Genomic DNA, 92,104 nt, shown 5'->3' on the forward strand with positions numbered 1-92,104 from the left:
GGCGCGGTGATCATGGCGATCGGCGGCTTCGTGTCGCTGAGCGACCGGCGCCTGCGTGTCGGGGCGCCGAACCGCAGGGCAAAGCCGCTGCGTCCTGCCATGGAGCCGGCCGAATGATGAGGCGTCTGCTCCTGGNGATAGCGATAGTTCTGTCGGCCGCGCCGGCCTTTGCCGTCAATCCGGACGAGGTTCTTGCCGATCCGGCGCTCGAGGCGCGCGCCCGGGCGATCTCCGCCGAACTGCGCTGCATGGTCTGCCAGAACCAGTCNATCGACGATTCCAANGCNGANCTTGCCAAGGACCTGCGCCTCCTGGTGCGCGAGCGGCTGACCGATGGCGATACGAACGAGCAGGTGATGAACTACATCGTCTCGCGCTACGGCGAGTTCGTGCTGTTGAAGCCGCGCTTCGAGACGAAGACGATCCTTTTGTGGGGCGCGCCGATCCTGCTCGTCGTCGCAGGCGGGCTGTCGCTGATCGTCTTCGCGCGGCGTCGCGTGGAGGTGCCGACCGGCAGTCGCCTCAGCGAAGAGGAAGAGAAAAAACTCGACCGACTTATGCATGGCGATGGTCTTTGACTGAGATCAATGTTGAACTGCTTTGCTCATTCTACCGTCGTGCCAGCAGCATTCCGGAAGAGCGAGGCATGAGATGCAGGCCAAGGACATAATGACCACCAACGTGGTTTCAATCAGCCCGGCGGCTAGTGTGCGGCATGCAGTCGCTGTCATGCTTCAAAACAACATCAGCGGCCTGCCAGTCGTCAGCGACGAGGGACGCGTTTGTGGTATGCTGACGGAAGGCGATCTTCTCCTCCGGCGGGAAATCCGGGTTTCGCTGCGGTCATCTCGCGTGTCCGAAGTCACCTCGGAACTTGACCTTGAGCGCTACATTCGCACTCATGGCTGGTCCGTGGCAGATGTCATGTCTCCCGACGTCATTGTCGCATTGCCGGAGAGCGAGGTGTCAGACATCGCCGATAGCCTGCAGGCCCACCGAATCAAGCGGTTACCCATCGTTGAGAACGGGCGACTTGTCGGTATCGTGAGCCGGCGCGACATTCTGGCAATCATTCTCGACGCGCCGCCGACCACACTTCCTCGGGAGGATGAGAGTATTCGTCTGGCGGTACGTACACGTCTGAGGTCCGACCTCGGTTTGACGCCGCAAAGGGTGCAAGTCTCTGTCAAGAACGGCGAAGTGACCCTGGACGGCCACCTGGAATCGGATCTGAAGCGAAAGGCAGTGCGCACGCTTGTCGAAAGCTTGGGAATCGGCGGCTATCGCGACCGATTGCATGTCATCACGCCCGACAGTGCAGACCGCTCCGACATTGCCTCGGGCTAACATCGATCTTCAGTAGCAACCAGTCGGTTGGTTTCGCAAACATGATCTTGAGAAGCGGTCGCGAAGGGCACCTCTACTGGAGCCGTTGGGACGAGGAGGCTTGTTCGCTTCGCGCCCCGAAATCGAACAAGCCTCTGTCAAGTTCCCAACATTGACACGGGCATCGCCCGACCCGCGACAACAATATAGGACAGCACCGGAACGAAATCTTTGACCGATGTCAAAGATGGCAAGTTCCGATTGGCGCTCGGGTGGCGGCCACAGATCGGACATCGGCCAGGCGAGTCGCAAGTCAAGATGAACTTCACCCGCCTGCGAGGGCCTGGTCCAAGAACGGGCGAATATCTTTGGCAAGCGCAGCTGCGTCGAGTGGACCAACGTGCTTGGCCACGATGCGTCCATCCCGGTTGATGACGAATGTCTCCGGAACACCATAAACGCCCCAGTCGATCGAAGCCCTGCCTCTTGCATCGATCCCGATTGCGGCGAAAGGATTCCCGTTCTCGCGTAGAAACGGCAACGCCTTTTCGGGAGCGTCCTTGTAGTTGATCGCAACGACGGTGATGCGCGTGTCTTTGGCGAGTTCCATCAGGACCGGGTGCTCCTGACGGCATGGAATGCACCATGAGGCGAAGATGTTGACGACGGTCACCCGCCCCCGGATGCCGGCGTCCGCCAGTCCTGGCGTTGATGAACCGGCGAGCGGCGGAAGATCCACATGTGGATGTGGTTGGCCGATAAGGGAGGAGGGGAGTGTAGAAGGAGTGTATCCGTCGGCCGATTCCCGGTACAGCACGTTGCCCACAGCACTTGCGATTCCGAGGAATGCGACGAGCGGGATTGCCGCTACGAGGTAACTCCGCATCCTAGCGTTCCTCGCGATTTGGCCGGCGACGCACGACCGCGAGCGCCTCGACCTGTCGGCGGTAGCTTCGGCTGGTGATCCAAACCTTCGCCGCCATCGCAAACATCACCGAGAAGGCCAGCGCGTAAGCGACGAAAACATACTCCTGATGCGTCATCTCAACTATCCCTTTGTGACGCGGCCCTTGCTGCGAGCCTGTAATGAGAGATCAACTTTCTTCGCCAGATCTCGTTTCGTATCGATGCGACGTAAAGCGTCGCAAAGAGCGCGGTAAAAGCGAGGCCCATGATCAGCAGCGGTCGCAGAAATTCGATGAAGAGAGCGGGCCCGTCAAATCTCAGGACACTTGCGGGCTGGTGGAGTGTGTTCCACCACTCGACCGAGAATTTGATGATCGGAATGTTCACGAACCCGACGATGATGAGAACCGCGGAGACGCGGGCAGCCCGCGTCGGCTCGTCAACGGCGCGATTGATCGCCAGTATACCAAGGTACATGATGAACAGCACGAACATGGACGTCAGCCGAGCGTCCCAGACCCACCAGGTCCCCCACATCGGCTTACCCCAGATCGCGCCAGTGACAAGGGACACGAAAGTGAACGCGGCGCCGAGAGGCGCTGCCACGCGGGCTGAAACGTCTGCCAAAGGGTGTCGCCAGACCAGCGATCCAACGGCGTTCAGCGTCATGACCGTGTAGCACAGCATCGCCATCCACGCCGCAGGAACGTGAACATACATTATTCTGACAGTCGCGCCTTGCTGGTAGTCCACATCGGAACTGAAGGCGAGGTAAAGGCCAATCAGAAAGAACAGCATCGTCAGTGCCGATAGAACGGGGATTGCCCGATCTGACATCTCGACGAACCGGGTGGGCTGCGCGAGGCCTTTGACGTATTTTGCGACGTTTGAATATGAACTCATGCCACGAGCCATAGCGCCTGATTGCGCCTCGATAATTGATCCTGGTCAAACATCTCGAACCGACCCGGAGTGATCGAAAATATTTGAAGACCGCTTCAGCGCCCCGATTGCACGAAGCCTGGCCGGCAGCACAAAAGGCGCGACAGCATGGCGCGTTCCAAATTTTGCCGTGCTTCCTCACGGAGCCTGCGAGATGTTCAGCAACTTGACGGAGATCAAATACGGGGCTCGGGAGCCGGTGTATCGCTGCTTGCAGAATAAAGGAGCATGACATGGATTTCGAGGCGTTTTTCAAAAGCGAGCTGGATGGCCTTCACAGCGAAGGTCGCTATCGCGTTTTTGCCGATCTTGAGCGTCACCGCGGCAGCTTTCCGCGCGCCACGCGACACACGGCGGACGGCCCGAAGGAAGTCACGGTCTGGTGCTCCAACGACTATCTCGGCATGGGCCAGAACCCGAAGGTGATCGAGGCGATGAAGAATGCCATCGATCACTGTGGCGCGGGTGCGGGAGGCACCCGGAATATCTCTGGCACCACCCACTATCACGTTCTGCTCGAGCACGAACTGGCCGACCTGCACGGCAAGGAAGCGGCGCTGATCTTCACCTCCGGCTACGTCTCCAACTGGGCAGCGCTCGGCACGCTCGGCGCCAAGATCCCCGGCCTGATCATCTTCTCCGACGCACTGAACCATGCGTCGATGATCGAGGGCATTCGCTATGCCAAGTGCGAGAAGGTGATCTGGAAGCACAACGACATCCATGATCTCGAAGCCAAGCTGGCGGCCGCCGATCCGAAGGCGCCGAAGCTGATCGCCTTCGAATCGGTCTATTCGATGGATGGCGACATCGCCCCGATCAAGGAGATCTGCGATCTCGCCGACAAGTACGGCGCGATGACCTATCTCGACGAAGTGCATGCCGTCGGCATGTACGGTCCGCGCGGCGGCGGCATTGCCGAGCGCGAGGGCCTGATGGACCGCCTGACGGTCATCGAAGGCACGCTCGGCAAGGCATTCGGCGTCATGGGCGGCTACATCGCCGCCTCGACGGCGCTGTGCGACTTCATCCGCTCGTTTGCCTCTGGTTTCATCTTCACGACGGCGCTGCCGCCGGCGCTGGCTGCCGGTGCGGTTGCCTCGATCCAGCATCTGAAGGTCAGCCCGTTCGAGCGCGCACGCCACCAGGATCGGGTCCGCAAGCTGAGGGCGCTGCTCGATCAGCGCGGCATTCCGCACATGCCGAACCCGAGCCACATCGTGCCGGTCATGGTCGGCGATGCGGCCAAGTGCAAGTGGATCTCCGACCTGCTGCTCGACAATTGCGGTGTCTACGTGCAGCCGATCAACTACCCGACGGTGCCGAAGAAGACGGAGCGGCTGCGCATCACTCCGACGCCGCTGCACAGCGACGCCGACATCGAACATCTCGTCGAGGCGCTGCATTCGCTCTGGTCGCGCTGCGCGCTGGCGCGCCACGTTGCCTAGCCAGCGCTATTCGGACTGGCAATTGCGAGCGATGGTGCTCGTCATTGCCCGTGGATGATCAAGGATTTCGCTCATTCGAAATGAGCCATACGCTACGGAAACCAAAACGCAACCCGCGACGGACAAGGCTCTGCCAAGGCGACGATGCTTGGAGATAGTATTGGCGACTGTTCCCGGCCCTGTCGACTGCCTCCTGCCAACCTGAAGAGGGTGTCAATCGCCGGCGGCGAGGAAACCACACCCGTTCGGCAGTCCCGGCATGGCCAGAAGGCCCGCCAATAATTGATCGCGATCAAAGACGCCTTGGTCCTTCCGGTGGACAAGACGTTATCGAATTCCTCAGGAGAAGACGGCCTTGATGATAGCTCAACACGACCGGCAAGCTGCCATCGCGCAGAATGATCAAGCAGATGGAAAGGAAGGTCCGGCGCCGTCGAGGCGGCAAGCCCTGGCACACCTGCGGCGGCTTGTTCCTCTTCTTGGAAGCCACCGACGATTGACAATCGGCGCGACGCTTGCCCTCACCGCCGCAGCCTTGATTTCGCTTGCACTACCGATGGCCGTTCGGCGCATGATTGACAACGGCTTCGGGCAGGGCGATGGCGAATTCATAAACCGCTACTTCCTGATGGCAATGGCTCTGGCAGTGGCTTTGGCAATTGCCAGCGCTCTTCGATACTATTTCGTGACGGCACTGGGAGAACGCCTGGTAGCCGATCTCCGGAAGAAGGTCTTTGGCCACGTCCTATCACTTCCCGCCCAGTTTTTCGATTCGAACCACTCCGGCGAAATTGCCTCGCGTCTCACCGGTGACACTGCCCAGATCAAGACGGCGGTCAGTCTGACAGCTTCGGTGGCGTTGAGAAACTCAATCCTGTGCGCGGGCGCCCTCGGCATGATGTTCGTGACAAGCCCTGGCCTGTCATCGATCGCCCTCGCGGTGATCCCTTTGATCCTCGCACCGCTGATTGTCTTCGGCCGCTCAGTCAGGAAAAAGTCCCGAGCGGCCCAGGACTCGCTTGCAAGCGCCTCCGCCTATGCCAGCGAAATCATCGCGGCAAACCGGACGGTGCAGTCTTTCAACGCCGAAGATGCTGCCCGTCAACGGTATGTCTGCGACGTCGAAATGTCCTATGGCAAATCCGTTGCGGCGGCACGCTCGCGCGCTTGCCTGACAGGCTTTGCCATCGCACTCATATTCGGCAGTGTGGTCGGCGTCCTCTGGCTTGGGGCGCACAGAGTCCTCGCCGGCACGCTCTCGCCAGGAAGTCTCAGTCAGTTTCTGATCTACTCGGTGATTGCAGCCGGCTCCTTGGGCTCTCTATCGGAAGTCTGGGGTGAGCTGGCGCAGGCAGCAGGAGCCGCCGGTCGGCTTTTCGAGCTGCTGAATGAACAAACCTATGATCGCGAGCCTGAGGCAAGCATGCCGCTTCGCGGCCCCGTCCGCGGTGGCATCGAGGTATCAGATCTGCATTTCTCCTATCCCAACACCCCGCAGAAAGAAATCCTCGCCGGACTTTCCATGACGGTCTCTCCGGGAGAGACGGTCGCTCTCGTCGGGCCATCGGGTGCCGGAAAAAGCACGGTCTTTTCGCTTCTGCTCGGATTCTATGACGGCAGCGCCGGACGCCTTTCCATCGATGGACGAGACGTGCGCTCCATCGCCCCGCGAGACCTCCGCAAGGAGATTTCGATCGTGCCACAAGAGGTGACGATTTTCGCGACCACCATCTTCGAAAACATCGCGTTCGGAAGACCCGATGCAACGCGGGAAGAGGTCGTCGCAGCCGCGATCAAGGCCCAGGCGCATGGTTTCATCACCGGCCTTGAGAATGGATACGAGACTGTCGTTGGCGAAAGGGGGCTGACCCTTTCTGGAGGACAGCGGCAGCGGTTGGCGATTGCCCGCGCTATACTGAAGGACGCCCCTGTCCTCCTGCTCGATGAGGCAACCGCGTCGCTTGACGCCGAGAACGAGCAGCTCGTACAGGAGGGCTTGGAACAGCTCATGGACAATCGATCGACCATCGTGATCGCTCACAGACTTGCGACCGTTCTCAAGGCCGACAGGATCCTTGTGGTCGACGCGGGCCGGATCGTCGAGCAAGGAACGCACGCCTCTCTAATGCGCAACGGCGGCCTCTACAAACGGCTGGCCGAACTCCAGTTCAAGGGGCCCGCCACCGACTCGGAGCTGGACGCAGCGTGAGGCGCCATCCAAACCGCACAACGGTCGATGCAGCTATGCGAGCCAGTTCGACTGCGAGCGAGGGTGGAATGACGAACCAAACCTTGTGACCGGCGCAGGGAAGTGGTGCGCTGAGGTCGTGGTGACGCGCAGGACGTGGGATGAAGGCGTTTCTGTGTTGGCAAAGCCTTCATCCACTGTTTGGGGATTGGCTCGCCATTTTGGGGTCGGTTTGTTAAGCTGCCGCTAAGCCAAGCGAGGCTCGGACATGCCAAACGATCCACCGCGATCTCATCTGGCGGCAATGAAAGGAGACGGCTTCTACAACCGTCATTCCTCAATGCAGGCCACTGGCATTTCAGCACTCCTTTCATTGTGGGAAACGGCGTGCCGGACAATCGCCGCGGGCGAGGGTCCCTTCACCATCGTCGATTATGGTTCCTCACAAGGCCGCAATTCGATGACCCCCATGCGCGTGGCGATTAGGGCGTTGAGGCTCCGGTCGGGACCGTCCCTGCCAATCGAAGTCGTCCACACTGACCTTCCCACGAATGATTTTTCGGCTCTGTTTGAAGCGCTTTCTTCAAGCCCTGACAGCTACATGAATGAAGCTTCTGATGTTTTTCCCTCTGCGATCGGCAGGTCGTATTTCGAGCCATTGTTCCCACGTCAACGCGTGGATCTCGGATGGTCGACGTGGTCATTGCAGTGGATGAGTACCGGAATGATCGAAGCGCCTGATCACATTCTCGCTGGAATGAGTGCCACGCCTGCGGTGGTTTCTGCGGTCAAGCGACAACAGGCGAAAGATTGGGAGCGCTTCCTGGTCCTACGGTCACGGGAAATGCGCCCTGGCGGGAAACTCGTGGCGGGCTTTACGGCTCGCACAGCCGACATCACGGGTTGGGAATGGCTCCTTGGCGAACTCTGGTCGGCATTGTGTGACATGAGGACGGATGGCTGGCTTTCGGAACGAGAGCAGACCCGCATCACAATACCGATCGGCATACGGACCTTGGAGGAGATCAGGAAACCGTTCTTGAAAGTCGAAAATTTCGCCGATCTAGAACTCGAGCATCTGGATCTCGTCAGGCTTGCGGATCCTTGTTGGGAGCAATTCGAAAGGAACGGCGATGTGTTGGCGTTTGCCAAGCGTCACACGGCAATGATGCAAGCCTGGTGCGAGCCGACAATCGCGAGCTTGATCGAGCCATCTCGCAATCCGGCCGCATTTGTCACTGAACTGTTCAACCGGTTTGAGCGTAGACTGGTTGAAGGTCCCCGGCCTCACGAACCCTACATGGCAGCCGTGGTGTTATCCAAACGAGCCTAGCCAGAGAATTGGCGCGCGGCGGAAATTTGACATTCTCGATGATCCTTATGCCGACAAATCTCTTTGTGCCAATACGGGGATGTTCCATCCGGGCAGCCCTCTTGCGAGAGGCTCTGGAGGTCTTTTCCGTCCCGTCTTCCCCGAAATCCGGCCCGGTGAATGGCGGGCGCACATGAGCTTGCTGCGTCTTCTACATTGCAGCCAGCCGGCTCGCACTTCATGATAAGCGCATCGGATATCGAAAGCGGCGGCTAATGCATATCTTCCTCGTTCGACACGGCGAATCGCTAGGCAATATCAATGAACAAGCCTACCGTCAGTTCGGCGACCATAATGTTCCGTTGACGCAGTGGGGGTATCGGCAAGCACTGGCGGCCGGGCGAGCGATCGCAGCCTATCTTGCCGAATTGCCGCGCGGACAGATACGACAACTTGACGTCTGGTATTCTCCCTATATGCGGACGCGGCAAAGCAAGGACGCCTTGCTGGAGGCGCTGCCTCCCGGATTGGTCAGAAGCGTTCGTGAGGACTACCTGTTGCGCGAGCAGGATTTCGGTCTCTTCACCGAAATCTATGACCACGCGGAGCGAAGACAGAAATTTCCTGATGAGTTCGAGAAATGGGCGAGATTGCGGAGCAACAGCGGGAAGTTCTACGCAAGGCCACCGGATGGCGAGAGCCGGGCGGATGTGGCCCAGCGGCTTCGTCTATTCCTTCAAACCGTGACGAATGACGTGCGAGATGGCAACAACGACCTGATCATCGTTGGCCATGGTGTCACCAACAGGGCGTTCGAAATGAACTTTCTCCAGCATGCCGTCGATTGGTTCGAGCACTCCGACAATCCGGGAAATTCCGACGTGACCTTGATCGCCGGGACACACGCGCGCGGCTTCAGATCAACCCTGTTGCACAAGGCCGAAGACCGCCGAACCGGAGATGAAGAGTTGCGCGATGCCTATGGATCCGAACTGACGATCACGCCGAAAGCCACGCCATAGCTCAGTGCCGCAAACCCGCCGCTATCGCATGAGCCAGAAAAGTGCGACTGCTTCGAGCCAGCGCATGAAGGGCCTCCATTGGAGGGAGGGTTCGAAGCACCGGTTGCCACGATGCCTCGAAGCCTCCCTCGTCCTTCCAGGAGATGAAGGACAAGAAGGACATAGGTCGCAAATCGGAGCGGGGAAGGGGGCCACAGCCTGAGACAAGCGAATATGGTCCATCTGCAAGGCGGATAGTAGGCTAGCAAAATCAAGCACCTGGCAAATGAACCCTTGCGGGACCATCAAAAAGTCAGAACGAGTTGTCGATTTTTGCCGTCCCCAAACGTTCCTTGTTGGACGGCGGTTTCGAAATCCGCCCAGTCGTCCTTTCAATATCAGGAGGAGTTGATGTGATGGATGCGAACAATCTTGTTTCCGCGCGGGAGCTGGCCAGAAGAAACGGCCTCAGCTTTCCGAACGAAAGCCCTGAGTATCGGCAGGCCCGCGATGAATTGCTCGCCGAGGAAATCGAGTTGCGCCGACATATCGAACGCGTTGCCGAGCAGCGCCGCGCGCTGCCGCCAGGCGGTCAGGTCCGGATGGACTATCGCTTCCAGGGCCCCGATGGCGAGGTTACGTTGAGAGACCTGTTCGGGGGCAAATCCACATTGGTGATTTACAGCTACATGTATGGGCCGCAACGCGAACGACCATGCCCGATGTGCACGTCCATGCTGTCGGCGCTCGACGGAGAAGTCCCCGATATTTGCCAGCAGGTCGCCTTTGCCGTCGTCGCACGCTCGCCGATTGAACGTTTACTGGCGTTCAAGAAGGAGCGCGGCTGGCATCACTTGCCACTCTACTCCGACACGACGGACGAATTCAGTCGCGACTATCATGCCATTGGTCCTGATGGCGGCGATGACGCTGCCTATAACGTCTTCACGATCAAGGATGGCGTCATCCATCACTTCTGGAACCCGGAAATGGGCGCCGCAACTGCCGATCCCGGCCAGGATCCGCGCGGCGCGCCAGATTTCATGCCGCTGTGGACCGTGCTCGACACAACGCCGGATGGGCGGCCGCCGACCTGGTATCCGAGCCTTACCTATAGCAGTGGGCCGTAGGGCAGGGCCGTCAATAAGGCGGGCGTCAGCCTTGCCTGCCGACGCTCGCATACATGCCCGTGGTCCGAAACTCGGTCGGGTTCGTGCCATAGATGCGCCGAAAGACCTTGGAAAAATAGTTCGCGTCCTCGAAGCCCGAGCGGATTGCGACCTCCTTGACGGGCATGTTCGCGGTCTTGGTCAACAGTTTGACGGCCCGCTTCAGTCGTTTCTGCAGGACGAACTCGGCCGGCGGCAGGCCCTCGTTGGCTGCGAACATTCGCGAGAAATGGGCCCTGCTGAGGCCTGCGACCCGCGCAAGATCCTCGACCGGCAGAGGACGTTCCAAATTCGCCATGATGTAGTCGATGACATGCTGCATCGTCCGGTATTCTTCACTGAAAACAGGATGCGAACCGAAGACATCGTCGTACAGCGCCATGGCCGCCTCATAGGCGATTGCCGAAGCCAGGCCCGGCGTCTCCGCGCCATTGATCAGCCGGAGACTGCAATCTGCCAGATGCTCGATCGTTTGCGGTTGCAGTTTCAGGATCGGTCCGGTCACCGCGAGGATCGAGCGGTGGATGCGCAGCGCCTCCTCGCCATTCATCGAAATCCAGAAAAATTCCCAGCGGTCCCCATCTTCAAGCCAATAGCGGTGATTGTGCGGGACGAGCACGAGCAGTGTCTCGCCTTCTTTCACCCGAAGCTGGCGATTCTCGTAACGCAGGTTGCCCGCGCCTTTGATCGTATGCTGCAGGACGGTGAACGGTGTTTGGCCGCGCTTTCTGCCATCCCAGTCGTAGGTCGCATTCTCCCGGATCTCGTAGCCTGTGCTGGTCGGCATTGTGTGCAGGCTCTGGCGGCCACGCGGCAGCGACACGGTCCTCATGACCGGCCCGTTGTCAATCAATTTTTGCAGCACAAAATTACCCATGAAAGCATAATCCTTCTCTGGCGGCCCCGCCGAATATGCGCATAATCCGCCCCCAAGAGAGAGAACACCGCCTGCACCGAGGAGCGGCAGGGAGGAGAATAAGCCGGATTTCTGGCCTTTTTTGGCTTCGGGCGCAAGTCCGGGTCCATTTCTTCTTCTCATCGTTCAGCGCCGGCAAATTTGATCGCATTGAGGCAAGGATCATGAGTTTCAAAATCGCTATCATCGGCGCAGGCAGCGTCGGCTTCACAAAAAAACTGTTCACCGACATCCTCTGTGTGCCGGAATTCCAGGACGTCGAGTTCGCGCTTACCGACATGAGCGAACATAATCTGCAGATGATCAAGCAGATCCTCGACACGATCGTTTCGTCCAACAAGCTGCCAACCAGGGTTACGGCGACGACGAACCGCCGCGAGGCACTGACGGGTGCGCGCTATATCATCAGCTGCGTGCGCGTCGGCGGTCTGGAAGCCTACGCCGATGACATCCGCATTCCGCTGAAGTACGGCATCGACCAGTGCGTCGGCGATACGATCTGCGCTGGCGGCATTCTCTACGGCCAGCGCAATATTCCTGTCATTCTGGACTTCTGCAAAGACATCCGTGAAGTCGCAGAGCCGGGTGCGAAGTTCCTGAACTACGCAAACCCGATGGCAATGAATACCTGGGCCGCCATTGAATACGGCAAGGTCGATACGGTCGGTCTCTGCCATGGGGTCCAGCATGGCGCCGAACAGATCGCTGAGGTGCTCGGCGCGAAATCGCCTTCCGAACTCGACTACATCTGCTCTGGCATCAACCACCAGACCTGGTTTGTCGATCTCAAACTCAATGGTCGCAAGATCGGCAAGGACGAGCTGGTTGCCGCCTTCGAAGCCCATCCCGTCTTCTCGCAGCAGGAAAAGTTGCGCATCGACGTGCTGAAGCGGTTCGGGGTCTATTCCACGGAAAGCAACGGCCATCTGTCCGAGTATCTTCCCTGGTACCGCAAGCGCCCCGACGAGATCACCAAGTGGATCGACATGTCCGACTGGATCCATGGCGAAACCGGCGGTTATCTTCGTCACTCCACCGAGACCCGCAACTGGTTCGAAACCGAATTCCCGCAATTCCTGGAGTCGGCATCAAAACCGATCGATCGGGCCAAGCGTTCAAACGAGCATGCGAGCCATATTCTTGAAGCCCTCGAAACCGGACGTGTCTACCGCGGCCACTTCAACCTCAAGAACAATGGGATCATCACCAACCTGCCAGCCGATGCGATTATCGAGTCCCCCGGCTTCGTCGACCGCTTCGGCATCAACATGGTTTCCGGTATCACGATCCCCGAAGCATGTGCGGCCACCTGCATGGCGTCGATCAACGTTCAACGCATGTCGGTTCATGCGGCCGTCAGTGGCGATATCGACCTTTTGAAGCTCGCCGTTCTGCACGATCCGCTGGTCGGTGCCGTCGCGACGCCGGAGGAGGTCTGGCAGATGGTCGACGAGATGGTCGTCGCCCAGGCGAGCTGGTTGCCACAATATGCGGATGCAATCCCGGCTGCCAAGGAACGTCTGGCGAAATCGACTGTCAAGACCCGCGACTGGGCAGGTGCCGCCCGTCGCAACGTCCGTTCCATCGACGAGCTGCGTGCCGAAAAGGCTGCACTCAAGCAGGCCGTCTAAAGCTTTCGGACACGGGTGGCGATGGGGCTCCGGGAGGGACTCATCGCCGAAGGCCCGTCGCCGGATCGTTTGAGGAGAAGCGGGGCTGCCACAAGCACCCCGAAAAACAAAGGGAGAGACGATGAGTAATATCCGCAACCTTGGCATTCTTGCCGGACTGGCGCTGAGCGTCTCGGTCTCGGCATTGAACGCCTATGCTTCCGAGCCGACGACACCGCCCGTTCCGCCGCAGTTTCCGGCGGAAGGCAAGATCAAATACGTATCGAGAGACTCCATCGAGGAATTCAAGGCTCTTCCGGCGTATCACGAGCCGGACTGGGTCACGAAGAACTTCGTCGACAGCGGCAAGCTGCCGCCCGTCAAGGATCGACTGCCAAAGGAACCTCTCGTCTTCAAGACCGACAACATGGTCGACGGCATCGGCGTTTATGGCGACACGATGCGCCATGTCATCGGCGGCCGGCCGGAAGGCTGGAACTATGGCGCCGGCCAGACACAGGGTTGGGGCGGCATCGATATCGGCCTGTCGGAGTGCCTGACGCGCACCGCGCCGCTCTTCCAGGTCGAAGCAAAGGATACCGAGCCGCTTCCCAACCTCGCCAAGAGCTGGGACTGGTCGCCGGATGGCCACAAGCTGACCATGCATCTGGTTGAAGGTGCCAAGTGGTCGGATGGCGCGCCCTTCAACGCCGACGACATCATGTTCTACTGGGACGACGAAGTCATCGATCCGAACGTTTCGCCGCTTGGAGGCGGCGCATCGCCTGAGGCCTTCGGCGAGGGAACGACGCTCAAGAAGATCGACGATTACACCGTCGAATGGACCTTCAAGGATGCTTTCCCGAAGCAGTATCTCTACACGATGGCCTATCCGAGCTTCTGCCCGGGCCCGTCGCATATCCTGAAGCCGCAGCATCCGAAGTATTCGAAGAACACTTACGACCAGTTCAAGAATGCCTTCCCGCCGGAATTCATGAACATGCCGGTCATGGGTGCCTGGGTGCCGGTCGAATACCGTCCCGACGACATTATCGTCATGCGCCGCAACCCCTACTACTGGAAGGTCGACGAAAAGGGCAACCAGCTGCCCTATCTCAACGAGTTGCACTACAAGCTGTCCACCTGGGCTGATCGTGACGTGCAGGCCGTTGCCGGTTCCGGCGACTTCTCCAATCTTGAGCAGCCCGAAAATTTCGTGGCTTCGCTGAAGCGCGCAGCCGAAAAGACGGCACCGGCACGTTTGGCCTTCGGCCCACGCCTGATCGGCTACAACATGCGCATGAACCTCTCCGCAAACGGATGGGGCGACCCTGATGCCCGCGGCCAGGCCATCCGTGAACTCAACCGGAACGAAGACTTCCGCAAGGCAGTCACCATGGGTCTCGACCGCAAGGCAATCGGCGACTCGCTGGTCAAGGGTCCATTCACGGCGATCTATCCCGGCGGCCTCTCATCGGGCACGAGCTTCTATGATCGCAACTCCGTGGTCTATTATCCGTTCGACCTCAAGGGTGCGAAGGAACTGCTCGCCAAGGCCGGCCTGAAAGACACCGATGGCGATGGCTTCCTGAACTTCCCGGCGGGAACGGAAGGCGGCAAGAACATCGAAATCGTGCTTCTGGTCAACAATGGCTACGCCACGGACAAGAGCCTTGCCGAGGGTGTCATCGGCCAGATGGAAAAGCTCGGCCTGAAGGTCATTCTCAATGCGTTGGATGGCCCGAAGCGTGACGACGCCCATTACGCCGGCCGTTTCGACTGGTTGATCCAGCGCAGCTCGCCCGAGCTTGCCTCGGTCGTCCAGAACACCGAACAGCTGGCGCCTGTCGGTCCGCGGACGAGCTGGCAACATCGTGCCGGCAAGGACGGCAAGGTTGACCTGATGCCTTACGAACAGAAGATGGTCGATATCATCACGAAGTTCCAGAGCAGTCAGGACAACAACGAGAAGGTCGAGCTGATGAAGCAGTACCAGAAGGTTGCGACCGAGAATGTCGATACGGTTGGCCTCACGGAATATCCGGGTGCCCTGATCGTCAACAAGCGCTTCTCGAACGTCCCTGCGGGTACTCCGATCTTCATGTTCAACTGGGCCGAGGATTCCGTCATCCGCGAGCGTCTGTGGGTGGCCGCCGACAAGCAGGGCAAATACGAGCTGTTCCCCGAACAGCTGCCTGGCAAGCCTGGCGACAAAGGTCCGAACAACTAAGAGCTCCCCTCCCAACGAGGACTCCGGTCGCGCGTGAAGCGCGGCCGGGCAATATCAACAAGCCAGCCGCACCGACAGGCGCGACCGGCGGCAAGGAGAAGCGAACCGTCCGATGTTACGATTCCTGCTCGTGCGCATAGCCTCTGCGATTCCGGTCCTCATCATTTTGAGCATCGTGACATTCGCGATCATCCAGGCTCCGCCCGGTGACTATGCCGACTACATCCGTTCGCAGCTGATCAATCAGAGTGGTGCCTCATTCGCGCAGGCGGATGAACAGGCCCAGGCATACCGGATCGCCCACGGCCTCGACCAACCGATGGTCATCCAGTACGTCAACTGGATCAAGGGCATCATTACCCGCGGCGATTTCGGCTACAGCATGTTCTACAACAAGCCTGTTGCCGATGTCGTGGCCGAACGCCTGCCGCGCACGCTGGCGCTGGCACTGGTCTGCCACATCTTCGCATCCGTGCTCGGCATCGGTTTCGGCATCTGGGCCGCAACCCGCCAGTATAGCTGGATCGACAGCCTTCTTTCCGGCATCTCCTTCCTTGGCATGACGGTGCCGCGCTTCCTGATGGCGCTGATCATCGTCTACCTCCTGGTCTTCCAGTTCAACGTCTCGGAAATCGGCAGCTTCTTCTCGCCGCAATTTGGCGGGGCGCCGTGGTCCTGGGCAAAGTTCGTCGATCTCGTCAGCCATGTCTGGCCGGTCGTCGCCATCGCCACCTTCGGCGGGCTCGCCTACAACATGCGTGTCATGCGCGGCAATCTGCTCGATACGCTGAACGCGCAATATGTTGAAACGGCTCGCGCCAAGGGCCTCTCCGGCAGTGCTGTTGTCATGCGCCACGCGGTGCCGAACGCGCTGCATCCGCTCGTTATGTATCAGGGCGTCGTGCTTCCCTACATGCTGACCGGCGAGATCGAGACCGCGATCATCTTCTCGCTGCCGACCGTTGGACCGGCGATCGTCGGCTCCATGGCAATCGGCGACGTCTATGTCACGGCCACCTTCATGATGGTGCTTTCCGCCACGCTGATCGTCGGCAACATCATCGCCGACATGCTGCTTGCCATGCTGGACCCGCGCGTCCGCCAGTACGGAGGAGCCTGACATGCTCGCCTTCGATTCAGCTCCTCCGCCACCGCACGAGGAAATCACCAAGCACCCGCATAACGGCAATGAAAGCTATCTTTCGCTCGTCTGGCGCCGGCTCCGGCGTTCCTGGACAGGCATGATGGGCCTAATCCTCGTCGGCCTGCTGCTCTTCATGGCGATCTTTGCGGATTTCTTCGCGCCGATGGATCCAAAGGCGACCGATGTTGGCTTCGCCCCGCCTCAGCTTGTCAGCCTGCGCGACAAGGACGGCAACTTCGCCTTTCCGCCGCGCGTCTATGCGCTCGGCGAATCCGAGGAACTCGATCCGGTCACGTTCCAGCCAATTGTCGGGCCGGACTACAACAACCCGCGCTATCTCGGCTTCTTCGTGAGAGGCGCTGAATACAGGCTCCTCGGCCTCATTCCTGCCGACCGCCACTTCTTCGGATCGGTCGATGGCCAACCGGTCCATTTCCTCGGAACCGACAAGTTTGGTCGTGACATCCTCTCGCGTGCCATCATCGGCTCACGCATCTCGCTGATGATTGCGCTGACCGTGGTCTTCATCGTCACCATTGTCGGAACAACCGTTGGCATGGTCTCGGGCTATTTCGGCGGAACCTTCGATGCATGGGTGCAGCGCTTCGTGGAAATCGTCCTGGCCTTCCCGCAGTTGCCGCTTTATCTGGCCCTGACGTCGCTGATCCCGGTCACCGCACCAACCAATGTGTTCCTGGCATTTGTCATTGTCGTCATGTCGGCACTCGGTTGGGCGCAAATGTCGCGCGAAGTTCGCGGGAAGACGCTGGCGCTCGCCCGTATAGACTATGTGCGCGCCGCCATGGCGGTTGGCGCCACTGACCGGCGCATCATCTTCCAGCACATCTTCCCGAACGTGATGAGCCACGTGATTGTTGCGGTCACCCTGCATATCCCGAGCGTCGTGCTGCTGGAATCGTTCCTCGGCTTCCTCGGCTTCGCCGTAAAGCCACCGCTGATTTCCTGGGGCCTGATGCTGCAGGATACCGCAAATTACTCCGTGATCGGGACCTACCCCTGGATCCTGGCGCCTGTCGGCTTCGTGCTGGTCACCGTCTTCGCCTTCAATGCACTGGGCGACGGTCTGCGCGACGCGGTCGATCCTTATTGAGGTGATGAAGATGGCTCTCTCACTCGTCAATTCCTTCGCTCCGCCGGTGCGCCACGACCACGAGGCGCATCAGGAAAAACCCGTCATCGACGCCCGCAATATCGGCGTCAAGTTCAAGGTCGAGCACGGCATCGTCGACGCGGTAAAGGATATATCCTTTCAGCTCTACCGTGGCGAAACGATCGCCATTGTCGGCGAATCGGGATCCGGCAAGTCCGTGACTGCCCGCACGGTCATGGGCCTTTTGTCCAAGCGTGCAACCGTCTCGGACAAGTCGAGCGTCCACTATGACGGCAACAACATCCTGACATTTTCGGAGCGTCAGCGTCGCAAGCTGCGGGGCGACCGGATCTCGATGATCTTCCAGGAGCCGATGAGTTCACTGAACCCGATCTACACGATTGGCAGCCAGATCATCGAAGCGATCCGTGTCCACCGCAAGATCAGCCGCAAACAAGCCGAGGCACGGGCCCTGGAGCTCTTGAACCATGTACAGATCCCCGATCCGGAAGCGCGGCTGAAGCAGTATCCGCACCAGCTGTCGGGCGGGCAGCGCCAGCGTGTGATGATCGCCATGGCTCTTGCCAACGATCCTGATGTGCTGATTGCAGACGAACCGACGACGGCGCTTGACGTCACCGTGCAGGCCCAGATCCTCAATCTCATTCGCAGCCTCCAGACGGAACTGCGAATGGCGGTGATCCTCATCACTCACGACCTCACGGTGGTGCAGAAGTTCTCCGACTATGTCTACGTCATGCAGCATGGTGAAATGCGCGAGCACAACACGACGGAGCGCCTCTTTGCCAATCCGCAGCACGCCTATACCAGGCATCTTCTTGGCTCCGAGCCGCGTGGGCAGGCCAATCCGTTGCCCGAAGGCTCTGACATTATCCTCGAGGCGCGCGACGTGAGGGTCTCGTTCATGATGCGCCACGGCAGTTTCTTCAAACCGCAATTGAAGGAACTGGTCGCCGTCGACAGCCTGAACCTGACGCTACGACGTCACGAAACGCTGGGTCTCGTCGGCGAGTCCGGCTCCGGCAAGACGACCTTCGGACAGGCGCTGCTGCGACTGAACGACCCTGATGGCGGAGAGATCTTCTTCGACAAGCTGCCGATCCATGGCAAATCCCGCGCCGAGATGCGGCCGCTTCGCTCACGCATGCAGGTCGTCTTTCAGGATCCTTTCTCCTCGCTCAACCCGCGCATGACGATCGGCCAGATCATCGAGGAAGGGTTGGTCGTCAACCAACTGGGCGCGACCAGGGCAGAGCGGCTCGATCGTGTTCGCGAGGCGCTGATTGCGGCAGGCATGCCGGGCAATATCCTGTCGCGTTTCCCGCATGAATTTTCCGGCGGTCAACGCCAGCGTATCGCGATCGCTCGCGCCATCGCGCTCGAGCCGGAGTTCATCCTGCTCGATGAACCGACCTCGGCGCTCGACCTTTCCGTCCAGGCCCAGATCATCGAACTGCTTCGCAAGCTGCAGGACGAGCGCGGCCTCAGCTACCTCTTCATCTCGCACGATCTCAAGGTCGTGCGCGCCCTCTGCCACCGTGTGATCGTCATGCAGCATGGCAAGATCATGGAAGAGGGCCCCGTCAACGAAGTTCTCACCAATCCCAAGACCGCCTACACGGAACGGCTCGTCAAAGCCGCTTTCGAAGTCGCCTGATTGCACATGCCGGAGGTTATAATGGCAAGAAATCCAAAGATTACGTTCATCGGAGCTGGCTCCACCGTCTTCATGAAGAACATCGTCGGCGACGTGCTGCAGCGCCCGGCGCTGTCGGGTGCGACCATCGCCTTGATGGACATCAACCCGCAGCGGCTTGAAGAAAGCGCCATCGTTGTCAACAAGCTGATCTCGACTCTTGGCGTCAAGGCCAAGGCGGAGACCTATTCAGACCAGCGCAAGGCCCTGGCTGGCGCCGACTTCGTCGTCGTCGCCTTCCAGATCGGCGGCTACGAGCCCTGCACAGTGACCGACTTCGAAGTTCCGAAGAAATACGGCCTGCGACAGACGATTGCCGATACGCTTGGCGTTGGCGGCATTATGCGGGGCCTGCGAACAGTGCCGCATCTCTGGAAGATCTGCGAGGACATGCTCGCTGTCTGCCCCGAGGCGATCATGCTGCAATATGTCAACCCGATGGCGATCAATACCTGGGCGATCGCGGAAAAATATCCCACGATCAGGCAGGTCGGTCTCTGCCACTCCGTGCAGGGCACTGCAATGGAACTGGCCCACGACCTCGACATTCCCTACGAGGATATCCGTTACCGTTCGGCCGGCATCAATCACATGGCCTTCTATCTGAAATTCGAACATCGCCAGCCAGATGGCTCCTACAAGGATCTCTATCCGGATCTCGTGCGCGCCTATCGCGAAGGCCGTGCGCCGAAGCCCGGCTGGAACCCGCGTTGCCCGAACAAGGTCCGTTACGAGATGCTGACCCGTCTCGGCTACTTTGTCACTGAAAGCTCGGAGCATTTTGCCGAATATACGCCTTACTTCATCAAGGAGGGCCGCGAGGATCTGATCGAGAAGTTCGGCATTCCGCTCGACGAATATCCGAAGCGCTGCATCGAACAGATCGAGCGCTGGAAGGGGCAGGCCGAGGCCTACCGTTCGGCCGACAAGATCGAGGTCAAGCAGTCGAAGGAATACGCGTCCTCGATCATCAATTCGGTATGGACGGGTGAGCCGTCCGTCATCTACGGCAACGTCCGCAACAATGGCTGCATCACGTCGCTGCCGTCCAATTGCGCCGCCGAAGTGCCGTGCCTCGTTGATGCATCCGGCATCCAGCCGACGTTCATCGGCAACCTGCCGCCGCAGCTCACGGCACTCATGCGCACCAACATCAATGTCCAGGAGCTGACGGTCCAGGCGCTGATGACGGAAAATCGCGAGCACATCTATCATGCCGCCATGATGGACCCTCATACAGCGGCCGAACTCGACCTCGACCAGATCTGGTCGATGGTGGACGAACTGCTGGCAGCCCACGGTGACTGGTTGCCCGCATGGGCGCGCACCGGCCGCAAGGTTCAGGCCGCCTGACCATCTCTCTCCCGGTCACGGCCCCAAGAGGTCCCGCGGCATCGCCGCGGGACTTTTGCTATCGGGTAGATAAAGTCGGCGGCCCGATTGATTAAATCAATATCTCTGATATAGAACCAATTGCGTAATCTTGTCCTGTGCCGATCGGAGCCCCATGAGCCGCAGCTTCCTTGTCGTCGACCCCGAAGAGGGTATGCCTATCCTCAAGGGACTGGCATCGCCGGCTCGCGTGGCGGTGTTGAAGCTTCTGCACGAGAAGGGCGCGCTCAACGTCAACGAAATAGCTGATATCCTTGATCTGCCGCAATCCAGCGTGTCGACCAACGTCCAGGTGTTGGAAGAGGCGGGGCTTATCCACACGGAAACCCAGAAGGCCCGCAAGGGCAATCAGAAGGTCTGCCGCAGCGTTTATGACGAGATCCTGGTGGTCTTCAAGAATGAAATCAAGGAAACTGAACCAGACGCGATCGAGGTATCGATGCCGCTTGGTCTCTATACGAGCTTCGAGGTGACGGCGCCTTGCGGACTTTGCTCGGCCGACGGCATCATCGGGTTGCTCGATGTACCCAATACCTTCCTTGATCCCGACCGCATGAAGGCGGGGCTCATCTGGTTCACACGCGGGCATGTTGAATATCAGTTTCCCAACAATGCGCGATTGACGAATACCAGCATCCGCGAAATCGAGTTCCTGATGGAGCTAAGCTCCGAGGTTCCCGGTACCAGCGCCGACTGGCCCTCCGACATAACCCTGACGGTCAACGGGGTCGATATCGGAACCTGGACGTCTCCGGGTGATTTTGGCGACAAACGCGGTGTATTCACCCCGGATTGGTGGAAACTGAAGGGATCGCAGTACGGCAAGTTGAAGAACTTCCGCATCAATGACGACGGCGCCTTTGTCGATGGATTGCGCATTTCCGAGATCACGCTCGCTGACCTGAAGCTCGACGAACACCATTCGATCCGCTTGCGCATCGGTGTGCGCGACAACGCCAAACATCCTGGCGGCATCAACATCTTCGGGCGCGGATTCGGCAATTACGACCAGGACATTCTGCTGCGTCTCAAGACTCGGTAAGTCTGTCCGATTTTCTGCATTTTGGTCTTGACCCCGCCCCAGGCTTCCGCTTTATTCATCTCAAATTGTGATACAAATCACAAATGACGATACAGTGGAGGATCTCATGAAGGCCGCGGTTACAGCGCACAGCAAATACACGATCTCGGACATCGACCCGCGCCTTTACGGCTCGTTCATCGAGCATCTCGGTCGGGCCGTCTATACGGGCATCTACGAGCCGGATCATGCGACCGCCGACGAGAACGGCATGCGCAGGGACGTCATCGATCTCGTCAAGGAATTGAATGTTCCGATCGTACGCTATCCCGGCGGCAATTTCGTCTCGGCCTACAATTGGGAAGACGGTATCGGCCCCAAGGAAGACCGTCCGACTCGCCTCGACCTTGCCTGGCATACATCCGAAAGCAACCAGGTCGGCATCCACGAATTCGCCGATTGGTGTGTCTCGGCGAATACGGAGATGATGCTGGCCGTCAACCTCGGTTCGCGTGGTCTCGACGAGGCGCGCAACTTCCTCGAATATGTCAATCATTCTGGCGGCAGCGAGTGGAGTGACAAGCGCATTGCCAACGGAAGAAAGGAGCCCTGGGACGTCAAGCTCTGGTGCCTCGGCAACGAAATGGACGGACCCTGGCAGATCGGCCACAAGACGGCGGACGAATATGGCCGTCTGGCACATGAAACCGCCAAGGCCATGCGCGCCTTTGACAGCTCCCTCGAACTCGTCGTCTGCGGCTCGTCCAACGCACACATGCCGACCTATCCGGAGTGGGAGGCAACGGTCCTCGACCACACCTACAATGAGGTCGACTACATCTCGCTGCACATGTACTTCGAAAACCGCGCAAAGAACACGGCCAACTATCTCGCCCGCAGCATCGAACTGGACAATTACATCGGCACGGTCGCAGGCGTCATCGATTACGTCAAGGCGAAGAAGCGCTCGGCAAAGAACGTCTATATCTCCTTCGACGAGTGGAACGTCTGGTACCACTCCAAGGAGCGCGACAAGGCAACGCTTGCCGGCGCCAATGGCTGGCCGCACGCGCCGGCCCTTCTGGAAGATGACTACAACTTCGAGGACGTGCTCCAGGTTGGCTGCATTCTCAACACCTTCATCAATCGCGCCGATGTCGTCAAAATTGCCTGCCTGGCGCAGCTCATCAACGTCATTGCACCCATCATGACGGTCCCGGGCGGCCCGGCGTGGCGTCAGACGATCTTCTATCCCTACTATTTCGCTTCCGTCTACGGGCGTGGAACTGCGCTGAAACTGATGGTCGACAGCCCGAGCTACAAGGTCGACGACCTTGGAGATGTGCCCTACCTGGACATATCGGCGGTCCATGATGCGGACAAGAAGACGGTGACCTTCTTCATCGTCAACCGCCACGGAACCGAGACGCTCGATCTCGATGCGAGCCTCCTCGAATTCGGCGCCTTGCGGGTCATCGACGATCAGGTCGTGGCCCATGCGGATCTCAACATCACCAATACCGCCGACAAGCCCGACAACGTCGTGGCGAAGGCCGTCACGGGCACCAGCTTTGCCGATGGCAAGCTCAGCGCCAGGATCGCGCCGCTCTCCTACAGGATGATCCGCCTGCAGGCATAATATAAATCCGCTTTGCTGATACATATCAAACGATGTGTTGACAAAGCAATTGTATGATTTAACGTCAGCGCACCGGTTTTGACGTGCCACTGGGAGGAAGAGATGGGAGCGACAGCTTCTGTTCTGGCACTATCACTGACTGAGGGGCATTCGCCGATGAAAGCGGATGCATACTCGCTCTCAGCATGCCTGCCATGTGTCCATATCGGTTTTTCGGGTTCTGACTGCAATCCAGGAGCAGCCGGATGACCGCGAATATCGAAATCCAGAATGTCACCAAGCGCTACGGCTCGATGACCGTCCTCGACGGATTGTCACTGTCGATCAAGGCCAACGAGTTCCTGGTCTTCCTGGGGCCGTCGGGCTGCGGAAAATCGACGCTGTTGCGCATGATCGCGGGGCTAGAAAGCGTGGATGACGGCACGATCTCCATCAATGGCGAGCGCATCGACACGTTGCCGCCCGGTCAGCGCGACATCGCCATGGTGTTCCAGTCCTATGCGCTTTACCCGCATATGACGGTGGCCGACAACATGGCCTTCGGACTGCGCAACATCAACCTATCGAGCGATGTGATCTCGAAGCGAATTGCAGAAGCAGCCCGCATGCTCGAGATCGGCCACCTCCTGGAGCGCAAGCCCGGCCAGCTGTCCGGCGGCCAGCGCCAGCGCGTCGCCATTGGCCGCGCCATCGTCAAAGAACCGAAGGCGTTCCTCTTCGACGAGCCGCTGTCCAACCTCGATGCGGCGTTGCGCGTTCGCACCCGCGTCGAACTCGCCCAGCTGCGCAATCGCGTGAGATCGACGATGATCTTCGTGACGCATGACCAGATCGAGGCAATGACGCTCGCCGACCGCATTGTCGTCATGAACAATCGCAAGATCGAGCAGATCGGCACGCCGATGGAGATCTACTCGCGTCCGGCCAGCCGTTTCGTCGCCACTTTTGTCGGTTCTCCGACCATGAACTTCCTGACCGTCGCCCTGTCGGAAGAAAACGGTTTCCTGCGCGCAAAGCTTCCCGACGGCACACAACTCAAGACCGCCATCCGCGCAGCTGGGGTCAAGGGTGGCGAGTACTCTCTGGGCATTCGTGCAGAGGCCGTCAAGCTCGCCAACGGCGTTGCTGCGACGACGACGGGCAAGGTGGATGTCCTCGAGCGTCTTGGTGATCGCACCCTTCTTTATACGCGCCTCAAGGATGGCAGCGTCGTCATTGCCGAGGACATCGGCAACAGCCGCGTGGCAATCGGCGACGAGGTGGGGCTGACGCTCGACGGGACGCGCACGCATCTCTTCGATGATGCCGGTCACGCCTGGCACAATGAGGAGGCCGGTCATGGCTGAGGCCGCACTCGATCGTGCCGAGGCGACGGCTGCGGCCGCCGAACGGCGCAACATCCAGAACATCAATGCGCCGCAATGGCGCAATGCCCTCTTCGTCGCGCCCTATCTCCTCGTCTTCGTGGCCCTTCTCGTCGTGCCGCTCTTCTGGGGCATCTGGCTGAGCCTGCACAAGGCGGACGCCTTTGGCGTCGGCAAGTTCGTCGGCCTGACCAACTATATCCGCCTCTATAACGACCGCATCTTCCTGCAGGCGATCGGCAACACCTTCTATTTCGTCTTCCTGACGGTACCGGCGCTCGCGATCATCGGCCTGCTTCTGGCGCTGGCTCTGAACCGCCGCACCCGCACCGCCGCCGTGCTGCGCGCCTTCTATTTTTCCTCTTCGGTCCTGTCGGTGACGATCGTGACGTTGATCTGGCGTATCGTCTTCATCGGCAATTTCGGTTTGCTGGCGACGATCTACGGCTGGTTCGGAGCGACTGCGCCCGCTTTTCTCTCTGATCCGCGGATTGCCATGATCGGCATTGCGATCGCCACCGTCTGGTGGTGCATCGGCCTGCCGATGATGCTCTTCCTTTCGGCCCTGCAGCAGGTGCCTGGCGAGATCTACGAGGCGGCAGCTCTCGACAATGCCAGCCGCTGGCGCACGCTCTGGTACATCACGCTGCCCTCGATCAAGCGCACCTTCGTGCTCGTCGTCATCATCCAGATCGTCTTGCAGTTCCAGCTCTTCGGCCAGGCGCGGCTGATGACGAACGGTGGCCCCAACAACGTCTCCAAGCCGGTCGTCCTCTACATCTACGAGGCCGCTTTCACCAAGTGGGACCTCGGGCTCGGTGCTGCCGCTTCCGAAGTCCTGTTCATGATGATCCTGATTGCCGCCATGGCGCAGTACATCGCCACGCGGCGCAAGGGAGAAGAGGGATGAGCGGATCTGTCTCGGGCAATATCGTCGGCCGCACCTTGGGTGACCGCATCATCCTCGGCCTGGTGATCGCGCTGGCCCTCGTCATGGTGGCGCCGGTGGTCTGGGTGGTGGCGCTCTCCGTGAAGGACAACAAGGAACTCATGCTGGACATGAACTCCGTCTTCCGCGCGCCCTACACGATCAAGAACTATATCGATGTCATCGGCACCTCCTCGGTTTTCCGCTGGGTGTTAAACAGCACCATCGTTTCGGGCGGCCTGACGCTCGCGACGCTGGTCCTTTCCTCGCTTGCCGGCTATGGCTTCGCGCGGCTGAACTTTCCTTACCGCAACGTGCTTTTCGTCATCGTGCTGCTCGGCCTTGCCGTGCCGGAACAGGCCGTGCTGATTGCCCGCCAGCAGATCTTTGGCTGGCTGAAGCTCCACAACACCTATCCGGGGCTGATCCTGCCGGGGCTTTCCGCACCCTTCGGCGTCTTCCTGATGACGCAGTATTTTCGCGCCATCCCCAAGGAGCTGGACGAGGCGGCCCTGCTCGACAACGCCAGCCGCTTCAAGATCTTCTGGAAGGTGCTCTTGCCGCTCACCATTCCGGCGCAGGCAACGCTTGGCATCTTCACCTTCTTCAGCGCCTGGAATGACTATCTCTGGCCGCTGATTTCAGGCACCCGCAAGGAGATGTTTACGCTGACCGTCGGGATCGCCTCGACCCAGATGAATTTCGCGCAGTCTCAAGGTCTCGGCTTCCTGATGTCCCAGGCAGTCTTCGCCAGCGCGCCGATCCTGATCCTTTACCTGTTCTTCCAGAAATACATCGTGACGGCCGTATCCGGCACCGCCGTGCGCTAGGGCTGGCGACAGAGACCACGTTTTAAGTGCAACCGGCTCCCGAGGAGGGGGCTCACGTCAAGGGGTGGGGAACCCCAAAGAGGAGGAGTTGGAATGACGCATACTTTCAGAAAATACATGCTTGCGGCGGCCTCGGTGATTGCCCTTGCCGGCGCAAGCCCGGCCTTTGCCGCCACCGAACTGACGGTTCAGCGCTTCTTCGGCGCGTGCGATGCCGACTTCGGCACCAATACCGATGTCAGCAAGGCTGTCGGGGAATGCGGTATCATCACCTCGCTTATCAACAAGTTCAACGCGGACAATCCGGATGTGCATGTGACGGTGACGACCGTCGAATGGCCGGGTTATGACCAGCTGACGGCACAGTTCGCTGCCGGCGACCCGCCGGATATCGTTACTATCCACCAGTCGGTACTGGCTGACTATCAGTCCAAGGGCCTGCTGATGCCGCTGGACGACGTCCTGAAGTCCGTTGGCGTTGCGTCTTCCGACTTCACCGATGCCAGCTTGAACGGCGTGACCAAGGACGGCAAGATCTACGGTCTGCCGATCGACAACTGGACCATGCTGTACCACATCAACTTGGACCTTTTCAAAAAGGCCGATCTCCTCAATGCCGACGGCACGCCGAAGTTGCCGACCAGCGTTGATGAACTCATGGCTCAGGCCAAGCAGTTCAAGGAAAAGACCGGCAAGCCATACTTTGTCCAGAACCTGGCGAACGAAGTCGCGCTTTATACCCGCAATCTTTATACCTACCTGTTCCAGCAGGATTCGAACTTCTTTGCCGATCCGAAGCAGGTGAAGATCAATACGCCCGAGGCCAAGAAAGTCCTCGAGATGTACAAGGCGATCTACGACAACGGTTATACCACCAAGGATCTCGACTATGCGGCCGGCATCAACGCCTTCCTCGCAGGCGAGGGCGGCGTTCACCTGAACGGCACCTGGGTCATCGGCGACTATACGGCATCCTCCGAAAAGGCAGGTACCGCGCTGAACGCCGGCGGCTATGCCGTTTATCCCTATCCGCAGCTCTTCCCGGGCAAGAAGGCGCAATATGCCGACGGCCACAGCTGGGCAGTGTCGCAGAAGGATCGCAGCGACGAGCAGACAGCTGCCATCGGCAAGTTCCTGAAGTTCTTCCACGACAACGACTTCGACTGGTCGAGGACCGGCCACCTGCCAGCTGTCAAGGCGGTTCTGGCTTCCGATCAGTTCAAGGCTCTGCCGCATCGTGACACGATTTCGGCAATCGCCACGCTCGGCACCCCGCTGCCGTCGACCGTCCAGCGCCAGTTTGCGATCCAGGACATTATCGGCCAGGAAATGAGTGCTGCGATCACCGGTCAGAAGGAGATCGATGCAGCGCTCACCGATATGGAACAACGCATCAACGAGTTGCTCGCCAACATCTGAGGCTTATTCTCCCAAGCCAAGAGAGCAAATGCCCGCCGCGCTCCGCGGCGGGCATTTGCAGTTGAAGGGGGCTGGTTGGAGATATGCCGGTCTCAGCGCCGTTTGTCCCCGTCAAAGAAAAGCAGCAGGAAAAGCCCGCAAAGCCCTGCTGCAGCACCGATGATTGCCGTACCGGAATAGCCGCTGACGCCAGTGCCGATCGCAAAGAGAAGGGCGCTCAGCCCCGCGCTGACAAAGATGTTGACGGATATCAGCGCACTGCCAAGGCCCGGCCGCTCGGCGATCAGATCCTGCAGGTAGGTGATCGGAATGCTGATGAGTGCTGCCGCGCCGACACCACTGATGAGGGTCAAGGCGTAAACATGCCATGGCGCAGAGGCAAAGCCGAGCAACAGAAGGTACACGACATAGATGATCGTGCCGATCGCCAGCGCCGTAACGTGGCTCATGATCCGTTGGGCACGGCCCCAGACGACGATGAAGACCACCTCGAGCAGGGCAACGATGCCAACCAGGATCCCGATATCGCCGACCGTCCCGTGTGCGGGGCCCGTAACGATCAGTGGCAGGATGGCACCGTTCACGTGAAGGGTGCTGCTGATTAGCGCCACCGCGATCACGCGGACGAAGACGCGAGGTGAGATGACTTCTGCGAGTGCAGCAAGATAGGAAAGATGATGCGTGGCTGCATTGTCGGTTCCGCTCTGGCGTGGCAGGAACGCGGCGATCAGGCAAAGGCACACCAGGCAGGCAAGGCTTGCGAAGAGATAGGCGGGCAGCATGCTTGTTGACCGCGACAGGAGTATACCGACAAGCCCTGGGACCAGCACCCAGGAGAGTGAGATCATCGCTCTCACGCCCGAGTTTACCGTCGCCACGTCACCGCGTGGCATCCCGTTGGTGGTGGCGCGCACATTGGCAAAGAGTAGGGAATTGAGCGCGTTGTAGATTGGCAGGAGCAACAGCGCACTGAGGACAAAGGTTGCCTGTGCCGGAAAGACGTAGACCGCGCCATAGCCGAAGATGCCGAACACGGCGACCGACAGCATCAGCCTGCGGAACTCACCAAGTCTGTCCGCAAGATTGCCGAGCAGGATGCTGACGGTGACATTGACGGCTGCTGCAGCAAAGATCAGCGCCGAGTAGAGGCCATTGCTCAGGCCAAGCTCGCGAATCGCGATGACCGCTTGATATGGCGAGGTCGCCGCGCCGGCAAAGCCAAAGGCGAAGATCGCAAGCATGCTGACCCGAACTGTCGGGTTGCGGAATACATCAGGCAGAAAACGGGTCATGATGGGTCGAGGGAAGGAAATCAACCGGCGATGCGGATCGAGACGCCTTAACAGGTTCGACGCGAGGCCGAAACCTGCCAGGAAAAAAATCAGTCTTTCCACCGCGCCGAAAGGCGTGCCTGCGGCGTATAGGCAAAGTCGCGGTCAAAGGGAAAGACCGGCCGGATGCGTCGTTTGCTCACCAGAGCTTCGATGTCCTGGTTCACCACCCCCTCAGTCAGCGCCATCAGGTTTGGGTTGGCGATCGGCGCAAGTTCCGGAGAAAGGTAGCCCGACTTCACCACCAGCATGCGCACTGACTTTGGATCGAGCCCAAGGCGCGTGAAATCGGCGATGTTGTGATAGGGCCGTCGGCGGCCAGCAAGCACGACCGTAATCCCTCCGGTCCGCACCACCGCCTGACGCTCGTCAAAGGCGCCGGGATCATCGAGGAAGACAACCTCTGCTTCCACGTGGACAGGCGAGCTCGACGGGTCAAGCGTCGCACCGATATCGAGCCCGATCCTTGCGCTCTTGCCGGCGGCAAAGCACGCCTCGACAGCCGGCCGATCCGTAATGCCGGCAAGCAGCGCCCCGTCAAACCGCCGCTCCAGCAAAGCCTTGAGCACATCAGCGCGATCCCCGACACCGCCCCCTGTCGGATTGTCGGCTGAATCCGCAAGGATCACAGGCGCTGTAGAGGCTTCCTCCGCCAATTCAAGCATCTGTTCGAGCGGCCCGGTCACCGGCCCAAAAACAAAGTTTTCCCGCGCATTCCAATAGGATGCGGCGATCTCTTCAGCTGCCCGTGCCGCCGCCTGTCTGTCGGTCGCTGTGACAACCGCGCAGGCGCTCGCCCGCGGTTCGTCCGCCCAGACATAGCCGATCATCAGATTTGCATCGAGAATGCCGGCGCGCCGGTCGATGTCGGGCAGAGCCATGTAAAGGCTTCTTGCAGGCTCGTCCTCGGTCGAGGTTCGCTCGCCCGGCCAGAGCACCGGCACCGGAGCCCAGGCTACACCGGGTCGTCTGCCGGATCTCAAGGCGTCCACAAGCATCGACCAGGCACGTATCATTGTGTCCCTGACGTCGATGTGCGGTGCAGTGCGATAGGCCGCGAATATGTCGAGTTGGTCGACAATCTTGTGACCGACATTGCCATGCAAATCATAGCTTGCAGCGACCACGCAGTCCGGACCGACGACGGAGCGGGCCGCCGCGATCCAGTCGCCTTCGGCGTCCTCCATGCCCTCGACATTCATGGCGCCATGCATTGCAAGGTAAAGCCCGTCGACCGGCAGGACAGCCTTCAATCGATCAAGAAACTCCGCCTTGAACGCCTCATATGCAACAGCCGAAACCGGACCGCCGGGCACGGCGCGTGCGTGAAGTAGCGGGAGATGTTCAACCCCTTCCGCATCGAGAAAACTGAAATAGTCGGAAGCAAGGAGATCGGCTGCGCGCAGGACGCGAAAATCGTCGACCGCCATCAGCACCGGCGAATAGGTGCTGCATTCCGTATGAATTCCGCCAACCGCAATCCGCATCGCCGGCCTCACAGTTTTGGGCTAAGGGGAACGATCGCGGCGAAACGATGCCAGTCCTTCATCGCCCGCGGCGTCCACGCCGCCTCGGCAATTGCCGGCAACCGTGGGAAGACCAGCCGGTTGAAATAGCCGCGCGACAGAAAGTGCTCCGACCAGATACAGGCCTGAACGCCCTTCATCCTGTCCTTCAGTTCCTCCGGAAATTCACCTTCTGCCTCGTAGGCATAGGTGTGGGCCGGCGGCACTGTCCCGGCCCAGCTTGCGCCGGGCTCCTGAAAGGCCTCCGCCTGCACCATGTCGAGATAGTAGGCCTGGCCAGGGGTCATGACGACCTCGTAGCCTTGCTTGGCGAGATCGATCCCGACCTGCGGGTTCTCCCAAGCCATCAGCAACGTGTCTGCGGCGGCGACACCGCCGCCATGAGCCACTTCGTTCCAACCGGCCAACTTGCGACCACGCGCGCTCAGCATGTCCTTCACGCGCTTGAGGAAATAGGACTGCAGCGCAAACGTTCCTGAAATCCCTTCCTTCTCCATCAGCGCCTTGGCAAGCGGGGAGGCAAGCCACGAGCCGTTCGCCACCTCGTCACCACCGATGTGGAGATAGGAGGAGGGAAACAGCTCGACCATCTCGTCGAGCACGTTCTCGAGGAATTCGTAGGTCCCGGGCACGGCTGGATTGAGCGCGTTGTTCGGATAGCCCTGCACGGAGTGATAGCTGTCCGGCGCCTCCTGTCCGTCGGACAGATCGGGCAGCGCCGTCAAGGTGGCCGTGCTGTGGCCCGGAATATCGATTTCGGGGATGATCTCGACGCTCAAGCTTGCAGCGTGAGCGACAATGTCGCGAACGTCCTCCTGGGAATAAAAGCCGCCAACCGGTTCGGCACTGTTGCCGAGTTGAGGCAGGAGCGGCTCATCCGGCCCCCGCAAGACGCCCGTCGTCGTCAGTTCCGGATAGGCCTTGATCTCAAGCCGCCATGCCTCATCGTCAGTCAGATGCCAATGGAAGATGTTGACCTTCAACCAGGCAAGGATGTCGATCAGGCGTTTGATATCAGCGACCGGATAGAACTGCCGCGAAACGTCGAGATGGCACCCCCGCCAACCGTATCGCGGCTTGTCAGAAATTGTCCCGGAGACGGGAAAGCGGAACGTCTGTGGATGGCTGCGGGCGCCATGCAGGAGTTGCGAAAGCGAAGTCAGCCCGTATTGACGTCCGGCAGCATCGGCAAAGGATAGCGTGATCGTCGCGGGCGAGAAGGCAAGCTTGTAGCCTTCCGGAGCTATCGTCGGATCAACCGAAAACTGCAGGGCCTGGCCCTGCGGCGAGGCCACGAGATTGAAAGGTGCGTGGTCGCTCTCAAAGAGGCGCCGGCAGAGCGAAAGGACAGTTGAGACGGCGCGCACGTCGTCAGCCGAGGATCCTTCTGCGGGATAGAGAACGACAGGAAAGCTATCGCCGGGCCTGGCGTCGATTTCTGCTGGCCATGGCTGCAACGAGAATGGAAGCGTGAGCCTGCCTTCCGGGAGAAGCATCGGCGGCGGTTCATTGACGCGACCTTCAAGCAGCAGATCGGACACTCCAACCGTGACATGCTTGCCATCAGCCAGCGTCACATAGGCGGACTTGGCGCCATCGGTGCAGTGGCGCGCGGGCCTATGCAGGCCACTGACGGTGAAAGTCCAGCTCTTGCCCGGTTCGAGGACGAAGTCGGTTGGCGGTGCAAACTCGTGAAAATTGGCATTGCGGCGCACAAAGGTGGCATTTTCGCAGGCCTTGGCATCGATGACACGCGTCAGCGAGGTGTAGACCAGCGTGAAGCCGGAAAGCGCAACATCGGAAAGATTGAAAAGGGAAAAGGTAAAGCGGCCGTTCGGGCCACCATCCGGCTGCCACGAACTTTCCAGGCGGTAGGGCGCCAAAGTCATATCTGTTCCTCTCTTGCTATGTCTTTCAGTAGTGCTCGGATTGCGAAAAGGTACGGGCAAGTTCCGCCTGACCGGCGGTCAGGCCGCAGTCCACCGGCAGGCAGACGCCGGTGATGGCGGCGGCCTGCGGGCCAGCCAGAAATGCAACGGCATTGGCGACATCCCGGGGATCGACAACCCGCTGTAGCGGGTACCAGCGGCGCGCTTCCTCAAAGACATTAGGATTGGCGGCAGCACGCGCCTCCCAGGCCTGCGTACGCACGGTGCCGGGCGCAACCGAATTCGAACGGATCCCGAGCTTTCCATATTCCACCGCAATCAGTTTGGTCAGATGCAGCAGTCCGGCTTTCGCTGCGCTGTAGGCAGGATGGCCGAAGACGTTCATGCCGTTGACGGATGCAATGTTGACAACGAGCCCTTCGTCGCTTCGAGCTGTCCCTCGACGGCGCGGAAGCAGAGGAACGCCGCCTCGAGATTGAGGGCATTGTCCATCCGCCAGATCTCGGCCGTGGTATCGTGCAGGCTGACGGCGCGCGCAGCACCGGCATTGTTGACCAGCGTCCTGACGGCACCGAGCGTCGCGGCACGCTTCGCCATCTCGGCAACACTTGCCTCGTTCGTTACATCACAGCCACACGCGATGAAGCGTTCGGCCGCGCCCAGCGTGCGGGCGGCCCTCTCGGCGGCGGCAAAGTCGATGTCGACCATCAGGATGGTATCGTGATCCTCGGCAAGCCGCTCGGCAATCGCACGGCCTATGTCACCCGCAGCACCGGTCACGATTGCTACCGTCTTTGTCATTCTCTACCCCTCTTTGGCATGGAATGGTCAGTCCCCGAGCAGTTGCCGGTCATCGCCATCGCGGTGGGCAACGAGCTGCTGCTTGATGCGGCGCAGCGCCACTGCCGCCTTTGGCTGGATGGCATAGGCGACGAGGCTGGCGAGAATATCGACCGCCGCCAGATAGGCGATGCGCGTGGAGGTGGGCCGGAAGATATTGTTGCCCTCTTGCAAATCGATCGGCACGACGATTTCGGCTGCTTGCGCGACCGGGCTATTGCTCTGGGTGAGCGCGATCGTCGTCACCTTCGACTCGCGCGCAAGAGCGAAGGCACGCACGAGCTCGGTGTTGCGCCCGGTGAAGGACGAGCCGATCAGCACGTCGGTCTGCTTGGCGGCGGCGGCCATCATCAATTGCATGCCGTGATCGGAGCTTGCGGTGACATGCAGGCCGAAGCGAAACAGGCGGTTTTGCAATTCACTGGCAATCATTGATGAATTGCCACCAGAGCCGAAGGCATAAATCATGTCGGCGCGTGCAAGCCGCCCGGCGGCAAGCTCGATGGCAGCAAGATCAAGTGAACGATGAAGCAGGAAGAGAGCGTTCTGGGCCTTTGTTATGATATCTTGCGCGACATCGCCCGGATTGGTGCTTTTCGGCTCAGGTTTCAGGTACCGCATCCCGACATAGGCTGTTCGGGCAAGCTGGACCTTGAAATCGGAGAAGCTCTCGCAGCCAAGCCGCCGGCAGAAACGCGTGACCGTCGGCGGCGATACGTCAGCCTTTTCGGCAAGCTCGATGATCGAGGCGTTCACCGCGAACTCGAAGTCATTGAGAAGGATATCCGCGATACGGTTTTCCGAGGGCGAAAGCCGGGGCTTCTCTTCCTGCAATGTAGAGAAAATGTCCAACCGAGCTCTCCCGTCGTTTGCGCTATTGATCCTTCGGCTTATACGCTACGCAGTCGATTTCAACCTTGCAGTCGACCATCATCGATGACTGGACGCAGGCGCGCGCCGGCGGGTGGTCGCCGAAATATTGCTGATAGATGGCGTTGAAGGTCCAAAAGTCGCGAGGGTCGTCGAGCCAGACGCCGCACCGCACCACATGCTCGACGCCGTAGCCGGCTTCGTTGAGAATCGCGATCACGTTCTCGATCGTCTTGTGCGTCTGCGCGACGATGTTTCCATCAATGATCTCGCCATTGTCCATGGCAACCTGGCCGGAAACATAGAGCCATCCGTCTGCTTCGACGGCGCGGGCAAAGGGGAGGGGCTTGCCGCCGGCACCTTTTTGAACCGTGCCATAACGCTTGATGGACATTGGTCGATCCTTGCAAATTATTTTCGTATTAAGTTGACAAGTCACCATAGAAAGCGGAATTTGACCAGCGAAAAACAGCATTCATGAAAAGAATTTCAATGCGGGGGGAGATAATGCGCGATCCTTTCAAAAATCCGTTTCCTGCTTCGGACGCTGCCCGCCACTCGATCTGGGAGATGCTGGTAGCGCGCGATATCGACGCATTCCTGGCTGCCGACTGGTCGATGGTCGAGCATGATTTCGTCGAGGAAGGCTTCCTCGGCATCGACGGACGCAAGCAAGTCAGCCCCGACAAGTGGCGCCTGGCGTTTCCGACTTTGTCGGCCTACCGTGACGAGTGGCTGCGTCAGGCACGAGACTTTGCAACACAATCCTTCTCTGAGGACACCCGTAGCGCCATCTTCACGACCACCACGCTTGAGGACATCGAGATCGAAGGTGAAATGGCGCTGGTGCGCAAGAAGTTCGATGGCGGCCTTACCAAGGCCGATGGTACGCGTGATGTGATGCAGTGGCAGACGCTCTATTATTGCCGCCTGCATGAAGGCCGCTGGAAGATATGCGGCTTCACCGGCTACCTGCCGAACCCGATGGGCTGATCAACACAAAGGCAAACCCTTGCGCATTTTTACGGCGGCGCTCGCAACCGAGACCAATACGTTTTCCCCGATCTGCGTCGATCGGCGGGCGTTCGAGGCGTCCCTTTATGCGCCTCCAGGGCAGCACCCGGAAACCCCGACCCTCTGCACGGCGCCAATCACCGTAGGGCGGCGTGTTTGCGCCGAGAAGGGATGGGAGCTGATCGAGGGTACGGCGGCGTGGGCTGACCCGGCCGGGCTGGTAAACCGCTCGACCTATGAGGGGCTTCGCGATGAGGTGCTGACCCAGCTTGAGGCCGCGATGCCGGTCGACGCCGTTATCCTCGGCCTGCACGGCGCCATGGTCGCAGCCGGCTACGAGGATACTGAGGGCGACATATTGGCGCGTGTACGCGCGATTGTCGGGCCTGATGTCCTTGTCTGCGCCGAACTCGATCCGCACAGTCATCTTACAGCCAAAAGGCTGCAGGCCGCCGACTTCTTTGTCTACTTCAAGGAGTTCCCGCACACCGATTTCGTCGATCGCGCGGAGGATTTATGGCGCATTGCCAGCCAAACGCTGGAGGGTCGATCAAAACCCGTCATGTCCGTCTTCGACTGCCGGATGATCGATGTCTTTCCCACCTCGCGCGATCCAATGCGCTCCTTTGTCGACAAGATCATGCGGCTTGAGAAGGAGGACGCTGATATCCTCTCGATCTCGGTCATTCACGGCTTCATGGCAGGCGACGTGCCGGAAATGGGTACGAAGCTGCTTGTCGTCACCGACGACAAACCGGAGAAGGGTGAAGCCCTGGCGCGTGAACTCGGCCTCGAGCTGTTTTCGAAGCGTGGTACCTTCATCATGCCGCAGATCGACGAGATTGAGGCCGTAACGCAGGCAGTGGCAGCAACGTCCTGGCCGGTCGTCGTCGCCGACGTCTGGGACAATCCGGGCGGCGGCACTGCCGGCGATGCCACCGTCCTGTTGCAGGAACTCCTCGCAAGGGATGTGAGAGATGTTGCGATCGGCACGATCTGGGACCCGATGGCGGTGCAGATCTGCATGGCGGCGGGAGAGGGGGCCGAAATTCCCCTGCGCTTTGGTGCCAAGTCCGCACCCGGCACCGGCAACCCGGTCGATGGCGTCGTCAAGGTCGTGAAGCTCGTCACGAATGCTGAGATGCGTTTCGGCGAGAGCTTTGCGCCATTCGGCGATGCAGCGCACATCGTACTCGACGGCATCGATATCATTCTGAATTCGACCCGCGCCCAGAGCTTCGACCCAAGCCTTTTCTCGGTCATGGGCATCGATCCGATGTCCAGGAAGATCCTGGTGATCAAATCGACCAATCATTTCTACGCATCCTTCTCCAAAATCGCTGCGGAGATCATTTACTGCTCTGCCGGAACGCCTTATCCCAACAATCCGGCCAAGACACCCTATCGTCGGGCGCCGAAGAACATCTGGCCGATGGTCGAAGATCCCCACGGCCGCTAGCGCGGAGAGCCGTCACATGCAGCAAAATTCGTTTGCCGTCGTCGCCAAGCCGGGCGACAGGGTCGCCGACCTTTCAACGCCGCGGCCGATCATCGATGAGGAGCGACTGGCGGCAAATATTGCCCGCACACAGGCCTACATGGACAGGCACGGCCTGAACTTCCGTCCGCACATCAAGACGCACAAGATCCCCGCGCTTGCCACCGAGCAGATCGCGGCAGGTGCCAAGGGCATCAATTGTCAGAAGATCAGCGAGGCGGAAGTGTTCGCCGCGGCCGGCTTCGAAGACATCCTGATCACCTTCAATATCCTTGGCGCGCAAAAGCTCGAGCGCCTTGTCGCGCTCAACGACAGGATCTCGGCTCTGAAGGTCGTTGCCGATAGCGCCGTGACGGTCGACGGCCTGTCCTCTACCTTTCAATCTCGCAAGCCGCTGACCGTTCTTGTCGAATGCGACACTGGTGGCGGGCGCTGCGGTGTCCAGACGCCCGAAGAAGCGACGAACCTTGCCAAGCGCATTCACGACGCGCCGGGGCTTTCCTTCGGCGGCCTCCTCAACTACCCGAAGCCCGCTTCCGCCGAGGCTGTGCAAGCGTTCCTCGGCAAAGCACTGCTGCTCTTGAACGCTGACGGCATTGCCTGTCCAATTGTCAGCAACGGCGGCACGCCAAGCCTGTTTGAGGCGCATCTCGTGAGCGCTGCGACCGAGCACCGCGCTGGCACCTATATCTACAACGATCGCTCCATGGTCCGTGCCGGCCACTGCAGCGAGGCCGACTGCGCCATGCATGTACTGGCAACCGTCGTGTCGCGCCCGACCGCAGATCGCGCCGTCATTGACGCCGGATCGAAGGCCCTGACGTCCGATCTGCTCGGCTTCTCCGACTTCGGAACAGTCGTCGGCTATCCCGAGGCGGTGATTGCTGGTCTCTCCGAGGAGCATGGCGTCATCGACCTTTCAAAATGCGGCGACAAGCGTCCTGAGATCGGCGAGAAGATCCGCATCATTCCGAACCATACCTGCGTTGTTTCCAATCTCTTCGACACGATGGTGTTTCATCGTGACGGCGTGGTGACGCGCGTCGAAAACGTGGCTGCGCGCGGTCTTGTCTGGTAGAGCCCTTGGGTGCTTTCCCAATCAGCCTCGGTCGTGTGGAGGTTGCGCGCTGGCAACCTCTTTGGTGCGCGCTGACAACTGAGCGCGCGACCTTCAATCCGACGGCGAAAGCTGAATTAATCGCTTTGCGCCTTTGCGTGTCAGATCCTCGGCGCAACGGCGCCAGCGTCCGGCGGTATCCTGCTGCCAAAAAGCTCTATGAAAGATAAAGATGTATGAGGGCTAGGGCCGGGGCGAGGAGGCGGCTTGCAGAGCGCATGGGTTACATCCAAGGCATGGCAAATAGCATGGCTTTTTCGACGGCGAGTTTGCCGATTGCACGCCAAAATCACGGTCGGCAGAACTCTTGAGAGATAGCCTGCATCTCCTTCGAGGGTGTCCCGTAGATTACAAGCTTCACATCTAGGTCGAACGTCTTCATCAAATAAAGGGCTCGGCGTATGGCGGCCTGGATCCAACTGCTGGGATTGCCGAAGGCGCCGCCGCCGAGAAGCGTCAGGAAAACGACGTTCGAAACGCCGCGTTGCGCGTTCAAAACCGCAGCCCACATGGTGGCCTCATATGCAGCCTCCAGGACTAGCGATCCGAACAACTCCCAAAAAGGCGGGGCTACGCGACTATAGGCAACGGGGAGCGCCGAACAGAGCGCCTGTGAGACTTGCGGCCGTTTCGGCCCCTCCACTTCGGTGGCTTCCACATCTCTGTGTAACCCAATGCGAAGCTTCCCACGCAGAATGTCGATCTCGTCCGGAGCAAGCGATTTAAGATGCCGCGTGATTGCAGCAAGCCCCGCCTTGTTGCACAGCGCGTAACCGTTTTTCATCTTCCAAAGATCGCTGACAGGCAGTTTAGTCCTATTGCTCAATGCTGCGCCAAGGTCTGCGAGCCCGTCGAGCTGCCTCGTGGCGGTCTGGCCCTCGCAACCCTCGATAGGAACGAAATAGTTTCGGTAAATGGTCGCTGAGCCCGCCGCAATGGCGCAAGCTGGCCCTTGAGTATGGTCGCTTTGATATCGGGTAATGCCCTGTTCCGGGGTCACTTCTGGCGACGCCATCTCGAGGAGATTGAACTGTGATGCCACTTGGAACAATGCGCCGGCATTTTCGAAGGACCGGTGCATGCTCCGTATGTCACCGGTCACCACATTCGTTCGGATCCGACCCGGCAAACCGCCCCCAGATTTTGCCTTCTCGCGGAGCTCCTCAAGGGAAATCAGTTCAAGGTCGCCAGTCGCATAACTCGCGCTATTGACCCGGGAGTGCAGTCTCCCGTCAACGATCTTGAGCCGTGCACGGGTTTCTTCGTAGCCGGTCTCCCTGAATCCCGTGAGCTTTTCGAACCAGTCAGTCATACGTTCTATCCCTTGCCACATCCTGACGCGAATACCCAGGCCGCACGTACCTCTCGCGGGCTCAGCTTGAAATCGTTGGATTGAAATGTTCTTTGAGCTTTTCGCGGTCTTGCCGACTAACGCGCGCACCGCTCAGGTGGACGATACCCGATGTGGGGATACCCCCGAATTCTCCCTTCACAACAAGGCGATTGCAGCGCTGGCCTAGCAAGGCGGTTTCGCCGTTTGTGTTTGTTAGCTGCTTGAAGGTTCGCAGGCCAATCACGACCAAGTGCTGGGGCTCCAATACTTCAACAATCCTCTGCACTCGTTCGAGACTAAATTGCTCCAGTTCGCGCCTTAGCGCCGACGGGATAGAATCCCATGCTTTCATATTGGGAGCGCGGAAAAAGACCATGTTAAGCCCGGTATGCTCCACCGTTTCGATCCCGAATACGGCTCGAAGATGGTTCGCCAAGGGTGACGACGCGTTTGCGTGCCATGATAGATCGGGCCACCCGTCATGCTGACCTTCATCGCTTTCGTTTTGCCGCCCGCCGGGCTGAAAACCCAGGAACATGTACGGCGCACGCACCATCGGCGGACCATAGAGAATTCGGAAGCCCAACGCTGCCGATCCGAGAGCCGGCTTGAGTTTGTCGTAACAGGAGCGGGTTTCTTCATAAATCTTTCGACAGACGATCTCGGCATCCGACATATTGCTCGCCGTTCTTGGCGAGGGTCGCAAACCGTCGTTAACGTCGCGCTCCACCATGCCCTTGGCTCCGGCCGCGTATTCGAGATCTATCTTTCCGACATGGCTGTAAAGGCTTTTCATGTGATCTCCGTTCGTTGACTAGACGCCTTGGCCCGCCGACCTTGCCGTACTCGGCACCACGTGTTCGGATTTTGAAGAGCTACGTCGTTGTAATTGGAACTGACACGAGCTCTACATCTCGATCCTCCCTTCATCAGAAGGCGGCGACAATCGTGGTCGAAATCGGCAGACTGCGGCCAAGGGATAAGTGGGATGCCTTGCACGCAGCGACTTGCTCGCTGACGCCAATTGTTAGTGGTCAGGTGCCAAAAAGAGCTCGGTATCCTGACGAATGCCCAACCTCGGTCGAGGCACGCTTTCGGTTGGCTGAAATTGACAAGCCCCCCGCAACATGACCTGTGATGTCGGACCCCGCGCCTTCCTTTGGTGTAGGACACTTGACCTTACGCGATTGAAAAGCATCTTCTTTTGTGTGGGCGTTAGGCACGCGGGAGGTCACGTCGATGAAAGTTTCGGTTGCATTGGGAATGGCAGCAAGTCTGTTGGCAATATCGGCGGCCGAGCCGCCCTGGCAATGGCAGAACTTTCACGGCGTACGGATGGATTCCGATCCCGTGCGGCTTTCGCAGTTTGACAAGGTCTATCGCTATTGCTTGCCCGAAGCCAACTATCGCGGTTCACCCTATCCGACAAATGCCTGGCACGTTACAGCGCTGAGAAGCTGCATGTACCGATTCGGGATCGTGGACCGGGGGGCTTATTCCTATCCGGCCAACAGGCTCTTCTATCCCCTTTATTGAGGTGGAGCGCCCGCACGGGGCTGGTGGTCACGCAGCCGTGGGGTTGAGGAGGTTCATGTCGATACTCGTCAGCTCCACATGGCGCTCGAACGAGATGCCCACCTCGTCGAACAGATGGCAGTCGGCAACGTTGATCCCGGTGGAAAGTGGCTGATCCGGGTGAACCGCGGCGCGCCCATGCAGCGTCGCGCAGAAATTCTCGCTTTCGCCGTCGAGCGACGCATAGGCGACCGTCTGGGCGCCAAGGCGCTCGATGACAGACGGCGTAACGGTGAAGGCGATGTCGCCAGACCCGATCTGGATATGCTCCGGACGCACGCCCAAGGTCAGCTGTTTGCCAATAGCGCCGCCTCTTGGCGTGACAGGGATCACCGCCTTCTGTCCTTTGTAGTCGATTTCGATGCCGGCATCGCTGATACCTGTGCAGGTGACGGGCAAGAAGTTCATCTTGGGATTGCCGATGAAGGCGGCAACAAAGATGTTGGCAGGCTTGTGGTAGAGCTCCAGCGGGGCGCCGGTCTGGGCGATCTCGCCGGCATTCAAAACCACAATCCGGTCCGCCATGGTCATCGCCTCGATCTGGTCGTGCGTGACATAAATCATCGTCGCCTTCAGCTGGCGGTGCAGTTTGGCAAGCTCGATGCGCATGTCGGCGCGCAAGGCAGCGTCGAGGTTGGAGAGTGGTTCGTCAAACAGGAATATCTTCGGTTCGCGCACGATCGCGCGGCCGATTGCAACGCGCTGACGCTGGCCGCCCGAAAGCATGCCAGGCTTCTGCTGCAGGCGCTGGTCGAGGTGGAGAATGCGCGCTGCATGCTCGACCTTGGCCTTGAGCTTCTGCTCTTCCATTTTTTCCACGCGCAGTGGGAAAGCAATGTTTTCGAAAACGCTCATGTGGGGGTAGAGCGCGTAGGACTGGAACACCATGGCGATACCGCGCTTGACGGGTGGCAGGTCATTGACCCTCAAACCGTCGATGACGATGTCGCCCGCTGTCGTGGCATCAAGACCCGCGATCATTCGCAGTAATGTCGACTTGCCGCAGCCAGACGGGCCAACGAAGACAACGAACTCGCCGTTCTTCACCTCAAGCTGAACGCCCTTGAGAACCTCGAAGTCGCCATAAAACTTCTGAACTTTGTTGAGAAGAAGCTGTCCCAAAACCTGTCTCCGGTCGCCGCCTGCGCGGCATGCATCCTGTCGGTGAGGGATCGCGGTTGTTGCCTCCGCGATCCCGACAAAGGCTTACTTGAACGCTTCGATCTCGCCAGCAGCCTTCTTGAGAGCATCGGCCGGCTCGGCCTTGCCCGTCACGACAGACTGTACCATTTCGATCATCGAATTCTGGAAGCCCTTGTAGTCGGTGAAGAGCGGCTCGGGACCGCCGAAAGTGATACCGTCGATGAACGGCTTCCACGACGGATCAGCCTTGACGAACTCATCGACCTTCGGTGACGGACGCAGCGGCGTCAGGCCGGCACCGCCCTGAAGTTCGTATTCGCCTTGCGGGCCCGGCGAGGTGATGAACTTGGCGAATTCGATCGCCTTGTCTTCCACACCCGTACCCTTGAAGACCGCCAGGCTGTCGGTGATGAGCAGCGTGCCTTCACCCTTGGCCGACGGGCCGAGCGGCAGCGGTGCGACGCCCCAGTTGATCTTGGTGTCCTTCAGGCGGGCAGCAGCACCCGAACCTGCCTGGATCATGCCGACCTTGCCATCGAGGAAGATGGCGCGGATTTCGTTCTGCTCGTAGGCGGTTGCGCCTTCGACGGAGTAGGGCGTGATGTCCTTGTAGGCCTGCAGGGCGGCCAGGACTTCCGGGCTGTCCATGACGATCTTATCACCGTCGATCACCTTGCCGTTGTTGGTGTAAACCCAATGCATGAACTGATGCATGGTGTTGTCGAAGGTCTTGGCCGGGAGGCCGTAGCCTGCAATGCCGGTCTTTTCCTTGATCTGCTTGGCGGCGGCAATTTCCTCAGCCCAAGTCTTCGGCGGGTTCTCCGGGTCGAGGCCGGCCTGCTTGAAGATGTCCTTGTTCCAGTAGAGTGCCTTGGTCGAGAAGGCGACCGGCACGCCCCACTGGTTGTTGTCGAAGGTGACGGTGTCGACGATGTTTGGGTAGTAGCTCTTCTTCTCGTCGTCGGTCATAGGCACCGGAACGATCAGATCGTTCTGGGCGAATTCCTTCAGCGTACGCGAACCGACATAGGCCATGCCGACCGGAGTGCCGGCAGCAGCCAGCGTCGTGGCCTTGTCCTGGCACTGTTCCCAGCCGACGACCTCAGGCGTGACCTTCCAGCCTGGGTTCTTGCCTTCCCATTCCTTGATGTATTTCTCGTGGATCGGATCGATCTTGTCGCCGCAATAGATCCAGCTGATCTCCTTGTCAGCGGCGTGCGCGGTCATTGCGCCGAGCGCGGTAGAGCCGAGCAGGGCAAGGGCCATCAGCCCGGTCTTGAATTGAATTGTCACGTTGTTAGCTCCCGTTTTTTCTCTGGTGGTTGACTTACTGTTTCACCGCGCCCGCGGTCAGACCGCTGACGAGATACCGTTGAAGGAAGAAAATCACGATCATGGCCGGCGCAATGCCGACGAAACTTGCAGCCATCAGTTCATTCCACACGACTTCCTGGCGGCCGAAATAGGCGAAGAGTCCGACCGGCAAGGGCGCAAATTCGGTTTTGGAATTGAAGGTGAGCGCGAAGATGAACTGCTGGGCATAGGAGCCGATGAAGGTGGTGATCGCAACTACCATGATGCCCGGCATGGCGATTGGCAGGATTACCCGGCGCAGGGTATAGAAATGGCTGGCGCCGTCGACGAATGCGGCTTCGTCCAGCTCCCGCGGAATGCGCATCATGTAGGTTCTGAGCAGCCAGATCGCCGAAGGGATCAGGAAGGCAACGCCGGGAACCATGATGGCGAAATAGGTATTCAGCAGGCCGAGCGTTCGCATCAGCCGGAAGAGCGGGATGAGCAGCACCGCGCCCGAAAACATGTTGACGGCCAGGAACGCGCCGAGCAGCAGCCCGGCGCCTTTGAATTCAAACCGCGCGAACGCATAGGAGGCAGGGATGACGAGCACCAGGACAACAGCGGTGACGATGGTCGAGATAAAGAAGGAATTGAAGATGTAGCGCGCAAAGCCCGGCACGCTTACCCACATGGTCCGATAGGCCTCGAACGAACCGTTCTCGGGGATGAACCGGTAAGGCGATGAAAAGAGCTGGCTGAGCGGCTTCAGCGATACCAGGAAGCCCTCGACGAAGGGCGCAAGCACGAAGGTAAGGAACACCAGGATGCCGGCATAGATGCCGATGATCTCATACCATTTGTACCGATGGATCAGCAGATGCGGCTGTTTCATCGCTTGTCTCCGGAAGTAAGGCGGCTGGTCACGCGGAAGTAGCAGACGCAGAAAATCGACAGGAAGATGCAGATCAGCACGGCGCGCGCGGCGCCTTCCCCGTATTTGTTCGAGCCGATCGCGGTTTTATAGGTGTCGATGATCATCGTCGTCGTTTCGCCGCTCGGGCCGCCACGCGTCAGGATCCAGATGATGTCGAATGAGTTGAACGTAGCGATCAGCGACAGCATCGACATGGTGATCATCGACGGGACGATCAGTGGCAGGGTAATGCGCCGGAAGCGATAGAAACGGCCGGCCCCGTCGGTCCAGGCGGCCTCATAGAGATCCTGCGGAATCGCCTGCATGGCCGCGAGCATATAAAGCGTGACCAGCGGAACGCCGATCCAGACATCGGTGATGATCGTCGCCCAGAACGCCGTGGACCCCTGCGCGAGAAATGCGACCGGCGCGTCCACCAGCCCGAAGCGCTGCAGCATGCCGGAAATCATCCCGAACTGGCCGTTGTACATCCAGCCCCACATGAAGATGCCGATCGCCATTGGGACAATCCATGGCGGCATGGTCAGGACGCGGAAGAGCGCCCTGCCGGGAACCGCAGAATTCAGCATCGTTGCGCCGAACACACCGATGATCATCTTGATGGAGACGGAAAAGAACGTCCAGATGAAGGTGCGAATGATGACTTCGGCGAAGGTAGCATTGAAGATCTTGCTATAGTTCACCCAGCCGACCCAGTTCGTCGTCTTCTTCAGCGACGCATCGGTGAAGGAGAGGATGAATGTGTCGACCAGCGGATAGGCGACGATCACCGCGACATAGAGGACTGCCGGAAGGAGAAGTATCCAGGCAAAGATGACTGCGTTGCGTTGGACGCTCATCTTGCCGCCCTCCTCAAGCCGCTCTTGCGTGCAGGGCTTCGTCGAACCTGTCCCAAATCGGGCGCAGATCGATCACCGCCTTTTTCATCCTTGCCTCGTCCATCGATAGGGCAAGGATGCCGGCCTCAAGGGCATTGAGTGTCGAAACAGGAAGTTCGGTACCGGTACGCACGCTGTCGAGCAAATCCGCTGCCATCTGCTCGTCGGCACCGTAATGCTGCGAAAGCTCGGTCGCCACGTACTTGTTCTCAATCACCTTCTTGCCCGTCAACTGCTCATGGACGTCGAGATAGCCGCGGACGAAATCGCCCTCCGCCATGCCGCGCGATCCCATGATGGCAAAACGGCGGAACTGGTCGGGAACGTTGAGGTTGGTATGGAAATTCATGCCGACGCCATTGGCATATTCGACGATCGCCACCTGATAGTCGATGATGTCGCCGTCGCTGTCGAAAACCTTGTCGGACCCCATCCAGCCGCTCGGCTTGCGGTGAAAAAGCTCAAGGTCGTTGATGCCTTCGCGTGCGGGATCGTTGGCCGGAATGAAGCTCTTGCGGCCGCCGAAGCTTGCAACGCGCTCCGGACGAGCGCCGACGACGCCGTTGTAGAGATCAAGATCGTGGCAGCACTTTTCCAGCATGAAGCTGCCCGAATAACGCTCGTAGCGACGCCAATCGCGCATGAAGAAAGCGCCGTGGTAGGGCTCGATATGCTCCGAGGCCTCGATCGAGACGATCTGTCCAAGCTTGCCTGCAGCCTGAATGGCGCGAAGGTCCTTGTAGAGGGGCGAATAGCGAAGGACGAGACCAACCATCAGTCGCTCATGACCGAACTTCGCCATCAGACGGGCGAGCTCAATGCTCTCGGCGATCGTCGTGACGATCGGCTTTTCGCAGAAGACCTTCAGGCCACTTTCAAGACCCAGCCTGATATGATCGAGATGCATGTGGTTCGGCGAACCGATCATCAGGAGATCGAGCTTTTCCCTGGCGATCAGCTCCTCAGGAGAAGCATAGGCCGTGCCGGCAGAGATGCCTTTTTCGACAAGACCCGGAAGACCTGCCGGATCGGGGTCGACGTAACCCACGATCTCGAAGCTTTCATCAACGGACTTGAAGACGTAGCCAAGATAGCCGAGCCTGAAACCTAGCCCGATAATTCCCACTTTCATGCTCTTCTCGTTCCCATTCACGTAATTTATTTTCGTCAAGTTGGGACAAAATTTCGAACTCGTCAACACGAATCCCGCGAAAAGTTGCAAGCATGAAATTAATTTTCATAACCACCCATTTCCCAGCTTCAATCGCCTTCAATCGGGCATGAACGCCCGTTCTCTCCGCGCGCAAACGCCGAAGGATGGCCCGCGCGCTTGTGTGAACGCCCGGCAACGGCGAAAAACGCCGTCGTCGCGCTGCCTGGATCTAGCGGTTTCGCCGTTTGCCCTCGAGCAGATCGAGCACGGAATTTGCGGCATCGAGAACATTCGTGCCCGGGCCGAAGACTGCCGCAACCCCGTGGTCCATCAGGTACTGGTAATCCTGTCGCGGAACGACCCCTCCCACCACGACGATGACATCGCCGGCGCCCTGTGCCTTGAGTTCGTCAACCAGTTGCGGTGCCAGTGTCTTGTGGCCAGCCGCCAGCGACGACATGCCAACCACATGTACCTTGCTGGCCACCGCGAGGTCGGCGGCTTCCTTTGGCGTCTGAAAGAGGGGGCCCGCCAACACATCAAAGCCAATGTCGCCAAACGCCGAGGCGATCACCTTGGCGCCGCGGTCATGACCGTCCTGGCCAAGCTTGGCAACCATGATTCTCGGCCTCTGACCGAGGACCTTGCCGACTTCGACCATGCGGTCCTTCAGGACTGCGAGCTCCGGCTCGTTGCGGTAGGCTTGACCATAGACGTCCCTGATGACCTCGGGCTCTGCTGCGTGGTCCCCGAAGGCCCGACGCATGGCATCCGAAATCTCGCCAACAGTTGCCCGCGCGCGCGCCGCTTCGATGGCTGCCGCAAGCAGGTTCCCCTTGCCGCTGCTTGCGACCTCCTCAAGCACCTTGAGGGCCGCTTGTACTGTAACGCCATCGCGGCGGCGTTTCGTGTCTTCGATCCGCGCAATCTGGGCGGCGCGCACGGCTGCATTGTCGATCGCCAGGATCTCGAGCTCTTCTTCCGTGTCGAGACGATATTTGTTGACGCCGACGATGACCTCTTCACCCTTGTCGACCGCCGCCTGGCGTCGCGTCGCCGCTTCCTCGATGAGCCGCTTGGGCAATCCCTCGTTCACCGCCTTGGTCATGCCGCCGAGTGCCTCGACCTCTTCGATCAGGGCCCAGGCCTTGTCGGCAAGCGCCTTTGTCAGGCTCTCGACATAGTAGGAGCCCGCAAGTGGATCAACGACATTGGTTACGCCCGTCTCATGCTGAAGAATGAGCTGCGTGTTGCGGGCGATGCGGGCAGAAAACTCCGTCGGCAAGGCGATTGCCTCGTCGAAGGAATTGGTGTGGAGCGACTGAGTGCCGCCCAGAACCGCAGACATTGCCTCGAAGGCGGTGCGGATGATGTTGTTGTAGGGATCCTGCTCCTGCAGCGAGACGCCCGATGTCTGGCAATGCGTGCGCAGCATGAGGGAGGACGGTTTCCTGGGCTCGAACTCCTCCATGATGCGCGTCCATAGCAGGCGCGCAGCACGCAGCTTCGCTGCCTCCATGAAGAAATTCATGCCGATGGCGAAGAAGAAGGAGAGGCGGCCGGCAAAATCATCGACGTTCAATCCCTTGGCGAGCGCGGCACGAACATATTCGCGCCCGTCGGCGAGCGTGAAGGCGAGTTCCTGAACAAGCGTCGCGCCGGCCTCCTGCATGTGATAGCCGGAGATCGAAATGGAGTTGAACTTCGGCATCTCCCTTGCCGTGTATTCGATGATATCCGCAACGATGCACATGGAGGGCTCCGGCGGATATATGTAGGTGTTGCGGACCATGAACTCCTTGAGGATGTCATTCTGTATCGTCCCCGAAAGCTCGGCCCGGGACACACCCTGTTCCTCGCCGGCAACGATGAAGCTCGCAAGTATCGGAATGACCGCGCCGTTCATCGTCATGGAGACCGAGATCTTCTCCAGCGGGATGCCATCGAACAGGATCTTCATGTCTTCGACGCTGTCGATCGCAACTCCTGCCTTGCCGACATCGCCGACGACGCGCGGATGATCGCTGTCATAGCCGCGGTGGGTTGCAAGATCGAAGGCCACGGAAACGCCCTGCTGGCCGGCAGCGAGCGCCTTGCGGTAGAAGGCGTTGGAGGCTTCCGCCGTGGAAAAGCCGGCATATTGCCGGATTGTCCAGGGGCGGCCAACATACATCGTGGCACGGGGCCCGCGGGTAAAGGGTGCAAAACCCGGCAGCGACCCGAGGTGCTCGGCACCCTCCATATCGCCCTCGGTATAGAGCGGCTTGACGTCTATCCCTTCGGGCGTGTGCCAGACGAGCGTCTCGGGCGAGGCCTTCAGCTCTTTTTCGGCGAGAGCCTGCCAGTCGCCAAGCGTTTTCTTCGTCATGCTATCCTCCGGCATTCTTCTTTTGCCGCAGGCTAGCACTTTAACGACGCGAGGCGCGATAGAGCTTTAGGATATTTTATGAAGAAGCTATTCCGGAAAACTTGCTGGTCTGAAGGGGGCCTTAGGCAGCCCCAAAAAGTTATCAGGCAGCCGCTGCGATGCTGCACGAGACTGAACTGGTTCCCGACGCTGTGATTCTTTCAACATTCCACTACTATAGCCATCCTTTGTTCGATGGGAGGAAACATGAGCCGCGCCGTAGTCATCGTCGATCCATTGCCACGTACCCTTGACCTAATCATGGAGCCCGACGTCCGCGCGAGGTTGGAGCGGCTAGGGGAGGTCGTCGTTTCAGAGGACAAACCGATGCCCTCGGCACTCGTAGACGAGCTCCTGCCAGATGCCGTGCTCATCTTCGGGCAAACGGACATGCCAAGGGAGCGCCTGGATCGAGCGACGAAATTGAAGGCGATTATCAACGTCGAATCCAACTTCTTGCCCAATATCGATTACAAGACCTGCGTGGAGCGAGGGATCTGGGTCATCACGCCAGCTGCAGCCTTCGCGCCCCCGGTAGCCGAGGCGGCGTTGGCCATGGGGCTCGATCTTGCGCGCGGTATCACTCAGGCGGACCGAGACTTCCGGGCAGGCGTCGAACAATATGGGTTGGCTGGTAACCACGCGACCTTCAGGTTCGCGGGAGCGCCGGTCGGCATCATCGGGTTCGGCGATCTTGGGCGACAGTTCAGAGACCTGATCCGGCCGTTCAAGAACACAGTTCGGGTTTTCGATCCGTGGCTCCCTCGGGAGATCATTACCAATGCAGACTGCATTCCGACGCCTTTGGAAGAAGTGCTGACAGAAAGCCAGCTGGTTTTTGTCTTTGCCAGCGTGACGAGTGAAAACCAATCATTTCTGGGCAGGCGAGAGTTCGCAATGATGAGGAAAGGCGCTGCTTTCATTCTTATGAGCCGCGCCGCGGTGGTAGACTTTCCTGCGATGTTGGCAGCTGCCGAATCCGGTCACATCCGTGTCGCGACCGATGTCTTTCCCGAAGAGCCGGTGCCTGCAAATGATCCCGTGCGTTCCGTACCGGGGATCCTTCTTTCGGCGCATCGCACCGGTGGAACGCGCGATGCTTTCTATGCCCTGGGCTCCATGGCCGTCGCCGATGCCGAACTGATAATGAGAGGATTGCCTCCGCAACTTTGCCGACGGGCAGATCTGGCGACGGTCAGTCGGCTCCGGTCGAAGCCTGTGACGGTGTCCTAGTCATCTTGGATCTGACGCTACATTGCTCGGCCTCTTCATGGGTGATTGAGCAATGGCAAACGCGACTGGTCGACACAATCGGCGGCTGGTTCCCAGTATGGCCAAGAATAGCCAAATCCAAGCACACTCTCGCGCGCAGCCACTGTTGCCGAGGAGGTCTGGCGTCCATGAACGGCGCATGCATTCTTATGTTCGGCATGGCACAACGACGTTGTTTGCAGCTTGCGAAGTCGCCGCCGGTATTGTCTCGGCACATGCCATAAGCGGCATCTTGCCACCGAGTTCCTGGACTTCCTGACAGCGATCGATGCGACTGTGGCGCCCGATTTGGACGTGCTAGACAACCTTCGCGGACACAGGCACAGCACGGCCATCTGCCGGCCAGGCCACGTAACCGGCCGCCAGCCTTCGACATTACCGCGACAGGAAGAGCGGGATCCGGCTTTCTTTCAGCATCGAACGGGTCACACCTCCAAACAGGCGCTGCTGTATCCGTGGGTGGTTGTAGGCGCCCATGACGACCATGTCGGCTGTCACGTCCGTCGCGTGTTGTCGCAAGGCCTCGTCCACGCGCCGCCCGCCGGTGGCCACCTGGTCAACCACGACCTTCACGCCGTGGCGGGTGAGGAAGGTGGCGATGTCAGATCCGGGCTCTTCGCCTTTCTCCAAACTTCTCACGGCGGGGGCCACGATCGTAACATGCACGGAATCACAGCCCTGCAAGAATTCCATGGACTGGTGGGCGGCCCGTGCTGCCTCGTCGCTCGAGTCCCAAGCGAGCAGGATCGACTTCGGAAACGAGCATACAGCCTGCTTGCGGGGGTTGATCAGGATCGGTGTCGGGGACCGGAACAACGTGCCATCGATGATACGCCTCTGAAGGGCCTCATTGCCGGCGGCTTGCGCGCCAACAAGGACGAGATCGGCGTAAAGCGCATGCTCAGCAATGTCTTCCTCAGCCCATCCGAACTCAGTGTAGATCTCCTTAACATCAAACGACAGATTGGCTTTTTCTAGAACCTCTATGACCGCATTCGTTTCCTCGGCGAGGTGGCCGATTTCCCTTTCCTGGCCATCGAGCCAGCTCGTCGATATCGCTTCATAGGTGCCGACCGATGGAATGCCCCCCATGCAGATCACAAGGGCGCTCATATGAGCGCCCTGCGTTTCGCAAAACTCTATTGCCGACTTGACGTCCTCGTCCCAGCAATCGACGTCAAAGACACACATAGCGGTTTTGATGCTCATCACAGTGCCTCCTTCCTGACGGCTGTGATCGTATCACGTTCCAGGAAAGTTTCCTTGCTGTTCGTCGACGTCGGTGGGGTCCCAAGTCGGATTGAGAACTCCGGCGAGAACCGCTGGGCGTGAGCCTGTTTTAAGAGGCGATTAGCGCTCATCATGTCGAGCCGCATGCTTCCGGCGAAGCGGACAGAAAAGCTCTCTTGTCGCCCAGTCGAGCGTTCGCGGCGACATCATCGCGACGACCCAATGGTCGTCGTCCGCCCGTTCGAGCAGGTTCTCGCCTTCGCTTCTTCTGGCGGGAGGCAGGGCTTTGCGGCGGCCGTACCCGACGCGGCAGTGACCGACATTGCTGCACGTTCTGGCAAGGACGAGAAAGCCTTGCTCCAGACATTGGTCTCGTTGCCTCGTTAAGGCCGGAAACCATAGTTTCTTACGCCCGACCCCATCGCCGGCCGGCGATTTCGGGCGTGCCTTCCCCGCTCTTCCTTTCGAAACTAATCTCGAAGGCATGACCCAGCCTGGACTTGGACTGGTGAAGCGAGGCCCGGTGCAATTCAGCAATCCGCCTGACGATCTTCAACCCGATGCCGAGGCTGCCATTGCAGTCGGACGCACTGATTTCTCGACGCATACCACCTGGATACCGATCCTCGACACGGACCATATTGCTGCCTACCTTCACAAGAACATCAGTGCCTGCCGGCGTATGGCGTACTGCATTCTCGACGAGATTACGCACGGCGTCTCGCAGTAGCGCGGGCGCCCCTTGGACAATGGCGGTTTCTACTTGAGGACAGAACGCCAGAGAGTGGTTGTTCTCATAGACCCATGGTGCGAGTTGCTCGACTACGGAGGACGACAGTACAACGAGGTCAACGGCCTCAAAGGTCCCGTGGTCGAAGCCATCAAGTCGGGCGAGGGTCGTCAGTTCAGCGACGAAGCGTACGAGGTCGTCCAGATCGATTTCCGCCCTGCGGGCACGCGGATGGTCGATGCTTCCCAGCTCAAGCTTGATCGCCGCAAGTGGGGTACGAATTTCGTGCGCGATGCCCGATGTGAGAACTTTCTGTGACGTCATCAGTTCGCCGACGCGCTCGAAGGCGCGATTGACAGCGATGGCGAGATGGGCGACCTCACGCGGCATCTCGTCGAAACTCAGGTGCGAATTTGCGTCCATCGGATCAATCTTGTCGGCGGCGTTGGCTGCTGCACGCACCGGCTTCAGGGCCTGTCGTACGGAGAGCAGGGTGGCACCGAGAACGAGGACCAGCAAGATACTCATCGGCACCAGCATATGTTCGACCACCTCCTTCCAGAAGACGGAGGAGACGACGTCTTGCGGATCGTCGATCGTTGCGACGTCGACGACGAACCGTTGATTTCCAACCACGAATGCGCGACCGCCGACCAGTGATAACGGCTTGCCTGGCTTTAGAGACCTCAGCCAAAAATCCGGCGGGTTTACATCCGCTGGAAGAAACCGGCTTTCGCAGGCCTCGTCGCAGGACTCGAACACAAGTGCGCCGGTAGCATCGCGTATCCTCGCGACATAGCCCGATGATCGCTCTTGGTAGCGATGTCTGACATTATCGGGAAGCTGGTATCGGACGCTTTTCCCATCCACGGTTATGCCGGAGGCTAGACGCTCGGTTTCCTGCTCGACAAACAGGCGCGACAGCTCGCCAACGTTCCAATAATAGTCGGAGAATATTACGGAGAGTTGCAGGACCATTGCGAGTACTGCAAAGAACGCAATCCGTCTGGTCAGGATTGCACCGAGGGTAGGACGTGAACGGCTCACACGCGCTCCTCTCGTATCATGTAGCCGACTCCTCTTACAGTTTCGATCGACGAGCCCGTCCGATGTCTTTCGAGCTTCTTGCGCAGCCTCGAGATCGTCAGTTCGACAGCATTGCTGCTTCTTTCATCGCCGTATTGTGAAAATGCGTGCTCTATCTTGATTTTGGAGACCACCTTGCCGCCATTGCGCATCAGAAGTTCGAGTAGATCCTTCTCCGATGGCGTTAGTGCGATCTCTGCGTCGGCGCAGGTTACTCGTCGCGAAGCGATATCGAATTGGATGTTAGCGAATTCCAATGTCGGCATCGTGGTGACAGGAGCCCGCCGCATGAGAGCGCGAATGCGCGCGATCAGCTCTCCGTTATGAAAGGGCTTCGCGAGGTAGTCATCCGCGCCTGCATCCAAGCCAGCGATACGCTCGTCGATCGCGCCGCGCGCCGTCAGCACGAGAACGGGCGTCTGAACCTTTGCACCTCGCAGTGATATCAGAAGATCGATCCCGTCCTCGTCAGGCAGGCCGAGATCAAGAAGGAGAAGATCGTAGTCCGCGCCCTCAGCAGCGAGCCGTCCCTCCTGCGCGGTCGCGAAGGCGTCGATTTTCCAACCGACGCGTCTGATGGCCTCGCAAAGCAGTTCGCGAAGACGTGCGCTGTCCTCGATGAGCAGAATTCTCATGCCTTCTTCCGACCAGTAACCATGGACCAGACGAGATTTTCCCGGTGCCTCCAGCTTTCGAAAACGGCGGCGCCGGCGTGGATGAACGCCAGGACCATGATGCTGTTGGCGATTGCGCCGTGCAATTCCTCCAGCCACTTTTCTCCCCAGAAGGCATCGAGCGTCGTCATCCAGCCCGTCAGCGCTGTAGCCGCCAGCAATGCCATCAGGCAGAGCATCATCACCGAAGCTAAAGGGTTGTGGCCGATGTAGCGCTTTTCATTCCGATTGCGGATGTCCACGATGTGAGCCATCACCTTCGAAGGCGTTGGCACGAAATCACTGAAGCGAGAATGTTCGGTACCGACGAAGCCCCAGACAGTACGGACGACAATCGCGGCGGCAACGACATATCCTGTGACACGGTGCCAGTACTTGCCCTCCTCAAGTATGAAGAGGTTGAGCATGCATGCCACGACGACCGTCCAATGAAATGCCCGGACGACGGGATCCCACACCTGGAGCGTGCACGTGGCAGTGGTGGAGGGCCTTGAGCCCTCCGTCATCGATGAGACCCGCGTCATCTCAGTCTCCGTTCTGGACAATGGCACCAGAAACCGGGTTGAAATAGACCTCGGCCCGACTGCCGTTCTTGTCCCTGCCGTAGATTTCGTAGCAGTTGCCCGTGATTTCGAACGTCTTGACCTTGTAGCCCATGGCGTCGATCTTTGTCTTCATGGCTTCTTCAGACATCCATTTGGACTTCGGTTCACCGGTGCAGCTCGGGCTTGCGAGCGCCAAGCCCGGCATTGCGGATGTGATAGCGATGGCGGCGATAAGTTTCAGTTTCATGGAAGATGTCCTCTGTTGGTAACCCGTTGCGGGAGACGGGGATACCGATACGACTGGGAAGCTGTCGGTTTCCTGTCTGACGAACTATCATCCAACGAGCGTCGTTTCTCGCTTTGCGCCAGTGCCCCGTCGCGCTCGGGCCTGGCAGCGGTTAACGGCAGCAGGCGCACATCCGGCCGGAAGGCTCGTTAGTGTCGCGAAAATTCGGGTTCTCGGGGCATTCCAGCTTCAAACACATCTCCGTCCGAACGAATGCCCACGCGTCGCTTCACGCCGGGCTTAGCATTCCTGAGCTCAATTGATGCCGCGCCTTGAGCTTCTGCATGATCCTCGCTGGCACGGTCAGGACGAAAGCACCGGCGGCCGTAGATCACCCACTTCACTTCCCATTGGAGACCGAACCGGCAGAGGCCATCGACTTCAACGACCTCGACCACGACGTGCGGCAAATCCTAGGAGGCCATCAACGGGTCGTCCCTCACCGTCTGCGCCAGGAAATCAAGGACCGCCCGGACCCGCAACGGCAGGTTCTTGCGCGATGGGTAGACGACGTTGATCGGCAGGCGTGCCGGAGGAAAATCGGGCATCACGTTTATCAGCCTGCCGGCCTCGATGTCGGGGCAGGCGAGGATATGCGAGAGCACTGCAAGACCGCCCCCGGCCAGTACCGCGCGATGCACCGCGACCGCATTGTTGGCAATCAGGCGTGGCGCGATGCGCACCGAGGTCTCGTCGGAACCATTGGAAAATGTCCACGACCGCAAATCTCCTGCGCGGCTGTAGCAGATGCAGTCATGGCCGCCGACGTCGTCGGGCGTTTCGGGCATGCTTCGTCGTTCGACATAGCTCGGTGCCGCAACGAGAAAGGCGGTCGTCCATCCAATCCGCCGGCACATCAGATTGCAGTCAGAGACGGGGCCGAGGCGCACTTCAAGGTCGATGCCATCGCCGATCAGGTCGGACGCCTCCTCGCGAAAAATCAACTCGACGGAAAGCCCGGCATGGCGATCGAGCAGACCGGCAAGACGCTCGCTGACGTAAAGACCGAGCGGCGCGGGCAGGGTGAGCCGCACCCGACCGGATACCGTGGTGGCCTCGGCACAGGTCGCTTCGTTGAGCGCGTCCACTGCTTCGACCACCTTCAGCGCCATCGCAATCATCTGCTCGCCCTCGACCGTCAGGGCAAGTGCATTCGTGCTACGATGCAGCAGGCGCGTGTTGAGATGTCCTTCCAGAGCGGAGACCTGCCGGGAGACCGCCGGCTGTGTCAGGTCAAGGTCGATCGCCGCTGCAGAAAAGGAGCCCGTCTCCGCAACCCTTAGAAAGGCTCTCAGCGCAGATACGATGTCCATTCGTCCCCCATACATTTCGACATAAGCCTTATGCAGCAGTCTAGGTCGGAAGCGCTTTACTGTCCAGCAATTACGGATATCCTATGTCCATAAGGATACATGATATCCTTAATTAAGGAGACAGACATGTCACAGCGCCTCAACTACGCACAGCATTCCCCTGAACTCTTCAAGAAGATCTCGGATCTCAGCATGAGCTTGAAGGACAGCACCATCGAGCAGAAAATCCGCGATCTCGTGAACATCCGGGCTTCCCAGATCAACGGTTGCGCCTTCTGCCTCGACATGCATGTCAAGGAAGCCAAGATCCACGGCGAAAGCGAACTGCGCCTCTATCATGTCGCGATCTGGCGTGAATCGAACCTCTTCGTTCCGCGCGAGCGGGCAGCTCTTGCCTGGACCGAGGCCGTCACGAAACTTCCGGAAGGCGGAATTCCCGACGAACTCTACGAGCGGGTCCGTGGTCAGCTCTCGGAAAAGGAAGTCTCCGACCTGACCTTCTCGATCATGGTCATCAATGCCTGGAACCGCGCGAGCATCGCCTTCAAGGCAGTACCCGGCTCCGCCGACAAGGCCTATGGCCTCGACAAGGCAGGCCTCAACTAAGCCGGCCTCAACTAGGCCTGCAACCTCATAGCCATCAGCACCGCGGCCGGCGGCCGCTCGAAAGGGAGAAGTCCCATGAAGATTGTCATCATCGGCGGGACCGGCCTTATCGGCTCCAAGACAGTGGACCGCCTGCGCAAGCGGGGACATGAGGTGATTGCCGCCTCTCCGAACACCGGTGTCAACACGATCACCGGCGAAGGACTGGCCGCCGCACTTGCCGGTGCCGAGGTCGTCGTCGATCTCGCCAATTCGCCGTCCTTCGAAGACCGGGCCGTGCTGGAATTCTTCGAAACCTCGGGACGCAATCTGTTTGCGGCTGAGAAGACCGCCGGCATCAAGCACCATATCGCGCTGTCAGTCGTCGGGACCGAGCGGCTGCAGGAAAGCGGCTACTTCCGCGGCAAGCTCGCCCAGGAAAGGCTGATCAAGGCCTCCGGCGTTCCCTACACGATCGTTCATTCGACGCAGTTCATGGAATTCCTGAGCGGTATCGCGCAGTCGGGCACGGTCGGCGACAAGGTTCATCTGTCACCGGCCTATGTGCAGCCGATCGCCTCCGACGATGTTGCCGACGCGATGACGGATGTGACCCTTGCTGCCCCCGTCAACACAACGATCGAAATCGCCGGGCCGGAACGCTTCAGGCTCACTGAACTCGTCGCTCGCTACCTCAAGGCGATGGGCGATCCACGCAAGGTCGAGCCGGATCCGCAGGCGCCTTACTTCGGCGCCCTGCTGGAGGATGGTTCACTGGTCTCGGACAACAGCCCCCGCCTGGGACAGATCACCTTCGAGCAATGGTTCAAATCATCCTTGCGGAAATAACCACCCACGAAAGGAATCTCGAAATGATGAAGTCGCTTTTTGTCGCGGCTGCGCTCGCAGCCGCATCATTCAACACAGCCTTTGCCGCCGAGGCAGGCGGCAAGGCTGCCAAGGTCACGCTCGTCTATGAGCATGAACTGCCGAACGCCCCGGGCAAGAGCATCAAGGGTGTTCTGGTCGAGTATGGTCCGGGCGGCTTTTCCGAGGGGCACACGCATCCGAATTCCGCCTTCATCTATGCAACGGTCCTCGAAGGCTCGATCCGCAGCCAGGTCAATGATGGGCCGGTGAAAACCTACAAGGCCGGCGAGAGCTTCTCGGAGATGCCTGGCGACCGTCATGGCGTCAGCGCAAACGGCAGCAAGGCAAAGCCGGCCAAGCTCCTTGCCGTTTTCGTGGTTGACACCGACCAGAAAGAGCTGACCTATCCCTTGAAGAAGTAGGCGAGGACGGGGCCGGGTGTCGATCGCGCACTCGGCCCCCCCCAAAGCGCAGCAATTATCGCGATCGGAGCTGCCATGTTCAACGACCCACTTTCGTTGCCGCTTGTTCTGATCAACATTCTGGGCGTAGCCGGCATTGTTGTCTGGCATCTCCAGGGCCGTGACCGCCCGACTGCCCGGCTGATCGTCCAGATCCTCTTCTTTGCAGGCATGACCGCCGTCCTCGTTATGGCAGGCATCCTGCCTCATCGCGTTGAGGAGACGCAGCTTGCCGGCGTGATGGCATTCCTGTCCATCTCGGCAAGGGTATTGTGGTGGACACATCTGGCATGGACCCTCATCGGCTTCGTACGGATCTATATCGTTCTGGAAAAGAGGCCGCGGGAAGCGCGGCTGTTGCAGGATCTGATCGTTGCCGTCGTCTATCTCGGTGTCGCGCTGTCCATCCTGGGCTTCGTCTTCAAAGCGCCCATCGGCACCCTGGTGGCAACGTCGGGTGTGGTTGCCATCATCTTCGGCCTGGCGCTGCAAAATACGCTTGGCGACGTGTTCTCGGGGATCGCGCTGACATTGGGCCGGCCCTTTGCCATCGGTGACTGGATCTTGCTTGGCGACGGCACCGAGGGCCGCGTCATCGAGAACAACTGGCGCTCCACCTTTCTGCTCACCGGCGCTCACAATGTCGTCATTCTGCCCAATAGCGTCCTTGCGAAGGTGGGTCTTACCAACCTCAGCCGTCCCGATGAAACGCATCAGATCACGCTGCTTGTCCGGATCGCGGCAAACCATAGCCCGCAGCTTGTCGAGGAGGCGCTGCGAACCGCGTTGCAATCAAGCACGCGCATCGTCCAGGATCCTCCGCCGATCGTCGCTCTCAAGGGGATCGATGCTGTCGCAATCGAGGCAGAATTGCAGTTTCGCGTGACCAGTCCAGCAAACAGGACGCCGGCGCGCAACGAAGTGATCGATCTCGTCCACAGCCACTGCCGGGAAAGCGGGCTCTCGCTCGCAATGCCCCCACAGAGCTATCTCTACGCATTGCCCGACCCAAGCGAGGTCAAGCTGCGATCAGCCAGCTCGCTCTAACACCCACTCGAAGCTGTTCTTCCAAAGGTCTTGCGGAATATCCCTCGCAAGGGTCTCGATCAGATCGGAAAAGCTGACGCTGCGCAATTTCTGGCGCCACGCTTCGTCGGCTTCCCACATGACGCGCGCCACCGCGCATGGACTGCTTTCGCAATAATCGTGGGGCCGACAGGGATTGTTGGCTCTGATGTTGTTGCAGACAAAGGTCTGCGCCTTGCCTTCGACGGCCTCGACGATGTCGAGAAAGGTCAGATCGGCGGGTGCTCTTGCCAGTCTGTAGCCGCCAGATGGGCCGAGCGTCGTATGAACGAGACCTGCTTGAGAAAGGCTCTGCAGCGCCTTCGAAAGATATTCCTTCGGAAGTCCGTGGAACTCGGCCAACGCCTTCGTCGACAGGTAACGGCCTTCGGGCAGACCGGCAAGTATGGCGCAACAATGCAGCGCCCATTCGACTTGGCTTTTCAGGATCATCATTTCCATCCGAAAGGGTACCGAGCGGCACCTATTAAGGACAGAAAATATCCCTATTTCGCGGCAATGTAAACGGGACAAGAAAGCAACAAGCGTCCAGGTCGCCAGCAATCAGCCAGCGACCAGCCGTGAAGCCCGGGACCGATCTGCTCCGGTATTCAGGCACCCCCGGGCTGCAACATGGAAGCAAAGGGATGTGGACGACACCAGCCTTGTCAGATCATCTCTCGCAATCGACGACCCGTTTCCTGCAGCAGCTTGAACGCCTGATATCGCCGATCGTGCTTGTCTCGAAGCGCCCCTGAAACAGGGCGATAGACCTTTGCAATACGCGACATGACAGCCATCGCGCTGGAAAGGTCCGGGAAGTGCCCGCCGGCGACCGCCCCGAGCATTGCAGCCCCAAGCAGCACCGGCTCAGGGCTTGTCACGCTGGCCACCTCCGTTGCCGTGGAATCCGCGATCATCTGCAGGACGAGGGGGCTGTTTGCCGCGCCACCACTGGCCACGATCAAGTCGATATCGATCGCCTTGTCGGCCAATGCGTCAAGCAGTTGCCGCAGCCCGCAGCCGAGACCTGCAAGGCCCGCCACGTAAAGTGCGACAAGCGAAGCCTCGCTTTCGTCGAGCGTCAATCCGGCGATCAGGGCTCGCGCATCAGGGTCGGCAAAGGGCGCCCGGTTGCCAAGAAATTCGGGCACGACGACAATGCCGTCGGCGAGGTCGGCAACACCATCCCCTGCGCGAGCGGCTGCTCGCTCCAGATAGCCGACGAGCGACAGTCCCTCCGCCTTGGCACGCGCCTCGATTGCGCCGGCGGCCGGGTGCATGCGCACCAGATAATCAATCGCGGCGCCTGCCGCCGACTGTCCGCCCTCGTTCAGCCAGAGGCCTGGAACCATCGCGGAAAAATACGGACCCCAGACCCCGTCGACGAAGGTGGGTTGCCCTGTTGTCGCCATCGAGCAAGCCGAGGTCCCGAAAATATAGGCGAGCCGTCGGCCGATGTCGGCGCTTCGTTCTGTTTCGATCTCACCTGCGCCCAGCGTTCCAATGCCTCCGGCATGCGCATCGATGAGCGCGGCGCCAACAGGCGTGCCGACCGGCAGGGCGAGCTCGGCAGCCGCTTCGACGGAAAGCCCGGTGCCGAGCGCGACGCCCGGCGCGACAATATCCGTCCCGATCCGCCTGAATTCATCGGCGGCCAGATCCTCCAGGCCGATGGCCCGAAAATAGTCGGCGTCCCAGCGCCCTTCATGGGCGAGATAGGTCCATTTGCAGGTCACCGTGCAGACCGATCGTGCCAGGCTTCCCGTGGCACGCCACGTCAGATAGTCGGAAAGGTCGAAGAAGTGGGCGGCCGCCTGGTATTGCTCGGGGAGGTGCCGCTTCAGCCACAGCAGTTTCGGGGTCTCCATCTCGGGCGAGATGCGGCCACCGACATAACGCAGCACCGCATGCCCGCCGTCGTTGATTTCGTCGGCTTCCGCGACCGCCCGGTGATCCATCCACACGATGATGTTTCTGTCGGGGTCACCGGAACGGCTGAGGCTGATCGGAGCTCCGCCCCCGCCGACAGCCACCAGCGAACAGGTGGCGTCGAAGCCGATGCCGGCGATCAAGGCCGGGTCGATGCCCGCATCTGCGACGGCCTGACGAACGGTGCCGGACACCGCCCGCCAGATATCCTCGCTGGACTGCTCCACGACGCCGCCAGCCTCATGCCAGATGGCAATCGGCTGCTTGGCTGATGAGAGTAGATCGCCGCTCTCGTTGAATACCCCCGTGCGCGCGCTGCCGGTACCGACATCAATGCCGAGAAAATAGCGTGCCATGTCTAGAGATCCGTGCTGTGAGGCAAAATGACAAGGTCGCGAATTGTCACGTTGCGCGGTCTCGTCAGCATGAACATGACGGCGTCGGCCACTTCGCTGGCTTCCATCAGACCGCCTGCTGCGATGGTCTCCTCGAGCTTGGCCTTCGGCCAATCGCTGATCAGGGCGGTGACGACGGGGCCCGGCGCGACGGCGCCGACGCGGATGCCATGCTTCATCACCTGTCGCCGAACAGTGTGAACAAACGCCTGCACGGCGAACTTGGAGGCAGTGTAGATCGGCTCCCAAACCACCGGAACGAGGCCCGCGATCGAGCTCGTCATGATGATGTCGCCGGTCTGCCGTTCAACCATATGCGGCAGGACGGCCTGAACGGAGCGAAAGGCAGCATTGACGTTCAAATTCAGCATGCGATCCCAGGCATCGGGATCCCCTTCGACGACATCGCCGCCGATATAGGCACCGGCATTGGCGTGGAAGATGTCAAGCTTGCCGAACTTTTCCAGGATCTGCGGCATCATCGTTGCAACGCTTTGCGGGTTCGTCAGATCGATGACCAGCGGAAATGCCTGGGGGCCGAGTTCAGAGCAGATATTCCTCAATGAATCCTCTGCCCGATCGATGAGAACGACACTGACGCCCTCGGTAAGCAGCGCCTTGGCGCATTCAAGGCCGATCCCCGAAGCCGCGCCGGTGACCGCTGCGACCTTTCCCGAAAGTTCCTGTCTCATAGCATTCCTTACCTTTTATCTTGGACCTTTTACCTTGGGACCTTTATCTTGGGTCTACGCGCGTCCGTGCGACACTCTTGAACGGCGTGCGAGTGAATCGACGATGACGGCAATGGCAAGAACGGCGCCCGTGATCATGTAGCGAAGCGACGATGACAGATCGAGCAGCGTCAGTCCGTTGGCGATCGACTGGATGACGATGATGCCGAGCAGGGCCGAATAGGCGCTGCCGCGACCGCCAAACAGGCTGGTTCCGCCGATGACGGCAGCAGCGATGGCATTGAGGTTGACGTCGCCCGTGCCGGCCTGCTGGCTTGCCGATGCAAGACGAGCCGCAGACAGCACGCCACCCAGCGCAGCCAGTATCGAGCAGAGCATGAAGGCGCTCGTGTAGATCAGGCGGACATTGATGCCGGCGCGGCGCGCAGCCTCGCGATTGCCGCCAACAGCGGTCATTGAGCGCCCCCACTTGGTCCGGGTCAGCGCGTAGCTCATGGCCACGACCAATCCCACGAAAAGGCCGAACATCCACGGAATGCCGCGGTCCTGGTTGAGATAGAAGACGATGAGTTCCAGCACAACGGTGATGAGGATTGCACGCAAGACGAGGCTGCCGAGCGAGCGTGAGGACAGGCTTGCCTCACGCCGGCGAACGACGGTCCGGTAGCCGGTCACGAACAGCACGATCCCTGGGATGGCGGCGAGCACGTAGGAAACAGGATCGGGCATGACGAGCAGCTGACCGAAATTCACGACCGCCGAACCGTAAGGCAGGTTGATCGAACCGGTCGCGCCTAGAAGATAGAGTTGCATGCCGAGAACCGCCAGCAACCCGGCCAGGGTCGAAACGAAGCTCGGCATTCCCAGGCGATTGAACAGCAATGCGTACAGTGCCCCGATGAGGCCGCCTGCGACAAGGGCGGCAAGGATCGCCAGGGCAACCGGCCAGCCTTCGTTGACCCACAGCATACCGACGAGTGCCGAGGCAAAGCCGCTGATCGAGCCGACGGAAAGGTCGATCTCGCCGACCATCAGGATGCAGACTATGCCGAGCGAGATAACGCCAACCGTGGAAGCGTCGAACAGCAGGTTGACGAGATTGTTGGCCGAAAGGAAGATCGGATTGAGCGAGGCGAACACTGTCCAGATGAGAACCAGCCCGACGACAACAGGCAATGATCCAAGGTCGCCCGATCGCACGCGATCTGCGAAAGCCCGGACGGCGCCGCTGACGCCGGTTTCATGTTTGACGCGAACGTCGCTTCTATCCAGCAACGGCGCTGATGGCGCGTTCTGATTGGCGTTGCTGCTCATAGGCTGTCTCCATCAGTGATCTCCCGCGACAGCTGGCGTCGGCTTGCCCTGCGGGAGACGGAATTGTCGGCAGCTCCAGTGATGGCACTGACGAGTTCCTGGTTGGTTGCGTCGGGATAGAATATTCCATTGTTGCGACCGAGGCGCAGGACCACGATGCGGTCCGCCACGGCCCGGACGTCTTCCATGTTGTGGCTGATCATGATGACGCCGAGGCCACGGTCGCGGACCCGTTCGATGAGGTTCAGGACCTCCGCCGTCTGTGCCACGCCAAGTGCGGCCGTCGGTTCATCGAGCATGATGAGCTTCGGTTCCAGGAGCAGTGATCGGGCGATCGCCACCGTCTGGCGCTGACCACCGGAAAGCGAGGCGATCGGAATGCGAACGCTTGGGATGCGCGCCGAGAGTTCATTCAGAAGCTTCCAGGAACGCACCTCCATCGACACTTCGTCGAGCTGCAGCGGACTGGTCTCCCGGCCAAGGAAGATGTTGGCGACAACATCCAGATTTTCGCAAAGGGCGAGATCCTGAAACACCGTCGCAATGCCCAGATCAAGCGCGGTGCTGGGGTCGGAGAGCGTCACCGGCTTGCCTGCGAAGGTGACCGTGCCCGATGTCGGCTGGTGCACGCCGGCAAGAATTTTGACGAGCGTCGACTTTCCAGCACCATTGTCGCCGACCAGAGCCACGACCTCTCCCGCATGCACGTCGAGATCGATATCGGTCAGGGCCGACACGGCGCCGAAATTCTTGGAGACGCCACGCAGGCTAAGCACCAGCTCGCCGGTCGGCGGCGCGTCGTGTTGATTGTTCGTCATCGAGGCAAGCCTTTCCGTATTTTCGCATGATACCTGCAATGAGCCCCCCGACGACAAGCGCCGGAGGGCCCTCGGGAGGAGCTGTTAGCTGCCAATGCCAAGCTTCTTGCAGCCTTCCGCGTAGCGGTCGCCGCAAAGCTGTTCGGGTGTCTGGATCGGCTTGCCGTTGACCGTCTTGTCGATGATCTCAGCCTTGAGGTTTTCGGCCGTCACGAGTGCCGGCGTGAACAACTGTGTCGGCGTGTCGAACAGCTTGGTATCGGCCTTCGGCGTTTCGCCGGCAAGCAATTGCATCGCGACGTTGGCCGCAGCGGCAGCAACGATCTCGCTCGGCTTGGAGATGGTGTTGTACTGGTCGCCGGCGATGATCAGCTGCAAGCCGGCAATCGTCGCGTCATTGCCTGTCACTGGCGGGACCGGATCCACACCAGCCGCCTTGAAGGCGGCGACCGCTCCACCGCCGGTACCGTCATTTGCCGCCACGACGCCGATGATCTTCTTGCCGAAGCGGGTGATCTGGCCACTTGCCCACTGCTGAGCCTTCGGGGGCGCCCATTCCGGCGTGTCATATTCGGCCAGAACCTGGTATCCGCCCTCAGCGATGCCCGCATGGATGCCCTTCTTGATGAGGCCGGCGGCCGCGTCGGTCGGCGAGCCGTTGATTTCGAGCAGACCACCATCTTCCGGCTTGACGTTGGTCTTCTTCAGATGCTCCACGAGCGATGCGGCAATCATCTTGCCGATCTCTTCATTGTTGAAGGAAACGTAGTAGTCGGCTGCTGCGGACGGGATCGGGCGGTCATAGGCGATGACCTTGACGCCCTGGCTCTGTGCCATCTTCACCAGCGAAGCAGCAGCGGTGGAATCGACCGGGTCAAGTATGATTGCCTTGGCACCCTGCGAAATCGCAGAGTTGAACTGCTGCTGCTGGCGCGATGCGTCGCCGTTGGCGTTCTGGTAGATTACCTTGCAGCCGGCGCAGAGCTTTGCCATTTCGGCCTGGAAGCCCGGGAAATCATGCTCTTCATAACGTGTCGAGCTCTGGTCGGGCATCAGGAAGGCGACGGTCGCGTCCGTGACTTTGGCCGACTGTGCAAAAACGGACGTTCCACTGAGAAGGCCCAGCGCCAGAACCGCGGCGCCTGCGAGTTTCGTCGAAAGTTCAGTCATTTTCGGTTTCTCCATTGAAGAGATCGATTGTTGCGGTTACTGACTCAGACCCGTGGCTGGCCCGAGTTCGAAAGCGTACAGAGCCCCGGTCCGAAGCTGACGGTCAAAGACGGCAGCCGGCCGCACTTCTGAGCTGCACCTGTTTCCAAATTTGAAGACAAGCGATCCCTTGCGGAGGCCGCCACGGTCTCCGTTCGCACTTGCCCTCAATGTGTCCTGTCTCCTCCCGTCCTCCTTGAGTTAGGCGGCCTCCACCGCTTTTTCGTTTTGTGCCCTCAGGGCTCGGAACCTCGAGGGCGGCATCCCTTTCTGCGCGAGAAAGTGCCTGTTGAAATTCGAAAGGTTGTTGAAACCCGATGCGTAGCAGATATCGATCACCGCCAACTCCTGGCTGCTCATCAGCAGCTGACAGGCGAGGTTGATGCGCAGCCGGTTGACATACTGAACCACCGAGAAGCCGGTATGCTTGCGAAACGACCTGGAAAATGCGCTCGGCGTCTGACCGGCAATCGCCGCCAGATCGGTCTCGGAAAACGGTTCGGTCAGGCGCTCGCGGATATACGCCAGCGCCTTGTTGGTGCCGATCGACATGTAACCGGAGGGATCGGGCTGGTAGTCGGATGTCGTGAGCGCGACGTGATTGCTGGCGCCGGTCAGGAGTTCGACGAGTTGCATGAAGAGTGCGATGCGACGGGCACCCACGGCCTCCAGCATTTCCTGCATGATCGGCTTTGCAAGTTGAGCCGTCTCGAGCGGGAAGAGCACGCCCCGGCGGCTATCGGCAAGCACCGAGCGGAATCCCTTGAGCTCCGGAAGAATGGAAAGCAGGCCATCGATGAAGGCCTCGGAGAATTGCAGAACCAGGCATCGCTGCTCGATGCGCCTGTCGTCGACAACGTCGCTCACCCAGTTGTGGGGCAGGTTTGGGCCAGTCATGACAAAATTGCCCGGCTGGAAGTCACCGATGAAGTCGCCGACAAAATAGCAGCCGGACGTCTCGGTGATGAGGTGGATCTCGTATTCGGGATGAAAGTGCCACCGCACCGTATGATAGGGATATCCGTGCGACCACATCTTGAAGGACTCGCCGGAGCGTATCTGGACGACTTCCAGATCGGGCTCTGATACATCCCGCATACGACAACCCCTCCCTGGGATACACTTTGCTGCCAGGCCTTGAACGGAGGAGCTCTCCCGGCTCCATCCCGCGACCATGGAAGAAGTTTAGCCGGATGCGACAGGGGGCTCCACCACATTTGACCCCGCCGGCCGATACTTTTTTGTCATCCGATTTAGCGTTACCTAGATGCCCCCTGGCATATTTCCAGCTGAATCTGCTTTTGCCGCCGGCGACCGCGGCCGCTGTGGCGGGAGAGAATGCTCAGGCACGGGAGACACGTTCACGTCCCCCCCTCGGGCGAAGAGGACCACATGGTCACCGCCATATTGCTCGCCGTTGATCGGGCTCGCAATCCCTTGACGCGCACGAACGTCAAACCGGCTCAACCTGAAATGTCAGGCTCGAGCGTGCTCCGGGACGGCGGGCGCCTTGGTTGCCTCGCCCTCAAGCAACCGGTCCACGATCATCCGGCCGATCGGGATGGCCGAGGTTGCCGCGGGTGAGGGGGCATTGCAGACATGCAGCATTCGTTCGGTCTGCTTGAAGAGAAAATCATGGACCAGGCTTCCGTCGTCCATGACCGCCTGGGCGCGAATGCCAGCCTGTGGGCTCTGCAGGTCATCAATTGTCAGGGGCGGGCAATATTTCCGGCATTCGGCAAGATAGCGGGCGCGCGATGCGGAATTGGCGAATTCTGAGATTGCCGAGCGCCAGTTCCTCCGTGCCATTCTCCAGAAGCCGGGAAATGTCGTCATACTGGCGACATCAGCGATCGCAAAGCTGCCCTTGGCATAGCCCTCGCGCGCAAAGCCAAGCACTGCGTTCGGGCCGACAGTCATGCCACCATCGATCGTTCGCGTCAGGTGAATTCCGAGAAACGGCAGATCCGGATCGGGGATTGGATAGATCAGGCGCTGTGTGACCTTCGCCTTGGATGCCGGCAGTGCGTAGTATTCCCCCCGGAAAGGCACGATCCGATGGCTGATCTTCACGCCGGCCATCAATGCGATGCGGTCCGATTGGAGACCGGCGCAGGCTATCAGTCTTCTCGCTTCGACAGGACCGGACGCGCTTTCGACGCGCACGCCCTTCTCGTGTTCGTGAATGGCTCTGACTGCCGTTCCGCGCCTGATTTCGCCGCCTCCGGTCTCGATCGCCCGTGCCATGGCACGGCAGACAATTGCATAGTCGACGATCCCCGTGGAGTGGACGAGAAGGGCACCGAGACCCGCGATATTGGGCTCATCGGTTCTCAGTTGCGCCGTCGACAGCCGCGCATAATCGATGTCGTTTTGGCGCGCCCTGTCCTCAAGCGCCTCCATGCGCCGCATCTCCGCATGATCAGTCGCGACCAAAAGCTTCCCGCAGGTTTCGAAGGGGATGCGGTTCTCAGTGCAGAAGCGCTTCGTCGCCTCGGCGCCCTCACGGCAAAGCTTTGCCTTCAGCGAACCGGGAGCATAGTAAATTCCGGCATGGATGACGCCACTGTTGTGGCCTGTCTGGTGTCTCGCAAGCTCGGGCTCCTTTTCCAGGATTACGATGCTGGCGCCCGGCATCCTTTCCTGCAACGCCATGGCGACCGCCAAACCGACGATGCCACCGCCAATGATACAATAATCATACATCTTGCTGCCCGACTCCGACTGCTGCCTGTTGCAAGGCTAGCACTCGAGCGCCACGCCGTCTTGAAGTTCTTATGACGTAACTTGCTCGTCAGGCGCGGGCATAGAGCGCGCGGTTCTTGTTGCTGGGGGGGCGCGTGTCGACGCCATCGTCGCGGGAAATTGGCAAACGGCGGGGTTCTCACCGTCAGAACGAAAAGAACCCCGCTGAAGGAAGCGGGGTTGGAGTTTTTGAACCCCGGAAGTCGCGGTTTCAGGGGCAATAGAGCGTTAAGGCCTCGCGGGGAAGAAGATACGCAAAGCCCAACCCCAAACGGATAGGGCGCCCGTTGGTTCCCATTTCTTTTAGAACCTCACGCGAGGCGGGCTTATGACAGGAGGCCTCCCCGGCGGGGGTTGGCGCAAGGGAAGCCTCCTGTTACGGCGCACCTTCGGGACACCGGTCCCGAAAGCGCCCCACACTAAACCTTATTTACAGTCCTGCTAATATGATTTCTCGCCAGACCTGGACGAAAACGAACGAACTTCCCCATGTTGCGACCTCTTGTTTGGCAAGGAGAGCGCACTCAGTATTCCAATTAGATCTTTCGAGGTCGAAATGGCTGAATGGCATCTCGCCATGCGTTCGGGGCAAATCAGGTTCCGTTTGAAGTTACGGGCCACATCGGCGCCCGGCCAACGAGAACGGCCAGCGGTCGCCGCACAAATCCAAACCGCGCAGCATATGGACAAAGGGCCGAAGCCCGCGCCGTTCCAGCTCGTTGAACGCTTCGTCGGCGCGGCGCCCCCTGCCAGAAGTCTATTTCTCGCGTATCGACAGGACGTTGCGGATGGAAAAGCTGGAATTGATCCGCAGCACCCCAGGCAGGGCAGAAAGGATTTCCTTGTGGATTCGTTCGAAAGCGCCGGCACTCTCGACGTCAACGCGAAGCATGTAGTCGGACCCGCCCGTCATCAGGAAGCACTCGCGGATCTCCGGATACTTGCGCACGGCGGCTTCGAAGCGATTGAGGTATTCCTCCGTCTGACGCTCCAGTGTGATCTGGATGATGACCGCAATTGCTTCCTCACCCACCACATCAACTATGGCTGTATAACCTTTGATGATACCTGCCTTTTCCATCAAGCCTATACGGCGAAGGCAGGCAGAGGCGGACAGGCCGATCTCCTTGCCGAGGTCGACATTGGATATCCGGGAGTTCAGACGCAATTGCCGAATGATTTTCCTGTCGAGAGCATCAATCTCATACATTGTCGCCTCATCTATTCGCGCCGCGGCGGTACCGCCTTCATCCAGCATCGATTGCGTCGGCAATCCATCGCATGGGATGTTCACCCCGAATAGAAGAGAATCGCTTCGTTTGGCAACGGCATGAAAAGCCGGAGACCATCGCCTCGTCTTCGCCCTGCAGCTGGCCCGCCCAGGAAAGATCAAAAGTCTGCCTGCTGTGGGCTTGGTGCCGATCCTGATGGCCAAACATGCCGGCCATGCCGCAACATCCGGTTGCCGCAATTTCGACCGACGCGCCAAGAGCAGCAAGAACCCTCTTCCAGTCCATCAGGCTACCGCCAGCGCTTTCGCTGCAATGGACGAACAGCTTGCGTGGCAATCGCGCCGCGGTCAGCTTCGGCAGGGCGCGTCCCCGGGCGATTTCCTCGCTCAGGAACTCCTGGACAAGAAGAATAGGCTCCCCCGCCAGGCCGGCCTTCTTGTATTCCTGGCGGATCATCATGACGAAAGCCGGATCGACCCCCACCATCGCCCTGCCGGATCCGGCAACTTCGTCGATCGCCGACCTCAGCTTCCTGGCCTGCCTGATGAACCGGGTTCTGTCGCCGAGCACGTGGGCCGCCTTTCCCCCCGCCGACATCGCAACAAAAACAGGCCGGTAGCCAAACCGGCTAAGACCATCTGCGAGCGCCAGGGCTGCCTGTGTGTCGAAAAGCGCCGTAAACGGATCCTGCCAGATGAAGACCGTTTCCTCGTGCCATTGCCGTTTTGCGATCACTTCGGCGGAAAAGGTCTGATATCCGCCTCTGCCCACATCGTGAAATGCCAGTGCAGGAAGGTTGCGCAGACCAGACAGTGTCTCCATCAGCGGGTTGAACAGTCTTGCAAAAAACGCCGCGAATTTTCTGTGACGAACCAGAACCGGTGAATATTCTTCGAGCAACAGCGCTGCCTTGTCCGCCAGTGATCGTCGACGCTTCCGATAGAGCCGGTCGAGGAAATGCGATTTCATCTCGGGTATGTCGACCTGCACCGGGCAACTCGTCGCACAGGCCTTGCAGCCAAGGCATCCGTCGAGCGCGGCCAGGACATCATCCTCAAGTTCCTCGGTCGCATGGCCGCTCTGATGCATCTGGTGCCAATGTCTCAGCGCGTCGGCGCGGCCCTTCGGGGAATGGCGAAGGTCACGGGTCGCCTTGAACGAGGGGCACATGACGGTGCTGCGCTGATAGCTCAGACACTGCGCATTGCCGTTGCACTTGAACGCCAGGCTGAGAGGATCGCCGTCTTCGGTGTTGACGCTGCGGAACGGGGTTGTCTCGATACCCATGAGGGCACCCGGTTCACCTACGAGCTTTCCCGGGTTGAAGCGATGCCGCGGATCGAATGCCCGCTTGATGCGGCCAAACGCCTTGTAGGCCGTGGCGCCGACGGACTCCGCCAGATAGGCGCCACGCACGCCCTTGCCGTGTTCCCCCCAGAAGATGCCGCCATGCCGGCGCGTCAATTCGAACACGCCGTCCGAAATCGCCTTCATGATGGCCCTGTCTTCGTCGCGATCGATATTGAGGGCAGGGCGGATGTGCAGGCAGCCAACGTCGACATGCCCATACATGCCAAAGTTCAAGCCGTTGGTGCTCAGCAGCCCCGTAAAATCCCTGACGAAGGCGGCAAGGTTTTCGACAGGCACCACGCAGTCCTCGACGAAAGCGATTGGCCGGCGTGTGCCACCTACCTTGCCGAGCAACCCGACACTTGCCGCCCTGACCTGCCAGAGTGCAGCCATTTCGATATCATCAACAGCCACGTGGCTTGCGATTGCGCCGGTAAGCGTCAGCGCGCTCTTGCGCAGGACTTCAACCTGCCGTGCGAGATCGGCTTCGTCGTCTCCGACGAACTCCACGAAATTATAGGCAATCGGCTGCCCGTCGCGAGCGCGAAGCCCGGCAGGCAGCGCCTGCAGAATTCCGGCCGTTTCGGCCAGGCCCTGGACCCATTCGTCCATGACTTCGATCGCCAGCGGATCATGCGCCAGGAGGCAACCGCCCGCATCAAGTGCCGCGGCAAATGTCTCGAAACCGATGACGACCAGTCGCTTGAATTTCGGCTTCGGCAGCAGACGCAATCTTACCCGCGTGACGAGACCGAGGGTGCCTTCCGCGCCGATCGGTAGGCGCCACCATTCGAGATCGCCTCCAGGCGGTTTGGCCCGCTCGAGATCGTAACCAGTAAAACGCCGTGAAAGCGCCGGCACCTTTTTCAGCAGTGCTTCGCGACCCGACTGACAGGCCCCCTCGATCTCCAAGAGCATTGCATGAGCCCAATCGGGGGGCGGCGCGGCACTATCCAATGTCCGCCCGCCATCGAGAACGAGTTCCATTCCAAGGATATTGTCGCTGGTCTTGCCGTAGCGGCGCGACCCCTTGCCCGACGCATCCGTGCTCACCATGCCACCAATGGTGCAGCGGCTCGCCGTTGATGTCGTCGGCGCAAAAAAGAGACCGGTCGACGCAAGCTGCGCATTCAGTTCATCAAGAACGATGCCGGGCTCCACCTCTACCCACTGCTCTTCGACGTTCACCGCCAGTAGACGGTTCATGTACTTCTGAAAGTCTACGATGATGCCGGCATTCAGGCTCTGGCCGTTGGTGCCCGTGCCGCCACCGCGCGCGGTAACGGGAACGCTGCTGAGATCATCAGTATCGAGGACACGCATCAGCCGTCGCACGTCCTCGGCATCGCGTGGGGCAACGACGATATCCGGCGCGATCGCATAGACGCTGTTGTCGGTGGACATGGCCGCGAGAAGTGCAGCATCACTTGCGACGTCGCCACGAAAACCGTTTTCCTTCAGAAGAGCAGGAAGTCGTTCAAGAGCAGGATGATAAAGGGGCTTCTTTATGTTCTGGTGCATTATCACTGTAACCCAGGGGCATCACGGAAAGGCATTGAACCACAAAGACGACGTTCGTATAATTAGAAAGATATGAAGATATTTTCGGAAAATACGAACCTGGGCCTGCGCCATCTTCGACCCCCGCTAACGGTTATGGAATCCGATCCGGTAAGCAATGATCTCAAACTCGCAAAACAATCATTCTGACCCGGGGTAAAAGATGATTCCAGAATCAGGGTGCCTCTGCGTCCCGCCTCGACCAACCACCGCTGAACTGGAGCTATTTCTTCGATGAAGATATTTCCAGAAAACACGAACATCGGTTTGCGACACCTGAGGGCAGCGCTCACTGTAATGGATGAGGGGTCCTTTACCCGAGCTGCGCTGTTGCTTGGGGTCGTTCCCTCAGCCTTGACCGAAACAATTCGGACACTCGAAGCAGAGTGCCGGACGGCAATTTTTGACCGGAAATCTCGTCCGATACGAGCGACTGAAGCGGGTCAGGAATTCCTGGAGGGCGCACGCGATATTCTCGCTCGTTTTGAGCTTTCGCTCGCAAATGTGCGACAGGTAGGTGGTCTCAAGCGGGGGCGGGTGCTCATAGGCGCTGCGCCATCCGCCGTCCTTACTCCGCTTTCTGAAGCGATCATTAAATTCCGCTCAGATCATCCTGGGATCGACGTCATTGTTCACGACGACGTTGCCGAGCGCCTTGCCAGTCTGGTTGTGGACGAAACGCTTGATTTCGCATTGGCCGGGCCGGGTTTCAAGTCGGCCGAACTGCATGAAGAAAAGATCAGCGAAGATAGATTTGGTCTCGTTTGCCATAAAAGCCATCGCCTGGCCCAGTCTTCAGCTTCGGTCCTTCTGTCCGACATCGATCCAGATGACCTGATAGTCCTCGACGGGCAGGCCGGTATTGCGAGGATGCTCGCGGACTGCGCTGACCTGCCGCAACAGCTGACTGTCGGCCGCATTCAAACATTCAGCACCATCGCCCAGTTGACCTTGATCAGTCGCAACGCTGGCGTAGCCCTGCTGCCACAGCAGGCTGCCGATGTCATCCAAAGTGACGAGATCGTCTTTCGCGAGATCGCTGACCTACACCTGGTGCGCTCGCTCTATGTCTTAACCCGCACTCGCTCGACTTTGCCGCCTGCGGCAAAGCGCTTTATCGCCTACCTCACTTAGCACCTCTCACAGGATAAGCAGGATCTTGCCTAGGTTTAGGACTTACTAATCAGAGCCAGACTGAAGACGCCGAGCCTGCTCCAGCGGATGAAGCGATTGTAAAGCATCGTGCAAGCACCGTATTCCTTTGGCGCGTCGCACCGGCGCAATCCGTTGCGAATGACCAAGATAGTGCCACTTACGATCTTACGGTCATCCACTCACGGAAGGCCGCGTGGAAAGTAGGGCTTTATTCGGCGCATTTGCGCTTGGGATAACAGCATTATATCACTCATTGCAGCCCTCGTTGCACTGCAAGGAATCAATCCCTGGATATTGCTGCAAGTGGCAAATGCCGCTGACCTCTATTCGCCCCCAGACGTCACTTCACAGCGATGACGACCTTCCCCTTCGCACGACCCGTTTCGACATAGTCCAGAGCCTCGTTTGTCCTCTCGAACGGGAAGACCCGGTCCATCACTGGACGTATGTGACCGGCCTCGATCAGGGAGGTGATCTTTCCGAGCTGCCCGCCGTTGGCTGCCATGAAGTGAAACGAATAGCTGATCCCTCGGCGTCTCGATTTTCTCCTGATACCAGAGCTCAGCAAGCGCATGACCTGTTGAAGTAGCCAGCCGGAGCCGTTCTGCCTCGCGAAGTCCGGATCGGGCGGACCGGAAATCGAGAGCAGCTTGCCGCCCGGCTTTAACACAGCAAGGGATTTCTCCAGCGTATCCTTCCCGAGGCTGTTCAGCACGACGTCATAGCCCTGCAGCACTTTCTCGAAGTCACCGTTCTTGTAGTCGACCACGACGTCTGCGCCGAGACTTTTCACAAGAGCGATATTTGCCGAGCTCGTGGTGGTGGTCACATATGCCCCAAGATGCTTGGCAAGCTGGATTGCGATCGTGCCAACGCCGCCCGAGCCGGCATGAATCAGGACCTTCTGCCCCTTCTGCACGTTTGCCCGCTCGACAAGCACCTGCCATGCCGTAAGGGCGACAAGTGGAACGGATGCGGCCTCTTCCATGGTCAGATTGTTCGGCTTCATTGCTACATCGGCCTGGTCCATGGCGATATATTCCGCAAATGTCCCGATGCGATCCTGGGCCGGACGGGCATAGACCTCATCACCGGGTTTAAATTGCCGGACCTTGGCCCCGACCCGGACCACGACGCCCGCGACATCGTTGCCCAAAACCAGTGGAAGGCGGTAGGGCAGGACGAGCTTGAACTCTCCGTCCCTGATCTTGCTGTCCAAAGGGTTTACACCGGCGGCATGGATCTCGACCATGACGTCGTTCTCACGCAATTCCGGCTCGGGACCTTCGCCAAGCCGCAGGGCACCGCCTTTCGCATAGCGATCGATCTGGAATGATTTCATCATACTAACTCTCGTTTCTAGGATGAGCTGGCAGCGCCAGCAGTGCGGCGATGAAGGCTCAATCGGGAAGTTTGTTGAATTTCCGAAGGTTCTTGTCGACGAAGGACTCGGGGCAGGAAGCGGCGGATGAAGCGGACCTGTCTCGCCGCTTTTCCGGCGGTGTAGCGTGGTTTAGGCAATGCCTATTCTGTTTTGCTCATCGGCCTCCGCTTTGATTTTGTCATGGAACATCGATGAACAATCAGTTACTATCAAATTGATATCGAGTCACTACTAAAAAGATATGGACATGAAGAATCTTTCGAACCAGCCCTGCCTGATCGCTCGAAGCCTCGCGCTTGTTGGGGACGCATGGAGCATGCTGATCATGCGCGACGCCCATGCGGGGCTGACCCGCTTCGACGATTTCCGCAAGAGCCTCGGTATCGCGCCGACGATGCTGACGGGGCGACTTTCAGGCCTGACTGATGAGGGGCTGCTGGAGAAGCGACGCTATTCCGACCGTCCGCCAAGGGACGAGTATGTGCTGACGGAAGCCGGCCGCGACTTTCTGCCAGTGCTGTTTGCGATCGGCGCGTGGGGACGCAAGCATCGCGGCGGCGGTAAGGTAACCCGGTTCTTCGACGCCGAGACCGGGACGGAGATCGATCCCGTCACCATCGACCGCGTGACTGGCGCTCCGGTCGGAACACGTCCTATACGTATCGCCGCACCCGAATAGGCCGCCCCGCAGCAGATGAAGCCGCGCCTGACATCTCTGCGAAGCTCGCGTTGAGCGCCTTTTCGACCGCCAATCCTTGCGGCTTGCCGTCGAGCAATTCGTTGCTGGCACGAGCAGCGCTCCCGGAATAGGGCGGAAGCGGATTTCAAGTTCGGATGAGGTCGACAGGGTGAGGCTCAGGACAGCGCGAAGATTCTCACCTCCCTCGCTATGCCCTGAAGTTCCTCCATTCGGGAAACCGACGTGATGCCGGTGTCACGCAGGATTTCTGAAACGTGGGTATCCCTGACAATCGCTTCCGTCGTCATGATCACATTGGGATCAGCAAGGCCCTGTACGCGGGAGGCAATATTGACGGTCTGACCGAAGTAGTCCTGCCTGTCGTTGAGGTTGACTGCGAGACATGGTCCCTCATGGATGCCGATCTTCAGGAGAAGATCGTCGCTGCCGTGCTCGGCATTCAACTGAAGCATCGCCTCGCGCATCCGGAGCGCGGCGGCCACCGCGCGGTCGGGGCTCGGGAAGGTCGCCATGACGGCGTCGCCTATTGTCTTGACGACCGCCCCGGCCTCCGCAGCAACTATCTCGTGAAGGACCCTGAAGTGCGCTCGTACCAGATCGAATGCGGCAAGGTCACCGACGCGCTCATAGAGCGCGGTCGAGCCTCTCAAGTCAGTAAAGAGGAAGGTGAGGCTGGTGATCTTGAGGCGCTGGTCGACGTCAAGTGTGTCGGTCCGATAGATGTCCCGGAAACTCTGGTTCGACAGGAGACGTTTCGCCGTGAGAAAAGCTCGCCTGCGGCCCAGCAGATCGTGTAGCTCGTCCCCTGCAACACAGACGTTCGGTATCACCCTGCGTTCGGTGTGGTTCTCAAGCATGAGGCGCAGTGGGCCAGGACGAAGCGGGACCGTTTCGTTTAGCGCATGCGCCTTACTGATGACCATCGATAGGTTTTGCCGTTCGTCGGTGGGCTCCCCCTTCACGTCGATGAACTGCGCCGCGTGTGTTGCCGGATCGAAGATGATCACGAATTGCGCCGGCAGGTGCAGTGAGACGAAAGCCTTCTCACCCGGAGCCAACTCGATCATCTCCAGTTGGATGCGTGCGAACCTTGCTTCGAAGTCCTCTGGCAGGTCGACTCCGGAACTGAAGAAGATCTGTCGGTAGTATTCAAGGGGCGGAAGCCGATCGGGCTCGTGGGCAGAAATCCTGCGAACCCTCGGACTGACCGTGAACGTCACCTCGACCATTTCGTCGAGGGTTGGTTCATATCCGGCCGCGCAGAGCGCGCACTGGTACGTTTCCTGATCGACTGTTTTCAGAGTTGCACCGGTGTCCAGAACGCCGCCGCAACCTGGGCAAAGGACATTCCAGGTCATGTCGAACGCGCCTATGCGCGCTGCATGCAGAAATGCTGCGATCGTTTTCTCTTCGTCGAGATGATGCGTATCAGCAAAGGCGAGCACATTGATGCGATTAAGATCGCGATCGGACCCATGCGTGACTACGCGCTCGATACAGTCAACCGTCTGCGGGTCAGCCGCCTGTCGCAGGCTGGCAAAAAGCGCGTCCACTTCATTCATGAGACAAGTCTCCGTGTGCGTAATCACAAGGGATAACAACGCCAAGAGCCGAATTGTACCATGGAATTTCCTGATCGAAATCTCGCCATCAATGCGATTGAACCCTCAAGCCTCCGCGACAGCATCGTCTCGAGCGTCAGGCTCACGAACCCGCAGCCGCACGAGCCTGTCTCCGGCAGCAGAGCGGTTCATCAGCGACCTCATCTAGCGCAGTCCGCACAAAACTCTCAGTGATCTGATGAAAATTGCGAAAATACGACCGCAATTGCTTGTTTCCATAACGGATTGAGCGAAACTTCCGTTTGACGAACGATATCCTCACTCAAGGTAAATCGGGACCGATCATGGACAGCAGTACCTTCAACGTGACGCTTGCAACGGACGGATGCGGCGTCCTTTCCATTGACGATGGCGCCCCTGCCGTAAACTGCCGACGGTCTGGAGCGCTGCTGCCATCGCCGTTACATCAGAGCTGACGTCTTTCATTTTCTGGGGTGCACAATGAAGATCACCGTTTTGGGCGCCGGCGTCATCGGCGTCACCACAGCCTACTATCTGGCAAGATCGGGACACGATGTAACGGTGCTGGAACGCCAGAGCGGACCAGCGCTGGAGACGAGCTATGCCAATGCCGGTGAGATCTCGCCGGGTTACGCGTCGCCATGGGCCGCCCCCGGAATACCTCAGAAGGCCATCAAATGGCTCTTCATGAAGCATGCGCCGTTGATCATCAGCCCAACTGTCGATCCGGCCACCTGGGCCTGGGTGATGGCAATGCTGCGCAATTGCACCTCCGCGCGCTATGCCATCAACAAGAGCCGCATGGTTCGCATTGCCGAATACAGCCGCGACTGCCTGATTGAACTGCGCGCTGAGACCGGCATTCCGTATGACGAGCGAACCCAGGGAACCCTGCAGCTCTTTCGCACGCAAAAGCAGCTGGACTCGATCACAAAGGATATCGAGGTTCTTGCAAAGGACGGCGTGCCGTTCGAGGTGCTCGATCCGGCCCAGTGTGTTGCCGCCGAACCCGGGCTTTCGCCGGTGAAGCACAAGATCGTCGGCGGATTGCGTCTTCCCAACGATGAGACCGGTGACTGTTTCAAGTTCACCAATGAACTCGCCAAGCGTGCCGAGGCACTGGGCGTCCATTTCGTCTACGGAACCGATGTCCACAAGCTGCGGATCGACAACAACAGGATCAGCGCGGTGGAAACATCGCGCGGCGTGTTCGATGGCGATGCGGTCGTGGCCGCGTTCGGCAGCTTCACGCCAAGTCTGCTGAAGCCGCTCGGACTGAAGATCCCGATCTACCCGGTGAAGGGATACTCGATCACGGTTCCGATCATCGACGAAAGCCGCGCACCAGTCTCGACAATCATGGACGAGACCTTCAAGATCGCCATCACCCGCCTTGGCGACCGGATCCGCGTTGGTGGCATGGCCGAAATCTCGCGCTTCAACAAGGACTTGCCGACGTCCCGCAAGGCAACGCTTGTACATTCCGTCGAAGATCTGTTTGGTGGGGCAGGGGATCAGAGCCAGGCGCAGTTCTGGTGCGGCCTGCGCCCGATGACGCCCGATGGCACCCCGATCATCGGCAAGACCGTCTACGACAACCTTTACCTCAATTCTGGCCACGGCACGCTTGGCTGGACGATGGCATGCGGCTCCGGCCGAGTGCTGACAGATATCATCAACAGGGCAAGACCGCAGATATCGATTGAGGGTCTCGATCTCAGCCGCTACGGCTGAGGAGACGAAAGGCAGAATTCGTACGCTATCCTGATAAAATACCGGCGCCGCGATGGCAGCGCCGGGGTTTCACGACCGGGTGGTCAGCGTGCCGCCCAGTTGGCACCACGCCTGAAGATGGTCTTCATCTCGGGCACCGAGAATTCCTTGGCCTGGTGGCCAAGCGAGGAATAGAAAACGCGGCCCTTGCCGTATTTGCGTTTCCAGGCGACGGGCATGACGACACCATCGATCCAGTAGGCGTGATCGCCGGTGAACCTCGTCGTGGCCAGCACCTCATTCGAGGGGTCGACGTGCATGTAGTATTGCTCGGACGTGTAGGGGAAGTCGGTAATGCCTTCCATGATCGGGTCGTCCGGGCGAGTGACATTGACGGTGTAGTCGATGATGTTGCCGGGGTGTGCCACCCACTGGCCGCCGATGATGAACTGGTATTCGACGCATTCGCGGAAGCTGTCACCAGCGCCGCCGTGGTAGCCGGCAATGCCGACGCCGCCCTCGATCGCGGCCGCGAGGTTCTTGATCTCTTCCTTTTCGATCTTCGACATCGTCACGATCGGCACGACGAGGCTGAGATCATGGACGGACGGATCCGCAAAAGCCTCGGTCGTGTGCTCGACGTAGACCTTGAACCCGTCCTCCTCCAGCATGTCCTTGATGATTGCGGCGCATTCCTGTGGCTCGTGGCCACTCCATCCGCCCCAGACGATCAGTGCTTCACGCATAGTCTTCCTCCTGATGATTACTTGGCCAGTCGCCCGTCGATGAGCGACTGTGACAGCGGCATGGGCCGCTCTGTTTGAGTGGTGATGGCAACCGTGCGCCCGCTCTCGGAGGCAGCATGGAAGGCCTCCATGACCTCGAGGACATGCAGAGCCAGGTCGCCGTTGGCGCGATGCGGCCGGTTCGAGCGGATGGCATGGGCGAGATCCGCAACACCGATCGAGCGATAATTGCCGTCGCCATAGGGCGCCGTCAGCGGCTGCTGTTCGAAGGCGCCACCTTTCTTCAAAACTTCAACATCGCCTCCGAAGTGATTGGGATCGGGAACGATCAGTGTGCCCTCGGTGCCGTAGATCTCCAGTGGCACATGCTTGTGTCCGGCAACGTCGAAGCTCATTCCGATCTGTACGACCGCACCATTGGCGAACGCCATGAGACCGGCGACATGGGTGGGCACGTGTACCGGGATGTGCTCGCCGTTTCTCGGTTCGCTGGTGATCACGCGCTCCTTTCGCGGCGTGATGGCGAAGCCTGCCACCTGCGCGACCGGTCCGAAAAGGTTGACGAGATCGGTGATGTAGTAAGGGCCCATATCGAGCATCGGTCCGCCGCCGACCTCGTAGTAGAAGGCCGGATTTGGATGCCACCGCTCGTGGCCGGGGCACATGAAAGTTGCTGTGCCGCCGACCGGCTGGCCGATGACACCCTGATCGATGAGGGCACGCGCCGTCTGATGCCCGCCGCCGAGAAACGTGTCGGGAGCCGCACCGATGCGCAGCCCCCTGGCCTTGGCGGCTTCGGCGAGCTTCTTGCCCTCCGCGAAATTGATGCCCAGCGGCTTTTCGGAATAGGCATGCTTGCCGGCCGCAAGCGCCTGCAGGCCGACGGCAACGTGAGCCTTCGGGACCGTCAGATTGACGATGATTTCCACTTTCGGATCAGCGAGAAGCTCATCAATCCTCTTTGCCGGCACGTTGAATTCGCTGGCCTTGGCTTCTGCCAATGCGTGGTTGAGATCGGCCACACCGCGAACCTCAAGGATGGGGAAGGATGCCATCGCTTTCAGATAGGCGCCGGAGATATTGCCGCACCCGATGATGCCGATACCGACTGGTTCCATGATTTCCTCCCGTTGGATGTCGTGATTTTGCTGCTCAGAGCGCTGGACCAGTGGTGTTCCAGGGCGACTCGTAGAGTTCGTAAAGGGCCACCGCAGCAGCTCCTTGCGCCCAGAAGTCGTCCGTCGAATCGTCGAAGACGAGTTCGGCAACGCCCTTCAGCGATGGCGGAACGGCGAGCGCATAGGCGTTGCGCAGGCTGTCGAGAAATGGCTCACCTAGCGCAAGGCTGGAGCCGACGAGGATGACGCGGGGCGGCGCAAACAAGGTGACGATGTTGGCGATCGCAACGCCAACGGCTTCGCCGGCCCGGATGGCCGCGCCAATCAACGTACTGTCCTCGGCCTTGATGAGCGCCTGGGCATGCGTCATGCCGCGTCCAAGCTTGATGGCTTCGGCAAAGCGGCCACTGGCCGGCTGCTCGCCAAGGATTTCGCTTTCGCCAGCCTGGCTCGATAGCCGCACGACCCCGTTGGGTCCCATGCCAAGCACCAGGTCGCCGAGATTGTGGCTGAGGCCGCCAGCACCACGAAACAGCTGATTGTCATGAAGCACGCCGAGACCGAGTGTCTGCTCGAGCGAAATCAATACCATGTCTTCCAGGTCACGGGCCTTGCCGAACCAGTGATGGGCAAGCGTGATCGCATGCGCATCGCTTTCAACGATGGTCGGGGTATCAAGCCTGGTCGTCATCTCGCTTGCGAAATCGACATTCGTGTCGCGAAAGATCGGGCTGCTGCGGATATGGCCGGTTCGGTGCTCGATCACGCCGGGAAGGCCAAGGCAGACGCTGTCGACATCCTCGAGCGAAAGGCCGGCATCGACGACGCAGCGACGCACCCCGTCTTCGACGAGGTCTGCGATCACGCCGATCGGCTGGCGGTCGATGCGGATCGGCAGGGTGATTTTCGACAGCACGTCGCCACGGAAATCGGTCACCACGAACACCAGGCGGGTGGCCGCGATCTTCGCCCCGACGACGCGCGCTGCATCGGGATTGAGCTCCAGCATGACGCGGGGTCTTCCGCGTGCCGCCTCGTTGCGAATATCGCCCTCGTGGCGCGGCAGGATCAGCCCGTCGTCGAGCAAGGAAGCAGTGATCGCCGAAACGGTCGTGGTCGACAACTGCGTGCGTTCGCTGATCTCGACACGCGATATAGGCCCGTGACGCCGGATCGTGTCCAGCACGTTCAAGCGATTGATCGCGCGCATCAATTCGGGATCTGCGGTCTTCATCAGGTCGGCCAGGCTCTTCAATGTCAGCGCGGCGTGCGGCGCTCATATTTTCAACGGTATGCGAATTAAATAGCGCGCCAGCAGCCCCGTCTGTCAAGGCAAATCTACCGATTTCAACGAGGGGAGTTGACATTCGCCAAAACCTCCCGATGATTTAATCCGCATAAGGGAAAAATTGAAGAGGACGATTTTTGCCCTTGCTGGAGGAGAAAATCATGTTTGACCAAATGAAGGCGAAAGCCTTGCTTCGCAGCCGTTTCATCGCCCGCTCGGCGGCCACGGGACTGGCGATCCTGATTGCTGCGGGAAGTGCCGCGGCAGACACCACCGTAAAGTGGCTGCACCTTGAGCTCGATCCGAACTATGTCGCGATCTGGCGCAAGATTGCAGACAAATACCAGGCCGAACATCCCGGCGTGAAAATCGAAATGCAGTTCCTGGAAAACGAGGCTTTCAAGGCCAAGCTTCCGACCCTCTTGCAGTCGAGCGATGCGCCGGATTTCTTCTACAGCTGGGGCGGCGGCGTGCTGAAGCAGCAGCTGGCGACCGGGACGCTCATGGACCTGACGGCGGCGATGAACGCAAAGGACGGCGCCTGGGTGAAGAGCTACAACCCGGCCGCGATCAAGGGCCTGTCCTATGATGGCAAGATCGGCGCCGTGCCTTTCAAGATGGGCACCGTCTCCTTCTTCTACAACAAGGCGCTTTTCGCCAAGGCCGGTGTCGATGCCGCCAGCATCAAGTCCTGGGATGACTATCTCAATGCCGTGAAGAAGATCAAGGATGCCGGCATCGTCCCGATTGCGGGCGGCGGTGGCGAGAAATGGCCTCTCCATTTCTACTGGAGCTATCTGGTGATGCGCAACGGTGGCCAGAAGGTCTTCGACGCGGCCAAGACCGGTGAAGGGGAAGGTTTCAACGATCCGGCAATCATCAAGGCCGGAGAGCAGCTTGCCGAGCTCGGCAAACTGGAGCCGTTCCAGCCGGGCTATCTCGGCGCCACCTGGCCGCAGACGCTCGGCGTCTTCGGCGATGGCAAGGCAGCAATGATCCTGGCGTTTGAAAACACCGCGGCCAACCAACGCACGAATGCCGGTGACGGCAAGGGGCTCGATCCGGACAATATCGGCCGCTTTGCGTTTCCGGCCGTGACGGGCGGCGCAGGCGCGGTCACCGACACGCTTGGTGGATTGAATGGCTGGGCCGTGACGAAGAAGGCGCCGCCTGAAACGCTCGACTTCCTCGCCTATCTGACCAACGCCGAAAACGAGCGCGAGATGGCCAAGGCCGGCATGCTCATCCCGGTCGCCGTTGGTGCCGAGGACGGTGTGACCAATCCGCTGTTGCATCAGTCTGCCGAACAGTTGGCGCACTCGACCTGGCATCAGAACTTCTTCGATCAGGATCTCGGCCCCTCGGTCGGCCGTGTCGTCAACGATGTCTCCGTTGCCATAGTCTCCGGGCAGATGAGCCCTGCCGATGGAGCACAGCAGATCCAGGAAGCCTTCGAGCAGGATCAGCTCTGATCAAGACTATCGCGGCGCGGAGAAGCATCCGCGCCGCCCTCAATCTGAATGAGGAGGATCGGCTTTAATGACCACCATCAGCGCGACGAGCGTCATCCGTGCGCGCCCGACTTTAAGATCGTCGGCGCGCAGCAAGGATCCCAGCCTGGCGCGGCGCCTGCCTGTCCTGCTTCTGTTTCTGCCGCCAGCACTGCTGCTGTTCACGATCTTCGTCATCCTGCCGATGGGCGAGGCGGCCTGGTACAGTCTCTACAAGTGGGATGGCTACGGTCTGCCGACACAGTTTGTCGGCATGCGGAATTTCGAGGTCCTGTTCAAGAACAGCGCCTTCATAACAGCATTGAAAAACAATGCCCTGATCATCGTTGTTTCCATTCTGGTTCAGATTCCGCTCGCGATCTGGCTGGCGATGATGCTGGCGCACCGGATCGCCGGTGTGGTTCTCTTCCGCTTGATCTTCTTTCTGCCCTACGTCCTGGCGGAGGTGGCGGCAGGCCTCATCTGGCGCTTCGTCTATGACGGCGACTATGGCTTGTTTGCCTCGGCGGCCCACCTCATTGGCGTCGAGACACCCTATGTTCTGGCAGACAAGGACCTGGCAATCTATGCGGTGCTGGCTGTCGTCGTCTGGAAGTATTTCGGCTTCCACATGATGCTGTTCATCGCCGGGCTGCAGTCGCTCGACAAGAGCGTGCTGGAGGCTGCCGAAATCGATGGCGCGAGCGGCTGGCAACGGTTCCGCTACATCACGCTGCCGCTTCTCGGTTCGACGGTCCGCCTGTCCATCTTCTTTGCCGTCGTCGGCTCGCTGCAGCTCTTCGACCTCATCATGCCGCTGACCGGTGGCGGGCCGTTCAATGCGACGCAGACCATGGTCACCTTCCTGTTCAACTTCGGCGTCACGCGCATGCAGGTCGGCCTCGGCAGCGCCGTCGGCGTCGTCCTTTTCGTCATCTGCGTGACGCTGGCCTTCGGCTACAAACGGATATTCATGCGCAATGACTGACATGGCCTCATCTGCCCGGACCACGACCGGCACGAAGATCTATCTCTATGTTTCGCTGACGCTCATCGCGGCGATCGTGCTGGTTCCCCTGATGACGACGGCACTTGGCGGCTTCAAGGACCTCGGCGACCTCAGAACCAACCCCTTCGGGCTACCTGCCGCATGGCATCCGGAGAACTATACCGACATTCTCTTCGGAGACCGCTACTGGCGACAGATGATGAATTCGCTGATCATCGCCACCTTGACTGTCTGCCTGACGGTTTCGGTTTCCGCCATGGCTGCCTTCACCTTCGCGCATGTAAAGTTCTTCGGTGCCGGCTTCCTGCTCAATTACTTCCTGATCGGCCTGATGTTTCCGGCCGCGACCGCCATCCTTCCCTTGTTCATCCGGATCCGGGACCTGGGCCTGTTGAATTCCTACTGGGGTGTCGTCCTGCCGCAGGTCGCCTTTGGCCTCGGCATGAGCATTCTCTTGTTCAGGAACTATTTTCGCAACCTTCCGGAAGAATTGTTCCAGGCTGCCATCGTCGACGGCTGTGGCTACATCCGGTTTTTCTGGCACATCTCGCTGCCGCTCTCGCGGCCGATCATTGCAACGGTCAGCATCATCTCCTTTGTCGGCAGCTGGAACAGCTACATCCTGCCGCTGATCATGCTGAATTCGGAGACGATGTATCCCTGGCCGCTCGGCATCATGGTTTATCGCGGCGAGTTCGGCACTGCCTGGCAGCTGGTGCTCGCTTTCATCACGCTGACAATCATGCCAACGATCATCGTCTTCTTCCTGGCGCAGAAGCACATCATCGCCGGCTTGACCGCGGGTGCGGTCAAGTCCTGAGGTGGCTTTGCCTCAGCCGAAGACGAGCCCGCCGTCGACGATGAGGTTCTGCCCGGAAACGGCGCGTGCCCAGGGGCTTGCGAAAAACAGGACCGCATCAGCCATTTCCTCGGGCGTCGTCACTTGCCGGAGCGGGGTGTTTGCCGCAATCAGATCGAAGACCGCATCCGGTGTGGCGCTGCTCGCTTCGGTGGCGCGCAGCAAGCCGCCCGAGACCATGTTGACGGTAATGCCTGATGGGCCAAGCTCTGCGGCCGCCGTGCGGGTCAAGGACAGAAGCGCACCCTTGGCAGCCGTGTAGTCATGGTAGGGCACCACCGGGTTCTGGAAGAGATTGGTGCCGATCGTGATGATCCGCCCAAAACTGGCAGTGGCCATGACCGGGCGGGTGGCCTGGATCACGTTCAAAGCCCCTTTCACGGCGGTATCGAGCTGTGATGTCATTTCACCCCAGGTCAATTGGTCGAGCTTCGATCGGGCGTCTCCGTTGAAGCTGAAGTCGGTCAAGGCATTGTGCACGACTGTCGTCGGCGCACCGAGTGTATCCTTGACCTCGGCCACCATGCGCTTGACGGCCTCGCTGTCGCGGACATCCGCCTGGAAGGTTCGGGCACGATCACCCAATGACGCGGCAAGCGCCTCGGCCTCGATGCGGCTGTTGCGGTAGTTGATTGCGACCTTCGCGCCTTCGCGGGCAAAGGCAGCAGCAATGGCGGCGCCCAGGCCACGCCCGGCCCCGGTGATGATGACGGTCTGTTCGCTGATCGCCAATGTCATCTCGAATGTCCTTCTCTCAACTTCCAAAGCTCATGAAAATGCTGAACCGGCCCGTGCCCGGAACCGACAGAAAGCGTATCCGCCTGCGCGACGGCATGGGCGAGGTAGCTTTTCGCATCCGCCACTGCCTCGGGCAGCGTCGCCCCCTTCGCGAGCTCGGCGGCAAGCGCGCTCGATAGCGTACAGCCGGTGCCATGCGTGTTCGCCGTCGGTATCCGGAGCCCCTCGAACCAGCTCAACCCTGCGGCTGTCGCCAGGACATCCGGGCTCTCCTGGCTTGGCAGATGACCGCCCTTGACCAGCACCGCCTCCGGGCCAAGAGCACGCAGGCTTTGCGCCTGCTCAGCCATGTCCGCGCGGGTATCGGCCGTCGGTCCATGCAGGAGTGCTGCCGCTTCCGGAAGATTGGGAGTAAGCAGCGTCGCAAGCGGCAGCAGCCGTCGGGTGAGGACGTCGACCGCGGACACATCGAGGAGGCTAGCCCCGCCCTTGGCGACCATGACAGGATCAAGAACGACCGGAATGCCCTTGTGGGGTTCGATCGCATCGGCGACAGCGTTGGCGATTTCGGCATTGGCAATCATGCCGATCTTGATTGCATCAACACGGACATCGGCAAACACTGCCTTGATCTGGTCGGCGACGAAGGCAGCCGGAACCAGATGCACACCGCAAACGCCCTGTGTGTTTTGCGCCGTCAGCGCGGTCAGCACTGCCATGCCGTAGACACCGCGGGCAGAGAAGGCCTTCAGGTCCGCCTGGATTCCGGCGCCGCCGGAAGGATCGGACCCGGCAATGGAGAGAACGTTTCGGATCATCGGTGAACCTTTCTGATGTTTTCCGCGATCTCGCGAGCCGCCGCCTCAGGGTCACGCGTGCCGCATATCGCAGAGACGACGGCAAGACCGTCAGCCCCAGCAGCAAAGACATCCCCGACATGAGCCGCCTTCAGCCCGCCGATTGCGACTGCGGGAACGGGGCAGATGCGCACGAGGCGAGCAAGGCCAGCAAAACCGGTCGGCTCCTTGTGATCCGCCTTCGTCGATGTCGCAAAGACCGGGCCGATACCCGCGTAGTCGACGATTGCCGGATCGACCCCCGCGGCCAGCGCCTCGGTCTCAACGGAGAGGCCAAGGATCATATCGTCTCCAATCCGCGCGCGGGCAGTTCGCGCATCCATGTCCTCTTGCCCGATGTGCAGACCATCAGCACCAATTGCGACGGCAGCCTCCACGTCATCGTTGACGATGAGCAAGGCACCGGTGCCAGACAAAGCCGCCTTGAGCGCCCGACCTGTTTCGATCATCAGGGGTGTATCGGCATGCTTGTCGCGCAGCTGGACAACGCTCGCTCCGCCAGCAACAGCCGCCCGCGCGGTCTCCACCATGCCGAAGCCGGCACAAAGACCGGGATCGAGGACAAGATAAAGTGAAAGGTCGATGGTCCTCATGCGAAACGCACCCTTGCATGGCGATCGAGGAGCGGGGCGTCAAGCGCTGCAAGCGCATCGAGAAACGCCGGAGAAAACGAACCCGGGCCGTCCGCGCTGCTGGCTGCCATCTCACCGGCAACAGCAAAGGTCGTAAGCGCTGCAACCGTTGCCTCGAACGGCGCGGCAGGCCGGATCGCCGTGAATGCTCCGACGAGGCAGGTCAGTGCGCAGCCGAGCGCGGTCACCTTGGGCATCAAGGCCGACCCGCCTTCAATCCAGGCAGCTCGTTCACCGTCGGTGACGAAATCGACGACGCCGGTTACCGCGACCGTCGCACCGTGTGTCCTCGCAAGCAGCCTGGCGGATTCCTCTGCCTGTTCGACCCCGTCACGACTGTCCACCCCCTGGCCCCGACTTTCGCCACCGGCAAGGGCAATGATCTCGGAGGCGTTGCCACGAATGATGGTTGGACCGAGTTCCAGCAGCCGATCAACGGCCGCCCGGCGGAATAAGGTGGCATAATGGGCAACCGGATCGAGAACCCATGGCTTGCCGGACTGGCTGGCGGCGAGGGCTGCCGCCTCCATGCCGCGCAACCAGGATGACGACAGTGTGCCGATGTTGATTGTCAGTGCGCCTGCGATCGCCGCAAACTCGCCAGCCTCTTCTTCCGCATGCACCATGGCGGGAGACGCGCCGGCGGCCAGAAGCACATTGGCTGCGATGTTCATGGCAACGAAGTTGGTGATGCAGTGCACGAGCGGCGGTTGCGCGCGCAGTTCGCTCAGCAGTATTCCCGGTAAGGTCTGATCTTGCATGGTGCGCCTTTCGATCGGGGAGAAAGGCGCGGGGACTGACGCAGGAGGCGAAACGTCCCGAGCGACTCCCTCCGCCGGCATTATCCGGTTCAGGTTCAAAGGGTCCTTCTCAGCCCATCTTTCGAGGGCGCCCCTGTCTCTCACTGCCTTCTTCTCGCAGAGAAGCGCTGGCCTGTCATCCATAAAATGACATCGCCAGGTGAACCCGGCCATGCCAGGAAAGGCCCCGAAGGAGGCGCGGCGCCTGCCGGCCTTCTGGCGGTTGCATCACTCATCTGATAGCGCGCCATAATACAGCTGACGGAAGGACTTGGATTCCCCCTGCAAACGTTTCACTTCTGGATTGCGGTGAGCAACCTTTTACCGATTCCGGCGCCGCTTTTCTCTGTCCGAACCATGGCACTTTCCAAATGTTCGGCGGTTAATAGCCGGCAGTTGTAAGCATGGTTAGATGGCAGCCGACACAGCGATCGTGTTGCATTTACTTATTTTTGTTTACTTTCCAGGAATTGTGTCAAATGGCATACTCCCGCTCGCTGGGTAAAGGCGAGTTCCATGGGCGTCCGACGATTTTCGGTTCTGACCTACTCGACTGCTTGATTACACGCGGCCAATAGGCCGGCAAGACAATGCCGATACAATCGTCCAACTCGGTTGGCGACCGAAGGGAGGTCTTGATGCGAACACTTCATGCTGCAGTATTTGTACCGCTTCCTGCCGTGTGTGTTCTCCTATCTGCTACCATAACAATAATCTCGCCCGCACCTGCCCTGGCCCTGTTCGTCTGCGCAAACACCACAGGCTCGGGAGACGGGGCGGCTGCCGGTGGTGTCAATGACGTCGCCTGCGGAACCAATGCGACAGCGGCAGGCGCCGCGGGAGCAAACTCCGCTTTCGGTGCGGGAAGCAAGGCGACAGGCGGAGCCGCCACTGCCCTCGGCACAACGACGAATGCGTCCGGTGCGGCATCGGTGGCAGTTGGTCAAAATTCTCAGGCGACGGACAGGGGCGCGGTCGCCGTTGGTTTGGCCAGCAACGCCTCCGGATTCAACAGCACAGCCATCGGGGAAAATAGCAGAGCTGCCGGCCCTGGCGCGACTGCCCTGGGGGTCGACAGCAATGCGCAGAGTGTGGACAGCACGGCCGTTGGTGCTCGAAGCCTGACGACGGGTGCCGGTGCGGTTGCCATTGGGGTCGACAGTCGGGGCACCAGTGTTGATACTTTGGCTGCTGGCGTCAGAAGCCTTGCCAGTGCTGGCGGCGCAGTCGCGCTCGGAGGTGACAGCAGTGCAAGTGGCGGCAATAGCACTGCGGTTGGTAATAGGAGTTCGTCCTCCGGCAATCAGGCAACAGCGATTGGATTTAACAGCAGTGCCCGGGGCCTAAATAGTCTTGCCCTGGGGACCGGCTCAGTGTCATCAGGGCAGAATTCAGTGGCGCTCGGAGCTGGTTCGTCGGATGGCGGTATCGCCAATGTCGTCTCCGTCGGGGCGCCGGCCGCCGAGCGAAAGATCGTCAACGTCGCGCCCGGCACGATTTCGGCGACCTCGACGGATGCGATCAATGGCTCCCAGCTGGACGCCACCAATCAGAATGTCGCCCAGAACACGAACGAACTTGCCGATCACGAGACGCGCATTACGAACAATACCAACTTCTCAACCTCCATACGACTGAGATCGCCGGCCTCGATACGCGTGTAGCCGCAAATACAAACGCCATCGATTCCCTGGACAATCGCGTCAGCAGCCTCGAATCCAGCATGTCGCCGATGAATGGACGCATCGACAAGGCCTACGAGGGCACGGCGATGGCGCTGGCGATGGGTGGGGGAACCCTTCCGAATGACAAGAACTTTGCGGTGTCCATCAATTGGGGCACGTTCGAAGGCGAGAACGCTTTCGCTGGCAGCGCTTACGCGCGGATTACAGAGAATCTGCTGATCCATGGCGGCGTCGGCGTAGGGGCGAGCGAAGGTACTTTCGGTGGGACCGCGGGGTTGACATTCACGTGGTGATCGTCCGAGCGCTACAGCCGTTCGGTTCACGCGAGCCGAGATCCTCAACGATGCATCTGCCGTTCAAATTTATCGTCGCGGCGCTGGCAGTCCTTTGCATAGAGGCCGGCTTTGAAAGCCCCGTTCGCGCCGAAATCAAGAAATCCCTGAAGGAAGATGTTTCAAGAGCACCGCGTCCGGCAGATATCGATCGAAATGGCGTTCTTATCCTTGTGCGAAACACGCTTCTTGCCCTCGACCAGGCGAACAAGACTGGCAACTACACCGTTCTGCGGGAACTCGGCTCGCCAGGCTTTCAGGCCAATAATTCCGCGCAACTTGCAGAGATCTTTGCCTCGCAACGAAAACAGGGATACGACCTGAGTGGCCTTGCGGTCATCGAGCCGCAACTAACCGTGCTTCCGCAGATCGAGCCAGACGGCAAGTTGCATATGGCGGGGTTCTTTCCGTCGGTGCCAATCCAGGTGCATTTCGAGCTACTCTATGCGCCTGTCGATCGTCAGTGGAAGCTCTTCGGGATATCAGTGAACTTTGATGAAAGCGGCCCGGCCGCACCCGCAACAACCGACAATCGGCCCCAAAAGCCGGATGTTCCGGTGAAGCTTCCTGACCCGCCGACGCCTGCGGTCAGACCGAAAGCACCTTCTTCAGATTCGGGCCTTTGAGACGTCGACCTCGACGTCGTCGGGTTCCGGCTCCTGCACGGAAATGAGGACTGATCGATACGCCGGGCCATCAGATCCGCTCCCAGCTGCTGGTCAAGTGAACTCCCGTCGGTGCGCAAGGTCCAGGGTCGCGCCTGTGACAAGCTGGACAGATCATATCTCGGGGCCTAGTGTTCTGAAATGTTGGGATGTCGTCTTCTTCTCTTCGGTTTGATCGTGCTGTTCGCATGGACAGCAGGCGCGCAGCAGATGCCCTGTCCCTTTGAATATCCAGACACGCCGGTCAACCGGTCTCGCGGGGTGGTCGGCTGCTCGCTGCAGTGCGATCAAAAGCTCACGTGTCCCGGCCAGCAGGCGATCGAGCCACAAAAGCTCCCTTCGGCGCAGGCTCCCGGCAATGCGGTCAATGCGAGTGGAACTTGTCCGGAGGGGAAAAACTGGGATTCGAGAAGGAAAACTTGTGTCGCGTGCGCCGCGGGGGCGTCGTGGGATGCCAAGCGCTCGACCTGTTCCTGTGGGACCGGCCGGTTCGTTGATCCGAAGACAAAGCGCTGCGTCAGTTGTCCCGAGAATTGGGGTTGGGAAAAGGGGAGGTGCCTGTGCACTCGCAGCTTGAAATCCACCTTGGCGGGAAAGTCCTGCTCGCCCAAGCAGCCGGTCTGCAGGACCGACAGCGTTTGGGATGCCGAAAACAAGCATTGTGTGGCAGTGAAGCTGCGGAAGCCGAAGGCGTAGTTCGAGATGGATAGACGGCTCCAGACCCCGAATCGAGCTTGTCGTAGATCGTTCGTCCTGCGCGAGGGCAGGGGGCGCGAATTGCACGTAACATCCGCGTCGTTGCTGTAAGAGTACTTCACCAAAGCCCGGCCACCGTAAGGTGCTTGCGTTTCAATGAGGGAACCGGAACGTGATTGCAGCCCGTATTGTTCGGACACTTGCACCTTTGCTCGTCGCGGCAGTTCTTGCCAGCTGCGGTCATCCAAGCGGAGTCATGGCCCCTGTTGCGCTATCGGCGGCAACGCAGAATACCTCAAAGGTCAGCATGCTGGTCGCAACCACGCGCGAACCTTCCGGCGACCCGGCGACGCTCTTCACCGGCGAACGCAGCCCAAAGCCCTATCTGACGGCGATTGACGTCTCCATTCCGCCGAAACGGGCCTCAGGCACAGTCCAATGGCCGAAACATCTGCCGCCCAATCCCGCGACCGATTTTGCGGTGACCAGCGTCAAGGAGATCGACACCGTTCCGGAGGGGCGCGTCTGGTTCCACCAGAACATCCAGGGCGGGCATGCGCTGGTCTTTGTCCACGGCTTCAACAACAAGTACGAGGATTCCGTCTTCCGTCTGGCCCAGATCGTCCACGACTCCGGGATGCAGGCGACCCCTATCCTCTTCACGTGGCCGTCACGCGCGCAGCTTACCGCCTATNAATACGACAAGGANAGCACCAACTATTCACGCACGGCGCTCGAGCAGGCGCTGCGGACGCTAGCCGCCGACCCCGACGTCAAGGACATCACGATCCTCGCTCATTCAATGGGCACCTGGCTGACCATGGAATCCCTGCGGCAGATGGGTATCCGCGACGGACACGTGAACAGCAAGAT

At 59.6% G+C, this 92,104-nt stretch carries 81 protein-coding genes, 4 pseudogenes and 1 riboswitch; of the genes and pseudogenes, 40 read left to right on the forward strand and 45 right to left on the reverse strand.

What is annotated here, in order from left to right; translation table 11 throughout:
- Positions 1 to 113 precede the first annotated feature (113 nt).
- Both AF71_RS23565 and AF71_RS23570 read left to right on the forward strand, forming a co-directional pair.
- The gene (locus AF71_RS23565) at positions 114 to 578 is read left to right on the forward strand and encodes a cytochrome c-type biogenesis protein (RefSeq protein WP_169683392.1); all 465 of its coding nucleotides are present in this window, start codon (positions 114 to 116) and stop codon (positions 576 to 578) included.
- A 73-nt stretch (positions 579 to 651) separates the two neighbouring features.
- Positions 652 to 1,347: a CBS domain-containing protein gene (locus AF71_RS23570; protein WP_169683394.1), complete on the forward strand. Its 696-nt coding sequence runs from the start codon at positions 652 to 654 to the stop codon at positions 1,345 to 1,347.
- A 304-nt stretch (positions 1,348 to 1,651) separates the two neighbouring features.
- Here AF71_RS23570 and AF71_RS23575 read toward each other — a convergent pair whose 3' ends face one another.
- From AF71_RS23575 to AF71_RS23585, 3 genes are read right to left on the reverse strand one after another with little or no spacing between them, the layout of a single operon-like run.
- Positions 1,652 to 2,212, reverse strand: a complete 561-nt coding sequence (locus AF71_RS23575; protein WP_062374580.1) for a DsbE family thiol:disulfide interchange protein — start codon at positions 2,210 to 2,212, stop codon at positions 1,652 to 1,654.
- A gap of 1 nt (position 2,213) precedes the next feature.
- Complete coding sequence (locus AF71_RS23580; protein WP_169683396.1) at positions 2,214 to 2,369, reverse strand: heme exporter protein CcmD; 156 nt, start codon at positions 2,367 to 2,369, stop codon at positions 2,214 to 2,216.
- Position 2,370: 1 nt separating this feature from the next.
- Complete coding sequence (locus AF71_RS23585; protein ID WP_169683398.1) at positions 2,371 to 3,135, reverse strand: heme ABC transporter permease; 765 nt, start codon at positions 3,133 to 3,135, stop codon at positions 2,371 to 2,373.
- 272 nt (positions 3,136 to 3,407) lie between these two features.
- Between AF71_RS23585 and hemA the strand changes: the two genes are divergently transcribed.
- The 5 genes from hemA (at position 3,408) to AF71_RS23610 (ending at position 10,253) form a co-directional block, all read left to right on the forward strand.
- Positions 3,408 to 4,622 (forward strand): 5-aminolevulinate synthase, encoded by a 1,215-nt coding sequence (gene hemA / locus AF71_RS23590; RefSeq protein WP_169683400.1) that lies wholly within the window; start codon positions 3,408 to 3,410, stop codon positions 4,620 to 4,622.
- 358 nt (positions 4,623 to 4,980) lie between these two features.
- Positions 4,981 to 6,831 carry an ABC transporter transmembrane domain-containing protein gene (locus tag AF71_RS23595; RefSeq protein ID WP_246733782.1) on the forward strand — a complete coding sequence of 617 codons (1,851 nt, stop codon included), beginning with the start codon at positions 4,981 to 4,983 and terminating at the stop codon, positions 6,829 to 6,831.
- 319 nt (positions 6,832 to 7,150) lie between these two features.
- On the forward strand, positions 7,151 to 8,143 hold the full coding sequence (locus tag AF71_RS23600) for an SAM-dependent methyltransferase (protein ID WP_169683513.1): 993 nt from the start codon (positions 7,151 to 7,153) through the stop codon (positions 8,141 to 8,143).
- A 254-nt stretch (positions 8,144 to 8,397) separates the two neighbouring features.
- On the forward strand, positions 8,398 to 9,144 hold the full coding sequence (locus tag AF71_RS23605) for a phosphoglycerate mutase family protein (protein ID WP_169683402.1): 747 nt from the start codon (positions 8,398 to 8,400) through the stop codon (positions 9,142 to 9,144).
- A 395-nt stretch (positions 9,145 to 9,539) separates the two neighbouring features.
- Complete coding sequence (locus tag AF71_RS23610; RefSeq protein WP_169683404.1) at positions 9,540 to 10,253, forward strand: DUF899 family protein; 714 nt, start codon at positions 9,540 to 9,542, stop codon at positions 10,251 to 10,253.
- 25 nt (positions 10,254 to 10,278) lie between these two features.
- On the opposite strand, the gene AF71_RS23615 is transcribed toward AF71_RS23610, so the two are convergent.
- Entirely contained in the window at positions 10,279 to 11,169 is an 891-nt protein-coding gene (locus AF71_RS23615; protein ID WP_025661259.1) for an AraC family transcriptional regulator, read from the reverse strand.
- A gap of 203 nt (positions 11,170 to 11,372) precedes the next feature.
- On the opposite strand from AF71_RS23615, the gene AF71_RS23620 reads away from it, so the two are divergent.
- The 12 genes from AF71_RS23620 (at position 11,373) to AF71_RS23675 (ending at position 27,613) form a co-directional block, all read left to right on the forward strand.
- Positions 11,373 to 12,839, forward strand: a complete 1,467-nt coding sequence (locus AF71_RS23620; RefSeq protein ID WP_169683406.1) for an alpha-glucosidase/alpha-galactosidase — start codon at positions 11,373 to 11,375, stop codon at positions 12,837 to 12,839.
- Between the two features lie 121 nt (positions 12,840 to 12,960).
- A complete protein-coding gene (locus AF71_RS23625; protein ID WP_169683408.1) occupies positions 12,961 to 15,048 on the forward strand; it encodes an ABC transporter substrate-binding protein in 2,088 nt (695 codons plus the stop codon).
- Positions 15,049 to 15,160: 112 nt separating this feature from the next.
- The gene (locus AF71_RS23630) at positions 15,161 to 16,168 is read left to right on the forward strand and encodes an ABC transporter permease (protein WP_018858448.1); all 1,008 of its coding nucleotides are present in this window, start codon (positions 15,161 to 15,163) and stop codon (positions 16,166 to 16,168) included.
- A 1-nt stretch (position 16,169) separates the two neighbouring features.
- Complete coding sequence (locus AF71_RS23635; protein WP_018858447.1) at positions 16,170 to 17,303, forward strand: ABC transporter permease; 1,134 nt, start codon at positions 16,170 to 16,172, stop codon at positions 17,301 to 17,303.
- 10 nt (positions 17,304 to 17,313) lie between these two features.
- Positions 17,314 to 18,981 carry an ABC transporter ATP-binding protein gene (locus AF71_RS23640; protein ID WP_025661263.1) on the forward strand — a complete coding sequence of 556 codons (1,668 nt, stop codon included), beginning with the start codon at positions 17,314 to 17,316 and terminating at the stop codon, positions 18,979 to 18,981.
- 21 nt (positions 18,982 to 19,002) lie between these two features.
- Positions 19,003 to 20,373: an alpha-glucosidase/alpha-galactosidase gene (locus tag AF71_RS23645; RefSeq protein ID WP_018858445.1), complete on the forward strand. Its 1,371-nt coding sequence runs from the start codon at positions 19,003 to 19,005 to the stop codon at positions 20,371 to 20,373.
- Positions 20,374 to 20,527: 154 nt separating this feature from the next.
- Entirely contained in the window at positions 20,528 to 21,454 is a 927-nt protein-coding gene (locus AF71_RS23650; protein ID WP_169683411.1) for a helix-turn-helix domain-containing protein, read from the forward strand.
- Positions 21,455 to 21,560: 106 nt separating this feature from the next.
- Positions 21,561 to 23,072, forward strand: a complete 1,512-nt coding sequence (locus tag AF71_RS23655) for an alpha-N-arabinofuranosidase (RefSeq protein ID WP_169683412.1) — start codon at positions 21,561 to 21,563, stop codon at positions 23,070 to 23,072.
- A 245-nt stretch (positions 23,073 to 23,317) separates the two neighbouring features.
- A complete protein-coding gene (ugpC, locus tag AF71_RS23660) occupies positions 23,318 to 24,418 on the forward strand; it encodes a sn-glycerol-3-phosphate ABC transporter ATP-binding protein UgpC (protein WP_169683414.1) in 1,101 nt (366 codons plus the stop codon).
- Positions 24,411 to 25,346, forward strand: a complete 936-nt coding sequence (locus tag AF71_RS23665) for a sugar ABC transporter permease (protein WP_169683416.1) — start codon at positions 24,411 to 24,413, stop codon at positions 25,344 to 25,346. Before ugpC (AF71_RS23660) ends, AF71_RS23665 begins: the two co-directional genes overlap by 8 nt.
- On the forward strand, positions 25,343 to 26,194 hold the full coding sequence (locus AF71_RS23670) for a carbohydrate ABC transporter permease (RefSeq protein ID WP_025661268.1): 852 nt from the start codon (positions 25,343 to 25,345) through the stop codon (positions 26,192 to 26,194). The genes AF71_RS23665 and AF71_RS23670 overlap by 4 nt, the downstream gene beginning before the upstream one ends.
- A gap of 93 nt (positions 26,195 to 26,287) precedes the next feature.
- Positions 26,288 to 27,613 (forward strand): extracellular solute-binding protein, encoded by a 1,326-nt coding sequence (locus tag AF71_RS23675; protein WP_062376168.1) that lies wholly within the window; start codon positions 26,288 to 26,290, stop codon positions 27,611 to 27,613.
- Between the two features lie 92 nt (positions 27,614 to 27,705).
- On the opposite strand, the gene AF71_RS23680 is transcribed toward AF71_RS23675, so the two are convergent.
- The 6 genes and pseudogenes from AF71_RS23680 to AF71_RS23705 form a co-directional block, all read right to left on the reverse strand.
- The gene (locus AF71_RS23680) at positions 27,706 to 28,905 is read right to left on the reverse strand and encodes an MFS transporter (protein ID WP_169683418.1); all 1,200 of its coding nucleotides are present in this window, start codon (positions 28,903 to 28,905) and stop codon (positions 27,706 to 27,708) included.
- A gap of 89 nt (positions 28,906 to 28,994) precedes the next feature.
- Positions 28,995 to 30,431: a M81 family metallopeptidase gene (locus AF71_RS23685; RefSeq protein WP_169683420.1), complete on the reverse strand. Its 1,437-nt coding sequence runs from the start codon at positions 30,429 to 30,431 to the stop codon at positions 28,995 to 28,997.
- An 8-nt stretch (positions 30,432 to 30,439) separates the two neighbouring features.
- Positions 30,440 to 32,359 (reverse strand): beta-N-acetylhexosaminidase, encoded by a 1,920-nt coding sequence (locus AF71_RS23690; protein ID WP_169683423.1) that lies wholly within the window; start codon positions 32,357 to 32,359, stop codon positions 30,440 to 30,442.
- Positions 32,360 to 32,384: 25 nt separating this feature from the next.
- A pseudogene (locus tag AF71_RS23695) lies at positions 32,385 to 33,160 on the reverse strand (SDR family oxidoreductase).
- A 27-nt stretch (positions 33,161 to 33,187) separates the two neighbouring features.
- Positions 33,188 to 34,051: a MurR/RpiR family transcriptional regulator gene (locus AF71_RS23700; RefSeq protein ID WP_169683425.1), complete on the reverse strand. Its 864-nt coding sequence runs from the start codon at positions 34,049 to 34,051 to the stop codon at positions 33,188 to 33,190.
- A gap of 22 nt (positions 34,052 to 34,073) precedes the next feature.
- A complete protein-coding gene (locus AF71_RS23705) occupies positions 34,074 to 34,463 on the reverse strand; it encodes a RidA family protein (protein WP_169683428.1) in 390 nt (129 codons plus the stop codon).
- A 113-nt stretch (positions 34,464 to 34,576) separates the two neighbouring features.
- Between AF71_RS23705 and AF71_RS23710 the strand changes: the two genes are divergently transcribed.
- Genes AF71_RS23710 through AF71_RS23720 form a run of 3 tightly spaced genes read left to right on the forward strand, consistent with a single transcriptional unit; the run spans position 34,577 to position 37,659 of the window.
- Positions 34,577 to 35,062 (forward strand): hypothetical protein, encoded by a 486-nt coding sequence (locus tag AF71_RS23710; protein ID WP_062376155.1) that lies wholly within the window; start codon positions 34,577 to 34,579, stop codon positions 35,060 to 35,062.
- Between the two features lie 19 nt (positions 35,063 to 35,081).
- Positions 35,082 to 36,542 (forward strand): M81 family metallopeptidase, encoded by a 1,461-nt coding sequence (locus tag AF71_RS23715; protein WP_169683430.1) that lies wholly within the window; start codon positions 35,082 to 35,084, stop codon positions 36,540 to 36,542.
- A 16-nt stretch (positions 36,543 to 36,558) separates the two neighbouring features.
- A complete protein-coding gene (locus tag AF71_RS23720; RefSeq protein WP_169683432.1) occupies positions 36,559 to 37,659 on the forward strand; it encodes a D-TA family PLP-dependent enzyme in 1,101 nt (366 codons plus the stop codon).
- Between the two features lie 328 nt (positions 37,660 to 37,987).
- Here AF71_RS23720 and AF71_RS23725 read toward each other — a convergent pair whose 3' ends face one another.
- Both AF71_RS23725 and AF71_RS23730 read right to left on the reverse strand, forming a co-directional pair.
- Positions 37,988 to 39,010, reverse strand: coding sequence for a hypothetical protein (locus tag AF71_RS23725; protein ID WP_169683434.1), 1,023 nt, complete (start codon positions 39,008 to 39,010; stop codon positions 37,988 to 37,990).
- 61 nt (positions 39,011 to 39,071) lie between these two features.
- Positions 39,072 to 39,827: a hypothetical protein gene (locus AF71_RS23730; RefSeq protein WP_169683436.1), complete on the reverse strand. Its 756-nt coding sequence runs from the start codon at positions 39,825 to 39,827 to the stop codon at positions 39,072 to 39,074.
- A gap of 443 nt (positions 39,828 to 40,270) precedes the next feature.
- Between AF71_RS23730 and AF71_RS23735 the strand changes: the two genes are divergently transcribed.
- Positions 40,271 to 40,567: a hypothetical protein gene (locus AF71_RS23735; RefSeq protein WP_169683438.1), complete on the forward strand. Its 297-nt coding sequence runs from the start codon at positions 40,271 to 40,273 to the stop codon at positions 40,565 to 40,567.
- 27 nt (positions 40,568 to 40,594) lie between these two features.
- Here the strand turns inward: AF71_RS23735 and ugpC (AF71_RS23740) are convergent, their stop codons facing one another.
- The 6 genes from ugpC (AF71_RS23740) to scpA form a co-directional block, all read right to left on the reverse strand.
- Positions 40,595 to 41,728, reverse strand: a complete 1,134-nt coding sequence (gene ugpC / locus AF71_RS23740) for a sn-glycerol-3-phosphate ABC transporter ATP-binding protein UgpC (RefSeq protein WP_169683440.1) — start codon at positions 41,726 to 41,728, stop codon at positions 40,595 to 40,597.
- 84 nt (positions 41,729 to 41,812) lie between these two features.
- Complete coding sequence (locus AF71_RS23745; protein ID WP_025661280.1) at positions 41,813 to 43,042, reverse strand: ABC transporter substrate-binding protein; 1,230 nt, start codon at positions 43,040 to 43,042, stop codon at positions 41,813 to 41,815.
- Between the two features lie 34 nt (positions 43,043 to 43,076).
- Positions 43,077 to 43,937, reverse strand: a complete 861-nt coding sequence (locus AF71_RS23750) for a carbohydrate ABC transporter permease (RefSeq protein ID WP_025661281.1) — start codon at positions 43,935 to 43,937, stop codon at positions 43,077 to 43,079.
- Positions 43,934 to 44,818, reverse strand: a complete 885-nt coding sequence (locus tag AF71_RS23755; RefSeq protein ID WP_018858423.1) for a sugar ABC transporter permease — start codon at positions 44,816 to 44,818, stop codon at positions 43,934 to 43,936. Before AF71_RS23755 ends, AF71_RS23750 begins: the two co-directional genes overlap by 4 nt.
- Positions 44,819 to 44,831: 13 nt before the next feature.
- The gene (locus tag AF71_RS23760; protein WP_169683441.1) at positions 44,832 to 45,989 is read right to left on the reverse strand and encodes a Gfo/Idh/MocA family oxidoreductase; all 1,158 of its coding nucleotides are present in this window, start codon (positions 45,987 to 45,989) and stop codon (positions 44,832 to 44,834) included.
- A 250-nt stretch (positions 45,990 to 46,239) separates the two neighbouring features.
- Complete coding sequence (scpA, locus tag AF71_RS23765) at positions 46,240 to 48,378, reverse strand: methylmalonyl-CoA mutase (RefSeq protein WP_169683443.1); 2,139 nt, start codon at positions 48,376 to 48,378, stop codon at positions 46,240 to 46,242.
- Between the two features lie 246 nt (positions 48,379 to 48,624).
- Between scpA and AF71_RS23770 the strand changes: the two genes are divergently transcribed.
- Positions 48,625 to 49,650, forward strand: coding sequence for a hydroxyacid dehydrogenase (locus AF71_RS23770; protein ID WP_169683445.1), 1,026 nt, complete (start codon positions 48,625 to 48,627; stop codon positions 49,648 to 49,650).
- 76 nt (positions 49,651 to 49,726) lie between these two features.
- Positions 49,727 to 49,968: pseudogene (locus AF71_RS31870) on the forward strand (IS630 family transposase); the annotation flags it as partial.
- Between the two features lie 96 nt (positions 49,969 to 50,064).
- On the opposite strand, the gene AF71_RS23775 reads toward AF71_RS31870, so the two are convergent.
- Positions 50,065 to 50,898 (reverse strand): universal stress protein, encoded by an 834-nt coding sequence (locus AF71_RS23775; RefSeq protein WP_169683447.1) that lies wholly within the window; start codon positions 50,896 to 50,898, stop codon positions 50,065 to 50,067.
- Positions 50,899 to 51,051: 153 nt separating this feature from the next.
- On the opposite strand from AF71_RS23775, the gene AF71_RS23780 reads away from it, so the two are divergent.
- Positions 51,052 to 51,306 (forward strand): hypothetical protein, encoded by a 255-nt coding sequence (locus tag AF71_RS23780; protein ID WP_169683449.1) that lies wholly within the window; start codon positions 51,052 to 51,054, stop codon positions 51,304 to 51,306.
- A gap of 19 nt (positions 51,307 to 51,325) precedes the next feature.
- Here the strand turns inward: AF71_RS23780 and AF71_RS23785 are convergent, their stop codons facing one another.
- The 5 genes from AF71_RS23785 to AF71_RS23805 form a co-directional block, all read right to left on the reverse strand.
- On the reverse strand, positions 51,326 to 52,696 hold the full coding sequence (locus tag AF71_RS23785) for an ATP-binding protein (protein WP_169683450.1): 1,371 nt from the start codon (positions 52,694 to 52,696) through the stop codon (positions 51,326 to 51,328).
- The gene (locus AF71_RS23790) at positions 52,693 to 53,370 is read right to left on the reverse strand and encodes a response regulator transcription factor (RefSeq protein ID WP_169683452.1); all 678 of its coding nucleotides are present in this window, start codon (positions 53,368 to 53,370) and stop codon (positions 52,693 to 52,695) included. The genes AF71_RS23785 and AF71_RS23790 overlap by 4 nt, the downstream gene beginning before the upstream one ends.
- Entirely contained in the window at positions 53,367 to 53,933 is a 567-nt protein-coding gene (locus AF71_RS23795) for a cytochrome b/b6 domain-containing protein (protein WP_169683454.1), read from the reverse strand. The genes AF71_RS23790 and AF71_RS23795 overlap by 4 nt, the downstream gene beginning before the upstream one ends.
- A gap of 1 nt (position 53,934) precedes the next feature.
- On the reverse strand, positions 53,935 to 54,201 hold the full coding sequence (locus AF71_RS23800; RefSeq protein WP_169683456.1) for a PepSY domain-containing protein: 267 nt from the start codon (positions 54,199 to 54,201) through the stop codon (positions 53,935 to 53,937).
- Between the two features lie 452 nt (positions 54,202 to 54,653).
- A complete protein-coding gene (locus AF71_RS23805) occupies positions 54,654 to 55,553 on the reverse strand; it encodes a LysR family transcriptional regulator (protein ID WP_169683457.1) in 900 nt (299 codons plus the stop codon).
- 126 nt (positions 55,554 to 55,679) lie between these two features.
- Here AF71_RS23805 and AF71_RS23810 point away from each other — a divergent pair, with 126 nt between their 5' ends.
- The 4 genes from AF71_RS23810 (at position 55,680) to AF71_RS23825 (ending at position 58,516) form a co-directional block, all read left to right on the forward strand.
- Positions 55,680 to 56,159 (forward strand): carboxymuconolactone decarboxylase family protein, encoded by a 480-nt coding sequence (locus tag AF71_RS23810; RefSeq protein ID WP_018858418.1) that lies wholly within the window; start codon positions 55,680 to 55,682, stop codon positions 56,157 to 56,159.
- Between the two features lie 75 nt (positions 56,160 to 56,234).
- On the forward strand, positions 56,235 to 56,987 hold the full coding sequence (locus AF71_RS23815) for an SDR family oxidoreductase (RefSeq protein ID WP_169683459.1): 753 nt from the start codon (positions 56,235 to 56,237) through the stop codon (positions 56,985 to 56,987).
- A gap of 23 nt (positions 56,988 to 57,010) precedes the next feature.
- Positions 57,011 to 57,430, forward strand: a complete 420-nt coding sequence (locus AF71_RS23820) for a cupin domain-containing protein (RefSeq protein ID WP_169683461.1) — start codon at positions 57,011 to 57,013, stop codon at positions 57,428 to 57,430.
- A gap of 75 nt (positions 57,431 to 57,505) precedes the next feature.
- On the forward strand, positions 57,506 to 58,516 hold the full coding sequence (locus AF71_RS23825) for a mechanosensitive ion channel family protein (protein WP_169683463.1): 1,011 nt from the start codon (positions 57,506 to 57,508) through the stop codon (positions 58,514 to 58,516).
- Here the strand turns inward: AF71_RS23825 and AF71_RS23830 are convergent.
- The 10 genes from AF71_RS23830 to AF71_RS23875 all read right to left on the reverse strand — a co-directional run bounded on the left by AF71_RS23830 (position 58,499) and on the right by AF71_RS23875 (position 71,742).
- Positions 58,499 to 58,987, reverse strand: coding sequence for an Rrf2 family transcriptional regulator (locus tag AF71_RS23830; protein WP_169683465.1), 489 nt, complete (start codon positions 58,985 to 58,987; stop codon positions 58,499 to 58,501). The two genes, AF71_RS23825 and AF71_RS23830, sit on opposite strands and share 18 nt — an antisense overlap.
- A 215-nt stretch (positions 58,988 to 59,202) precedes the next feature.
- Complete coding sequence (locus tag AF71_RS23835) at positions 59,203 to 60,822, reverse strand: FGGY-family carbohydrate kinase (RefSeq protein WP_169683467.1); 1,620 nt, start codon at positions 60,820 to 60,822, stop codon at positions 59,203 to 59,205.
- 2 nt (positions 60,823 to 60,824) lie between these two features.
- Entirely contained in the window at positions 60,825 to 61,553 is a 729-nt protein-coding gene (locus AF71_RS23840; protein ID WP_169683468.1) for an SDR family oxidoreductase, read from the reverse strand.
- Positions 61,554 to 61,607: 54 nt separating this feature from the next.
- A complete protein-coding gene (locus tag AF71_RS23845) occupies positions 61,608 to 62,867 on the reverse strand; it encodes an ABC transporter permease (protein ID WP_018858412.1) in 1,260 nt (419 codons plus the stop codon).
- A complete protein-coding gene (locus AF71_RS23850) occupies positions 62,864 to 63,685 on the reverse strand; it encodes an ATP-binding cassette domain-containing protein (protein ID WP_169683470.1) in 822 nt (273 codons plus the stop codon). The genes AF71_RS23845 and AF71_RS23850 overlap by 4 nt, the downstream gene beginning before the upstream one ends.
- Positions 63,686 to 63,769: 84 nt before the next feature.
- On the reverse strand, positions 63,770 to 64,855 hold the full coding sequence (locus AF71_RS23855) for a sugar ABC transporter substrate-binding protein (RefSeq protein WP_169683472.1): 1,086 nt from the start codon (positions 64,853 to 64,855) through the stop codon (positions 63,770 to 63,772).
- A 240-nt stretch (positions 64,856 to 65,095) separates the two neighbouring features.
- Positions 65,096 to 65,992, reverse strand: a complete 897-nt coding sequence (locus AF71_RS23860) for an AraC family transcriptional regulator (RefSeq protein WP_025661294.1) — start codon at positions 65,990 to 65,992, stop codon at positions 65,096 to 65,098.
- A gap of 378 nt (positions 65,993 to 66,370) precedes the next feature.
- The gene (lhgO, locus tag AF71_RS23865; RefSeq protein ID WP_169683474.1) at positions 66,371 to 67,600 is read right to left on the reverse strand and encodes an L-2-hydroxyglutarate oxidase; all 1,230 of its coding nucleotides are present in this window, start codon (positions 67,598 to 67,600) and stop codon (positions 66,371 to 66,373) included.
- A 796-nt stretch (positions 67,601 to 68,396) separates the two neighbouring features.
- On the reverse strand, positions 68,397 to 68,849 hold the full coding sequence (locus AF71_RS23870; RefSeq protein ID WP_169683476.1) for an Lrp/AsnC family transcriptional regulator: 453 nt from the start codon (positions 68,847 to 68,849) through the stop codon (positions 68,397 to 68,399).
- A gap of 37 nt (positions 68,850 to 68,886) precedes the next feature.
- Positions 68,887 to 71,742: an FAD-binding and (Fe-S)-binding domain-containing protein gene (locus AF71_RS23875; RefSeq protein WP_210258364.1), complete on the reverse strand. Its 2,856-nt coding sequence runs from the start codon at positions 71,740 to 71,742 to the stop codon at positions 68,887 to 68,889.
- Positions 71,743 to 72,015: 273 nt separating this feature from the next.
- On the opposite strand from AF71_RS23875, the gene AF71_RS23880 reads away from it, so the two are divergent.
- The gene (locus AF71_RS23880; protein ID WP_169683478.1) at positions 72,016 to 72,915 is read left to right on the forward strand and encodes a LysR family transcriptional regulator; all 900 of its coding nucleotides are present in this window, start codon (positions 72,016 to 72,018) and stop codon (positions 72,913 to 72,915) included.
- Positions 72,916 to 72,977: 62 nt separating this feature from the next.
- Here AF71_RS23880 and AF71_RS31875 read toward each other — a convergent pair.
- The 3 genes and pseudogenes from AF71_RS31875 to AF71_RS23890 all read right to left on the reverse strand — a co-directional run.
- A pseudogene (locus tag AF71_RS31875) lies at positions 72,978 to 73,190 on the reverse strand (transposase); the annotation flags it as partial.
- A gap of 86 nt (positions 73,191 to 73,276) precedes the next feature.
- Positions 73,277 to 74,278, reverse strand: a complete 1,002-nt coding sequence (locus AF71_RS23885; protein ID WP_169683516.1) for an NADP-dependent oxidoreductase — start codon at positions 74,276 to 74,278, stop codon at positions 73,277 to 73,279.
- Positions 74,279 to 74,336: 58 nt separating this feature from the next.
- A pseudogene (locus AF71_RS23890) lies at positions 74,337 to 74,460 on the reverse strand (short-chain dehydrogenase/reductase); the annotation flags it as partial.
- 107 nt (positions 74,461 to 74,567) lie between these two features.
- Between AF71_RS23890 and AF71_RS23895 the strand changes: the two are divergent.
- A complete protein-coding gene (locus AF71_RS23895; RefSeq protein ID WP_169683480.1) occupies positions 74,568 to 74,999 on the forward strand; it encodes a helix-turn-helix domain-containing protein in 432 nt (143 codons plus the stop codon).
- A 176-nt stretch (positions 75,000 to 75,175) separates the two neighbouring features.
- Here AF71_RS23895 and AF71_RS23900 read toward each other — a convergent pair whose 3' ends face one another.
- Complete coding sequence (locus tag AF71_RS23900) at positions 75,176 to 76,582, reverse strand: adenylate/guanylate cyclase domain-containing protein (RefSeq protein WP_169683481.1); 1,407 nt, start codon at positions 76,580 to 76,582, stop codon at positions 75,176 to 75,178.
- A gap of 501 nt (positions 76,583 to 77,083) precedes the next feature.
- Between AF71_RS23900 and AF71_RS23905 the strand changes: the two genes are divergently transcribed.
- The gene (locus tag AF71_RS23905; RefSeq protein WP_169683483.1) at positions 77,084 to 78,337 is read left to right on the forward strand and encodes a D-amino acid dehydrogenase; all 1,254 of its coding nucleotides are present in this window, start codon (positions 77,084 to 77,086) and stop codon (positions 78,335 to 78,337) included.
- Between the two features lie 83 nt (positions 78,338 to 78,420).
- Here the strand turns inward: AF71_RS23905 and AF71_RS23910 are convergent, their stop codons facing one another.
- The 3 genes from AF71_RS23910 to AF71_RS23920 are packed head-to-tail and all read right to left on the reverse strand — an operon-like array spanning position 78,421 to position 81,414.
- Positions 78,421 to 79,062: a ThuA domain-containing protein gene (locus AF71_RS23910; RefSeq protein ID WP_025661301.1), complete on the reverse strand. Its 642-nt coding sequence runs from the start codon at positions 79,060 to 79,062 to the stop codon at positions 78,421 to 78,423.
- 17 nt (positions 79,063 to 79,079) lie between these two features.
- Positions 79,080 to 80,180: a Gfo/Idh/MocA family oxidoreductase gene (locus AF71_RS23915; RefSeq protein WP_169683485.1), complete on the reverse strand. Its 1,101-nt coding sequence runs from the start codon at positions 80,178 to 80,180 to the stop codon at positions 79,080 to 79,082.
- Between the two features lie 34 nt (positions 80,181 to 80,214).
- Positions 80,215 to 81,414: an ROK family transcriptional regulator gene (locus tag AF71_RS23920; protein WP_169683487.1), complete on the reverse strand. Its 1,200-nt coding sequence runs from the start codon at positions 81,412 to 81,414 to the stop codon at positions 80,215 to 80,217.
- A gap of 215 nt (positions 81,415 to 81,629) precedes the next feature.
- Here AF71_RS23920 and AF71_RS23925 point away from each other — a divergent pair, with 215 nt between their 5' ends.
- From AF71_RS23925 to AF71_RS23935, 3 genes are all read left to right on the forward strand, one after another.
- Positions 81,630 to 82,940: an extracellular solute-binding protein gene (locus tag AF71_RS23925; protein WP_169683489.1), complete on the forward strand. Its 1,311-nt coding sequence runs from the start codon at positions 81,630 to 81,632 to the stop codon at positions 82,938 to 82,940.
- Between the two features lie 67 nt (positions 82,941 to 83,007).
- Positions 83,008 to 83,946, forward strand: a complete 939-nt coding sequence (locus AF71_RS23930) for a sugar ABC transporter permease (protein WP_169683491.1) — start codon at positions 83,008 to 83,010, stop codon at positions 83,944 to 83,946.
- Entirely contained in the window at positions 83,939 to 84,787 is an 849-nt protein-coding gene (locus AF71_RS23935; protein WP_169683493.1) for a carbohydrate ABC transporter permease, read from the forward strand. The genes AF71_RS23930 and AF71_RS23935 overlap by 8 nt, the downstream gene beginning before the upstream one ends.
- A gap of 12 nt (positions 84,788 to 84,799) precedes the next feature.
- Here AF71_RS23935 and AF71_RS23940 read toward each other — a convergent pair whose 3' ends face one another.
- Genes AF71_RS23940 through thiM form a run of 4 tightly spaced genes read right to left on the reverse strand, consistent with a single transcriptional unit; the run spans position 84,800 to position 87,814 of the window.
- Positions 84,800 to 85,564, reverse strand: a complete 765-nt coding sequence (locus AF71_RS23940; RefSeq protein ID WP_169683495.1) for a 3-oxoacyl-ACP reductase — start codon at positions 85,562 to 85,564, stop codon at positions 84,800 to 84,802.
- Complete coding sequence (thiD, locus tag AF71_RS23945; RefSeq protein ID WP_169683497.1) at positions 85,561 to 86,382, reverse strand: bifunctional hydroxymethylpyrimidine kinase/phosphomethylpyrimidine kinase; 822 nt, start codon at positions 86,380 to 86,382, stop codon at positions 85,561 to 85,563. The genes AF71_RS23940 and thiD overlap by 4 nt, the downstream gene beginning before the upstream one ends.
- Complete coding sequence (gene thiE, locus AF71_RS23950) at positions 86,379 to 87,014, reverse strand: thiamine phosphate synthase (RefSeq protein ID WP_169683499.1); 636 nt, start codon at positions 87,012 to 87,014, stop codon at positions 86,379 to 86,381. The genes thiD and thiE overlap by 4 nt, the downstream gene beginning before the upstream one ends.
- The gene (gene thiM, locus AF71_RS23955) at positions 87,011 to 87,814 is read right to left on the reverse strand and encodes a hydroxyethylthiazole kinase (protein WP_169683501.1); all 804 of its coding nucleotides are present in this window, start codon (positions 87,812 to 87,814) and stop codon (positions 87,011 to 87,013) included. Before thiM ends, thiE begins: the two co-directional genes overlap by 4 nt.
- Positions 87,815 to 87,863: 49 nt before the next feature.
- Positions 87,864 to 87,959: riboswitch (TPP riboswitch) on the reverse strand.
- A 532-nt stretch (positions 87,960 to 88,491) separates the two neighbouring features.
- On the opposite strand from thiM, the gene AF71_RS23960 reads away from it, so the two are divergent.
- The 4 genes from AF71_RS23960 to AF71_RS23975 form a co-directional block, all read left to right on the forward strand.
- Positions 88,492 to 89,517, forward strand: coding sequence for a hypothetical protein (locus AF71_RS23960; protein ID WP_169683503.1), 1,026 nt, complete (start codon positions 88,492 to 88,494; stop codon positions 89,515 to 89,517).
- Positions 89,518 to 89,576: 59 nt separating this feature from the next.
- Complete coding sequence (locus tag AF71_RS23965; RefSeq protein WP_169683505.1) at positions 89,577 to 89,831, forward strand: YadA-like family protein; 255 nt, start codon at positions 89,577 to 89,579, stop codon at positions 89,829 to 89,831.
- 50 nt (positions 89,832 to 89,881) lie between these two features.
- Positions 89,882 to 90,496, forward strand: coding sequence for a hypothetical protein (locus AF71_RS23970; protein ID WP_169683507.1), 615 nt, complete (start codon positions 89,882 to 89,884; stop codon positions 90,494 to 90,496).
- A 991-nt stretch (positions 90,497 to 91,487) separates the two neighbouring features.
- Positions 91,488 to 92,104: alpha/beta hydrolase (locus AF71_RS23975; protein WP_169683509.1), on the forward strand; the 617-nt coding region annotated here is incomplete at its 3' end.

Source organism: Rhizobium sp. 57MFTsu3.2, assembly GCF_012932765.1.
GTDB classification, from domain to species: domain Bacteria; phylum Pseudomonadota; class Alphaproteobacteria; order Rhizobiales; family Rhizobiaceae; genus Rhizobium; species Rhizobium altiplani.

What these genes read in the sequence shown, in the direction of transcription:
- AF71_RS23570 (WP_169683394.1), top strand. Translation starts at nt 652, where the DNA reads ATGCAGGCCAAGGACATAATGACCACCAACGTGGTTTCAATCAGCCCG.
- AF71_RS23575 (WP_062374580.1), bottom strand. Translation starts at nt 2,212, where the DNA reads ATGCGGAGTTACCTCGTAGCGGCAATCCCGCTCGTCGCATTCCTCGGA.
- AF71_RS23580 (WP_169683396.1), bottom strand. Translation starts at nt 2,369, where the DNA reads ATGACGCATCAGGAGTATGTTTTCGTCGCTTACGCGCTGGCCTTCTCG.
- AF71_RS23585 (WP_169683398.1), bottom strand. Translation starts at nt 3,135, where the DNA reads ATGAGTTCATATTCAAACGTCGCAAAATACGTCAAAGGCCTCGCGCAG.
- hemA (WP_169683400.1), top strand. Translation starts at nt 3,408, where the DNA reads ATGGATTTCGAGGCGTTTTTCAAAAGCGAGCTGGATGGCCTTCACAGC.
- AF71_RS23595 (WP_246733782.1), top strand. Translation starts at nt 4,981, where the DNA reads ATGATAGCTCAACACGACCGGCAAGCTGCCATCGCGCAGAATGATCAA.
- AF71_RS23600 (WP_169683513.1), top strand. Translation starts at nt 7,151, where the DNA reads ATGCAGGCCACTGGCATTTCAGCACTCCTTTCATTGTGGGAAACGGCG.
- AF71_RS23605 (WP_169683402.1), top strand. Translation starts at nt 8,398, where the DNA reads ATGCATATCTTCCTCGTTCGACACGGCGAATCGCTAGGCAATATCAAT.
- AF71_RS23610 (WP_169683404.1), top strand. Translation starts at nt 9,540, where the DNA reads ATGGATGCGAACAATCTTGTTTCCGCGCGGGAGCTGGCCAGAAGAAAC.
- AF71_RS23615 (WP_025661259.1), bottom strand. Translation starts at nt 11,169, where the DNA reads ATGGGTAATTTTGTGCTGCAAAAATTGATTGACAACGGGCCGGTCATG.
- AF71_RS23620 (WP_169683406.1), top strand. Translation starts at nt 11,373, where the DNA reads ATGAGTTTCAAAATCGCTATCATCGGCGCAGGCAGCGTCGGCTTCACA.
- AF71_RS23625 (WP_169683408.1), top strand. Translation starts at nt 12,961, where the DNA reads ATGAGTAATATCCGCAACCTTGGCATTCTTGCCGGACTGGCGCTGAGC.
- AF71_RS23630 (WP_018858448.1), top strand. Translation starts at nt 15,161, where the DNA reads ATGTTACGATTCCTGCTCGTGCGCATAGCCTCTGCGATTCCGGTCCTC.
- AF71_RS23635 (WP_018858447.1), top strand. Translation starts at nt 16,170, where the DNA reads ATGCTCGCCTTCGATTCAGCTCCTCCGCCACCGCACGAGGAAATCACC.
- AF71_RS23640 (WP_025661263.1), top strand. Translation starts at nt 17,314, where the DNA reads ATGGCTCTCTCACTCGTCAATTCCTTCGCTCCGCCGGTGCGCCACGAC.
- AF71_RS23645 (WP_018858445.1), top strand. Translation starts at nt 19,003, where the DNA reads ATGGCAAGAAATCCAAAGATTACGTTCATCGGAGCTGGCTCCACCGTC.
- AF71_RS23650 (WP_169683411.1), top strand. Translation starts at nt 20,528, where the DNA reads ATGAGCCGCAGCTTCCTTGTCGTCGACCCCGAAGAGGGTATGCCTATC.
- AF71_RS23655 (WP_169683412.1), top strand. Translation starts at nt 21,561, where the DNA reads ATGAAGGCCGCGGTTACAGCGCACAGCAAATACACGATCTCGGACATC.
- ugpC (WP_169683414.1), top strand. Translation starts at nt 23,318, where the DNA reads ATGACCGCGAATATCGAAATCCAGAATGTCACCAAGCGCTACGGCTCG.
- AF71_RS23665 (WP_169683416.1), top strand. Translation starts at nt 24,411, where the DNA reads ATGGCTGAGGCCGCACTCGATCGTGCCGAGGCGACGGCTGCGGCCGCC.
- AF71_RS23670 (WP_025661268.1), top strand. Translation starts at nt 25,343, where the DNA reads ATGAGCGGATCTGTCTCGGGCAATATCGTCGGCCGCACCTTGGGTGAC.
- AF71_RS23675 (WP_062376168.1), top strand. Translation starts at nt 26,288, where the DNA reads ATGACGCATACTTTCAGAAAATACATGCTTGCGGCGGCCTCGGTGATT.
- AF71_RS23680 (WP_169683418.1), bottom strand. Translation starts at nt 28,905, where the DNA reads ATGACCCGTTTTCTGCCTGATGTATTCCGCAACCCGACAGTTCGGGTC.
- AF71_RS23685 (WP_169683420.1), bottom strand. Translation starts at nt 30,431, where the DNA reads ATGCGGATTGCGGTTGGCGGAATTCATACGGAATGCAGCACCTATTCG.
- AF71_RS23690 (WP_169683423.1), bottom strand. Translation starts at nt 32,359, where the DNA reads ATGACTTTGGCGCCCTACCGCCTGGAAAGTTCGTGGCAGCCGGATGGT.
- AF71_RS23705 (WP_169683428.1), bottom strand. Translation starts at nt 34,463, where the DNA reads ATGTCCATCAAGCGTTATGGCACGGTTCAAAAAGGTGCCGGCGGCAAG.
- AF71_RS23710 (WP_062376155.1), top strand. Translation starts at nt 34,577, where the DNA reads ATGCGCGATCCTTTCAAAAATCCGTTTCCTGCTTCGGACGCTGCCCGC.
- AF71_RS23720 (WP_169683432.1), top strand. Translation starts at nt 36,559, where the DNA reads ATGCAGCAAAATTCGTTTGCCGTCGTCGCCAAGCCGGGCGACAGGGTC.
- AF71_RS23725 (WP_169683434.1), bottom strand. Translation starts at nt 39,010, where the DNA reads ATGACTGACTGGTTCGAAAAGCTCACGGGATTCAGGGAGACCGGCTAC.
- AF71_RS23730 (WP_169683436.1), bottom strand. Translation starts at nt 39,827, where the DNA reads ATGAAAAGCCTTTACAGCCATGTCGGAAAGATAGATCTCGAATACGCG.
- AF71_RS23735 (WP_169683438.1), top strand. Translation starts at nt 40,271, where the DNA reads ATGAAAGTTTCGGTTGCATTGGGAATGGCAGCAAGTCTGTTGGCAATA.
- AF71_RS23750 (WP_025661281.1), bottom strand. Translation starts at nt 43,937, where the DNA reads ATGAAACAGCCGCATCTGCTGATCCATCGGTACAAATGGTATGAGATC.
- AF71_RS23755 (WP_018858423.1), bottom strand. Translation starts at nt 44,818, where the DNA reads ATGAGCGTCCAACGCAACGCAGTCATCTTTGCCTGGATACTTCTCCTT.
- AF71_RS23760 (WP_169683441.1), bottom strand. Translation starts at nt 45,989, where the DNA reads ATGAAAGTGGGAATTATCGGGCTAGGTTTCAGGCTCGGCTATCTTGGC.
- scpA (WP_169683443.1), bottom strand. Translation starts at nt 48,378, where the DNA reads ATGACGAAGAAAACGCTTGGCGACTGGCAGGCTCTCGCCGAAAAAGAG.
- AF71_RS23770 (WP_169683445.1), top strand. Translation starts at nt 48,625, where the DNA reads ATGAGCCGCGCCGTAGTCATCGTCGATCCATTGCCACGTACCCTTGAC.
- AF71_RS23775 (WP_169683447.1), bottom strand. Translation starts at nt 50,898, where the DNA reads ATGAGCATCAAAACCGCTATGTGTGTCTTTGACGTCGATTGCTGGGAC.
- AF71_RS23780 (WP_169683449.1), top strand. Translation starts at nt 51,052, where the DNA reads ATGTCGAGCCGCATGCTTCCGGCGAAGCGGACAGAAAAGCTCTCTTGT.
- AF71_RS23790 (WP_169683452.1), bottom strand. Translation starts at nt 53,370, where the DNA reads ATGAGAATTCTGCTCATCGAGGACAGCGCACGTCTTCGCGAACTGCTT.
- AF71_RS23795 (WP_169683454.1), bottom strand. Translation starts at nt 53,933, where the DNA reads ATGACGCGGGTCTCATCGATGACGGAGGGCTCAAGGCCCTCCACCACT.
- AF71_RS23800 (WP_169683456.1), bottom strand. Translation starts at nt 54,201, where the DNA reads ATGAAACTGAAACTTATCGCCGCCATCGCTATCACATCCGCAATGCCG.
- AF71_RS23805 (WP_169683457.1), bottom strand. Translation starts at nt 55,553, where the DNA reads ATGGACATCGTATCTGCGCTGAGAGCCTTTCTAAGGGTTGCGGAGACG.
- AF71_RS23810 (WP_018858418.1), top strand. Translation starts at nt 55,680, where the DNA reads ATGTCACAGCGCCTCAACTACGCACAGCATTCCCCTGAACTCTTCAAG.
- AF71_RS23815 (WP_169683459.1), top strand. Translation starts at nt 56,235, where the DNA reads ATGAAGATTGTCATCATCGGCGGGACCGGCCTTATCGGCTCCAAGACA.
- AF71_RS23820 (WP_169683461.1), top strand. Translation starts at nt 57,011, where the DNA reads ATGATGAAGTCGCTTTTTGTCGCGGCTGCGCTCGCAGCCGCATCATTC.
- AF71_RS23825 (WP_169683463.1), top strand. Translation starts at nt 57,506, where the DNA reads ATGTTCAACGACCCACTTTCGTTGCCGCTTGTTCTGATCAACATTCTG.
- AF71_RS23830 (WP_169683465.1), bottom strand. Translation starts at nt 58,987, where the DNA reads ATGATCCTGAAAAGCCAAGTCGAATGGGCGCTGCATTGTTGCGCCATA.
- AF71_RS23835 (WP_169683467.1), bottom strand. Translation starts at nt 60,822, where the DNA reads ATGGCACGCTATTTTCTCGGCATTGATGTCGGTACCGGCAGCGCGCGC.
- AF71_RS23840 (WP_169683468.1), bottom strand. Translation starts at nt 61,553, where the DNA reads ATGAGACAGGAACTTTCGGGAAAGGTCGCAGCGGTCACCGGCGCGGCT.
- AF71_RS23845 (WP_018858412.1), bottom strand. Translation starts at nt 62,867, where the DNA reads ATGAGCAGCAACGCCAATCAGAACGCGCCATCAGCGCCGTTGCTGGAT.
- AF71_RS23850 (WP_169683470.1), bottom strand. Translation starts at nt 63,685, where the DNA reads ATGACGAACAATCAACACGACGCGCCGCCGACCGGCGAGCTGGTGCTT.
- AF71_RS23855 (WP_169683472.1), bottom strand. Translation starts at nt 64,855, where the DNA reads ATGACTGAACTTTCGACGAAACTCGCAGGCGCCGCGGTTCTGGCGCTG.
- AF71_RS23860 (WP_025661294.1), bottom strand. Translation starts at nt 65,992, where the DNA reads ATGCGGGATGTATCAGAGCCCGATCTGGAAGTCGTCCAGATACGCTCC.
- lhgO (WP_169683474.1), bottom strand. Translation starts at nt 67,600, where the DNA reads ATGTATGATTATTGTATCATTGGCGGTGGCATCGTCGGTTTGGCGGTC.
- AF71_RS23870 (WP_169683476.1), bottom strand. Translation starts at nt 68,849, where the DNA reads ATGTATGAGATTGATGCTCTCGACAGGAAAATCATTCGGCAATTGCGT.
- AF71_RS23875 (WP_210258364.1), bottom strand. Translation starts at nt 71,742, where the DNA reads ATGCACCAGAACATAAAGAAGCCCCTTTATCATCCTGCTCTTGAACGA.
- AF71_RS23880 (WP_169683478.1), top strand. Translation starts at nt 72,016, where the DNA reads ATGAAGATATTTCCAGAAAACACGAACATCGGTTTGCGACACCTGAGG.
- AF71_RS23885 (WP_169683516.1), bottom strand. Translation starts at nt 74,278, where the DNA reads ATGAAATCATTCCAGATCGATCGCTATGCGAAAGGCGGTGCCCTGCGG.
- AF71_RS23895 (WP_169683480.1), top strand. Translation starts at nt 74,568, where the DNA reads ATGAAGAATCTTTCGAACCAGCCCTGCCTGATCGCTCGAAGCCTCGCG.
- AF71_RS23900 (WP_169683481.1), bottom strand. Translation starts at nt 76,582, where the DNA reads ATGAATGAAGTGGACGCGCTTTTTGCCAGCCTGCGACAGGCGGCTGAC.
- AF71_RS23905 (WP_169683483.1), top strand. Translation starts at nt 77,084, where the DNA reads ATGAAGATCACCGTTTTGGGCGCCGGCGTCATCGGCGTCACCACAGCC.
- AF71_RS23910 (WP_025661301.1), bottom strand. Translation starts at nt 79,062, where the DNA reads ATGCGTGAAGCACTGATCGTCTGGGGCGGATGGAGTGGCCACGAGCCA.
- AF71_RS23915 (WP_169683485.1), bottom strand. Translation starts at nt 80,180, where the DNA reads ATGGAACCAGTCGGTATCGGCATCATCGGGTGCGGCAATATCTCCGGC.
- AF71_RS23920 (WP_169683487.1), bottom strand. Translation starts at nt 81,414, where the DNA reads ATGAAGACCGCAGATCCCGAATTGATGCGCGCGATCAATCGCTTGAAC.
- AF71_RS23925 (WP_169683489.1), top strand. Translation starts at nt 81,630, where the DNA reads ATGTTTGACCAAATGAAGGCGAAAGCCTTGCTTCGCAGCCGTTTCATC.
- AF71_RS23930 (WP_169683491.1), top strand. Translation starts at nt 83,008, where the DNA reads ATGACCACCATCAGCGCGACGAGCGTCATCCGTGCGCGCCCGACTTTA.
- AF71_RS23935 (WP_169683493.1), top strand. Translation starts at nt 83,939, where the DNA reads ATGACTGACATGGCCTCATCTGCCCGGACCACGACCGGCACGAAGATC.
- AF71_RS23940 (WP_169683495.1), bottom strand. Translation starts at nt 85,564, where the DNA reads ATGACATTGGCGATCAGCGAACAGACCGTCATCATCACCGGGGCCGGG.
- thiD (WP_169683497.1), bottom strand. Translation starts at nt 86,382, where the DNA reads ATGATCCGAAACGTTCTCTCCATTGCCGGGTCCGATCCTTCCGGCGGC.
- thiE (WP_169683499.1), bottom strand. Translation starts at nt 87,014, where the DNA reads ATGAGGACCATCGACCTTTCACTTTATCTTGTCCTCGATCCCGGTCTT.
- thiM (WP_169683501.1), bottom strand. Translation starts at nt 87,814, where the DNA reads ATGCAAGATCAGACCTTACCGGGAATACTGCTGAGCGAACTGCGCGCG.
- AF71_RS23960 (WP_169683503.1), top strand. Translation starts at nt 88,492, where the DNA reads ATGCGAACACTTCATGCTGCAGTATTTGTACCGCTTCCTGCCGTGTGT.
- AF71_RS23965 (WP_169683505.1), top strand. Translation starts at nt 89,577, where the DNA reads ATGTCGCCGATGAATGGACGCATCGACAAGGCCTACGAGGGCACGGCG.
- AF71_RS23970 (WP_169683507.1), top strand. Translation starts at nt 89,882, where the DNA reads ATGCATCTGCCGTTCAAATTTATCGTCGCGGCGCTGGCAGTCCTTTGC.